This is a genomic window from Pseudomonas sp. 9_2_1, from assembly GCF_059295275.1.
Genome location: NZ_CM181239.1, coordinates 5,457,056 through 5,568,070, shown reverse-complemented (window position 1 = coordinate 5,568,070; position 111,015 = coordinate 5,457,056). Strand labels below are relative to the sequence as shown.

General features: G+C 62.9%; 106 protein-coding genes (1 of these 106 running past the window's edge). 49 read left to right on the top strand and 57 right to left on the bottom strand.

The genetic code is table 11. The features are described from left to right. Together rplI and dnaB are read left to right on the top strand one after the other, a co-directional pair. A protein-coding gene (gene rplI, locus AC5O5I_RS25310) for a 50S ribosomal protein L9 (RefSeq protein WP_075804740.1) crosses the window boundary here: on the top strand, positions 1–408 show its 3' portion. It extends 39 nt beyond the left edge of the window; the window shows 408 of its 447 coding nt (coding positions 40–447); the start codon falls outside the window, past its left edge; its stop codon occupies positions 406–408. 113 nt (positions 409–521) lie between these two features. Continuing rightward, positions 522–1,919 carry a replicative DNA helicase gene (dnaB, locus tag AC5O5I_RS25305; RefSeq protein ID WP_494511748.1) on the top strand — a complete coding sequence of 466 codons (1,398 nt, stop codon included), beginning with the start codon at positions 522–524 and terminating at the stop codon, positions 1,917–1,919. A 116-nt stretch (positions 1,920–2,035) separates the two neighbouring features. Here the strand turns inward: dnaB and AC5O5I_RS25300 are convergent, their stop codons facing one another. Together AC5O5I_RS25300 and AC5O5I_RS25295 are read right to left on the bottom strand one after the other, a co-directional pair. Continuing rightward, a complete protein-coding gene (locus AC5O5I_RS25300; protein WP_172286403.1) occupies positions 2,036–3,703 on the bottom strand; it encodes an ATP-binding cassette domain-containing protein in 1,668 nt (555 codons plus the stop codon). Between the two features lie 343 nt (positions 3,704–4,046). After that, on the bottom strand, positions 4,047–4,859 hold the full coding sequence (locus AC5O5I_RS25295) for a YcaO-like family protein (protein WP_494511747.1): 813 nt from the start codon (positions 4,857–4,859) through the stop codon (positions 4,047–4,049). Between the two features lie 1,168 nt (positions 4,860–6,027). Between AC5O5I_RS25295 and AC5O5I_RS25290 the strand changes: the two genes are divergently transcribed. Beyond that, positions 6,028–6,291 carry a DUF3077 domain-containing protein gene (locus AC5O5I_RS25290; RefSeq protein ID WP_172286401.1) on the top strand — a complete coding sequence of 88 codons (264 nt, stop codon included), beginning with the start codon at positions 6,028–6,030 and terminating at the stop codon, positions 6,289–6,291. Between the two features lie 229 nt (positions 6,292–6,520). Then, positions 6,521–8,824 carry a YgiQ family radical SAM protein gene (locus tag AC5O5I_RS25285; protein WP_172286400.1) on the top strand — a complete coding sequence of 768 codons (2,304 nt, stop codon included), beginning with the start codon at positions 6,521–6,523 and terminating at the stop codon, positions 8,822–8,824. A gap of 239 nt (positions 8,825–9,063) precedes the next feature. Here the strand turns inward: AC5O5I_RS25285 and AC5O5I_RS25280 are convergent, their stop codons facing one another. Further along, positions 9,064–9,651: a cytokinin riboside 5'-monophosphate phosphoribohydrolase gene (locus tag AC5O5I_RS25280; protein WP_172226741.1), complete on the bottom strand. Its 588-nt coding sequence runs from the start codon at positions 9,649–9,651 to the stop codon at positions 9,064–9,066. Positions 9,652–10,000: 349 nt separating this feature from the next. Between AC5O5I_RS25280 and azu the strand changes: the two genes are divergently transcribed. After that, entirely contained in the window at positions 10,001–10,450 is a 450-nt protein-coding gene (gene azu, locus AC5O5I_RS25275; protein ID WP_084966628.1) for an azurin, read from the top strand. Positions 10,451–10,570: 120 nt separating this feature from the next. Here azu and nadE read toward each other — a convergent pair whose 3' ends face one another. Together nadE and pncB are read right to left on the bottom strand one after the other, a co-directional pair. Beyond that, entirely contained in the window at positions 10,571–11,398 is an 828-nt protein-coding gene (gene nadE / locus AC5O5I_RS25270) for an NAD(+) synthase (RefSeq protein ID WP_172226762.1), read from the bottom strand. A gap of 3 nt (positions 11,399–11,401) precedes the next feature. After that, positions 11,402–12,607: a nicotinate phosphoribosyltransferase gene (pncB, locus tag AC5O5I_RS25265; RefSeq protein WP_172226765.1), complete on the bottom strand. Its 1,206-nt coding sequence runs from the start codon at positions 12,605–12,607 to the stop codon at positions 11,402–11,404. Positions 12,608–13,077: 470 nt separating this feature from the next. Between pncB and AC5O5I_RS25260 the strand changes: the two genes are divergently transcribed. The 6 genes from AC5O5I_RS25260 (at position 13,078) to AC5O5I_RS25235 (ending at position 19,525) form a co-directional block, all read left to right on the top strand. Further along, positions 13,078–14,214: a branched-chain amino acid ABC transporter substrate-binding protein gene (locus AC5O5I_RS25260; RefSeq protein WP_172226768.1), complete on the top strand. Its 1,137-nt coding sequence runs from the start codon at positions 13,078–13,080 to the stop codon at positions 14,212–14,214. 146 nt (positions 14,215–14,360) lie between these two features. Next, positions 14,361–15,275 (top strand): ABC transporter permease subunit, encoded by a 915-nt coding sequence (locus AC5O5I_RS25255; protein WP_172226771.1) that lies wholly within the window; start codon positions 14,361–14,363, stop codon positions 15,273–15,275. A gap of 2 nt (positions 15,276–15,277) precedes the next feature. After that, positions 15,278–16,579 carry a high-affinity branched-chain amino acid ABC transporter permease LivM gene (gene livM, locus AC5O5I_RS25250; protein WP_172286397.1) on the top strand — a complete coding sequence of 434 codons (1,302 nt, stop codon included), beginning with the start codon at positions 15,278–15,280 and terminating at the stop codon, positions 16,577–16,579. Further along, positions 16,576–17,451: an ABC transporter ATP-binding protein gene (locus AC5O5I_RS25245; protein WP_172226777.1), complete on the top strand. Its 876-nt coding sequence runs from the start codon at positions 16,576–16,578 to the stop codon at positions 17,449–17,451. Before livM ends, AC5O5I_RS25245 begins: the two co-directional genes overlap by 4 nt. After that, entirely contained in the window at positions 17,448–18,164 is a 717-nt protein-coding gene (locus AC5O5I_RS25240) for an ABC transporter ATP-binding protein (protein ID WP_172226780.1), read from the top strand. Before AC5O5I_RS25245 ends, AC5O5I_RS25240 begins: the two co-directional genes overlap by 4 nt. Positions 18,165–18,757: 593 nt before the next feature. Continuing rightward, entirely contained in the window at positions 18,758–19,525 is a 768-nt protein-coding gene (locus AC5O5I_RS25235; protein ID WP_172226783.1) for an SDR family oxidoreductase, read from the top strand. A gap of 99 nt (positions 19,526–19,624) precedes the next feature. On the opposite strand, the gene AC5O5I_RS25230 is transcribed toward AC5O5I_RS25235, so the two are convergent. The 3 genes from AC5O5I_RS25230 to AC5O5I_RS25220 form a co-directional block, all read right to left on the bottom strand. Beyond that, a complete protein-coding gene (locus AC5O5I_RS25230; RefSeq protein ID WP_494511746.1) occupies positions 19,625–20,722 on the bottom strand; it encodes an AGE family epimerase/isomerase in 1,098 nt (365 codons plus the stop codon). A gap of 95 nt (positions 20,723–20,817) precedes the next feature. Continuing rightward, positions 20,818–21,450: a TetR family transcriptional regulator gene (locus tag AC5O5I_RS25225; RefSeq protein WP_172226789.1), complete on the bottom strand. Its 633-nt coding sequence runs from the start codon at positions 21,448–21,450 to the stop codon at positions 20,818–20,820. Between the two features lie 122 nt (positions 21,451–21,572). Continuing rightward, positions 21,573–22,160, bottom strand: coding sequence for a phage infection protein (locus tag AC5O5I_RS25220; protein ID WP_494511745.1), 588 nt, complete (start codon positions 22,158–22,160; stop codon positions 21,573–21,575). Positions 22,161–22,499: 339 nt separating this feature from the next. Here AC5O5I_RS25220 and AC5O5I_RS25215 point away from each other — a divergent pair, with 339 nt between their 5' ends. Further along, positions 22,500–24,566, top strand: coding sequence for an AsmA family protein (locus tag AC5O5I_RS25215; RefSeq protein ID WP_494511744.1), 2,067 nt, complete (start codon positions 22,500–22,502; stop codon positions 24,564–24,566). 128 nt (positions 24,567–24,694) lie between these two features. Here the strand turns inward: AC5O5I_RS25215 and AC5O5I_RS25210 are convergent, their stop codons facing one another. Both AC5O5I_RS25210 and osmE read right to left on the bottom strand, forming a co-directional pair. After that, positions 24,695–25,225, bottom strand: a complete 531-nt coding sequence (locus AC5O5I_RS25210; protein ID WP_172233136.1) for a ferritin-like domain-containing protein — start codon at positions 25,223–25,225, stop codon at positions 24,695–24,697. A gap of 48 nt (positions 25,226–25,273) precedes the next feature. After that, positions 25,274–25,615 (bottom strand): osmotically-inducible lipoprotein OsmE, encoded by a 342-nt coding sequence (gene osmE / locus AC5O5I_RS25205; protein ID WP_172233139.1) that lies wholly within the window; start codon positions 25,613–25,615, stop codon positions 25,274–25,276. Positions 25,616–25,737: 122 nt separating this feature from the next. On the opposite strand from osmE, the gene AC5O5I_RS25200 reads away from it, so the two are divergent. Then, complete coding sequence (locus AC5O5I_RS25200; RefSeq protein WP_172288689.1) at positions 25,738–26,628, top strand: esterase/lipase family protein; 891 nt, start codon at positions 25,738–25,740, stop codon at positions 26,626–26,628. Here AC5O5I_RS25200 and AC5O5I_RS25195 read toward each other — a convergent pair. After that, positions 26,625–27,497, bottom strand: coding sequence for a DMT family transporter (locus tag AC5O5I_RS25195; protein ID WP_494511743.1), 873 nt, complete (start codon positions 27,495–27,497; stop codon positions 26,625–26,627). The genes AC5O5I_RS25200 and AC5O5I_RS25195 overlap by 4 nt on opposite strands. Positions 27,498–27,620: 123 nt before the next feature. On the opposite strand from AC5O5I_RS25195, the gene AC5O5I_RS25190 reads away from it, so the two are divergent. The 3 genes from AC5O5I_RS25190 (at position 27,621) to AC5O5I_RS25180 (ending at position 29,839) form a co-directional block, all read left to right on the top strand. Continuing rightward, a complete protein-coding gene (locus AC5O5I_RS25190) occupies positions 27,621–28,409 on the top strand; it encodes an AraC family transcriptional regulator (RefSeq protein WP_172228612.1) in 789 nt (262 codons plus the stop codon). 63 nt (positions 28,410–28,472) lie between these two features. Continuing rightward, on the top strand, positions 28,473–28,760 hold the full coding sequence (locus AC5O5I_RS25185; protein WP_172288306.1) for a PsiF family protein: 288 nt from the start codon (positions 28,473–28,475) through the stop codon (positions 28,758–28,760). 71 nt (positions 28,761–28,831) lie between these two features. Then, complete coding sequence (locus tag AC5O5I_RS25180; RefSeq protein WP_172228608.1) at positions 28,832–29,839, top strand: AI-2E family transporter; 1,008 nt, start codon at positions 28,832–28,834, stop codon at positions 29,837–29,839. Between the two features lie 121 nt (positions 29,840–29,960). On the opposite strand, the gene AC5O5I_RS25175 is transcribed toward AC5O5I_RS25180, so the two are convergent. Further along, on the bottom strand, positions 29,961–31,229 hold the full coding sequence (locus AC5O5I_RS25175; protein WP_494511742.1) for an Hsp70 family protein: 1,269 nt from the start codon (positions 31,227–31,229) through the stop codon (positions 29,961–29,963). A gap of 176 nt (positions 31,230–31,405) precedes the next feature. Here AC5O5I_RS25175 and cbpA point away from each other — a divergent pair, with 176 nt between their 5' ends. Together cbpA and AC5O5I_RS25165 are read left to right on the top strand one after the other, a co-directional pair. After that, a complete protein-coding gene (gene cbpA / locus AC5O5I_RS25170) occupies positions 31,406–32,374 on the top strand; it encodes a curved DNA-binding protein (protein ID WP_172228604.1) in 969 nt (322 codons plus the stop codon). Between the two features lie 2 nt (positions 32,375–32,376). Next, entirely contained in the window at positions 32,377–32,682 is a 306-nt protein-coding gene (locus AC5O5I_RS25165; protein ID WP_172228602.1) for a chaperone modulator CbpM, read from the top strand. A 126-nt stretch (positions 32,683–32,808) separates the two neighbouring features. Here the strand turns inward: AC5O5I_RS25165 and AC5O5I_RS25160 are convergent, their stop codons facing one another. The 6 genes from AC5O5I_RS25160 to urtA form a co-directional block, all read right to left on the bottom strand. After that, entirely contained in the window at positions 32,809–33,324 is a 516-nt protein-coding gene (locus AC5O5I_RS25160) for a GNAT family N-acetyltransferase (protein ID WP_494511741.1), read from the bottom strand. A gap of 31 nt (positions 33,325–33,355) precedes the next feature. Next, on the bottom strand, positions 33,356–34,054 hold the full coding sequence (gene urtE, locus AC5O5I_RS25155; protein WP_172228598.1) for an urea ABC transporter ATP-binding subunit UrtE: 699 nt from the start codon (positions 34,052–34,054) through the stop codon (positions 33,356–33,358). Between the two features lie 146 nt (positions 34,055–34,200). Continuing rightward, complete coding sequence (urtD, locus tag AC5O5I_RS25150) at positions 34,201–35,058, bottom strand: urea ABC transporter ATP-binding protein UrtD (protein ID WP_172228596.1); 858 nt, start codon at positions 35,056–35,058, stop codon at positions 34,201–34,203. After that, on the bottom strand, positions 35,055–36,134 hold the full coding sequence (gene urtC / locus AC5O5I_RS25145) for an urea ABC transporter permease subunit UrtC (protein ID WP_494511740.1): 1,080 nt from the start codon (positions 36,132–36,134) through the stop codon (positions 35,055–35,057). Before urtC ends, urtD begins: the two co-directional genes overlap by 4 nt. Then, entirely contained in the window at positions 36,134–37,654 is a 1,521-nt protein-coding gene (gene urtB, locus AC5O5I_RS25140) for an urea ABC transporter permease subunit UrtB (RefSeq protein WP_372242988.1), read from the bottom strand. Before urtB ends, urtC begins: the two co-directional genes overlap by 1 nt. A 106-nt stretch (positions 37,655–37,760) precedes the next feature. Further along, positions 37,761–39,026 (bottom strand): urea ABC transporter substrate-binding protein, encoded by a 1,266-nt coding sequence (gene urtA / locus AC5O5I_RS25135; protein ID WP_172227310.1) that lies wholly within the window; start codon positions 39,024–39,026, stop codon positions 37,761–37,763. 276 nt (positions 39,027–39,302) lie between these two features. On the opposite strand from urtA, the gene AC5O5I_RS25130 reads away from it, so the two are divergent. After that, complete coding sequence (locus tag AC5O5I_RS25130; RefSeq protein WP_494511739.1) at positions 39,303–40,760, top strand: hypothetical protein; 1,458 nt, start codon at positions 39,303–39,305, stop codon at positions 40,758–40,760. Positions 40,761–40,804: 44 nt separating this feature from the next. Here AC5O5I_RS25130 and cycA read toward each other — a convergent pair whose 3' ends face one another. The 13 genes from cycA to cbiE form a co-directional block, all read right to left on the bottom strand. Further along, positions 40,805–42,232, bottom strand: coding sequence for a D-serine/D-alanine/glycine transporter (cycA, locus tag AC5O5I_RS25125; protein WP_494511738.1), 1,428 nt, complete (start codon positions 42,230–42,232; stop codon positions 40,805–40,807). A gap of 238 nt (positions 42,233–42,470) precedes the next feature. Further along, positions 42,471–43,838, bottom strand: a complete 1,368-nt coding sequence (locus tag AC5O5I_RS25120; RefSeq protein WP_494511737.1) for a PepSY-associated TM helix domain-containing protein — start codon at positions 43,836–43,838, stop codon at positions 42,471–42,473. Positions 43,839–43,895: 57 nt separating this feature from the next. Further along, positions 43,896–45,962 carry a TonB-dependent copper receptor gene (locus tag AC5O5I_RS25115; protein WP_494511736.1) on the bottom strand — a complete coding sequence of 689 codons (2,067 nt, stop codon included), beginning with the start codon at positions 45,960–45,962 and terminating at the stop codon, positions 43,896–43,898. A gap of 67 nt (positions 45,963–46,029) precedes the next feature. Further along, positions 46,030–46,461, bottom strand: coding sequence for a DUF2946 domain-containing protein (locus AC5O5I_RS25110; RefSeq protein ID WP_172227302.1), 432 nt, complete (start codon positions 46,459–46,461; stop codon positions 46,030–46,032). A gap of 22 nt (positions 46,462–46,483) precedes the next feature. Beyond that, positions 46,484–46,969 (bottom strand): copper chaperone PCu(A)C, encoded by a 486-nt coding sequence (locus AC5O5I_RS25105; protein WP_172227300.1) that lies wholly within the window; start codon positions 46,967–46,969, stop codon positions 46,484–46,486. A 46-nt stretch (positions 46,970–47,015) separates the two neighbouring features. Then, on the bottom strand, positions 47,016–47,405 hold the full coding sequence (locus tag AC5O5I_RS25100) for a DUF2946 domain-containing protein (protein WP_172227298.1): 390 nt from the start codon (positions 47,403–47,405) through the stop codon (positions 47,016–47,018). 215 nt (positions 47,406–47,620) lie between these two features. Further along, complete coding sequence (locus AC5O5I_RS25095) at positions 47,621–48,475, bottom strand: SPFH domain-containing protein (RefSeq protein WP_172227296.1); 855 nt, start codon at positions 48,473–48,475, stop codon at positions 47,621–47,623. A gap of 26 nt (positions 48,476–48,501) precedes the next feature. Then, positions 48,502–48,939 carry an NfeD family protein gene (locus AC5O5I_RS25090; RefSeq protein WP_172287385.1) on the bottom strand — a complete coding sequence of 146 codons (438 nt, stop codon included), beginning with the start codon at positions 48,937–48,939 and terminating at the stop codon, positions 48,502–48,504. 130 nt (positions 48,940–49,069) lie between these two features. Beyond that, on the bottom strand, positions 49,070–49,480 hold the full coding sequence (gene vapC / locus AC5O5I_RS25085; protein ID WP_172227292.1) for a type II toxin-antitoxin system tRNA(fMet)-specific endonuclease VapC: 411 nt from the start codon (positions 49,478–49,480) through the stop codon (positions 49,070–49,072). Then, positions 49,480–49,710 carry a type II toxin-antitoxin system VapB family antitoxin gene (vapB, locus tag AC5O5I_RS25080; protein WP_494511735.1) on the bottom strand — a complete coding sequence of 77 codons (231 nt, stop codon included), beginning with the start codon at positions 49,708–49,710 and terminating at the stop codon, positions 49,480–49,482. The genes vapC and vapB overlap by 1 nt, the downstream gene beginning before the upstream one ends. A 93-nt stretch (positions 49,711–49,803) precedes the next feature. Then, entirely contained in the window at positions 49,804–50,523 is a 720-nt protein-coding gene (locus AC5O5I_RS25075) for a cobalt-precorrin-6A reductase (RefSeq protein ID WP_172227288.1), read from the bottom strand. Continuing rightward, positions 50,520–51,614 carry a cobalt-precorrin-5B (C(1))-methyltransferase gene (locus AC5O5I_RS25070; RefSeq protein WP_172227286.1) on the bottom strand — a complete coding sequence of 365 codons (1,095 nt, stop codon included), beginning with the start codon at positions 51,612–51,614 and terminating at the stop codon, positions 50,520–50,522. The genes AC5O5I_RS25075 and AC5O5I_RS25070 overlap by 4 nt, the downstream gene beginning before the upstream one ends. Continuing rightward, positions 51,607–52,818 (bottom strand): precorrin-6y C5,15-methyltransferase (decarboxylating) subunit CbiE, encoded by a 1,212-nt coding sequence (gene cbiE, locus AC5O5I_RS25065; RefSeq protein WP_172228462.1) that lies wholly within the window; start codon positions 52,816–52,818, stop codon positions 51,607–51,609. The genes AC5O5I_RS25070 and cbiE overlap by 8 nt, the downstream gene beginning before the upstream one ends. Positions 52,819–53,049: 231 nt before the next feature. Between cbiE and cobG the strand changes: the two genes are divergently transcribed. The 7 genes from cobG (at position 53,050) to AC5O5I_RS25030 (ending at position 59,619) form a co-directional block, all read left to right on the top strand. Then, positions 53,050–54,381 (top strand): precorrin-3B synthase, encoded by a 1,332-nt coding sequence (cobG, locus tag AC5O5I_RS25060; protein ID WP_172228460.1) that lies wholly within the window; start codon positions 53,050–53,052, stop codon positions 54,379–54,381. Beyond that, the gene (locus AC5O5I_RS25055) at positions 54,374–55,000 is read left to right on the top strand and encodes a precorrin-8X methylmutase (RefSeq protein ID WP_172288143.1); all 627 of its coding nucleotides are present in this window, start codon (positions 54,374–54,376) and stop codon (positions 54,998–55,000) included. The genes cobG and AC5O5I_RS25055 overlap by 8 nt, the downstream gene beginning before the upstream one ends. Continuing rightward, positions 54,997–55,731 (top strand): precorrin-2 C(20)-methyltransferase, encoded by a 735-nt coding sequence (locus tag AC5O5I_RS25050; protein ID WP_172228456.1) that lies wholly within the window; start codon positions 54,997–54,999, stop codon positions 55,729–55,731. Before AC5O5I_RS25055 ends, AC5O5I_RS25050 begins: the two co-directional genes overlap by 4 nt. Beyond that, the gene (cobJ, locus tag AC5O5I_RS25045; RefSeq protein ID WP_494511734.1) at positions 55,719–57,416 is read left to right on the top strand and encodes a precorrin-3B C(17)-methyltransferase; all 1,698 of its coding nucleotides are present in this window, start codon (positions 55,719–55,721) and stop codon (positions 57,414–57,416) included. The genes AC5O5I_RS25050 and cobJ overlap by 13 nt, the downstream gene beginning before the upstream one ends. Positions 57,417–57,536: 120 nt before the next feature. Further along, on the top strand, positions 57,537–58,220 hold the full coding sequence (locus tag AC5O5I_RS25040; RefSeq protein ID WP_494511733.1) for a hypothetical protein: 684 nt from the start codon (positions 57,537–57,539) through the stop codon (positions 58,218–58,220). A gap of 54 nt (positions 58,221–58,274) precedes the next feature. Further along, on the top strand, positions 58,275–58,970 hold the full coding sequence (locus AC5O5I_RS25035; protein WP_172228450.1) for a hypothetical protein: 696 nt from the start codon (positions 58,275–58,277) through the stop codon (positions 58,968–58,970). Further along, on the top strand, positions 58,963–59,619 hold the full coding sequence (locus AC5O5I_RS25030) for a hypothetical protein (RefSeq protein ID WP_172228448.1): 657 nt from the start codon (positions 58,963–58,965) through the stop codon (positions 59,617–59,619). The genes AC5O5I_RS25035 and AC5O5I_RS25030 overlap by 8 nt, the downstream gene beginning before the upstream one ends. Here the strand turns inward: AC5O5I_RS25030 and AC5O5I_RS25025 are convergent. The 9 genes from AC5O5I_RS25025 to AC5O5I_RS24985 form a co-directional block, all read right to left on the bottom strand. After that, positions 59,616–60,212 carry a MarC family protein gene (locus AC5O5I_RS25025; RefSeq protein ID WP_172228446.1) on the bottom strand — a complete coding sequence of 199 codons (597 nt, stop codon included), beginning with the start codon at positions 60,210–60,212 and terminating at the stop codon, positions 59,616–59,618. The two genes, AC5O5I_RS25030 and AC5O5I_RS25025, sit on opposite strands and share 4 nt — an antisense overlap. A 44-nt stretch (positions 60,213–60,256) precedes the next feature. Continuing rightward, entirely contained in the window at positions 60,257–63,028 is a 2,772-nt protein-coding gene (locus AC5O5I_RS25020) for a hybrid sensor histidine kinase/response regulator (protein ID WP_494511732.1), read from the bottom strand. Between the two features lie 135 nt (positions 63,029–63,163). Next, positions 63,164–64,459, bottom strand: coding sequence for a phosphoribosylamine--glycine ligase (purD, locus tag AC5O5I_RS25015; protein WP_172286801.1), 1,296 nt, complete (start codon positions 64,457–64,459; stop codon positions 63,164–63,166). A 135-nt stretch (positions 64,460–64,594) separates the two neighbouring features. Beyond that, the gene (gene purH / locus AC5O5I_RS25010; RefSeq protein WP_172227633.1) at positions 64,595–66,202 is read right to left on the bottom strand and encodes a bifunctional phosphoribosylaminoimidazolecarboxamide formyltransferase/IMP cyclohydrolase; all 1,608 of its coding nucleotides are present in this window, start codon (positions 66,200–66,202) and stop codon (positions 64,595–64,597) included. Between the two features lie 81 nt (positions 66,203–66,283). Further along, entirely contained in the window at positions 66,284–66,604 is a 321-nt protein-coding gene (gene fis / locus AC5O5I_RS25005) for a DNA-binding transcriptional regulator Fis (protein WP_003249693.1), read from the bottom strand. Then, positions 66,601–67,614, bottom strand: a complete 1,014-nt coding sequence (gene dusB, locus AC5O5I_RS25000; RefSeq protein ID WP_172227631.1) for a tRNA dihydrouridine synthase DusB — start codon at positions 67,612–67,614, stop codon at positions 66,601–66,603. Before dusB ends, fis begins: the two co-directional genes overlap by 4 nt. A gap of 173 nt (positions 67,615–67,787) precedes the next feature. Beyond that, entirely contained in the window at positions 67,788–69,161 is a 1,374-nt protein-coding gene (locus AC5O5I_RS24995; RefSeq protein WP_494511731.1) for a DUF3426 domain-containing protein, read from the bottom strand. A gap of 42 nt (positions 69,162–69,203) precedes the next feature. After that, positions 69,204–70,082, bottom strand: a complete 879-nt coding sequence (gene prmA, locus AC5O5I_RS24990) for a 50S ribosomal protein L11 methyltransferase (protein WP_172227627.1) — start codon at positions 70,080–70,082, stop codon at positions 69,204–69,206. Positions 70,083–70,361: 279 nt separating this feature from the next. Then, on the bottom strand, positions 70,362–70,817 hold the full coding sequence (locus AC5O5I_RS24985; protein WP_172227625.1) for a MaoC family dehydratase: 456 nt from the start codon (positions 70,815–70,817) through the stop codon (positions 70,362–70,364). A gap of 143 nt (positions 70,818–70,960) precedes the next feature. On the opposite strand from AC5O5I_RS24985, the gene AC5O5I_RS24980 reads away from it, so the two are divergent. From AC5O5I_RS24980 to AC5O5I_RS24970, 3 genes are read left to right on the top strand one after another with little or no spacing between them, the layout of a single operon-like run. After that, positions 70,961–71,323, top strand: a complete 363-nt coding sequence (locus AC5O5I_RS24980) for a CidA/LrgA family protein (protein WP_172227623.1) — start codon at positions 70,961–70,963, stop codon at positions 71,321–71,323. Further along, positions 71,320–72,036 carry an LrgB family protein gene (locus AC5O5I_RS24975; protein WP_172227621.1) on the top strand — a complete coding sequence of 239 codons (717 nt, stop codon included), beginning with the start codon at positions 71,320–71,322 and terminating at the stop codon, positions 72,034–72,036. The genes AC5O5I_RS24980 and AC5O5I_RS24975 overlap by 4 nt, the downstream gene beginning before the upstream one ends. Positions 72,037–72,045: 9 nt before the next feature. Next, positions 72,046–72,636 (top strand): LON peptidase substrate-binding domain-containing protein, encoded by a 591-nt coding sequence (locus AC5O5I_RS24970; protein ID WP_172286803.1) that lies wholly within the window; start codon positions 72,046–72,048, stop codon positions 72,634–72,636. Positions 72,637–72,661: 25 nt separating this feature from the next. On the opposite strand, the gene AC5O5I_RS24965 is transcribed toward AC5O5I_RS24970, so the two are convergent. After that, entirely contained in the window at positions 72,662–73,978 is a 1,317-nt protein-coding gene (locus AC5O5I_RS24965) for a bifunctional DedA family/phosphatase PAP2 family protein (protein ID WP_172227617.1), read from the bottom strand. 3 nt (positions 73,979–73,981) lie between these two features. Then, positions 73,982–74,650, bottom strand: a complete 669-nt coding sequence (locus AC5O5I_RS24960; protein WP_172286804.1) for a DNA-3-methyladenine glycosylase — start codon at positions 74,648–74,650, stop codon at positions 73,982–73,984. A gap of 230 nt (positions 74,651–74,880) precedes the next feature. On the opposite strand from AC5O5I_RS24960, the gene AC5O5I_RS24955 reads away from it, so the two are divergent. From AC5O5I_RS24955 to AC5O5I_RS24895, 13 genes are all read left to right on the top strand, one after another. Beyond that, positions 74,881–76,152: a glutamate-5-semialdehyde dehydrogenase gene (locus AC5O5I_RS24955; RefSeq protein ID WP_494511730.1), complete on the top strand. Its 1,272-nt coding sequence runs from the start codon at positions 74,881–74,883 to the stop codon at positions 76,150–76,152. Position 76,153: 1 nt separating this feature from the next. Next, a complete protein-coding gene (nadD, locus tag AC5O5I_RS24950) occupies positions 76,154–76,813 on the top strand; it encodes a nicotinate-nucleotide adenylyltransferase (protein WP_494511729.1) in 660 nt (219 codons plus the stop codon). A 43-nt stretch (positions 76,814–76,856) separates the two neighbouring features. Further along, positions 76,857–77,276, top strand: coding sequence for a ribosome silencing factor (rsfS, locus tag AC5O5I_RS24945; protein WP_172223824.1), 420 nt, complete (start codon positions 76,857–76,859; stop codon positions 77,274–77,276). A gap of 10 nt (positions 77,277–77,286) precedes the next feature. Then, complete coding sequence (gene rlmH / locus AC5O5I_RS24940) at positions 77,287–77,754, top strand: 23S rRNA (pseudouridine(1915)-N(3))-methyltransferase RlmH (protein ID WP_003249722.1); 468 nt, start codon at positions 77,287–77,289, stop codon at positions 77,752–77,754. A gap of 16 nt (positions 77,755–77,770) precedes the next feature. Next, complete coding sequence (mrdA, locus tag AC5O5I_RS24935) at positions 77,771–79,660, top strand: penicillin-binding protein 2 (protein WP_172223828.1); 1,890 nt, start codon at positions 77,771–77,773, stop codon at positions 79,658–79,660. Between the two features lie 38 nt (positions 79,661–79,698). After that, positions 79,699–80,802, top strand: coding sequence for a rod shape-determining protein RodA (rodA, locus tag AC5O5I_RS24930; protein ID WP_056796665.1), 1,104 nt, complete (start codon positions 79,699–79,701; stop codon positions 80,800–80,802). Positions 80,803–80,819: 17 nt separating this feature from the next. Next, positions 80,820–81,830, top strand: a complete 1,011-nt coding sequence (gene mltB / locus AC5O5I_RS24925) for a lytic murein transglycosylase B (protein ID WP_172223832.1) — start codon at positions 80,820–80,822, stop codon at positions 81,828–81,830. After that, positions 81,830–82,831 carry a septal ring lytic transglycosylase RlpA family protein gene (locus tag AC5O5I_RS24920; protein WP_172286688.1) on the top strand — a complete coding sequence of 334 codons (1,002 nt, stop codon included), beginning with the start codon at positions 81,830–81,832 and terminating at the stop codon, positions 82,829–82,831. The genes mltB and AC5O5I_RS24920 overlap by 1 nt, the downstream gene beginning before the upstream one ends. 332 nt (positions 82,832–83,163) lie before the next feature. Beyond that, positions 83,164–84,324 (top strand): D-alanyl-D-alanine carboxypeptidase family protein, encoded by a 1,161-nt coding sequence (locus AC5O5I_RS24915; RefSeq protein WP_172223839.1) that lies wholly within the window; start codon positions 83,164–83,166, stop codon positions 84,322–84,324. A 73-nt stretch (positions 84,325–84,397) separates the two neighbouring features. Beyond that, on the top strand, positions 84,398–84,673 hold the full coding sequence (locus AC5O5I_RS24910; protein WP_172286689.1) for a DUF493 domain-containing protein: 276 nt from the start codon (positions 84,398–84,400) through the stop codon (positions 84,671–84,673). Continuing rightward, positions 84,673–85,320 carry a lipoyl(octanoyl) transferase LipB gene (gene lipB / locus AC5O5I_RS24905; protein WP_494511728.1) on the top strand — a complete coding sequence of 216 codons (648 nt, stop codon included), beginning with the start codon at positions 84,673–84,675 and terminating at the stop codon, positions 85,318–85,320. Before AC5O5I_RS24910 ends, lipB begins: the two co-directional genes overlap by 1 nt. Positions 85,321–85,322: 2 nt before the next feature. Continuing rightward, positions 85,323–86,339, top strand: coding sequence for a lipoyl synthase (gene lipA, locus AC5O5I_RS24900; RefSeq protein ID WP_256676344.1), 1,017 nt, complete (start codon positions 85,323–85,325; stop codon positions 86,337–86,339). 110 nt (positions 86,340–86,449) lie between these two features. Continuing rightward, the gene (locus AC5O5I_RS24895; protein ID WP_172223851.1) at positions 86,450–87,388 is read left to right on the top strand and encodes a S66 peptidase family protein; all 939 of its coding nucleotides are present in this window, start codon (positions 86,450–86,452) and stop codon (positions 87,386–87,388) included. 132 nt (positions 87,389–87,520) lie between these two features. Here the strand turns inward: AC5O5I_RS24895 and AC5O5I_RS24890 are convergent, their stop codons facing one another. From AC5O5I_RS24890 to leuS, 5 genes are all read right to left on the bottom strand, one after another. Then, on the bottom strand, positions 87,521–88,837 hold the full coding sequence (locus AC5O5I_RS24890; RefSeq protein WP_172223854.1) for a lytic murein transglycosylase: 1,317 nt from the start codon (positions 88,835–88,837) through the stop codon (positions 87,521–87,523). A 60-nt stretch (positions 88,838–88,897) separates the two neighbouring features. Continuing rightward, positions 88,898–89,062 (bottom strand): alternative ribosome rescue factor ArfA, encoded by a 165-nt coding sequence (gene arfA, locus AC5O5I_RS24885; RefSeq protein WP_012274368.1) that lies wholly within the window; start codon positions 89,060–89,062, stop codon positions 88,898–88,900. Between the two features lie 204 nt (positions 89,063–89,266). Beyond that, positions 89,267–90,304: a DNA polymerase III subunit delta gene (gene holA, locus AC5O5I_RS24880; RefSeq protein WP_172286690.1), complete on the bottom strand. Its 1,038-nt coding sequence runs from the start codon at positions 90,302–90,304 to the stop codon at positions 89,267–89,269. A gap of 39 nt (positions 90,305–90,343) precedes the next feature. Further along, positions 90,344–90,949 carry an LPS-assembly lipoprotein LptE gene (locus AC5O5I_RS24875; RefSeq protein WP_172286691.1) on the bottom strand — a complete coding sequence of 202 codons (606 nt, stop codon included), beginning with the start codon at positions 90,947–90,949 and terminating at the stop codon, positions 90,344–90,346. A gap of 61 nt (positions 90,950–91,010) precedes the next feature. Beyond that, a complete protein-coding gene (leuS, locus tag AC5O5I_RS24870) occupies positions 91,011–93,617 on the bottom strand; it encodes a leucine--tRNA ligase (protein ID WP_494511727.1) in 2,607 nt (868 codons plus the stop codon). Positions 93,618–93,843: 226 nt separating this feature from the next. Here leuS and AC5O5I_RS24865 point away from each other — a divergent pair, with 226 nt between their 5' ends. Together AC5O5I_RS24865 and AC5O5I_RS24860 are read left to right on the top strand one after the other, a co-directional pair. Continuing rightward, positions 93,844–94,158 (top strand): hypothetical protein, encoded by a 315-nt coding sequence (locus tag AC5O5I_RS24865; RefSeq protein ID WP_172223871.1) that lies wholly within the window; start codon positions 93,844–93,846, stop codon positions 94,156–94,158. A gap of 133 nt (positions 94,159–94,291) precedes the next feature. Continuing rightward, entirely contained in the window at positions 94,292–95,053 is a 762-nt protein-coding gene (locus AC5O5I_RS24860) for a YdcF family protein (RefSeq protein ID WP_172223876.1), read from the top strand. 125 nt (positions 95,054–95,178) lie between these two features. Here the strand turns inward: AC5O5I_RS24860 and lnt are convergent, their stop codons facing one another. Genes lnt through AC5O5I_RS24840 form a run of 4 tightly spaced genes read right to left on the bottom strand, consistent with a single transcriptional unit; the run spans position 95,179 to position 99,034 of the window. Continuing rightward, positions 95,179–96,696 carry an apolipoprotein N-acyltransferase gene (lnt, locus tag AC5O5I_RS24855; protein ID WP_172287929.1) on the bottom strand — a complete coding sequence of 506 codons (1,518 nt, stop codon included), beginning with the start codon at positions 96,694–96,696 and terminating at the stop codon, positions 95,179–95,181. An 8-nt stretch (positions 96,697–96,704) separates the two neighbouring features. Then, positions 96,705–97,544 (bottom strand): CorC family transporter, encoded by an 840-nt coding sequence (locus AC5O5I_RS24850; RefSeq protein ID WP_172228182.1) that lies wholly within the window; start codon positions 97,542–97,544, stop codon positions 96,705–96,707. Positions 97,545–97,569: 25 nt separating this feature from the next. Continuing rightward, positions 97,570–98,043 carry an rRNA maturation RNase YbeY gene (gene ybeY, locus AC5O5I_RS24845; RefSeq protein WP_172228180.1) on the bottom strand — a complete coding sequence of 158 codons (474 nt, stop codon included), beginning with the start codon at positions 98,041–98,043 and terminating at the stop codon, positions 97,570–97,572. Then, on the bottom strand, positions 98,036–99,034 hold the full coding sequence (locus tag AC5O5I_RS24840; protein ID WP_172228178.1) for a PhoH family protein: 999 nt from the start codon (positions 99,032–99,034) through the stop codon (positions 98,036–98,038). The genes ybeY and AC5O5I_RS24840 overlap by 8 nt, the downstream gene beginning before the upstream one ends. Before the next feature lie 250 nt (positions 99,035–99,284). Between AC5O5I_RS24840 and AC5O5I_RS24835 the strand changes: the two genes are divergently transcribed. Next, complete coding sequence (locus AC5O5I_RS24835) at positions 99,285–99,611, top strand: DUF1820 family protein (protein WP_041167902.1); 327 nt, start codon at positions 99,285–99,287, stop codon at positions 99,609–99,611. 3 nt (positions 99,612–99,614) lie between these two features. Here AC5O5I_RS24835 and AC5O5I_RS24830 read toward each other — a convergent pair whose 3' ends face one another. From AC5O5I_RS24830 to AC5O5I_RS24815, 4 genes are all read right to left on the bottom strand, one after another. Beyond that, a complete protein-coding gene (locus AC5O5I_RS24830) occupies positions 99,615–100,160 on the bottom strand; it encodes a tetratricopeptide repeat protein (RefSeq protein ID WP_172228176.1) in 546 nt (181 codons plus the stop codon). A gap of 240 nt (positions 100,161–100,400) precedes the next feature. Continuing rightward, positions 100,401–101,684 (bottom strand): glutamate-1-semialdehyde 2,1-aminomutase, encoded by a 1,284-nt coding sequence (gene hemL / locus AC5O5I_RS24825; RefSeq protein WP_172228174.1) that lies wholly within the window; start codon positions 101,682–101,684, stop codon positions 100,401–100,403. 16 nt (positions 101,685–101,700) lie between these two features. Then, complete coding sequence (thiE, locus tag AC5O5I_RS24820) at positions 101,701–102,324, bottom strand: thiamine phosphate synthase (protein WP_172228172.1); 624 nt, start codon at positions 102,322–102,324, stop codon at positions 101,701–101,703. 13 nt (positions 102,325–102,337) lie between these two features. Further along, the gene (locus AC5O5I_RS24815; protein WP_494511726.1) at positions 102,338–103,135 is read right to left on the bottom strand and encodes a hydroxymethylpyrimidine/phosphomethylpyrimidine kinase; all 798 of its coding nucleotides are present in this window, start codon (positions 103,133–103,135) and stop codon (positions 102,338–102,340) included. Positions 103,136–103,400: 265 nt separating this feature from the next. On the opposite strand from AC5O5I_RS24815, the gene AC5O5I_RS24810 reads away from it, so the two are divergent. The 4 genes from AC5O5I_RS24810 to AC5O5I_RS24795 all read left to right on the top strand — a co-directional run bounded on the left by AC5O5I_RS24810 (position 103,401) and on the right by AC5O5I_RS24795 (position 109,808). Next, a complete protein-coding gene (locus AC5O5I_RS24810) occupies positions 103,401–105,389 on the top strand; it encodes a sensor histidine kinase (RefSeq protein WP_172228168.1) in 1,989 nt (662 codons plus the stop codon). A 472-nt stretch (positions 105,390–105,861) separates the two neighbouring features. Beyond that, complete coding sequence (locus AC5O5I_RS24805; protein ID WP_494511725.1) at positions 105,862–107,514, top strand: acyl-CoA dehydrogenase family protein; 1,653 nt, start codon at positions 105,862–105,864, stop codon at positions 107,512–107,514. Positions 107,515–107,699: 185 nt separating this feature from the next. After that, positions 107,700–109,163 (top strand): AMP nucleosidase, encoded by a 1,464-nt coding sequence (amn, locus tag AC5O5I_RS24800; protein WP_172219922.1) that lies wholly within the window; start codon positions 107,700–107,702, stop codon positions 109,161–109,163. A 6-nt stretch (positions 109,164–109,169) separates the two neighbouring features. Then, positions 109,170–109,808 (top strand): pseudouridine synthase, encoded by a 639-nt coding sequence (locus AC5O5I_RS24795; RefSeq protein ID WP_494511724.1) that lies wholly within the window; start codon positions 109,170–109,172, stop codon positions 109,806–109,808. A gap of 88 nt (positions 109,809–109,896) precedes the next feature. On the opposite strand, the gene AC5O5I_RS24790 is transcribed toward AC5O5I_RS24795, so the two are convergent. Then, positions 109,897–110,100 (bottom strand): DUF2788 domain-containing protein, encoded by a 204-nt coding sequence (locus AC5O5I_RS24790; RefSeq protein ID WP_003249787.1) that lies wholly within the window; start codon positions 110,098–110,100, stop codon positions 109,897–109,899. A gap of 54 nt (positions 110,101–110,154) precedes the next feature. Continuing rightward, complete coding sequence (locus AC5O5I_RS24785) at positions 110,155–110,631, bottom strand: Lrp/AsnC family transcriptional regulator (protein ID WP_003249795.1); 477 nt, start codon at positions 110,629–110,631, stop codon at positions 110,155–110,157. Positions 110,632–111,015: the final 384 nt, after the last annotated feature.

The window sequence follows — 111,015 nt, the reverse complement described above, 5'->3', positions numbered from 1 at the left end:
AACCTGGGCGACAAAGTAAAAGTTAAGGCTGGTTACGGCCGTAACTTCCTGCTGCCATTCGGCAAGGCCACCGTTGCCAACGCCGCCAACCTGGCTGCGTTCGAAGAACGTCGTGCCGAGCTGGAAAAAGCAGCTGCCGACAAGAAAACTTCGGCTGAAAGCCGTGCTGCCCAACTGGCCGAGCTGGAAGTGACCATCACTGCCACCGCTGGCGACGAAGGCAAGCTGTTCGGTTCGATCGGCACTCACGACATCGCTGACGCCCTGACCGCCTCCGGCGTTGAAGTGGCCAAAGCTGAAGTTCGTCTGCCGAACGGCACCATCCGTCAGGTTGGCGAATACGACGTAGCCGTGCACCTGCACAGCGACGTTGAAGCCACCGTACGTGTGGTCGTCGTAGCTGCCTAAGCTGCGCTGACTGGCTGGCTCCTGGTGAGCCAGGCGGTTAACATCGGGCACGGTCCTGTTTTATACAGGCCGTGCCCTTTGTCTTTTTCGTCCTCCAGAATTCTTTCGTGGCCATGAACGAGATCACCACCTCCGAACAGCTTGACCTGCAAACCGCCGCCCTGAAGGTGCCGCCGCATTCCATCGAGGCCGAACAGGCCGTGCTCGGTGGCCTGATGCTGGACAACAACGCCTGGGAGCGGGTGCTGGACCAGGTGTCCGATGGCGATTTCTATCGGCATGACCACCGCCTGATCTACCGGGCCATCCACAAGCTGGTGGACCTTAACCACCCGTTCGACGTGGTCACGCTGCATGAGCAGTTGGACAAGGAAGGCGTGTCCTCGCAGATCGGCGGCCTGGCGTACCTGGCCGAGCTGGCCAAGAACACCCCGTCGGTAGCCAACATCAAGGCGTACGCCGCGATCATTCGCGAGCGTGCCACGCTGCGCCAGCTGATCAGCATCAGCACCGACATCGCCGATAACGCGTTCAACCCCCAAGGTCGAAACGCCGAGGAAATCCTCGACGACGCCGAGCGGCAGATTTTCCAGATCGCCGAAGCGCGGCCGAAAACTGGCGGGCCGGTAGGCGTCAACGAACTGTTGACCAAGGCCATCGACCGGATCGACACGCTTTTCAACTCCGACAGCGAGATCACCGGCGTTTCCACCGGTTATACCGACCTGGACGAGAAGACCAGCGGTTTGCAGGCAGCTGACCTGATCATCGTTGCGGGTCGTCCTTCGATGGGCAAGACTACCTTCGCCATGAACCTGGTGGAGAACGCGGTGCTGCGCAGCGATAAGGCGGTGCTGGTCTTCTCGCTTGAAATGCCAGGTGAGTCGCTGATCATGCGTATGCTCTCGTCCCTGGGCCGCATCGATCAGACCAAGGTGCGTTCCGGCCAGCTGGATGATGACGACTGGCCGCGCCTGACTTCGGCCGTCAACCTGCTCAATGACCGCAAGCTGTTCATCGACGATACGGCCGGCATCAGCCCCTCTGAGATGCGTTCACGTACTCGCCGCCTGGCGCGGGAGCATGGCGAAATCGGCCTGATCATGGTCGACTACCTGCAGCTCATGCAGATTCCAGGTTCCGGCGGTGATAACCGTACCAACGAAATTTCCGAAATCTCCCGCTCCTTGAAAGCGTTGGCCAAAGAGTTCAACTGCCCGGTGGTTGCACTGTCGCAGCTGAACCGCTCCCTTGAACAGCGGCCGAACAAGCGCCCAATCAACTCCGACTTGCGTGAGTCGGGTGCAATCGAGCAGGACGCCGACGTCATCATGTTCGTGTACCGGGACGAGGTGTATCACCCCGAGACCGAGCATAAGGGCATCGCTGAAATCATCATCGGCAAGCAGCGTAACGGCCCCATCGGCTTTGTGCGGCTGGCGTTTATCGGCAAGTACACCCGCTTCGAGAACCTTGCGCCGGGCATGTACAACTTCGATGATGATGAATAAAGCGCGGTTTAATTAGGCTGCGAATATCTACCGGCTTAACAGGAACTCTGTGGGAGCGGCTTCAGCCGCGAAGAATCCATCGCGGAGGATGGCACCGGCTATGCCGGTGTTCGCGGCTAATGCCGCTCCCACAGGGTGTGCGGTGCGCCTGCTGGCTCAGTGTGCTGAGCGATCTTCGTTCTTGCTTTACTGATGATGCGCCCCTCGCTCAGGGTGATAACCCGGTCAAACCGCGACAATGCGCTCTGATCATGCGTGACGCAGATCAACCCTTTCCCTTGGAATGTTTCGAATAACAGGTCCCAGGTGCGCTCTGCCGATCCGGCATCAAGCCCAGCTGTGGGCTCGTCAAAGAAATTGAATTCGCCGGGCCGGTTAAGCAAGCGTAGCAACGTCAGCCTGCGTGCTTCTCCACCCGAAATGGATTCTGCGCGTGCATCCAGATCAAGTTCGTACCAGTCTTTACTCAGGCTCAGTCGTTCAAGCCATCGTTCGATTTGACCGCGATCATGAGCTTGCTCTAACAGCACTGAGCGGGGCAGTGGGCCGGGTATGAAGTGCGCATCCTGAGGGCAGAGTCGTAAACGACTGAACTGCTCACAAGCATCAAGTGCAGCCAGACATCTGCCGTACAGGTGAACATGCTTGCGCAACTGGAATACTGTTCCTGCCAGCGCATGCAGAAGTGTGGACTTGCCGCACCCGCTGGGCCCAATCAGCGCAACCCGTTCTCCTGCACGAATTATCAAGGGCTCATCGATCAGCAGTTGCAGCGCGTTTCGAGCGCTGAGTTGACAGGGGGTAATGCAAAGCCCTGCGTTTTCATCTGAGGGCTCTGCCTTTATGGATTCTGTCGGGCCGAACACCGGAAGTTGCAGCCAGTGTTCGAGCTTGCGTTTGTCGAGCCGGAACTGATCGAGCAATCGCCAGGCTTCCGCCAGTTGTGCAACGCCGGCGAGCAACCCACTCACCAGAGTAAAGAGGGCAACAAGCTCGCCCAGGCTCAGATGCGGTGTTGCCTGGGATTGATCATGGATACCCCACAACAGTAAACCACCACTGCCCAGCCCAATGAACAGGGTGCGCAGGCCCTGTAGCCATCCGCCACTGTAGGCAACCCCTATCGCCGAGTCGGCATAGCCCGACAGTGTCTGGTTGACCGGAATCATTGCAGCATCCTCGGCCTTCTCCAGCTTGACCGTTGACGCGCTGGCGAAGGTGTCAACCCATTGTTCCGCCAGTTCGTCTTCTCGCGAGTTGACTGCTTCGATACGGGGGCGACGCCAGCGCACCAGTCGATCGTTTGTCCACAGATACGCCAAGCTCAAGGGGATGAGGCCGATCAATACCGAGGTAGCCCCGAGGTACGCAAACAGCGCGACCAGCACCACTGCTTCGGCCAAGACCGGCCACGCCGAGCCAATCAGAAAGCCTAGCCACCGCTCCTGGGCCGTTATTCCTCTATCCAGTACCTTTACCAAGGTTCCGCCATGGAGTTGTCCATAAGCCTCGAAACGTTTGTCCAGCAACCCTCGGCACCAGCGCATAGAAAGCTGCTTCACGCGCTCTTGGCAGAGCCGCGCAAGGCACCAGGCTTGTAAAGGGGTCAACGAGGCTTGTAGTGCGACAAGGCATATGAAGGCACCGAGCAGAACGAGAGAAGACGTGGCCGAGGTAGACAGGTTGTCGATAATGTCGGCCAGGATCAGGGCAGGTACGACGGTCGCAACTTTGAGAACTAAGGTCGCGCTCAGGGCGGCGAAGAGGCCTCGGTAAATATGCATATCATTGCCTTATGCCTTTGAATGCGCTCTGCGGCGCGACTGGAATTCCGGACCTTATTAAATGAAAGCGCTCCAGTCCGGGTATGAAAACTTGTACGACTGAGGCGAGGCTGGGGTGCTCATATAGTGTGCGGTAGAATACAGTTTTATTATCCTTGCCCAGGTTGATCAGCGTGCGCTTGATCTGTCCGCGTACGCTTAGCTCTAGGCGAGGTGGATGATATTCAGGCACGTTGTACTTAGGGCGTGGGTGCAGAAGTGAGGATAGCTTTGCCGAGTATATGAGCACTTTTTCCGTGGTGAGATCTTCTTGTTTTTCTTTCGACCCATAAAGCTGTTCGCACTAAATCTGTTCAGTTACAGCGCGGTACATTGCAATGGATGGATTTATGGAGCTTCCCGAGCCGACGCCGCTGAGAGAACCTTCTTTTTTGCTGCGAGAAATAGCAATGCAAAATGGAAGGTCATAGAAGTCGTGGGTTAAGTATATATCTAGCTTTTTCGCATGGCAGAGAAGCTTGGTGTCATGTGCAAAGGTCTCTTCCAGAAAAGAATCGGAGGGTCGATAGATTTCTGGGGGCGAGCTCAGATTGCAAAGCGATAGATAGTACATTGACAGGGCGTGACGTTCGATCGTTTCATTCATGGCATGTAAGAGGGCTTCACTCTCGGTGCAGCCAATCGCTGTTCCAGAGTTGCTCGCATATTTGGCAAGAAATCCTGCTGCAGTTTTCTCAATTGCTTCAAGGTTGCTGGAGGAGGGAGCTATCAATATCGCTGGTATTTTTATTTCATCGTAGCTGTCCAATGCTTGAAGTGCAAAATAAGGTATTTTGCAGCTAGGCGGGATGGACTTTAGTAGCCAGTCGTCGAAAGGGGCTATGGATTGTAAGATTTTGTCACTTTCGATGATGTTTGGAGTGGCCTTGTCGACGAAGTAATGCTCTAGGCTTTCGGCAAGGGCTCCTAGTTCACAATGCTCCCCCTTTCCTGCTCCGCAAGAGACTTCCTTGTAAGTCCTGTCGTATAAGTGGCATGTGGCGACCAAGTTATTATTTTTTGATAGCTTTGTTTTCGAGTGAAAGCCCAGATGCTGATGTAGCCTTGTGAGGCGATTGTAGGCTTCTTCTGTGGTCAACTCGCGTTCGGTGATCATCTTTAGCTCCTAGGTCAGGCCAGAAGGGGCAAAGCCCCTTCTGGCTTAGTGCTTACAGCATGTTGAGGAAGTCAACCTCGGACTCGGTAAATGTGTAGTTCATCACGCGAGAGATCTGAGGCATGTTGATTTCAGAACGACGACGTCCCATGGCTATTGCTCCTATAAAGTTGATTTGAGTGCGCCTTTCAGCGCGTCACTGTTGTATCACTTGTTTTTTTCTTGGTTCAAGAGCTGCTCGTGATTTCTTGAGGAAAGTTGACGTAGGATTTTTTACTAAGTTTTGAGGGGCGATTCCTGCAGTTATTAAGAGATAAAGAAAAAGCACTAATAATTAGCCGGTTAGCATTTTCTGAGGGCTGGATAGGCTAAACATTCAGTAAAAACCTGAAGGGATTGCGATCGCTCAGCAGGGGGCAGCGCGGTCATCGTGAGCCCAAGCAAGTTCAGGTTTTCCTGTGGGTAATCTTCCTTGCTTTTGAGGCCTGCCTGGATCTCATAGGGGGAAACTAAACTGTCGTCATATACCCGTCGGCCATTGGTTGGTACTAAGGCGAAACCGTCACAGGGCACGCTACGATCTTGACTTGATTGCCAAAAAATAATCAGATTTTTCCCGTTGCGTGTAGGCCGTTTCTGAAATAGCTTTCAACCGCCTTTGCGCCATTGCGGTGGTTTTCTGGGCGGCCTAGTCTGGCTTTGTCGTTGCCAAAGCAGCGACCGGGCCTGCAAGCCTGATCAGGAAACGAATGTTGTTCACCGTAAGCCAATGGCACGCCATTGGCCCGCTTGATGGTGGCTGCGTGCGGGAGGTTTTCGAACCTGCCGGTTTTCGTTCTCTGTCCGGTCTTGCAGACCCGTACGTGGCCGCCACCCATCACACTGCAAGTCATGAGTGCGGCTCTTGTGAACCTACAGAGAGCTAAAGCATGCTGAAAATTGTCCCCGATCCACCCCACGATCCCCCTTTTGTTGAAGACCCCCCGATGCAGCGGCAGAGGCCTGCTGTAAGGCTTCGTTGATATGTCGCCTGGTCCGGCCCTTTCGCGGGTGAACCCGCTCCCACAGGGTCTCCCAGGATTTCAAGGCTTGTGCCGTACCTATGGGAGCGGGTTTACCCGCGAAGAGGCCGGCCGAGGCAGTCGAGAATTTTCAGGGGGATTGAACAATGACAACAGACGACACCCAGTTCACTGTCGGCAAGACAACTTTCTACCAAGGCGAAAACGGCGCCCATCCGCTGTTTCGCATCGAGGCGGGCATACCGTGCAGGGACGCACGCGAGCAGTCTTCGGAGTTGATGGGCTACGTGCGCGAGCTGACCATCATCGGGTTGATGGATGAGAAACCGATGATGATCTGGGCGGCCCATTACCTGAGTGCGATGGCCAAGGCGCTGATGGATGATGCTGAGTTGGGCATGAAGCAGTAAGGGGTTGGCTTCAGGTTACATGAAGGCCGCCATGTGTTCGGCGCAGCAAATCCAGCGCCTGTGGCGGACGCCTGGCGAACCACCACAAAGCCCAGACCAGCCAGGTGGCGGACCCACCCCCCAACCGTCGCCCAACCCACCAATCCCCACGAAGACAGTCGGATTTGGTCAAAATTTGTGCTATATTCCGCGCCCGCGATTTCCCTGCACAACAGAACCGGTCACTGACATGCAAGCAGCCAAACCACTCTACGACTATCCCAAGTACTGGGCCGAATGCTTCGGACCAGCACCTTTCCTGCCGATGAGCAGGGAGGAGATGGATCTGCTCGGCTGGGATTCCTGCGATATCATCATCGTGACCGGTGATGCCTACGTCGACCACGCGTCGTTCGGCATGGCCATCATCGGCCGCCTGCTGGAGGCCCAGGGCTTCCGCGTGGGCATCATTGCCCAGCCGAACTGGCAGTCGAAAGACGACTTCATGAAGCTCGGCGAGCCGAACCTGTTCTTCGGCGTGGCCGCGGGCAACATGGACTCGATGATCAACCGCTATACGGCGGACAAGAAGATCCGTTCCGACGACGCCTACACCCCTGGTGGCCTGGCCGGCAAGCGCCCGGACCGTGCCAGCCTGGTGTACAGCCAGCGTTGCAAGGAAGCCTACAAGCACGTGCCGATCGTGCTGGGTGGCATCGAGGCTTCGCTGCGGCGCATCGCCCATTACGATTACTGGCAGGACAAGGTCCGTCATTCGATCCTGGTCGACGCCAGTGCCGATATCCTGCTGTACGGCAACGCCGAGCGGGCCATCGTCGAGGTTGCCCAGCGCATGTCCCAGGGCGAAAAGATCGAGCACATCACCGATGTGCGTGGCACCGCATTCATTCGCCGTGACACGCCTGCGGACTGGTTCGAGATCGACTCCACCCGCATCGACCGCCCGGGCCGCGTCGACAAGATCATCAACCCGTACGTGAACACCCAGGACACCCAGGCCTGTGCCATCGAGCAGGCCAAAGGCGACCAGGAAGACCCGAACGAAGCCAAGGTGGTGCAGATTCTCGACAGCCCGCGTATGACCCGCGACAAGTCGGTGATCCGTCTGCCTTCATTTGAAAAGGTGCGTAACGACCCGGTGCTCTACGCCCACGCCAACCGCGTGCTGCACCTGGAAACCAACCCGGGCAACGCTCGTGCGCTGGTACAGAAGCATGGCGAAGTGGACGTGTGGTTCAACCCGCCACCCATCCCCATGACCACTGAAGAAATGGACTACGTGTTCGGCATGCCCTACGCGCGTATTCCGCACCCAGCGTATGGCAAAGAGCGCATTCCGGCCTACGAGATGATCCGCTTCTCGGTGAACATCATGCGTGGCTGCTTCGGTGGCTGCACCTTCTGCTCGATCACCGAGCACGAAGGCCGCATCATCCAGAACCGCTCGCACGAGTCGATCCTGCACGAGATCGAGGAGATGCGCGACAAGGTGCCGGGCTTCACCGGCGTGGTCTCTGACCTTGGCGGCCCGACCGCCAACATGTACCGCATCGCTTGCAAAAGCCACGAAATCGAGAAGCACTGCCGCAAGCCGTCGTGCGTGTTCCCTGGCATCTGTGAAAACCTCAACACCGACCACAGCTCGCTGATCGAGCTGTACCGCAAGGCCCGTGCCCTGCCGGGTGTGAAGAAGATCCTGATTGCCTCGGGCCTGCGCTACGACCTGGCCGTGGAATCGCCGGAATACGTCAAGGAGCTGGTGACCCACCACGTGGGCGGTTACCTGAAGATTGCCCCGGAGCACACCGAGCGTGGCCCGCTGGACAAGATGATGAAGCCGGGCATCGGCACCTACGACCGCTTCAAGCGCATGTTCGAGAAGTACTCGAAAGAAGCGGGCAAGGAGCAGTACCTGATTCCGTACTTCATCGCGGCGCACCCGGGCACCACCGACGAAGACATGATGAACCTGGCCCTGTGGCTCAAGGGCAACGGCTTCCGCGCCGACCAGGTGCAGGCGTTTTACCCGTCGCCAATGGCCTCGGCCACGGCCATGTACCATTCGGGCAAGAACCCGCTGCGCAAGGTGACCTACAAGAGCGAAGGCGTGGAAATCGTCAAGAGCGACGAGCAGCGCCGCCTGCACAAGGCGTTCCTGCGTTACCACGACCCGAAAGGTTGGCCGATGCTGCGTGAAGCGCTGGAGCGCATGGGCCGGGCCGACCTGATCGGTCCGGGCAAGCACCAGCTGATCCCGCTGCACCAGCCGCAGAGTGACACCTACCAGAGCGCGCGTCGCAAGAACTCGACCCCGGCTGGCAGCCACAAGGTGGGCAAGGAACAGAAGATCCTTACCCAGCACACTGGCCTGCCGCCGCGTGGCAGCGATGGCAGCAAGCCGTGGGACAAGCGCGAGCAGGCCAAGGCCGACGCGTTTGCCCGCAACCAGCAGGCGGCCAAGGAGCGCAAGGAAGCAGCCAAGGGTGGTAAGGGCAGCGGCAAGAAACCGCGCCAGCCTGTCATCCCGCGTTGATTTCTGGGGCCGCCTTGCGGCCCAATCGCCGGCAAGCCAGCTCCCACAGGTACAGCGCAAGCCTTGGCTTTTGTGCATTGGCTGAGGGAGTTGGCTCCCCGGCACAGCGCCAGCCTTGGCTTTTGTGCATTGGCTGAGGGAGTTGGCTCCCCGGCACAGCGCCAGCCTTGGCCTTCGTGCAATCCCTGTGGGAGCTGGCTTGCTGGCGATTGGGCTGCAAAGCAGCCCCTGTATCAGCTTTAGTCGGGCCTTTTGTCGACCCACTTCGGCGCCACCGGCGCGACAAAGCTGTCCATGCCGTCCAGCAGCTCATCCGGCAGCTGCCCCAGCAGCAACATCGCCCGGTGCTGCGGGCGCACGAAGCCTTCTTCGACAACGTGATCGAGGAACCCGCCCAGCTTCTCGTAGAAGCCGTTCACATCCAGCAGGCCCAGCGGCTTGGCGTGATAGCCCAGTTGCCCCCAGGTCCAGACTTCAAACAATTCTTCCAGCGTACCCAGCCCACCCGGCAGGGCGATGAAGGCATCGCTCAGCTCGGCCATGCGTGCCTTGCGTGCATGCATGCCGTCGACTACTTCCAGGCGGGTCAGGCCTTTATGGCCGACTTCGGCATCCAGCAGGCTTTGCGGGATGATCCCGACCACGTCACCACCCGCAGCCATCGCTGCGTCGGCAACCACCCCCATCAGGCCGACTGCCCCACCGCCGTAGACCAAGGTCAGACCCCGACGCGCAATGGCCTGGCCAAGCGCGACGGCTGCTTCACGGTAGGCAGGGTTGGCGCCGATGCTGGCGCCGCAGAATACACAAACGGAACGTACGGGCATTGCTCATCTCCTGTCACTCAGGTAGACAGGGTACGGCGCACGCACGCTGCTTCCAAGGTAGCATTCATTCCGGGCGGGAGAATTCGCAGATGGCGCCCGTAGCCCCGTGGGCATAGGCGGCGAGCAGGCTGTTGATAAATGCGGAGATGGGCATTTGGTATTGCTCCTAAATGAGAGGTTGTCCCATCGTCTATTAAAAGGGCATGATGTGCCCTTAGATTGGTTGTATACAATCCATTGAACAATTCTACTGACTGACCACTTGACACCCCCTTGACCCATATCAGCGAGGGGAGGAACGGTTTCAGGCAGTCTCGCAATTGATAAAACCCTGCCAAGGAGATTCATGATGTTTGCGAAAGCTGTAGCGGTATCCCTGCTGACCCTCGCCAGCGCCTCTGTCTTCGCCGCCGAGTGCTCGGTAACGGTCGAGTCGACCGACCAGATGTCGTACACCACCAAAGAATTCACCGTCGACAAGAGCTGCAAGGAATTCACCGTCAAACTGACCCACTCCGGCAACCTGCCGAAGAACGTCATGGGCCATAACCTGGTGATCAGCAAGACTGCCGACATGCAGGGCATTGCCACCGAAGGCATGACCCAGGGCATCGAGAAGGGTTATCTGAAAGAAGATAACGCCAACATCATTGCCCACACCGCGATGATCGGTGCGCCGGAAAAAGAAACCGAAGTCAAATTCGACACTTCCAAGCTGGAAGCCGGTGGTGACTACAGCTTCTTCTGCACCTTCCCGGGCCACATCTCGATGATGAAGGGCAAGGTTGTAGTCAAGTAATCAAGGCCTGATGCCCGACTTTGTGGGAGCGGGTTTACCCGCGAATGCGTCGGTGCAGCTACCACCGCATTCGCGGGTGAACCCGCTCCCACAGTTCACCCACAGGCCTTTCTACATTGATCAAGGGGCGAAAGGCAGTTCGCGCTTGTGCTGGGTCTTGCGGTAGGTGGCGACGATGATGTCGAATGCTGCCTGGTCAACCGGTTGCCCATGCAGGAACGCGTCGATCTGCTGGTAGGTCACGCCATGCGACGCTTCGTCCGGCTTGCCCGGCTCCAGGTCTTCCAGGTCCGCAGTCGGCACCTTCTCCACCAGTGATTCCGGCGCACCGAAGCTGCGCGCAATGGCCCGTACCTGATTTTTCACCAGCCCGCTCAGCGGCGCCAGGTCGCAGGCACCGTCACCAAACTTGGTAAAGAAGCCCATCACCGCCTCGGCGGCGTGGTCGGTGCCGATCACCAGGCCTGCGCGGGCGCCGGCGATGGTGTACTGGGCGACCATGCGCGTGCGCGCCTTGACGTTGCCGACCACGAAGTCGACCAAGGTTGGCGAGCCGTTCTTCAGTGCTTCAACTTCATTCGCCAGCGCCCGCACTGCCGGGGCGATGTCCACGGTGTGCAGTTCATCGGCATTGATCACTTCCAGGCACGCCTGGGCGTCATGCTCGTCGTGCTGCACTTGATACGGCAGGCGTACCGCAATGAAGGTGTAGGCCTTGTCCCCGGTTTCGGCGCGCAGTTCGTTGATGGCGCGCTGGGCGAGCAGGGCGGCGGTCAGCGAGTCGACGCCGCCGCTGATGCCCAGCACCAGGGTCTTGAGCCGGGCATTGGCCAGGCAGTCCTTGATGAACGCCACGCGGCGGGCGACTTCGGCCTCGAGCGCGGCGGCGTCGGCGAATGGCGGCTGGACCTTCAGCGCCTGGGCAATCTCTAGCTGAACCGCTTGCATGGGTTACTCCTTGCTGGGGACTTTGAATACATGGCGCAGGTAGGCGACGAAGTTCTCGTCGCGGCACTGGGTCTTGGCGGCCTCATCGGAAATCTTGGCCACCGGTGCACCGTTGCAGTCGGTCATTTTAAGCACGATGCTCATCGGTGCCACACCTGGAATGTCGCAGGTCAGGTTGGTGCCGATGCCAAAGCTGACATTGATGCGACCGCGCAGGGCACGGAATATCTCGAGGGCCCGGGTAAGGTTGAGCCCGTCGGAGAACACCAGGGTCTTGGTCATCGGGTCGATACCCAGCTTCTGATAGTGCGCTATGGCCTTTTCGGCCCATGCCACTGGCTCGCCCGAGTCGTGGCGCAGGCCGTCGAACAGCTTGGCGAAGTACAGGTCGAAGTCGCTGAGGAATGCATCCATGGTGATGCAGTCGGTCAGGGCGATACCGAGCAGGCCGCGGTACTCGCGGACCCAGCAGTCCAGGGCGGCGATCTGGCTGTCGATCAGCCGTGGGCCGAGCTGCTGATGGGCCATGATCCACTCGTGGGCCATGGTGCCCAGCGGCTTGATGTCCAGTTTCCATGCCAGATCGACATTGCTGGTACCGACAAAGCGGCCCGGGAAATCGTCGCGCAGCACGCGTACCACTTCTTCCTGCACACGGCTGGAAAAGCGCCGGCGGGTACCGAAGTCGGCCACCTGCAGTTCGGCCAGCTCGTCGTCGCTGGCGTGCGCGCGCAGCCAGTCGAACTTGCGGTAGAGCTGGTCGCGGGCCTCGGCCAGGCGCAGGCGCGGGTGCAGATGGCGGTTGCGTACTTCGCTGATGATTGCCAGCAGCGGCACTTCGAACAGGATCACATGCAGCCACGGGCCTTTCAGGCGCAGGAACAGCTGGTCGTTTTCAATGCCGATGCGCACGTAACGAAGGTTGAAGCGGAACAGGCGCAGAAAACGCAGGAAGTCCGGCTTGAGGAAGCTGATGCGTTCGAGAAACCCCAGCTGGCCATCATCGAGGGTGAGGTCGCTGAGCAGTTCGAGCTGGTTGCGGATCTCGCCGAGGTAGGGGCGCAGGTCCTCGCCGTTGCGGCAGCGGAACTCCCATTCGACGTCAGCGTCAGGGTAGTTGTGCAGCACGCCCTGCATCATGGTGAGTTTGTAGAAGTCGGTGTCGAGCAGGTTGTGCACGATGCGCTCGGCAAATGCGCTTTCGCTCATCAAGGGGGCTCCGGAAGCGGCGAATGGCGGACATTGTGCCAGCCTTTTTGGGCTGGTAGTGCCTGGGATGGCCTCTTCGCGGGTGAACCCGCTCCCACAGAGGCCGTGGACCGGCCAAAACAGAGGTGTTTTTCCGTGCACCGGCTAGCCTTCAAACGGTGCCGCCTGTAGCAGTCGCGCACCAGTGGTGTGCACTTCGGTGACGTCTGCTGTTACAGGGCGGTTGCACGTAAACACTTGTCAGGGTTGCAATGATGGCACTCGACGGTTGCTCCTTGTCTGTACGGGTGGTAGCGCCTGTCGCGTGGAAGACGGTTGCACGCTCAGTAAAGAAAAGGCCGTCGGTCGCCTGCAGGCGACCCGCGCAGTGTGTTTTCCCGGAAGACAAAACCTATGGCACGGCCCTTGCTCTGAGGACAGGGCTGAGAAGTTGTAGTGCCAACCAAAAAAAACTCTAGGAGCACCACCTCATGTCGCAGACGTTTTACAAGAAAGGTTTCCTGGCACTGGCCGTGGCTACGGCACTGGGTGTTTCTTCGTATGTTCAGGCCGACGTCAAGATCGGCGTAGCGGGCCCCATGACCGGGGCAAACGCAGCGTTTGGCGAGCAGTACATGAAAGGTGCGCAGGCAGCGGCCGACAAGATCAACGCCGCCGGTGGCGTCAACGGCGAGAAAATCGTCCTGGTCAAAGGCGATGACGCCTGCGAACCGAAGCAGGCCGTGGCTGTGGCCAACCGCCTGGTCGACCAGGACAAGGTCATCGGCGTGGTAGGGCATTTCTGCTCCTCCAATACCATCCCGGCCTCCGAGGTGTATGACGAAGCTGGCGTAATCGCCATTACCCCGGGCTCTACCAACCCGCAGGTCACCGAGCGTGGGCTTAGCGCCATGTTCCGGATGTGCGGCCGTGACGATCAGCAGGGCATCGTCGCCGGTGACTACATTGTCGATGTGCTCAAGGGCAAGAAAGTCGCGGTGCTGCACGACAAGGACACTTATGGCCAAGGCCTGGCCGATGCGACCAAGGCGCAGTTGACCAAACGCGGAGTCACGCCGGTGCTGTATGAAGGCCTGACCCGCGGCGAGAAAGACTTCAGCGCCGTGGTCACCAAGATCCGCTCCACCGGTGCCGACGTGGTGTACTTCGGCGGCCTGCACCCGGAAGCCGGCCCGCTGGTCCGCCAGCTGCGCGAGCAGGGCCTGAAGGACGTCAAGTTCATGTCCGACGACGGCATCGTCACCGACGAACTGGTGTCCACCGCCGGTGGTGCGCAGTACGTTGATGGCGTCTACATGACCTTCGGTGCCGACCCGCGCATGCTGCCCGACAGCAAGGCCGTGGTCGAGGAGTTCCGCAAGGCCGGTACCGAGCCTGAAGGCTACACCCTGTACGCCTATGCCTCGCTGCAGGCCTTGGCTGCTGCCTTCAATGGCTCGAAGTCGAACAAGGGCGAGGACGCGGCCAAGTGGCTCAAGGCCAACCCGGTGAAGACTGTGATGGGTGAGAAAAAGTGGGACAGCAAGGGCGACCTGACCGTGTCCGACTACGTGGTCTACCAGTGGGACAAGGACGGCAAGTACCACCAGCTGGAAAAACAAAAATAACAACGGCCAACGGCCCGGGCGCCTCGCGCCGGGCCGCAGCCCCGCGGTACCTGTCCTTATTCGGAGATCTGCACGGTTCTGCGCCGTATGAGGCCGCGTCATCCGTGGCCGGCGCCCGTGCAGTCTCAATCAGGTGAGATTGCGTTATGGATGGTATTTTCCTGCAGCAACTGGTCAACGGCCTGACCCTCGGGTCGGTCTATGGCCTGATCGCCATCGGCTACACAATGGTCTATGGCATTATCGGCATGATCAACTTCGCGCACGGCGAGGTGTATATGATTTCCGCGTACCTCGCGGCAATCAGCCTGGCATTGCTGGCTTACTTCGGTGTCGAATCGTTCCCCCTGCTGATGCTCGGCACCCTGTTGTTCACCATCGTCGTCACCGGTGTATACGGCTTCACCATCGAGCGCATCGCCTACAAACCCCTGCGCAACTCCACCCGCCTGGCCCCGCTGATCAGCGCCATCGGCATTTCACTGATCCTGCAGAACTACGCGCAGATCAGCCAGGGCGCCCGCCAGCAAGGCGTGCCAACCCTGCTTGAAGGCGCAATGCGTGTCGAAGTCGGCACCGGCTTCGTGCAACTGACCTACACCAAGATCTTCATCCTGGTGGCAGCGTTCCTGGGCATGGGCCTGCTTACCTATGTGATCAAGTACACCAAGCTCGGCCGCATGTGCCGCGCCACCCAGCAAGACCGCAAGATGGCCTCGATCCTGGGCATCAACACCGACCGGGTGATTTCCTATGTGTTCGTCATCGGTGCAGTGATGGCCGCCCTGGCTGGCGTGCTGATCACCATGAACTACGGCACCTTCGACTTCTACGCCGGCTTCATCATCGGCATCAAGGCGTTCACCGCTGCGGTGCTCGGCGGCATCGGCTCGCTGCCTGGCGCCATGCTTGGCGGGATCATCCTGGGGATTTCCGAGTCGCTGTTCTCCGGCCTGATCAACTCCGACTACAAGGACGTGTTCAGCTTCTCGCTGCTGGTGATGATCCTTATCTTCCGCCCACAAGGCCTGCTGGGTCGCCCGCTCGTGGCTAAGGTGTGAACATGTCCACTGCCAAAACTGCCCCTGTTTCCGAAACCAGCGGTTTCGATCTCAAACGCAGCCTGCTGGAGACCATCGTCGCCGGCCTGCTGGCGCTCATTGTCTTTGGCCCGGTCGTCGGCGTGGTGCTCGACGGCTACACCTTCAATGCCGAACCCCGCCGCGTGGCATGGCTGGTGGGTGGGGTGATGCTCGGCCGCTTCCTGCTCAGCCTGTATTTGCAGACGGGCGCCGGCCGCCGCATGCTCCAGGGCTTCGATAGTGGCGGCTCGGGCGTGCATGTGAACGCGCCGGACTACAAGTCGCGGCTGCGCTACATCATCCCGGCACTGATCGTGATCGCCATCGTCTTCCCGATCTTTGCCAACAAGTACCTGCTGACCGTGGTCATCCTCGGCCTGATCTACGTGTTGCTGGGCCTTGGCCTGAACATCGTGGTAGGCCTGGCCGGCCTGCTGGACCTGGGTTACGTGGCGTTCTACGCCATTGGTGCCTACGGCCTGGCGCTGGGCTACCAGTACCTTGGCCTGGGCTTCTGGAGCGTGCTGCCGCTGGCGGCCATCGCTGCTGCGCTGGCGGGGTGCATACTGGGCTTCCCGGTGTTACGCATGCACGGTGACTACCTGGCCATCGTGACCCTGGGCTTTGGCGAGATCATCCGCCTGGTGCTGAACAACTGGCTGTCGTTCACCGGTGGCCCCAACGGCATGCCAGCGCCGTCGCCGACTTTCTTCGGCCTGGAATTCGGCCGCCGGGCCAAGGATGGCGGGGTGCCGATCCATGAGTTCTTCGGCTTCGATTACAACGCCAACCTGAAGTTCGTGTTCATCTACGCGGTGCTGTTCATGGTGGTGCTGGCCGTTCTGTACATCAAGCACCGTCTGACCCGCATGCCGGTCGGCCGGGCCTGGGAAGCACTGCGTGAAGACGAGATCGCCTGCCGTTCGATGGGCCTCAACCACGTACTGGTCAAGCTTTCGGCCTTTACCCTGGGTGCCTCCACAGCCGGCCTTGCCGGGGTGTTTTTCGCCACCTACCAAGGCTTCGTCAACCCGTCGTCGTTCACCTTCTTCGAATCCGCGCTGATCCTTGCCATCGTGGTGCTGGGTGGCATGGGCTCGACCGTGGGCGTGGTCATCGCGGCGTTCGTGCTGACCGTGGCGCCCGAGCTGCTGCGCAGCTTCTCCGAGTACCGGGTGCTGCTGTTCGGCGTGCTGATGGTGCTGATGATGATCTGGCGACCGCGTGGGCTGATCCGCATCAGCCGTACCGGTGTGACCCCGCGTAAAGGAGTGGCGCCATGAGCGACGATATCATTCTATCGGTCGACAACCTGATGATGCAGTTCGGCGGCATCAAGGCGCTCAGCGACGTCAGCCTGAAGGTCCGGCGCAACCAGATCTTCGCCCTGATCGGCCCCAACGGCGCCGGCAAGACCACGGTGTTCAACTGCCTGACCGGCTTTTACAAGGCCAGCGGCGGGCGTATCGAGTTGAACGTGCGCGGCAGCCGGACCAACGTCATCCAGCTGCTTGGCGAGCGTTTCCAGGCCGCCGACTTCGTTTCGCCGGCGCGCTTTGTCAACCGCATGTACTACAAGATGTTTGGCGGTACCCACCTGGTCAACCGCGCCGGCCTGGCGCGCACCTTCCAGAACATTCGCCTGTTCAAGGAAATGTCGGTGGTGGAAAACCTGCTGGTCGCCCAGCACATGTGGGTCAACCGCAACCTGCTGGCCGGGGTGTTCAACACCAAGGCCTACCGCAAGGCTGAAAGCGACGCACTGGACCACGCGTTCTACTGGCTGGAAGTGGTCGACCTGGTCGACTGCGCCAACCGCCTGGCCGGCGAACTGTCGTACGGGCAGCAGCGCCGCCTGGAAATTGCCCGGGCCATGTGCACGCGGCCGAAGATCATTTGCCTGGACGAACCGGCAGCCGGGCTGAACCCACAGGAAACCGAGGCCCTCAGCCGCATGATCCGGGTGCTGCGTGACGAGCACGACATCACCGTGGTGCTGATCGAACACGATATGGGCATGGTCATGAGCATTTCGGACCACATCGTGGTGCTGGACCATGGCAACGTGATTGCCGAAGGCGCGCCGCTGGACATCCGCCACAACCCGACGGTGATCGCCGCCTACCTGGGTGCCGACGAAGAGGAACTGGTATGAGTGCACCCATTCTCGAGCTGAAGGACCTGGACGTGTTCTACGGGCCGATCCAGGCGCTGAAAAAAGTCTCCATGCACATCAACGAAGGCGAGACGGTAAGCCTGATTGGCGCTAACGGGGCGGGCAAGTCGACCCTGCTGATGTCGATTTTTGGCCAGCCGCGCGCGGCTTCCGGGCATATCGTGTACCGCGGCACCGACATCACCCGCAAGTCGTCGCACTACATCGCCTCCAACGGCATTGCCCAGTCGCCGGAAGGGCGCCGGGTGTTCCCCGACATGAGCGTCGAGGAAAACCTGATGATGGGTACCATCCCCATCGGCGACAAGCATGCCGCTGAAGACATGCAGCGCATGTACGAGCTGTTTCCGCGCTTGAAGGAGCGGCGTAATCAGCGGGCCATGACCATGTCGGGCGGCGAGCAGCAGATGCTGGCGATTGCCCGGGCGCTGATGAGCCGGCCGAAGTTGCTGCTGCTGGATGAGCCATCGCTGGGGCTGGCGCCGATCGTGGTCAAGCAGATCTTCTCGACCTTGCGCGAGCTGGCCAAGACCGGCATGACCATCTTCCTGGTGGAGCAGAACGCCAACCATGCGCTGAAGTTGTCGGACCGGGCTTATGTGATGGTCAACGGGCAGATCCGCATGACCGGGACGGGGCAGGAGCTGCTGGTCAATGAGGAAGTGCGCAACGCTTACCTTGGGGGGCATTGAGTTGTATCGGGGCTGCAACGCAGCCCCATTCTCAATGTGGACAACTTGTCGAAGGCCTCTCATCCTCCCCGCATTCATCCTACCGCAAGCCGTTGTTTCCACAGGCCAGATGTTGTCCACGGTAAATGTGGAACCGCCTGTGGAAAACATGGTAGCACCTCGCTGAATCCCTTTGATGGCAAGGCTTGTAGGGCTGTGATCATTTTTTGATCAGATGCCCCCCTGTGGATGAATTCCCAGGATTATCAATGCCCTGCAAGCGCCGTGAGTGACGGCCAAATCCTGTGGATAACTCTGTGCAAAAACCTTGGACAGACGGCTGCAGGCGGCATGCTTGAAAGCCTTGCGCCATCATCTAGAAGATATCCACCGACCATCATTAGCTGAAAGGGTTCCGCGCGGTGGACAAGTTGCCCCCAATCCGTGGGGAAAGGCTTGTGGATAACATGCGCATAGCTGGCTGCGAGCCTTCTACTGCAAGGCTTTGCCGGATATGAACAAAAAATGACCAGCGGCCTGGATAACTTGCTGTCGGCGTCCGGCGCGGGCATGCTGCAAAACTGCCGACCACAACCCACCGTGAGGAACAGAGCATGACGTCCACCGTATTCATCACTGGCGCCACTTCAGGTTTTGGCGAGGCCACCGCGCGGCGCTTTGCCGAAGCGGGCTGGAAGCTGGTACTAACCGGCCGTCGCAAGGAACGCCTGGATGCCCTGTGTGCCGAACTGTCAGCCAAGACCGAAGTGCATGGCCTGGTGCTCGACGTACGTGACCGCAAAGCCATGGAGCAAGCCATCGGCAACCTGCCGGCCGGTTTCGAGAAAATTCGTGGCCTGGTCAACAATGCCGGCCTCGCGCTGGGTGTGGATGCCGCGCAGAACTGCAGCCTGGACGACTGGGAAACCATGGTCGACACCAACATCAAGGGCCTGATGTACACCACACGCCTGCTGCTCCCACGGCTGATCGCCCATGGCCGCGGGGCGTCGATTCTCAACGTCGGTTCGGTGGCGGGCAACTACCCGTACCCAGGCAGCAACGTGTATGGCGGTACCAAGGCCTTTGTCGGCCAGTTCTCGTTGAGCCTGCGCTGCGACCTGCGAGGCACGGGTGTGCGCGTGAGCAATATCGAACCGGGCCTGTGTGAAAGCGAGTTCTCGCTGGTGCGCTTCGGCGGGGATCAGGCCAAGTACGACGCTACTTATGCTGGCGCCGAACCGATCCAGCCGCAGGACATTGCCGAGACCATTTTCTGGATTCTCAACCAGCCGGCGCATATCAACATCAACAGCCTGGAGCTGATGCCGGTGAGCCAGGATTGGGCAGGGCTGTCGATCGACCGGTCGGTCAAGGGCTGATCCGAGGGCCAATCGTCGGCAAGCCAGGCCCCCACAGGTACACCACAGATTTTCAGAGCTGTGCAGTACCTGTGGGAGCCTGGCTTGCCGGCGATTCCGTCAGCCCAAGCGCTGCAACCCTTCCAGGCAGGTCGCCAAATGGTAGGGGGTTGTGGAAGGCATATCATGCCGGCTTACCGCCCCGTCACCATTGCGGCACTCGTACCAGCCCGCGTCCCGCAGGAACCTGGCCTCCAGCACCTGCAACTGCCCCGGCAACCTTGCCTCGCCCCCAGCCCGCAACACCAGCGCCCGCAGGTATTCCGCCTGTGCCCAGACGCGCTGGGTGGCATCAAGCACCTTGCCATCCACATCCAGCATCGCCAGCACCGCGCCCTGCTTGACCCCCTGCTGTTCGGCAAACCCGAAAGCCCGGTCGATGGACGCATGCAGCGGCGTGTCACGCAGCAGCGCCGAGGTGTGCAGCAAATAGAACCACTCGAACTGGTGCCCGGGTTCGAACCAGTTATCCACAGCGCCGAGTGGCTTTTCCAGCATCACGCCGTGGACCGGTTCGATGAAGTTTGCCTCAAGCGCTTCGCAGAGCTGTAGCAGCGACTGTCTGGCATGTTCGTCGTCACGTACGGCCAGCACCTGCAAGAAGGCCTCGGCCAGGTGCATCTGCGGATTTTGCAGCGCACCGCTGCCCAGGTTGCCCCAGTCTTCACCCAGGCTGGCCTCAAAAAGACCATCGTCGCGGGCGAACTGCTGGTTGATGATGTCCAGCGCGGCATCCAGGGTGGACTCGACCAGGTGCTCACGCACCTTGCCCCAGTAATGCGCGCAGGCGAAGACGATAAAGGCGTGGGTGTACAGGTCCTTGCGCCGGTCCAGCGGTTTGCCCTGGGCATCGATGCTATAGAACCAGCCACCGTGTTCGGCGTCGTGGAAGTGTTTTTGCAGCGAACGGAACAAGGCTGCCGCACGTTCTGCCGCGCCGGGTTGCCCGATGCGGCTGCTGAACAGGTACAGCTGGCGCGCGCAGGCCATGGCCCGGTAGCGCTGCACCGGCAAGGGCAGATGCTGGGCGTCCAGGGCTTCATAGGGCAGGGCCATGTCGGCATTCCAGCCCGGGCCTTGCCACATTGGCACGATGCATTCGGCGAAGTGCTGGGTGAAGCGGGCCAGTTCGGGGAGAGTAGGGCGGGGGTCGGACATTTCGGCGCTCGTCGCTGTCGGGCAGGGCGCCATGGTAGCAGAACTGCGGTTTTCGGTAGCCTGTGGCCGGCAAGCCAGCTGCCACAGGTTAGCGATCAGCTCCGGTTGCCAAGCCCCTGCCAATGCCGCGCCCCGACAAAGATGAAGCGCAGCTGCTGGGTGATCTTTTCCTGCGGCGTCAGCGCCTGTGGATAACCCGCATCGGGGCTGTCGATAAGCTCCGGCAGGGTAGCAAACACTGTCTTCACCACCAGGTCGGCCATCACCGCCAGCGCTGCGTTGTCCAGATGCTGCCAGCGCTTCATGCGTGCCAGGTCAGTGGCCAGGTCGTCGCTGATGTCCTGGCGCAGGCGCGCGATAGCCTGGCGCACGGCATGTGATCCGCCGTACTGCTCACGGGCCAGAAACAGGAACTGTGCACGGTGGGCGGCCACGACATCGAGAAAGATGCGCACCGATGCATCGGTAATGCCGCCCAGTTCGAATTCGTTTTGCCGTACCAGGCGGATGGTCTGGCGGAAGGTAGTGTCGATCTCGGCCACCAGGGCCAGGCCCAGGGCGTCCATGTCGGTAAAGTGTCGGTAGAAACCGGTGGGCACGATGCCGGCTGTCTTCGCCACTTCACGCAGGCTGATACTGCCGAAACCACGGCCACTCTCCATCAGCAGGCAGGCGGCATCGAGCAGGGCCTGGCGGGTCTGTAGTTTCTGTTCGGCGCGCGGCAGCATGTTGCGGGCTTCTATGACGGTAAGGCTGGGCACTCTAGATAAAAAAACAAAGCCCGGTCAATGGACCGGGCCTGGAGGGGAGCAAGCGTTGTGACAGAGGTTGTTCTTTTCGGCCATGGCGATCAGCTCACACGGCTGATTTCAACCAGGCGATCCGAGCCACCTTCGGCAACGCGGCCAGTGCGTTCGATCAGGCGATCCGAGCCACCTTCGGCAACGCGGCCAGTGCGCTCGATCAGGCGATCCGAGCCACCTTCGGCAACGCGACCAGTACGTTCGATCAGGCGATCCGAGCCACCTTCGGCAACGCGGCCAGTGCGTTCGATCAGGCGATCCGAGCCACCTTCGGCAACGCGGCCAGTGCGCTCGATCAGGCGATCCGAGCCACCTTCGGCAACGCGACCAGTACGTTCGATCAGGCGATCCGAGCCACCTTCGGCAACGCGGCCAGTGCGTTCGATCAGGCGATCCGAGCCACCTTCGGCAACGCGGCCAGTGCGTTCGATCAGGCGATCCGAGCCACCTTCGGCAACGCGGCCAGTGCGCTCGATCAGGCGATCTGAACCACCTTCGGCAACGGTTTTCAGCGGCTGGGCGATTTCGACAGCGCTGGAGTGTGATTCGGCGGTCAGGTGTTGCTCGCTGGCTGGCAGGGCAAAGGCATTGGCAGCCAGAAGGGACAGGGTCAGGCTCAGAAGATGGCGTTTCATGATTCGGTGCTCCTCTCGGGGGCTGGAAAGTGGGTACGAAGCCAATGCTACGCCGGGTAACGCCAGAGAGAAGTTCATACGGGTAATGGTAACAATCGACCGTATTGATAGAGGTTCGCAACGCGTCTAGGTAGCGCTTTTCAGCTGAAGGGGCGGCAGCCCGCTGTGCGGTACTCGGGTAACACGCGCGGCCTGGCGCGATCCATTGCCGAGCAAAAGGCCCGGAAAAACTTCGCTATCATGGCGCCACCGATAAAACCCCACGGGTTTTCATCAGTCCGAACTAGTGAATGCCATCGCAGCGCCTGTTTTGTGTCATATCGCAAGGAGAATCACGCAATGACGCGTCCCGCCAGAATCCTCGTCTGGACCCTCGCCACCCTCCTGACCCTCTTGGCGATCCTGGTGGTGGTCATCGCCACCTTTGACTGGAACCGCGTCAAACCGCTGCTGAACGAGAAGGTCTCCGAAGCCTTGTACCGGCCCTTCGCCATCAATGGCAACCTCGCCGTGCATTGGCGTACCGAGCCTGAAGAAGGTGGTTGGCGGGCCTGGGTGCCGTGGCCGCACTTCATTGCCGAAGACCTGACCCTGGGCAACCCCGAATGGCTCAAGGAGCCGAAGATGGTCGGTCTGGAGCGTGTCGAGTTCCGCCTGGCACCGTTGCCGTTGCTGTTCCAGCAGATCAGCATCCCGCGCATCGACCTGACCAGGCCCACCGCCAGCCTTACCCGCCTGGCCGATGGCCGGGCCAACTGGACCTTCGACTTTGGCCCCAAGGATGAAAACGCAGAACCCTCCAAGTGGCAGCTGGATATCGGTGCCATCGGGTTCGACCAAGGCAATGTCAGCTTCGACGACCAGACCCTGAAAACCAGCATGAAGGTGCAGATCGACCCGCTGGGCAAGCCGATCCCGTTCAGCGACATTGTCGGCAAGGCCAGCGCCGACAAAGCCGGCGGTGCGCAGGATTACGCCTTCGGCCTCAAGGCCCAGGGCCGTTACAAAGGCCAGCCGGTTGCCGGTACCGGCAAGATCGGCGGCCTGCTGGCCCTGCAGGACGCCAGCCAGCCGTTCCCGCTGCAGGCCGACGTGCGCATTGCCGACACCCATGTGGTGCTCGCCGGTACCCTGACCGACCCACGCAACCTCGGGGCTCTCGACCTGCGCCTGCGCCTGTCCGGTGCCAGCCTGGGCAACCTCTACCCGTTGACCGGGGTGACGTTGCCCGACACCCCGGCTTATTCCACCGACGGCCACCTGAACGCAAACCTGCATGCGCCGCAAGGGGCGACGTTCAATTACCAGGGCTTCAACGGCAAGATCGGCGACAGCGACATTCACGGTGATCTGGCCTTCGTCGCCAGCCAGCCACGGCCAAAGCTGTCGGGCAACCTGGTGTCCAACCAGTTGCTGTTCAAGGACCTGGCGCCGCTGATCGGCGCCGACTCCAACGCCGAGCAGAAGGCCCGCGGCGGTGCCAGCAAGCAGCCGAGCGGCAAGGTGCTGCCGGTGGAAGAGTTCCGCACCGAGCGCTGGCGCGCCATGGACGCCGACGTCACTTTTGCCGGTAAACGCATCGTACACAGCGCACAACTGCCGTTCACCGATCTGTCGGCCCATGTGATCCTGGACGACGGCCTGCTGCGCCTGGAGCCGCTGCGCTTCGGGGTGGCTGGCGGCAATCTGGCGGCCAAGGTGCGCCTGGATGGCCGCAACGTGCCGCTGCAAGGCCGCGCCCGGCTGACGGCACGTGGCTTCAAGCTCAAGCAACTGTTCCCTACCTTCGCGCCGATGCAAACCAGCTTTGGCGAGCTCAACGGTGATGCCGACATCAGCGGCCGGGGCAATTCGGTGGCGGCCCTGCTGGGCACCGCGAACGGGGATCTGCGCATGCTGATCAACGATGGCGCCATCAGCCGCAGCCTGATGGAGATCGCCGGGTTGAACGTGGGTAACTATGTGGTCGGCAAGCTGTTTGGCGACGAGGACGTGAAAATCAACTGCGCGGCCGCCGATGTGGGTATCAAGGACGGTCTTGCGAGTACGCGGCTGTTTATCTTCGATACCGAGAACGCGATCATCTACATCAACGGCACGGCCAATTTCGCCAGTGAGCAGCTGGACCTGAAAGTCACGCCGGAATCGAAAGGGTTGAGGCTGTTCTCGCTGCGTTCGCCGCTGTATGTACGCGGGCCGTTCGCCAAGCCGAGTGCCGGGGTGCAGGCAGTGCCGCTGGCGTTGCGTGGGGCGGGGATGGTGGCCTTGGGTGTGGTGGCCGGGCCGGCGGCAGGGTTGCTGGCGCTGATTGCACCTAGCAGCGGCGATGATCCCAACCAGTGCACACCGTTGTTGCAGCAGATGAAAGCCGGGAAAGCACCGGCGGCGGTGAAGGGGCGGAAATAGCAGAGGGCCGCTTTGCGGCCCATTCGCAGGCAAGCCAGCGCCCACAGGTATTGCGAAAGCCTGGGCTTTGCGCGGTACTTGTGGGCGCTGGCTTGCCTGCGAATGGGCTGCAAAGCAGCCCCTTGCGATTACAGCCCTTGCAGCAGGTCGGACATGTCGTCCGCGTGCTCTTCTTCCTGCGCCAGGATGTCCTCGAAGATACGCCGCGTAGTCGGGTCCTTATCCCCAATGTACTGAATGATCTCGCGGTAGCTGTCGATGGCAATCCGCTCCGCTACCAGATCCTCCAGCACCATCTCCTTCAACGAATTGCCCGCCACATACTGGGCGTGGGAATTCTTGGTCAGGTTGTCCGGGTTGAAATCCGGCTCGCCCCCCAATTGCACGATCCGCTCGGCAAGTTTGTCAGCGTGCTCGGCTTCCTGATTGGCATGCTCCAGGAACTCGCTGGCAGCCACGCTGGCCTTGATACCGCTGGCCATGAAGTAGTGCCGCTTGTAGCGTAAGACGCACACCAGCTCGGTGGCCAGCGACTCGTTGAGCAGGCGCAGGATCTCCTGGCGGTCAGCGTGGTAACCCTCGGTCACCGCGCCTTGCTCGACATGCTGGCGGGCACGTTCACGCAGGGTTTTAACATCGGTCAGTTCAGTCGCATTCATGTTCATCTCCGAAAGCATCAGGGTGGTCATGGGCATGTTCTGAAAGACTTACGCGCCGGGGACGGCTTCGCTGTCTTCTTCGCGTTGTTTGCAGGTCTTGAAGCCCTTGGCATCGACATGACCGGTGGCGTCAAAGCGCACGTAGTAGGGCTGCTGCTTGCCGTCGCGGTTGAGGATGTAGTCGTTGCAGGTACCCCCGTGCGGCAGGTCGATCACGTTCGACGGGCTGCCGCCGATGGCGATCACCTTCTGCATGGTCATGCCATGCTCCACCTGCTTGACCAGCGGTTCATCACGGTAGGTGACGTAGTCCACCGGGTTTTCCGGGCGGCTGCCGCAGGCGGCCAGGGTGGCGCTTGCCAGAAGGATTGCCAGGGTCTGCTTGTACATGGTCCCGCTCCTTGCAAAGGGTCTGTGTGGTTTGGAACCGCAACGCGCGCCGGGAGTTCGATTGCGATGGTCATGATCGGCGCTGTAGTGTTGGCCGGTCGTCCACGGAAAGGGGCAGGGCAATGCAGCAGGAATTGGCCACGCGATACCCGCTGGTGCTGGTGCCGGGCATGCTCGGGTTTGTCCGGGCGGTGCTTTACCCCTACTGGTTCGGCATCGTGCCAGCGCTGCGCAAAGGTGGGGCGCAGGTGTTTGCGGTGCAGGTTTCACCGCTGCATTGCAGTGAAGTGCGCGGTGAGCAGTTGTTGATGATCATCGAAGACATCTGCCAGCGCACAGGTGCCGACAAGGTCAACCTCATCGGCCACAGCCAGGGTGCCCTGGACGCGCGTTATGCGGCGGCCAAGCGGCCTGCTCGGGTGGCCTCGGTCACCTCGGTGGCGGGGCCCAACCATGGCTCCGAGCTGGCGGATCACCTTGAACGCACGGCACCGGGCGATTCACCCCAAGGGCGGATCCTCAAGGCCGTGTTGCATGGTCTTGCCGTACTGCTGGTGTGGCTGGAGACCGGTTGGCGCCGGGACCCGCTGCCGGTGGATGTGCATGCCTCGCACCAGTCGCTGACCAGCGCCGGGGTAGCACTGTTCAACCAGGCTTATCCACAGGGGCTGCCGCAGGCCTGGGGCGGGGAGGGGGCCTACGAGGTGAATGGCGTGCGCTATTACTCCTGGTCGGGCACCTTGCAGCCTGGCCTGACCGACCAGGGCCGCAACCGTTTTGACGGCAGCAACCGCTTCTGTCGCCTGTTCGCCCGCAGTTTCGTCAAGGAAAAAGGCCAGTGCGACGGCATGGTCGGGCGCTTCAGCTCGCACCTGGGGCAGGTGATCGGCGACGATTACCCGCTCGACCACCTGGACATCGTCAACCAGTCACTGGGCGCAGTGGGCAAAGGCGCCGAGCCAGTGCGGCTGTTTACCGAACATGCGGCTCGGCTCAAGGCTGCGGGGCTCTAGCGGCGAATCGGCGTGGTCCAGCGCTCGGCCAGCACCACCCCTGCCAGTGTCATCAGGCCGCCGGCCAGGTGGTAGCTGGCCAGTTGCTCGTCGAGTACCACTGCAGCGATCAGTGCAGTGACCAGCGGCAGCAGGTTGAAGAACAGCGTGGTGCGGCTTGGCCCCAGGCGGTGCACGGCCTGCATCCACAGCAGTGGCGCGATCATCGACGCCAGCACACAGGCGTACAGCACCAGACTGACGTTGCGGCTGTTCAGCCCGGTTTTGTCCGACAGCAGAAACAGCGGCAACAGCACGATGATCGCCACCAGCACTTGCAGGTACAGCAGCTGCAGCGGCGGTAGGCGCAGCTGCCATTTCTTCAGCAGGAAGCTGTATAACGCGTAGGCCAGGGTGGCCACCAGCATCAGCAGGTCGCCGCTGTTCAGGCCTTGATCAAGCAGGCTGGCCGGGTGGCCGGCGCTGACCACTTCGAGCACGCCGACAAACGACACCACTGCGCCCAGCAATGCACCGTAGCTCAGGCGTTGACCCAGCCAGGCGATGGACAGAGCCAGCGACATCAGCGGCATCAGCGAGAGGATGATGCCCATGTTGGTGGCGCTGGTGATGCTGGCGGCGAAGTAGGCCAGGCTCTGGTACATCGCCATGCCCAGTACGCCGAGGAGGCCTACCTTGGCCAGGTGCGGGCGGATGGCCGCGCGGTTGCGCCACACAGCGGGCAGCAGGAATGGGGTGAACAGCAGGCCGGCCAACATCCAGCGATAGAAGCCGATCTCGGCAGGGTGGATGGCCCCGGCGGACATCTTGGTGACCACGGTGTTGCCGGCCCAGATAAGGATGGCGGTGAGGGGGAAGAGGTATTTCATTGAGCGGGTTACTCGTCTCGGCCTGATTGGGGCTGCAGAGCAGGCCCTCGATAGGCCTGTATTATCGATTGTCTGTCTAAAAGCCTATACTCTTAACCGGACAACCCACCCTGCTAAACTGACATGCAGCGCAAATACCTCGATATCCCCCAGTTCGCCCAGCTCCCGGCCCCGGTGTACTTCCGCCACGACGAGTTCGGCGCCGACACCCACAGCGCCCTGCACCAGCACGCCTGGGGCCAGCTCAACTACACCGCCCATGGCGTGATGCACCTGGAGGTCGCCGGCCAGCGCTTTCTATCACCGCCGCACTACGCCGTGTGGGTCCCCCCCGATACTGTGCATGGCTGCTACAACCCCCAGGCCATCGTCTACCGCTCGGTCTACCTGGACCGCCGCCTGTGTGCAGCTCTGCCGCAGCAGCCATGCAGCCTGATGATCAGTGACATCCTCAAGGCCATCCTGGCCGACTTCGCTCGCCGCGACCTGCAGGTAGCCGCAGACGAGCGCGACCAACGCCTGGCTCAAGTACTGCTGGACCAGCTGTTGCTGGCGCCCACCCAGGCTTGCTACCTGCCATTTGCCCAGAGCGATGGCCTGCGCCAGGTGCTCGACGCGCTCAGCGCCGAGCCGGGTGACAACCGTCCGCTGGCCGACTGGGCGGCCCGCGTGCATGTCAGCGAGCGCACCCTGGCCCGGCAGTTCCTGCGCGAGTTGGGCATCAGCTTTGGCGAGTGGCGCTTGCGCCTGCGTTTTCTGCGCGCCATCGAAGCGCTGGAGGCAGGCCTGCCGATTCAGGCGATTGCCTTCGACCTTGGCTACAGCAGCGCTTCGGCGTTCATCGCCATGTTCCAGCGCCAGGCCCGGTGCACCCCCGAGCAGTACCGCCGGCAGGCGCGGGCAGGGCGCTGACAATTCTTGGCTACACTCAGCTCGACCCCCGTGCATCGGGCGCGGAGCCAAGGAGACCACTCCATGAGATTGCTGCACATTCCATTGCTGGCGCTGGCGGTGTTGTTCAGCGCCCAAGGCTTCGCCGCCAATACTGCACAGCAGGAAAAGATGAAAACCTGTAATGCCGACGCCACCGCCAAGGAACTCAAAGGTGACGAGCGCAAAGCCTTCATGAGCACCTGCCTGAAGAAGAGCGTGCCGCAGACCCAGCAAGACAAAATGAAAACCTGCAACGCCGACGCCACCACCAAGGCGCTCAAGGGCGACGAGCGCAAGGCATACATGAGTGACTGCCTGAAGAAGAAATGACCTGCGCCTATGCCTGCAGCCTCAAGGCTGGCAGACTGCGGGTCTTTCCCGTTGTCTGCCGTTGAGGCTGTATGACCTTCACCCCCCGCCAGGTCACCCTGGCCAGCTGGATCATCGTGTTTGCCGGCCTGCTGCTGGCGTTGCCCCTGAAATTGCTGCCGAGCCTGCTGGCTGGCCTGTTGGTGTTCGAGCTGGTCAACATGCTCACCCCGCGGCTGCAGCCGCTGATCGCCGGGCAACGCGCGCGTTGGCTGGCGGTGGCATTGCTGGGCACGCTGGTGGTGTTGACCCTGTCGCTGCTGATTGCCGGTGCTTTCAGCTTTTTGCTGCACGAAGCGGAAAACCCAGGGGCTTCGCTGGACAAGTTCATGGCCCTGGTGGAGCGTGCCCGCGGGCAGTTGCCGCCGTTCATCGAGGGTTACCTGCCGGCCAGCGCGGCGGAGTTCAAGGTGGCCATCGGCGACTGGCTCAAGAGCCACCTGAGCGACCTGCAGCTGGTGGGCAAGGGCATGGCGCACATGTTCGTCACCCTGCTGATCGGCATGATCCTCGGGGCCATAGTCGCCCTGCAGCGCATACCCGATATCTCCCGGCGCAAGCCCCTGGCGGCAGCGCTGTTCGAGCGCCTCGCCCTGCTGGTGCGGGCGTTTCGCAACATCGTCTTCGCGCAGATCAAGATCTCGCTGCTCAATACCGCGTTCACCGGTATTTTCCTGGCCGTGGTATTGCCGCTGTTCGGCGTGCACCTGCCGCTGACCAAGACGCTGATCGTGCTGACCTTCCTGCTGGGGCTGCTGCCGGTGATCGGCAACCTGATGTCCAATACCCTGATCACCATCGTCGGTCTGTCGCTGTCGATCTGGGTCGCGGCGGCGGCACTGGGTTACCTGATCGTCATCCACAAGGTCGAGTACTTCCTCAACGCGCGGATCGTCGGCGGGCAGATCAGTGCCAAGGCCTGGGAGCTGTTGCTGGCGATGCTGGTGTTCGAGGCGGCGTTCGGGCTGCCGGGGGTGGTGGCAGGGCCGGTCTACTATGCCTACCTGAAAAGCGAGTTGCGGCGGGCCGAGCTGGTCTGATTAGTTGTTGAGCTGTGCTGGCCTCTTCGCGGGTAAACCCGCTCCCACAGGTAATGCACAAATCTTGAAATCTGTGCGATCCCTGTGGGAGCGGGTTTACCCGCGAAGAGGCCAGAACAGGCTAATCGCCGTAACGCTTGCGCGCCTCGATGGCCAGCCCGCTACCGATGCTGCCAAAGATATTGCCTTCCACATGTCGCGCATTCGGCAACATCGCTGCCACGCTGTTGCGCAGTGCCGGAATGCCGCTGGAGCCACCGGTGAAGAACACCGTGTCGACCTGGGCTTCGCTGACGCCGGCCTTGGCCAGCAGTTCGCTCACGCTACCGCGCACGCGTTCCAGCAGGCTTTCGATGGCCTCTTCGAACAGCACACGGGTCAGTTCCGCCTTCAACTCAGGCTCGACACGGCGCAGGTCGATGATGCGGCTGTCATGCTCGGTCAGCTCGATCTTGCTGGCTTCCACTTCCATCGCCAGCCAGTGCCCCGCACGCTGCTCGATCAGCTTGAACAGTCGGTCGATGCCGAAGCTGTCCTCGATGTCGTAGCGCATGCTGCCCAGCGCCAGCTGCGACTTCTGCGAGTACAGGGCGTTGATGGTGTGCCAGGTGGCCAGGTTGAGGTGGTAGCTGGTAGGCATCAGCGCGCCGCTCTTCATGCGGCTGCCGTAGCCGAACAACGGCATGACGCCCTGCAGGCTCAGTTGCTTGTCGAAGTCGGTACCGCCAATGTGCACGCCGCCGGTGGCGAGGATATCGTCCTGACGTTCGGCTACCAGATGGCGCTCGGGCGACAGGCGGATCAGGGTGAAGTCGGAGGTACCACCGCCGATGTCGACGATCAGCACCAGCTCTTCGCGGCTGATGCTCGACTCATAGTCGAAGGCCGCGGCAATCGGCTCGTACTGGAACGACACGTCCTTGAAGCCGATCTTGCGGGCTACGTCGGCCAGGGTGTCTTCGGCCTCCTGGTCGGCGGCGGTGTCTTCGTCGACGAAGAACACCGGGCGCCCCAGCACCACCTGGTCGAATTCGCGACCTGCGGCGGCTTCGGCGCGCTTTTTCAGCTCGCCGATAAACATGCCCAGCAGGTCCTTGAACGGCAACGCGCTGCCCAGCACGCTGGTGTCGTGCTTGATCAGCTTGGAGCCCAGCAGGCTTTTCAGCGAGCGCATCAGGCGGCCTTCGTAGCCCTCCAGGTACTCGTGCAGCGCCAGGCGGCCATACACCGGGCGACGCTCTTCGATGTTGAAGAACACCACCGAGGGCAAGGTGATCTTGCCGTCTTCCAGAGCAATCAGCGACTCCACGCCAGGGCGGTGCCAGCCGACCGTGGAGTTTGAGGTGCCAAAGTCGATGCCCAGGGCGCGGGCCGGGGATACGTCAGACATGGGAAATAAGCTTCCGGAGGCAAAACGGCCGCGCAGTTTATGCCACTTGGCTACAGAATCAAGACCAGTCGTCTGCCATGGCGCAACCCCAAGGCGGTCTTGAAAGGCTATGCTTGACCCCAATCTACAGTTGCATCTTCTGTTGCAACACGCACATTCACATTGGTGATCCACAGATGGACTTCAAAGACTATTACAAGATACTCGGCGTAGAGCCCACGGCGGACGACAAGGCGATCAAGGCCGCGTACCGCAAGCTGGCGCGCAAGTATCACCCCGATGTCAGCAAGGAGCGCGACGCCGAGGACAAGTTCAAGGAGGCCAACGAGGCCTACGAAGTGCTCGGTGACGCGCAGAAACGTGCCGAGTTCGACGAAATTCGCAAATATGGCGGCCAGCATGGCCGGCCGTTCCAGGCACCACCTGGCTGGGAAAACCGCGGCGGTGCCGGCGCAGGTGGCTTCGAGGGCGGTGATTTTTCCGACTTCTTCAGCTCGATTTTTGGCGCACGCGGCGGCAGCCCGTTCGGCGGTGGCGGCGGTGGCCGGCAACAACAACGCAGTGCCGGCAGACGAGGGCAGGATGTGGAGCTTGAACTGGCGGTGTTCCTCGAGGAAACCCTGAGCAAGGAATCCAAGCAGATCAGCTTCCAGGTGCCGCAAACCAATGCCATGGGCCAGCGCACCGGTTTTACCACCAAGACCCTGAACGTGAAGATTCCGGCTGGGGTAACCGACGGCGAACGCATCCGCCTGAAAGGCCAGGGCGCGCCGGGCAGTGGTGGCGGCGCCAATGGCGATCTGTTCCTGACCATCCGCATGGCACCGCACCCGCTGTTCGATGTCGAAGGTCATGACCTGATCATCACCGTGCCACTGGCACCGTGGGAGGCTGCCCTGGGGACCAAGGTCGCGGTGCCGACCCTGACCGGCAGGATCAACCTGACCATTCGCCCCGACAGCCAGAGCGGCCAGCGCCTGCGCGTGCCGGGCATGGGCCTGGCGAACAAGAACGGCGAGCGCGGCAACCTTTATGCGCAGCTGAAAGTGGTCATGCCGCCTGCCTCCGACGAGGCTGCCCGCGAACTGTGGAGCAAGCTTTCCGAGAAGGCTGCGTTCGACCCGAGGACACAATGGAGTAAGTGATCATGAGCAGCACCCTGATCGTTCAACTGGACATGCGTACCCTGTGTCAGGAAGCCGATGTCACGGCTGACTACGTGATCGAAATCGTCGAGCACGGCATTGTCGAGCCTTCCGGGCGAACGCCGGATGACTGGCTGTTTGACGATCAGGCGCCGCTGGTGGCAAAGCGCGCAGTGAAGCTGCATCAGGAGCTGGAGCTGGAGTGGGAAGGGGTGGCGCTGGCGCTGGAGCTGCTGCAGGAAGTGCAGCAGTTGCGCAGTGAGAACAGCATGCTGAAGCAACGGTTGGGCAGGTTTACCCAGCTGTAACGGTTGCAGGCCTGGCCTCTTCGCGGGTAAACCCGCTCCCACAGGTGCAGCACAGGTTTCGGGAAATGTGCGGTCCCTGTGGGAGCGGGTTTACCCGCGAAGAGGCCAGGCCTGCAAGCATCAAACTCAGCTCGGTTCAGCCCCCGGGTTCAACACCAACTGCATGAAGATCAAATCCAGCCACCGGCCAAACTTCACCCCCACCTGTGGCATCTGCCCGGTCACCACAAATCCCAGCCGCTCATGCAGGCGCATCGAGCCCGCATTGCCGCTTTCGATGGCCGCCACCATCACATGCTTGCCGCAGCTGCGCGCCCGTTCTATCAGCGCCGCCATCAACAGCGGGCCCAGCCCTTTGCCACGCTGGTCATCACGGACATACACCGAGTGCTCCACGGTCTGGCGAAAACCTTCGAATGGCCGCCAGTCGCCAAACGACGCATAACCCAGCACGCCGCTGTCATCTACCGCCACCAGGATCGGATAGCCCTGCTGCGCCCGCGCCTCGAACCAGGCCTGACGGTTGGCCAGGTCCACCGGGGTCTCGTTCCAGATCGCCGTGGTATGGCGTACGGCATCGTTGTAGATCTCGAGGATGCCCGGCAGGTCGGCGGGCAGGGCATCGCGGATTCGGTCACTCATCACAGCATCTCGCAGGGTCGTTGTGTGCAGATTAAATGGTTACCAGCCCACGCACACCTTCGGCCTGCATGTTTTCACCGCGGCCGCGCTGCACGATCTCGCCCCGGGCCATGACCAGGTACTGGTCGGCCAGCGCTTCGGCAAAGTCGTAGAACTGCTCCACCAGCAGGATAGCCATGTCGCCGCGTTCGGCCAGGCGGCGGATGACCGCACCGATTTCCTTGATCACCGAGGGCTGGATGCCTTCGGTGGGCTCGTCGAGGATCAGCAGGCGCGGGCGACTGGCCAGGGCGCGGCCGATGGCCAGTTGTTGCTGCTGGCCGCCAGACAGGTCGCCGCCACGGCGCTGCTTCATCTGCTCCAGCACCGGGAACAGTTCGTAGATGAAGGCTGGCACCTCCCGCGCTTCACGTGCAGAAAAACGCGACAGGCCCATCAGCAGGTTTTCTTCCACCGTCAGCCGCGGGAATATCTCGCGGCCCTGTGGCACATAAGCGATACCGGCATGAACTCGTTGCTGAGGTTTGAGCGTGGTGATCGGCTGGCCTTCCCATTCGATGCTGCCGTCGCGGGTGGGCACCAGGCCCATCAGGCAGCGCAGCAGGGTGGTCTTGCCGACGCCGTTGCGGCCGAGCAGGCAGGTGACTTCACCGACCTTGGCTTCGAAGGACAGGCCGCGCAGGATGTGGCTGCCGCCGTAGTACTGGTGCAGGGTGTCGATCTTGAGCATGTCGGTGTTCCTGAAAGGTTTGCTGTGCCTGTGCCGGCCCTATCGCTGGCAAGCCAGCTCCTACAGGTAAAGCACAAGCTCCGAGGCCTGTGGGGGTTCTGTGGGAGCTGGCTTGCCGGCGATAGAGCCGGCACAGCTTTGAAGATCTAGCGGCCCAGATACACCTCGACCACCCGCTCATCCGCCTGCACCTGCTCCAGCGAGCCCTCGGCCAGCACACTGCCCTGGTGCAACACGGTCACATGGTCGGCAATGCTGCCGACAAAGCCCATGTCATGTTCCACTACCATCAGCGAATGCTTGCCAGCCAGGCCCTTGAACAGCTCGGCGGTAAATTCGGTTTCGGCGTCGGTCATGCCGGCCACCGGTTCGTCCAGCAACAGCAATTGCGGCTCCTGCACCAGCAGCATGCCGATCTCCAGAAACTGCTTTTGCCCATGCGACAACAGGCCTGCCTGGCGCTGGGCCAAGGGCAGCAGGCGCAGGGTGGTCAGCACTTCGTCGATGCGCTGGCGCTGTTCAGCGCTCAAACGGGCCGCCAGGCTCGCCCACACCGATTTATTGGCCTTCAGCGCCAGCTCCAGGTTCTCGAACAGCGTCAGTGCTTCGAATACCGTCGGCTTCTGGAACTTGCGGCCAATGCCGGCCTGCGCGATCTGATACTCGCTCATGCCGGTCAGGTCGAGTGTGTCGCCGAAGTAGGCCGTGCCACTGTCGGGGCGGGTCTTGCCGGTGATCACGTCCATCATCGTGGTCTTGCCGGCGCCATTGGGGCCGATGATGCAGCGCAGTTCACCCACGCCGATGTACAGGTTGAGCGCGTTGAGCGCCTTGAACCCATCGAAGCTGACGCTGATGTCTTCCAGGCTCAGCACCGTGCCGTGACGGGTGTCGAGGCCGGCCTTGCGGCGCTGGCCCAGGCCTATCGCCTCACGGCCGCTGCCGAGGTTGTCGAACACCGGCTCGAGCATGAATTCGGGGTGTACCGGGGGCACGCCTCTCATGGCTGGTTCCTTTTCTTCAACAGGCCGACTACGCCCTTGGGCAGGTACAGGGTAACGAGGATGAACAGCGCGCCGAGGAAGAACAGCCAGAACTCCGGGAAGGCCACGGTGAACCAGCTCTTCATGCCATTGACCAGCCCCGCACCCAGCAGGGGGCCGATCAACGTGCCGCGCCCGCCAAGGGCGACCCACACGGCGGCTTCGATGGAGTTGGTCGGTGACATCTCGCTGGGGTTGATGATGCCCACCTGCGGCACGTACAACGCGCCGGCCAGGCCGCACAGCACGGCGCTGAGTACCCACACCAGCAGCTTGAAGCCACGCGGGTCGTAGCCGCAGAACATCAGGCGGTTTTCGCCATCGCGCACGGCGGTAAGCAGGCGGCCGAACTTGCTGCGGGTCAGGCACCAGCACAGGTACAGGCTGGCCAGCAGCAGGCCGACGGTGAGCAGGAACAGCGCCGCGCGGGTGCCTTGCGCAGCAATCTCGAAGCCAAGGATGGTACGAAAGCTGGTGAAGCCGTTGTTGCCGCCAAAGCCAGTCTCGTTGCGGAAGAACAGCAGCATGCCGGCGAAGGTCAGGGCCTGGGTCATGATCGAGAAGTACACGCCCTTGATGCGTGAGCGGAAGGCGAACCAGCCGAACACCAGCGCCAGCAGCCCGGGTGCAAGGACCACCAGGCACAGCGCCCAGGCGAAGTGCTGGGTGCCGGCCCAGTACCACGGCAGCTCGGTCCACGACAGAAAGGTCATGAACCCCGGCAGGCTGTCGCCGGCGGCCTGGCGCATCAGGTACATGCCCATGGCGTAGCCACCCAGGGCGAAGAACAGCCCGTGCCCCAGCGACAACAGCCCGGCGTAACCCCAGACCAGGTCCAGGGCCAGGGCGACGATGGCATAGCAGAGGATCTTGCCGACCAGGGTCAGGGTGTAGGCCGATACCTGCAGGGCATGCTCGGCCGGCAGCAGCGACAGCAGCGGCAGGGCCAGCAACAGCAGGACGACGACAGTGCCGATGGCCAGCGACAGCCGTGGCCCGGCCTTTTGCGTAGCGGTGACAAGCAGTGGCTGGTTCATCAGTCGATTACCCGTCCCTTGAGGGCGAACAAGCCTTGCGGGCGTTTCTGGATGAACAGAATGATCAGCGCAAGGATGAGGATCTTGCCGAGCACGGCACCGATCTGCGGCTCCAGCAGTTTATTGGCGATGCCAAGGCCGAAGGCCGCCCACAGGCTGCCGGCCAGTTGCCCGACACCGCCAAGCACCACCACCAGGAACGAATCGATGATGTAGCTCTGGCCCAGGTCCGGGCCGACGTTGCCGACCTGGCTCAAGGCCACGCCGCCGAGCCCGGCGATGCCCGAGCCCAGGCCAAAGGCGAGCATGTCGACGCGCCCGGTGGACACGCCGCAGCAGGCGGCCATGTTGCGGTTCTGGGTGACCGCCCGCACGTTCAGGCCCAGCCGCGTGCGGTTGAGCAACAGCCAGGTGAGCAGTACCACGGCCAGGGCGAAGCCGATGATGACCAGTCGGTTGTACGGCAGCACCAGGTTGGGTAGCAGCTGGATGCCCCCCGACAGCCACGCCGGGTTGCTGACTTCGACGTTCTGCGCGCCGAACAGCAGGCGGATGGCCTGAATCAGGATCAGGCTGATGCCCCAGGTTGCCAGCAGGGTTTCCAGCGGCCGGCCGTACAGGTGGCGAATGACCGTGCGCTCCAGCAGCATGCCTACCCCGGCACTGACGGCGAAGGCCACCGGCAGGGCAATCAGCGGATAGAACTCGATGGCCCCTGGGGCATGGCGCTGCAGTAGCACCTGGACCATGTAGGTGCTGTAGGCGCCAAGCATCAGCATTTCGCCGTGGGCCATGTTGATCACCCCGAGCAGGCCGAAGGTGATCGCCAGGCCCAGTGCAGCCAGCAGCAGGATCGAGCCCAGTGACAGGCCGCTGAACGCCTGGCCGAGCAGCTCGCCGACCAGCAGCTTGCGCTTGACCTGGGCCAGGCTGGTTTCGGCGGCGGTGCGCACGCCCGGGTCGCGTTCGGCATCGGCTTGCAGCAAGGCTTCGAGGCGGGTGCGGGCCAGCGGGTCGCCGGTTTCACCCAGCAGGCGCACGGCGGCCAGGCGTACCGCAGGTTCGCTGGCGCCCAGTTGCAGGTTGGCCAGGGCCAGGCCCAGGGCCGCGTGCACGGCAGTGTCCGGCTCGGCAGCGAAGCGCCGGTCGAGAAAGGCCATTTGTGCCGGCTGTGCGCTCTTTTGCAGTTGCTGCGCGGCGGCCAGGCGCGTGTCGCTGTTGTCGCTGAGCAGTTGATGGCTGGCCAGGGCGTTGTCGATAAGGCCGCGCAGGCGGTTGTTCAGGCGCAGCTTGCGGGTGTCGTCAGTGGCAATTCGGCCTTGGCGCAGGTTTTCCAGCAGTGGCAGGCGCGCGGCATCGGGTTGTGCCGCCCAGCCTTCGAGCAGGCGGGCTTGCTCGGCGGGCTTGGCGGCGAGAAAGAATTCACCCTCGCTGGCGTGGGTGGCCAGGGGGATCAGCAAGAGCAGGGTGAGCAGCAGTCTGAGCATGCGGGTAATCCTGGAAATCGATGTTGGCCTCATCGCCGGCAAGCCAGCTCCCACAGGTCCTTCACAGGCCTTGAGCGAGGTGCTGTCCTTGTGGGAGCTGGCTTGCCGGCGAATGGGCTGCAAAGCAGCCCCAGTGCACTCAATTACCTTTCACTGCATAGTCCGGCCGCTTGTCATTACCCGGGATGAACGGGCTCCACGGCTGCGCCCGCAGCGGCTGCTCGGTTTCCCAGACCACGCTGAACTGCCCGTCATCCTGGATCTCGCCGATCATTACCGGCTTGTGCAGGTGGTGGTTGCTCTTGTCCATGGTCAGGGTGAAGCCCGAGGGTGCCTTGAAGCTCTGCCCGGCCAGCGCTTCGCGCACCTTGTCGACGTCGGTGGACTTGGCTTTCTCGACCGCCTGGGCCCACATGTGGATGCCCACGTAGGTGGCTTCCATCGGGTCGTTGGTCACCGCCTTGTCGGCGCCGGGCAGGCCTTTGGCCTTGGCGTAGGCTTTCCAGTCGGCGACGAACTGCTGGTTGACCGGGTTATCCACCGACTCGAAGTAGTTCCACGCCGCGAGGTGGCCCACCAGTGGCTTGGTGTCGATGCCGCGCAGCTCTTCTTCACCTACCGAGAACGCCACCACCGGCACCTCGGTGGCCTTCAGGCCCTGGTTGGCCAGTTCCTTGTAGAACGGCACGTTGGAGTCGCCGTTGACTGTGGAGATGACGGCGGTCTTGCCGCCAGCGGAGAACTTCTTGATGTTGGCGACGATGGTCTGGTAATCGCTGTGGCCGAACGGGGTGTAGACCTCTTCGATGTCCTTGTCGGCCACACCCTTGCTGTGCAGGAAGGCGCGCAGGATCTTGTTGGTGGTGCGCGGGTAGACGTAGTCGGTGCCCAGCAGGTAGAAGCGCCTGGCGCTGCCGCCGTCTTCGCTCATCAGGTAGTCCACGGCGGGGATGGCTTGCTGGTTGGGCGCGGCGCCGGTGTAGAACACGTTCGGCGACATCTCTTCACCCTCGTACTGCACCGGGTAGAACAGCAGGCCGTTGAGCTCTTCGAACACCGGCAGTACCGATTTGCGCGATACCGAGGTCCAGCAGCCGAACACCACTGCGACCTTGTCCTGGGTCAGCAGCTGGCGGCTTTTTTCGGCAAACAGCGGCCAGTTGGACGCGGGGTCGACCACCACCGGCTCAAGCAGCTTGCCGTTCACACCGCCCTTGGCGTTGATCTGCTCGATGGTCATCAGCGCCATGTCCTTGAGCGAGGTCTCGGAAATCGCCATGGTCCCCGACAGCGAATGCAGGATGCCGACCTTGATGGTCTCGGCGGCCTGAATACTCCAGCTCAGGCCCATGGCGGCAATGGATGCGCTGAGGGTAAAGGCCTTGATCAGACTGCGACGCTTCATGTGCTCTCTCCGCTGGTTTTTATAGGTTGGCCAAGCGGGGAGGGGCTTTGCAAGGGGTGTGCCTAACGGCGGAAGGTGCGTAATAGAGGGGGCGTGCGGGGCGTTGGGGCGTTATGCCGGGCCATATTGGTGCCTGGTGAGTTTGTGTGCACAGCGTTGGAGCTTTGCTGCTCGCAACACTAGCAGCAGGCTGTACCTAGCATGTTTGCCAGTAGGCGCAAGGGCATGGCATCCCTATCGTGTGCTGACCCGAATCCACTTCTGGAGATGCAGGCAATGAAGAATGCAGGATGCAGGAAGGCAAAGACCGCTGTGTGGGTGACATCACTGCTATTGCTCTTGGCCGGGTGCGCGCAGGATGCAGAATCGATAATGGGAAAAAGCCCGCTCGGGGCAACGGTCGCACAGGAATTGGGCGGCTACCGCTTCCACAACACCAATTCGCAACGCAATGTCCAAGGCTATGCGATCGAGAGCGGCAACCTTGCAGAGCCTCTCAAGGGCAGGATCGACGGTTCGTTGGTGGTGGTCACGGACAAGGATGGGGCGATAACGGCGATCATTGACCGGCCTGGGCGGCGTGGCGCGCTTTTTGTCGACAAAACTGGATCGCGGCGTTTTGTTGAAGAACCTGCTTACGATTATCTGAAAGCGGATACGTTGAAGGAGCGCGCAGGGCCTGCGCAGGTGCCGGGCGCTGACAAACCTGACAACGATGGCCAGATCGATGCCCTGATGCTGTTTTCGACGAAGGCCTTGGCGGTGCTGAATGCCGATCCTGTGGCATTCGCACTGGCACAACTGGAGACGTCCAACCTCGGGCTACGAAACTCACAGGTGGGAGGGGTTTCTTTGCGCCTTGCAGGTGTCCGCGTGACCGAAACTGACCTTCCTGTCGACGGGACTGGCCTGGTGAAAGTCAGGGACATGCTGACACCGCTGCGTCCGGTCTATAAGCACGATATCAATGTGGGATACTTCGACAATTCACCCTATGGCGGCATGGCTTATGTACCCGGCTCAGACAGCGTCAATAGCATTCATCATCCGTTAGCCTTTCGGCATGAGGTCGGCCATAACGTGGGCGGTAACCACTGCAATGAAACCGGTGCGGACAATTATCGCTTTGGCTACCAGACCTCCGGTGGCGCTCACACCATGCTGTGCGGCAACAACATACCGTACTACTCAAATCCTCAAGTTACTTATGGAGGCAGGCCTCTGGGAAATGCAAGGACCGCCGACATGGCCAGGCTCTGGCGTGAGGAGGCGGGACGGATGAGCGGATACAGCCCCGCGTTCGAAGGCACCCGACTTATCTATGTTTCTACCCAGCCAGAGTCAAGTGCAATCGTGGCTTTCATACCTGGGCGGTCCAGAATCGGAGTGGTGGCACTTTCCAGTGAAGTCGGCCCGACTTCATTGACCTATGGCGGCCCAGGCGTGACGACCTTGACCGCCAAATTGACGGGGAAAGATGGGGTAGCTCGATCTGTCAATCTGAGGGCTATGCGGCAGAATTCGGGCTGCCCGCGGACGACTATGAACAGCACACTTGTATGCCACCCCGATTTTGATGGTGGTCCGGTGCAGCTGATCATCGGTTACAGTGCACTGGATAATCCCGAGCTACCACCGGGTTGGTACAACGGTACGGTGACCCTTGAGGCACGCAATGACAGCGATCCGAACTGGAGAGCACCCATCCTCGTGAGCCTGGCAGTGCTTCGCTGACTGAGGTAGAACAAGGGCCTTGCTTGATCAAGGCCCCGGCCAGGTCATCGGTGCCCGGAGGTGCTCGATGAATGGCGTACGGCCGTGCGCGGCTGGCGCTTGCTGCGCACGAACTGATAGGTCACCGCCAGCAGCACGAACCAGATCGGTGTCACCAGCAAGGCCGAGCGGGTATCTGCCTCCAGGCTCAGCAGCACCAGGATGAAGGCAAAGAACACCAGGCACACGTAGCACATGAAACGCCCGCCCGGCATTTTGTACTTCGATGCCTGATGCAGTGCCGCACGGTTTTGACGGTACTTCAGGTACGACAGCAGGATCAGCGTCCAGACGAACATGAACAGTACCGCCGAAACGGTGGTGACCAGGGTGAAAGCCTCGACCACGTTCGGCACCAGGTAGATCAGCACCGCACCCAGCAGCAGGCAGGTGCAGGAGAAATACAGGCCGTTGGCGGGTACCGAGCGGCTCGACAGTTTCTCGAACGCCTTGGGCGCATCACCCTCCTGACTCAGGCCGTAGAGCATGCGGCTGGTAGAGAACACGCCGCTGTTGGCCGACGAGGCCGCCGAGGTCAGCACCACGAAGTTGATGATGCTGGCCGCTGCAGGCAGGCCGGCGAGCACGAACAACTCGACGAACGGGCTCTTGCCCGGCACCACATCGCGCCATGGCGTAACCGCCATGATCGCGATCAGCGCCAGCACGTAGAACACGATGATCCGGATCGGGATCGAGTTGATCGCCCGCGGCAGGGTGCGCTCCGGGTTCTTTGCTTCGGCGGCGGTGGTACCCACCAGCTCGATGCCGACGAAGGCGAACACGGCGATCTGGAAACCGGCGAAGAAGCCCATCAGGCCATTGGGGAACATGCCGCCGTCATTCCACAGGTTGGCCAGCTGCGCGGTGCTGCCGCTGGGCGAGGTGAAGCCGGTGATGACCATGTACAGGCCGGTAGCGACCAGGCCGAGGATGGCGACGATCTTGACCAGGGCGAACCAGAACTCCATTTCACCGAACATCTTCACGGTGACAAGGTTCAGCGACAGCAGCAGCCCCACGCAGGTCAGCGCCGGTATCCACTGCGGCAGGTCGGGGAACCAGAACTGCGTGTAGGCGGCGATGGCGACCACGTCGGCGATACCGGTGACCACCCAGCAGAACCAGTAGGTCCAGCCGGTAAAGTAGCCGGCCCAAGGGCCGAGCAGGTCGGCGGAGAAGTCGATGAACGACTTGTAGTTGAGGTTGGACAGCAGCAGTTCACCCATGGCGCGCATGACGAAGAACAGCATGAAGCCGATGATCATGTAGACGAAGATGATCGACGGCCCGGCCAGACTGATGGTCTTGCCCGAGCCCATGAACAGCCCGGTACCAATTGCACCGCCGATGGCGATCAGCTGGATGTGGCGGTTGGTCAGGTTGCGCTGCAGATGCTGTTCATCTGGCGCGGTCGGTGAGGTTTGCGTCATACGCTGCATTCCCTTGTAGAGGTCAGTCTTCTTGTCAGAGGTAGCCGGGTAGGCTAACACGCGCGTTCCAGTTCGGGGCGCGACAGATCGACTCTACATTTGGGTACCAGTGTTCTGTCTGTGCCGGCCTCTTCGCGGGTGAACCCGCTCCCACAGGATCATCACAGGTTTTCAGGCCTGTGATGTCCCTGTGGGAGCGGGTTCACCCGCGAAAGGGCCGGTACAGGCAGTACAATAATCAGACGCTGGCCAGCAACCGGCGGCGCCTCACCACCAGGCTATCTACCACCCACATCACCACCATCGACACGCCCACCAGCGGGAACATCACGCCGAGCAGCAGCATCACCCCCACCGCCCCCTTCCAGCGCGGCAAGTCATGACGCAAAGGCGGTACGCCCAGGCCGCCTTCCGGCCTGCGCTTCCACCACATCACCAGCCCGCTCACCGAACCCAGCAGGATCATCAGGCACACCAGCAGGATGATGATCTGGTTGAATGCCCCGAACATCTTGCCTTCATGCAGCATCACCCCCAGCTCGGTGGCGCGGGCGACCGGGCTGTAGTCCTGCCAGCGCACGTCGGCCAGCACCTCGCCGGTGTACTGGTCCACATGCAGGGTGGCGTCGTTGCGTGGGTCGTCGGCGAACACGGCGATGGTGAACACCCCGTCTGCCGTGGTCGGCAGGGTGATGCTGTAGCCCGGCTCGACCTGGCGCGAGGTGGCAATGTCCTCGACCTGCTGCACGCTGACCTGGGGCGCTGCGGGCATGTCCGACATCATGTGGTGGCCAGCGTGCTCGGCGTGCGCACCGGACTGTGGCATCGGTGTGTTTTCCATTGCCCAGGGTACGGTCTGGCGGTGCGCGCTGTTCAGTTCGCGCGCCTGCTGGTCCGACTTGGGTACGTCGTTCCACATGGCCGCCGGAAAGCGGTTCCACAAGTCGGCGTACTGCTTGCCCCACATGCCGGTCCAGGTCATGCCGCTGACCAGCATCAGCAACAACAGAGCCGACCCCCAGAAACCGGTTACCGCGTGCAGGTCACGCCACAGCAAGCGCCCGCGGGCGGAAAACCGCGGCCACAACACACCGGCGCTGCTGCGTCCGCGCGGCCACCAGAGGTAAAGGCCCGATACCACCAGCACGATGCCCCAGCCCGCTGCCAGCTCTACCAGGCGGTCACCGACCGTCCCGACCATCAATTCGCCATGCAGGGCGCGGGCGATGGCCTGCAGGTTCTGCTTGCCGTCCTGCTCGCCGAGGATCTTGCCGTTGTAAGGATCGACAAATACGTTCAGTTCGCGCCCGCCGTCGTGCACCACGAATTGCGCACTGCGCTCGGCGTTCAGCGGCGGCAGGTACTGGCCGACGTGGCCCTTGGGATAGGCCTGGCGTACTTCGGCCAGCATCAGGTCGGCGCCCTGTCGGTGGTGGCCGGCTTCGACCACCATCAGGTCGCGGTACAGCAGCGGGTCGAGCTGCGGCTTGAACAGGTAGATGATCCCGGTAATTGCCAGCAGGATCATGAACGGGGCCACGAACAGCCCCGCATAAAAGTGCCAACGCCAGGCCAGGTTGTAGAAAGAGATACGTGTTCCTCTCATGGGAACCTCCTGTTTGACCAGCTGATGGGCGCAACCGAAGTGGCGCCCGTTGTGTTGTCAGAAGCTGAAATCGACCTTGGTCCACAAGGTCCTGCCTGGCTCGTTGACCGGCTGTGGATCGCTGGCCGGGTAGCCGAACCCGGCGTTCCCTGCCAGGTTCAAGTGCTCGGCGTAGGTTTTGCCGAACAGGTTGTCGACCCCTGCGCTGAGCTTGAGGTTGTTGTTCACCTTGTAGGCACCGTTGAACGAGAACACACCAAAGCCGGCGCTTTTCTCGTAGTCCTTGCCGACCACGTTGCCCTGGTTTTCGGCAATGCGGTTCTGCGCCGCCACCAGCCGCCACAGGGCGCCGACGCTCCACACATCGCGGCTGTAGGTCAGTCCAAGGCGGCTTTCCAGGGGCGGCATCTGCGGTAGCGCTTTGCCATCACTGCTGTTCTTGCCCCAAGCGTAGGCGAGCGTGGCGTCGGCTTTCCAGTTCTCAGCGAGCTGGTAGGCGGCGCCCAGTTCGCCGCCCATGATGCGGGCGTCGATGTTCTGCGCCTGGGAGGTGCTCATGCCCATCATGCCGGTGCGGTAGTCGAACAGGATGTAGTCGCGGATTTGCCCGACATAGCCCGAGGCCCAGGCTTCAAGGCGCTCTGTGCGGTACTGGATGCCGAAGTCGAGCTGGGTGGTTTTCTCCGGCTTGATGCCATCGAAGGCATTGGCCGCGCCAGCTGGCGCCAGCTTGGGCGAAAACAGCTCCCAGTAGTCGGGGAAGCGCTGGGCGTGGCCGAGGCCGATGTAGGTGGTAGCCGGGATGGCAGCCAGGTCGTGCTCGTAGCGGATGAAAGCACTGGGCAGGGTGTCGGCGCGGGTGTCGCCTTCGGTGGCGCTGCCCTGGCGGAAATCGCGGGCCGAGGCGCGGTCCAGGCGGGCGCCGGTGATCAGTCGGTCTTCGGCGCTGGCGTACCAGGTCAGCTCGCCGAAGGCACCGTAGTTATGAAAGTCGGCGTCCTTGGTCCAGGCCTGGCCCTTGTGCGCGTCGACCCCCATGCCGCCTCGCTGGCGGTGCTCATTGGTCTGCGCGTCGATGCCGCTGATCAGTTGCACGTCTGCCCAGCGCCAGGTGGCCTTGATGCGCGCGCCCAGGGTGCGGCGGTCGACGTTGCTGACCATCGGCATGCCCATCATGCCGCTGCCCGACGGCGTGCGCAGGCTGTAGTTGTCCATCACGTGGTCGGCGTAGTTGTAGTAGACCTGCGCTTCGACCTTGTCGAGGACCTCGCCGAGGTTGGATTTTTCAAAGCGCAGGCCCAGGCTCTCGCGCTTGAACTGCGAACCGTCCATGCCGCGCCCGGCGTAGCGGGCCTCGCCATCACCCTTGCCGGCAGTCAGCTCCAGCAAGGTGTCCTGGTCAGGTGTCCAGCCGAGGGCGACATCGCCGTTCCACTTGTCCCAGCGGGAGGGCACGGTGTCGTTGTTGCCGTCGTGGTAGTCGTCCGAGCGTGACTGGTTGCCGACGAAGCGCGCGTAGGCCTGGCTGTTGCCGGCAGCCGCATCCAGCACCTTGTCGAAGCGGCCGTTGGAGCCGGCCAGCAGGCTGGCGTTGACCCGGCTGCCGAGGGTGCCGAACTTCTCTGGTTCGCGCTCGAAAAGGATCGTGCCTGCCGAGCCGCCCGGGCCCCAGATCACGCTTTGCGGGCCTTTGATCACGGTGAGGCGGTCGTAGGTTTCCGGCGAAATGTAGGACGTGGGCGCGTCCATGCGATTGGGGCAAGCGCCCAGCATCAGGCCGCCATTGGTGAGGATGTTCAAACGCGAGCCGAACATGCCGCGCAGTACCGGGTCGCCGTTGGTGCCACCGGCGCGGATCGCCGAGAAGCCGGGGATGGTCTTCAGGTAGTCGGCGCCGTCACTGGCCGGCACGGGCTGGCGCGGGTCTTTAGGGTTGGTGATCACGGTCAGCGGCGAGCTGGGGGCCACGGCGGTAATCACCGTCGGGCTCAGCTCGGGTGTATCGTGCGCATGGCCTTCATGGCCAGGGTCGGCGGCCAGGGCCACGGGCGCGAGCAGCGAGCCGCACACGGCGGCAATGGTCCCTCGCAGGGACAGGGCAAAAACAGGGGTGCAGCCAGACATAGTGATTCCAGTCGATCAGTCATGAGTCAGCGCGAAGCCTCCTGGCTCCGTGCGCAAAAAAAAGGATTCAGACGTTGATCGAGGCAGGCGGGGCGCGGCTGCGCGCACCGGGGAATACCGCCTGCCGGGCATGGCCCTGGTGCGTTGGCGCAAGCAGGTGAGTGGTGGGGGCGATGCTGTCGGCACTAAGCGGGCTGAGGGCCTGGGGCAGGGCGGGGCAGTTGAACAACAGGCTGCAGTAACCGCACTTTTCCCACATGACATGCAGCTGGCCATCGCCGCTGTGGCCGTGATGAGCGCCCTCGCCATGCTGATGCGCAGCCGGCATCGGCATGTCCATTGGCATGCTCATGCCGGCGTGGTGGTCCATCGGCATTGACTGGGAAATCAGCGGGCCGATGAAGATCATCCACATGGCGAACAGGCTCAGCCATCCGCCACCGGCGCGCCTGCGGTCAGGGCGGGTGGTACGGCGGCAGCTGTTGCGCGGCAAGCTCATGGCGAGCGCCTTTGAGCAGTGGTCAGTGCGCGTGTTCGTGGCCTTGCGGCTGGTCCGTCGGCGCCTGCTTCTGTACGGCTACCTGGACAGTGATGTCGCCTGCCTTTTCGAAGTGCAGGGTCAACGGGAAGCGCTTGCCGTCGCTGAGAAGGCTGCGGTCCTTGGGCTGCATCAGCATCACATGGTAGGCGCTGGGGGCGAAGGTCAGGTCCTTGCCGGCGGGCACCACCACGTTGGGTACCTGCTGCATCTTCATGGCACCGGCGGCGCTCATGACATGCTCGTGCAGTTGCGCATCATCGCTGATGGGGCTGTCGACGCTGAGCAGGCGGTCGTCGGCGCTGCCGTTGTTGTGCACCACGAAATAGGCGGCGACATTGGGTGCGTTGGGTGGCAACTGCAGCGACCAGGGATGGGCGATGTGCAGATCGCCCACGGTGTATTCGTGGGCATTGGCAAAGGCGCCGGGCAGCAGCAGGGCGGCCATGACGAGGGCGTGCTTGAGCATGGTGAATCTCCGTTCTGTTCAGGTTCAGGCAGTCAGCGTGATGAACTCAGGCCAGCGGAGAGGCACGGGGGTTGAGCGCAGGCCAGAGCTGGCGCGGCGTGGGTTGGTACTTGGCGGGTGGCTGCAGCAGCCCTGCCAGCAGTGTCGGCGGGTTGTGCAACTGCGGCGGGTAACCAGGCAGGGCCAGCAGCGGTGCGGCGCCGGAACAGCACCAGCAGTTCATCATGCTGGCGCTGTCGTCGCTTTGCGGGCCAAGGTCGATCTTGGCCAGGGCCTGCACATCGACTTTGGCCTTGCTGCCCATGCTGGAACAGAAAGCCCCCCACAGCAGCTGCTCGGCCGGGCCCTTGGGCACGGCTGAGGCCAGCGGCATGGCCAGCAAGTTGAACAGCACTGCAAGGCAGGCTATCCAGGCAATGTGCCGACGTGGGGGCATGGAGAGATCCGGTCAGGAATCGTGGTGGGTATTGTAAGGCGGAGTATAGGTAAAAATGGCGGGGTGCGGTGAAGTGACGCAGGTTGGCTGGCTGTCGGCGCCTGCTTTGCAACCCGATCGCCAGCAAGCCATCTCCCACAGGGACCGCGCAGGTCGCAGGGCCTGTGCTGCAACCAGTGGGAGCGAGCAGGCCCGCGAAGAGGGTTGAATCAATCTCAGGACTTGTTACGGCCCATCAGCCCACGCACGGTTTCTTGCAGGTCCGCTGGCAGCACCACGACCTTGGCGTTGTCGCTGCCGGCCAGGTTCTCCATGGCACCGATATAGCGCTCACCCAGCAGGTACATCGCCGGCACGGTTTCGTTGCCCACCGCTTCCTTCACCAGCGAAATCGCCCGGGCCGAGGCCTCGGCCAGGCTGATCTGCGCCTCGGCATCGAGCCGGGCCGCCTGCAGGCGCGCTTCGGCCTCGAGGATCGCTGCCTGCTTGGCACCTTCGGCGCGGGTCACGTCGGCCTTGCGCTCACGTTCGGCCGCCGCCTGGCGCTCCATGGCCAGTTGCATGTTCTCGGAAGGCTTGATGTCCTGGATTTCCACCGAACGTACGGTCACGCCCCAGTCTTCGGTCTGTTCGGACATCGCCTCGCGCAAGCGTGCCTTGATCTGCTCGCGGCTGGACAGCGCCTCGTCGAGGTCCATGGCGCCGACGATGGCGCGCAGCGAGGTCATGGTCAGGCTGGTGACGGCGAACGAGAAGTTCTGTACGCCATAGGAAGCCTTCTGCGGGTCGACAACCTTGGCGAAGCACAGGGCGTTGGCAACGATTACCGCGTTGTCACGGGTGATGATTTCCTGCTGCTGCACATCGAGGATGATGTCCTTGGTCGGCAGGCGGTAGGCGACCACGTCCATGTACGGGATAAGAATGTTCAGGCCAGGCTTGAGCGTGCTGTGGTAGCGGCCCAGGCGCTCGACGATCCACTCCTCGCCCTGGGGCACGATGCGTACCCCTTTGAACACGGTGATCAGGACAAACAGGGCGATGGCGGCAACGACGATGAGGCTGGTCATGATGCTAACTTCCTTTTAATGCGGATTCAGGCCCGGATGACGCGGGCGGTGTTGCCCTCGATGGCACTCAGGCGTACCCGTTCGCCAGCCGCGATCTCGCTGTCGGCGATGCAGGTCCATTCTTCGTTGCCGAGGATCGGCTTCTGGAAGCGCACCCGGCCTTTCTGGAACTCCGACACGCCAATGGTCAGCAGGCCCACTTCGCCGATCACGCTGTCGGCAGTCCAGCGCACATCCGGCTGCTTGCGCCGGAGCAGCTTGAACCACAACGCCGTGGTGACCGATGACAGCAGCACCCACAGCAGCACTTGCATGTCCAGCTGCAGGGCGGGGGCGGCGAGCGAGATGAGCGAGACCAGCACGGCACCGATGCCGAACCAGAGGATGAAGAACGTTGGCAGGACCAGTTCCAGCAGGATCAGCGCGATGCCGAAGACCAGCCAGATCCACCATTGCATTTCCATATGGGTGAAACCTTCCGGGGGAGGGGGTTGAAGCTTAATGCAGCTTTAGTCTTGAAGGCATTTGGATGCACGCGTTGGGCCGTGAGAAAGGGCGCTTGAGAATGTAGGAAAGATGACAGGTGAGCAGATTTCAACAGCCTGAGCCCAGCCAGTCTTCTACCCGTAGCCCAGGTACCCGCTGAAATTCACGGAGGTTGTTGGTGACCAAAATCAGGCCAAGCGCCCGGGCATGGCCAGCAATCAATTGGTCGTAAGGCCCGATTGGCGTGCCAGCCTTTGCCAGCTCCGCGCGGAGTTGGCCGCTGTGCTCCGCTGCATGATCATCGTAGTCAAGTACCTCCAGGCGCGCAGCGAACCCTTCGACGACGGCAAGATTTCGTTGTGGGTTGGCTGACTTCTCTGCGCCGTAGATCAACTCCATCAAGGTCACGGTACTGATCCCCAGCTGGCCATGGTGGCGATTGAACGCCTCGCGAACAACTTGGGGTTTGTTTTTGATCGTGAAAATGCAGATGTTGGTGTCCAGCAGATACCTGAGCATTAAAACCCTTCGCGTTCCTGGTCAGCGGGTTGATCACGGCTAGCCATGTAGTCCGGCGTTGCATCCTCAGCGTCGAACCAGCTGTCCCATGCTTCCCCGGCAGGTGTGATGATGCGCGTGCGGCCTACCGCAACGATGTCCACACGGATTACGTCTTCAGGAAGGGCTACGGACTTTGGCAAACGGATGGCCTGGCTGCGGTTGCTTCTGAAGACTGCACCTTGCTCCATGATTGGCCTCCTTGAAAAGCGGCAATGTGTGACTGAAGTTTAAGTGGGGCGATGTATATGTCAATGGGATATACGTATGGGCGAGGCGAGCACTTACAGTGCGAGTCTGACGAGCAGTTCATCTGCACCTGCCAGCTCCAGGTCCACCGTTGGTAACTTCGGCCGCTTGAGGATGAGTACGGGCACGCCCAGGTCCCTGGCCACCTCCAGCTTCGGCTCAGTGGCTACGCTGCCACTGTTTTTGCTGATCAGCACATCGATGTTGCGACGCTGGAACAAAGTCCGCTCTTCCTGGATATGGAATGGCCCGCGCGCGCCAATCACCTCACAGCGCGCGTTACCAGTGCAGGCCTCCAGCGCCCGCAAGGTCCAGAACTGCTCCGGCGGAATCTCGTCCAGATGTTGCAACGGCTCACGCCCCAGCGTGAACAACGGCCTGCGGAACGGCTTGAGCGCCTCGATCAGTCCTGCCCAGTCCTCTACCTCGCGCCAATCGTCCCCCGCCTGAGCTTGCCAGGCCGGGCGGCGCAAGGCCCAGCACGGGATGCCAGCACTGCGCGCGGCGCTGGCGGCGTTGCGGCTTATCTGCGCAGCATAGGGGTGGGTAGCATCGATCAACAACGTGATGCCTGCTTCGCGCAGGTAACTGGCCAGGCCCTCGGCGCCACCGAAGCCGCCGACGCGTACCTGGCACTGCAGGTCCTGCGGCACGCGGCCGATACCGGCCAGGCTGTAGACGTGCTGAGGGCCGAGGCGGCGGGCGATGGCCAGGGCTTCGGTGATGCCGCCTAGCAGCAAGATGCGAGTCGTCATTGCACACCTGCCTTGCCGACGATGCCGCCCTGGCGGTCGATGGCGAACACCTCCACCTGTACTTGTGCCGGCACCACGCTGCGGGCAAAGGCCAGGGCGTGGGCACACACCGCGTCGCCCAGGGCGATGCCGGCTGCATGCGCCAGCGCCAGGGCCTGCTGGCTGGTGTTGGCGCCGATGATGGCGGCCTGCAGCGCTTCGTCCGCGCCGATAGCTGCGGCCCAGCCGGCGAGTTGCGGCAGGTCGATGCTGGAATGACGGCTGTGCAGGTCCATGTGCCCGGCTGCCAGCTTGCTGATCTTGCCAAAGCCGCCACACAGGGTCAGGCGTGGCACGGGCACCTTGCGCAGGTGCTTGAGCACCGCGCCGACGAAATCGCCCATTTCGATCAGGGCGATTTCCGGCAGGGCGTAGACCCGGCGCATGGTGTCCTCGCTGGCGTTGCCGGTGCATGCGGCGATGTGCGTGTAGCCGTTGGTGTGGGCCACGTCGATGCCCTGGTGGATCGAGGCAATGTAGGCCGCGCAGGAAAACGGCCGCACGATGCCGCTGGTGCCGAGGATCGACAGCCCGCCCAGGATGCCCAGCCGCGGGTTCATGGTCTTCAGGGCCAGTTGCTCGCCGCCCTGCACGTTGACCGTGACTTCGAAGCCGCCCGGGTAGCCGCACTGGTCGGCCAGGTTTTGCAGATGTTCGCTGATCATGCGCCGCGGGACCGGGTTGATGGCGGGCTCGCCCACCGCCAGCACCAGCCCCGGGCGGGTCACGGTGCCTACGCCAGCGCCAGCGACAAATCGGAAACCCGGCTCGCCCAGCAGGCGCACCTGGCTGTAGAGCAGGGCACCGTGGGTCACATCCGGGTCGTCGCCAGCGTCCTTGAGTGTGCCGGCTTCGGCGCGCTCGCCAACGAGACGGCAGAATTCCAGCCGCATTTGCACCACCTTGCCCTTGGGCAGGGTGATGCTCAGCGCATCGTCACACTGCCCGGTGAGCAGCAGCCTGGCCGCCGCCAGGCTGGTGACGGTGGCGCAGCTGCCGGTGGTGAGGCCGCTGCGCAGAGCGGCAGGCTGTTCGCGGGTTTCTTCACGCATCGACGGGTTTCACCACTTCCAGCAGGGTGATCGGCAGCGCCTGGCGCCAGGTGTCGAACGAGCCCAAGGGTTGCGCGTGGGCGACGTGGATGCGGGTCAGTTCGCCACCGTGGCGTTCGCGGAAATGCGCCAGGGCCAGTTCGCTTTGCAGGGTTACCGCATTGGCCACCAGCCGGCCGCCGGGGCGCAGGCTTGCCCAGCACAGGTCGAGCACACCTTCACGGGTGACGCCGCCACCGATGAAGATTGCATCCGGTTGCTCCAGACCTTCCAATGCCATAGGGGCCTTGCCGCGTACCAGTTGCAGGCCGGGGACGCCCAGCGCATCGCGGTTATGTTCGATGAAACCCTGGCGGCCTTCATCGGCCTCGATGGCCAGGGCGCGACAGGCCGGGTGGGCGCGCATCCATTCGATGCCGATCGAACCGCAGCCTGCGCCAACGTCCCAGAGCAATTCACCGGGCTGGGGTGCCAGGCGCGCCAGGGTGATGGCGCGGACATCGCGCTTGGTCAGCTGGCCGTCGTGCTCGAAGGCACTGTCTGGCAACCCGGCCAGCCTGTGCAGGCGCGGCGCATCGGGTGCCGCCAGGCATTCGATGGCTACCAGGTTGAGGGCAGCGATATCGGCATGCGGCCAGTCCTGCGCAGTGCCGGCAAGCGTTTTTTCCGCGTCGCCGCCCAAGTGTTCGAGCACCTGCAGGCGGCTTGGACCGAAGCCACGCGCACGCAGCAACGCGGCGATCGCTGCGGGGCTGTCGCCATCGTTGCTCAGCACCAGCAGGCGCACGCCGCTGTGCAGGCAGGCATTCAGCGCCGTCAGGGGCCGTGCGACCAGCGACAGCACTTGCACGTCCTGCAGCGGCCAGCCCAGGCGGGCGGCCGCCAGGGCACAGGAAGAGGGCATCGACAGCACGCGCATTTCTGCTGCAGGTACCTGGCGGGCCAGGCTGGCACCGACGCCATAGAACATCGGGTCGCCGCTGGCCAGAACGCACACCGGCTCGCCGCGCAGGGCCAGCACCGGGGCCAGGGAGAACGGGCTTGGCCAGCCCAGCCGTGTGCCGGACACGCAGCGAGGGAGCAAGGCCAGCTGGCGGGGGCTGCCGAAGATCTTTGCAGCGGCCAGCAGCGCGCGCCGGGGCTGTTTGCCCAGGCCAGTGAAGCCGTCTTCGCCGATGCCTATTACTGTCAGCCAGGGGGTCATGTGTTTCAATCCGCCATTTTTGGGGGCGCTTTGCGCCCCTTCGCGGGTGAACCCGCTCCTACAGGATGTGGGGCAACGATGATCCTGTGGGAGCGGGTTTACCCGTGAAGAGGGCGACGCGGTCGTGAATTTCTACTCAAACGCCGAGGATGCTCGACCACCGGCTTTTCATGCCGCCGGACAAAGCAGGCATAATACCGCGCCTTCTCCACTCAAGCGCATTTTCACAGATTGCCGGACACCCCTTTGAAGCAGGCCAATGCCCCCCACGTATCGCCCCGCCCCTCGGCCTGCCCGGGGTTGTGGCGCATTGTCAGTGCCCGCGACGGCGGGATCTGCCGGATCAAGCTGCCCGGTGGCCTGCTGTTTGCCGACCAGGCCGATGCGGTGGCTGCAGCGGCCGAGCGTTTCGCAGGCGGCGTGATCGAGGCCACCAACCGTGGCAATTTGCAGATACGCGGTATCGGCAGCCACCACCGCGAGTTGGTCGAGACACTGCTCGCTGCCGGCCTGGGCCCGCGTGACGCGGCGGGTGACGATGTGCGCAACCTGATGCTCAGCCCGCTGGCCGGGCAGGATCCGACGATGCTGCTGGATGCCCGGCCGTTGGCTGGACGAATTCTCGAGCTGCTGGAAGGCACACCGCGTTTTCATCAGTTGTCGGCCAAGTTCGCCGTGCAACTGGATGCCGGCGAAAGCCTGGCGATGCTCGAACACCCCCATGACCTGTGGCTCTCGGCCCTGCGCCTGGAGCAGCAGACCTGGCTTGCGTTTGGCCTGGCGGGATGCCCGGCTGAAGGCCAGGTGCTGGGCGCCGTGCCGCTGGAGCAAGGCCTGCAATTGGTGCGCGCTGTGCTGGAGCGCTTCCTCGACCTGGCAACCCCGGTGCAGTCGCGCATGCGCCAGTTGCTCGAAGCCTGTTCGGTAACCGATTTCATCGACGGGCTTGGTCTGGCCATTCGCCGCGACCCAGCCGTGCTCGCATGGCGACGTGAACCCCACAACGCTTCTTGGCTGGGCGTGCTACCCCAGGCCCAAGGCCTGGCGCTTGGCGTTGCCCCGCCGCAGGGCCGGCTGACCCCCACCATGCTGCGTGGTGCCGCGCGCATTGCCCGTCAACTGGGCGATGGCAGCTTGCGCTTGAGCCCCTGGCAAAGCCTGGTGCTGCCCAACCTGCAAGCGCAACACATCAACCAGGCCCAGGCCGATTTATCCGCACTGGGCCTGCTCTGCAACGACCATGAACCTCTGGCGCGCATCAGCGCCTGCACCGGCGCCAGCGGCTGCGCGAAGGCCCTGGGCGAAACCAAGGCCGACGCGCTGACCCTGGCCACGCTGCTGGGCCCGGGTGCGCCAGCCAGCGTGCACTTGTCCGGTTGCCCCCGATCCTGCGCCATGGCCCATGTTGCCCCGGCCACCCTGCTGGCCCGTTCGCCGGGCCGTTACGACCTGTACCTGCGTGATGCGCGCCAGCCTGGCTTCGGTGCCCTGCGCGCCACCGACCTTACCTTGAATGAAGCAGGCGCCATGCTCGACCTGCCGACGGAGCACCTTGATGATTGACTACATCCGCGATGGTCAGGAGATCTATCGCAATTCCTTCCGGATCATCCGCGAGGAGGCCCAGCTCGAGCGGATCCCCGCAGACCTGGAAAAGCTTGCCGTGCGGGTGATCCACGCGTGTGGCATGGTCGACGCCATCGATGGCCTGCAATTCTCCGCAGGCGCCGGCCGTGCCGGGCGCGAGGCACTGTTGAACGGCGCGCCGATTCTGTGCGATGCGCACATGGTCGCCGAAGGCATCACCCGGGCCCGCCTGCCAGCGGACAACAAGGTCATCTGTACCTTGCGTGACCCGAGCGTGCCTGGCCTGGCCAAGGACGCTGGCAACACCCGTTCTGCCGTGGCCCTGGAGCTGTGGCGCCCCCATCTGGAAGGCAGCGTGGTGGTGATCGGCAACGCACCCACTGCGCTGTTCTACTTGCTGGAAATGCTCGATGCTGGTGCCCCGAAGCCCGCGTTGATCCTCGGCTTCCCGGTCGGCTTCGTCGGTGCAGCCGAATCCAAGGCGATGCTCGCTGCCGACAGCCGTGGCGTGCCGTTCGTGATCATGCAAGGCCGCCTGGGCGGCAGCGCGATGGCTGCTGCGGCAGTCAACGCCCTGGCCACGGAGGTGGAATGATGGCGCCGCGTGGACGTCTGCTGGGCCTGGGCGTGGGCCCTGGCGACCCTGAACTGATTACCCTCAAGGCCCTGCGCCTGCTGCGCGAGGCCCCTGTAGTCGGCTATTTCGTGGCCAAGGGCAAGCGCGGCAATGCCTTCGGCATCATCGAGGCACACCTGCAGCCCGAGCAGGCCCTGCTGCCGCTGGTCTACCCGGTCACCACCGAAGCCTTGCCAGCGCCGCTGTCCTACGAGCAGGTGATCAGCGACTTCTACGACGAGGCCAGCGTGCAGGTGGCCGAGCACTTGGATGCCGGTCGCGATGTGGCGGTGATCTGCGAGGGTGACCCATTTTTCTATGGTTCCTACATGTACCTGCATGATCGCCTGGCGCAGCGCTACGAGGCCGAGGTAATCCCCGGCGTCTGCTCGATGCTCGGTGGTGCTTCGGTACTGGGCGCGCCGCTGGTGTACCGCAACCAGAGCCTGTCGGTGCTGTCTGGCGTACTGCCGGCCGAAGACCTCAAGCGCCGCCTGGCCGACGCCGATGCGGCGGTGATCATGAAGCTTGGGCGCAACTTCCCGAAAGTGCGCGAAGTGCTGGCCGAACTTGGCCTGGACGGGCGCGCGCTGTATGTGGAACGGGCGACCATGGCCAACCAGAAGATCGTGCCGCTGGACCAGGTCGACCCGCAGTCGTCGCCCTACTTTTCGCTGATCATCGTGCCGGGTGAAAAATGGCAGGGCTGAACATGCACAAGGCACCGGCGATCGTCATCCTCGGCCCAGGCAGCCTGGCCACGGCGCTGCGTATCCAGCAGTGTTATCCACAGGCGTCGATCCATGGCCTGGAAGGCCGGGTCGAAGGTGTCGACAGCTACTACAGTGCGTTCGGCGACACCCTGCGCGAGCTGTATCAGCGGGATACGCCGATCATTGCCCTGTGCGCTGCGGGCATCGTCATCCGCAGCCTGGCCAGCCTGCTCGACGAGAAAGGCACAGAGCCGCCGGTGCTGGCCGTGGCCGAGGATGGTAGCGCCGTCGTGCCGTTGCTCGGTGGGTTGGGCGGCGTGAACGTCATGGCGCGCGAAATTGCTGAGGCGCTGGGCGTAGCCGCCGCCATTACCACCAGTGGCGAGTTGCGCTTCGGCACCTGCCTGCTCAACCCGCCGCAGGGCTATGCCCTGGCGGATATCGAGCAAGGCAAGCGCTTTGTCTCCGACCTGCTGGCTGGCGAGTCGGTACGCATTGAAGGTGACGCACCGTGGTTGCTGCAGGCGCAGTTGCCTGCCAGTGAAGCGGCCCGGCGCACCATCCATGTGGGGCATCAGGCGCGCCCGGCCAGCCGCGACGAACTGCTGATCCATCCGCGTTCGGTAGTCGTCGGTGTCGCCGGCGGCAATCTGCACGCTATTCGTGCTGCATTGCAGCAGGCTGGCATCGCCGAGCCCGCACTGGCGTGCGTGCTGGCCGACGAGCAAGCCATGGCCGATAGCGCCCTGCGCGAAGCCGCAGCGGCCTTGGGTGTTGCCTTGCGCTTCGCCGCCAAGCCACACGATGTCGCCAGCATGGTTGCCACGGCGTTGCCCGAAGCTCGGTTGATCGAGCAGGCAGAGGTGGTGATTGCAGTGTCGCCTGCACCAGTCGAGGTGGCGCAGATCGGCCGCCGTCGCGGTCGCCTGGCGGTAATCGGCCTGGGCCCGGGAGCTGCCGAGCTGATGGTGCCAGCGGTCAAGGCAGAGCTGGCGCGTGCGCAGGATGTACTCGGCTACGAAACCTATGTGCGCATGGCGGGCCCGTTCCGCGACGATCAGGTGCAGCACTGCACCGACAACCGTGAAGAGATGCAGCGCGCTCGGCACGCCTTCGAGCTGGCGGCCCAAGGCCGTTCGGTGGTGGTGGTGTCGTCGGGCGACCCGGGCGTGTTTGCCATGGCGGCCGCAGTGCTCGAAGCCTTGCATGAGTCCAGCGACCCTGCCTGGCATTGCGTTGACCTCGAGATCCTGCCGGGGGTGTCGGCCTCGCTCGCAACGGCGGCCCAGGCGGGCGCACCGCTGGGGCATGATTTCTGCGTGATGTCGCTTTCGGACAACCTCAAGCCTTGGTCGATCATCGAAAAGCGCCTGGACCTGGCGGCACAGGCCGACCTGGTGCTGGCGTTCTACAACCCGATCTCGAAATCCAGGCCGCACCAGCTTGGCGTGGCGCTTGAAGTCGTGCGCCGACATCGGGAGGGGACCACGCCTGTAGTCCTTGGCCGTGATATCGGTAGGCCGGGGCAGACGCTGAAAGTAGTCACCTTGGCCGAATTGCTGCCGGAAATGGTCGATATGCGCACCATGGTGCTGGTCGGTTCGTCGACGACATGCACCTTCGACCGCGCCGATGGCGGGCTGTGGGTATATACCCCGCGCTGGTACCACAGCCACCCCTGAACAAGGGCATGCCGACGGCTAAGGAAGTGCTGCAGGGCGGGTTGAGTTTTGCGTTGCCGTTAGGTTTGTGGCTGGAGCCAGAGGGCTCCAACCGTAAATATCCAATGGAGACCCAAAGCGATGGCCGTGAAAAGCGAGAAACTGGAACTTCAGGTACTACCGGACAAGAACCTGTTCGTGTTCCCGGACGCTATGTCCGACATGAACCGTGACGCTGCCAAGGCATGCCATGCCTTGGCAACTCAAGGTGCCAACAAGCAGCACGACCCTATCAAGGAGACTCGGGAGTGGTTCAAGCAGTACGTTTTCCTGATGTCCAAGATGGGTTGGGCCCCGACCAATGTCGACGTGCAGGAAGTAACCCAGAGCGACAGGCAACTGGAAATCAGCAACCTGGTGGGTAAAGGCTTGCAGGCCGCCTACGGGATCTTCACCGGAGAGGTGGCAACTGCGCTCGAAGGCCTGGGCAAGACCGTCATTGCCGCACTTGCCGCCAGCACTAAAAACGTCGAGATGTTGAACCGCAAGACGTTCGAAGATGACCGCACCGGGTTGAGCCTTGCCAAATGCGAGCAGACCTCAGCCGGCCAGGTAGCCATGCTGGTCAGCGCGATCCAGACCGATGCCAAGCCTGATAAATCAGCCAACTACCTGCTGCTCAAGTGGGAAAGCAGCGGCACCCGGAACTTTGCCTGTGGTGCGGTGTTGAACTTCGACCCGCGTCAGTACGACAAGGTCCGCTCGCTGGTTGAAACCAAGCTTGATGACAATGCCTTGCAGGTATTGCTGGCCCTTGAAATCTGATCACTGAGTCGGCCCGCCGGCATCACGGTGTCGGCGAGGCTGGAGGGCGAAATCATGCAAGCCAATTATGCTTTGTGGCTAAACGGTAACAGCCTGGTATGGGTTCATGCTGCCGTCAGCCAATCAAGGGTAGACGATCTGCTCAATATTCAGCTGGCCGCCTATCTGGCTGCCAGCAAGCGTCACCCACGTAACTTGCGCCATGACGGCTGGCACCGGGAATACCTGCGGGTGCAAGGCAGCTTCGGTTGTACTCCGGTCACTGTGCAGGCCCGCCCGGTTTCCGCGCCGCAGGCCGCATGTTTCGAGCCGTGGGCCATCCTTCGGGCCAACCTGCTGGCTGCTCTGGCCGCTGAATCGCATGCAGAGGCAGGGCGTTGCCTGGACATGTTCAAGGCAAGCCCTGACCCAGCCCTGCAGCAGGCGTTGTGGGCAGAATGCATACGGCCGCCGGATGCCGGGGGTGACAGCCATGCTCATGTGGAACTGCGATTGGTATTGCCAGACGGTTCCATCGTCAGCACCGAACTCAGATTCAGCACTGCTTCGCCGCCTGATGCGCTATGGCTCTGGCAAGTTCTGGAGCCCGCGTGCGACGAGCCCCCCCAGCAACTCGACTGCCGTTATCAGACCAGCGCCAAGCTTGTCGACCGGGTGAGCTGCGGCCTGCAAGCCGCCATTGGCACCAAGAAAGCGCAGTATCGCGGCCAGGTACAACCGCCAGTGGCACAGGAGCCTGTCCATGAGTAAGTTCAATCAACCGGCTGCCAGTGCCAGTGTTGTCCACAGCAGCCTGATGTCATTCTTGCCAGGGGTCAGCCCTCAAGCGCGTGATGACCTCCTGCTGGCCAACGCGTTTGCCCAGCAGGTCGCCTGGGGCGATCTGGACGAGGGGCTAGAGCCTGACTGGTTCAGAAACTACTGGCGAAACCTGGCTGCGCTAGGGTTTGATGGCAAGCTGGCACCCGCAAGCCGAAAGTTCGGCCCTGACCGGCAAACCCTCGCCGAGCGCGCCGTGGCGCAGGTCGAGCAGCTAGGCTCACCCGCGCACGGTGCGGTGGCCGAACAGTCCTTGCAGGCACTGCGCAATGACAGGCAGTCACTGTCTGCCTTCGAGTCCCGCGCACTTGCGAAGGACAAGGCGCGTTTCCAGTTGCTGCCCTGCGCCCAGCAGCCGAACGGGTTCATCGACCTGGTGATACTGCACATGGAAATGTCACTCAGGCATTCGACCAGCGGGTTTCTGTACCTGGAGTCGAAACAGGAAGTGCAGGTCGTTGATATGCGCGTGGAAGTGATCCACTTCAATCTGCAAGGGTTCCGCGAAGACTATCGCAAGCGGGCTGAAGCGAGCGTGGCGCGCAGTAGCCAGCGAGCGATACGCGACCTTCTGCTCTAGGGGGCTAGGTAGCCTTTGATGCCGGTGAAAATGATCTGCGCCGCCAGGGCGCAGACAAACAGCCCCATCAGCCGGCTGACGATCTGCAAGCCCTGGTCGCCCAGGATTCGCTCGATGCGGTGCGAAAGGTACAGCACCAGGCCGACGGTGAAGCTGGCCAGCACGATACCCACAATAGCCAGCAGCTTGTCATCCCAATGCGGCTGGCTTACGCCCATCACCAGCAAGGCACCGATGGTACCCGGCCCGACAGTGAGCGGTATGGTCAGCGGCACGATGGTGACATCCTGCTGCACGTTATCGGCCTGAACCGCCGATTTGCCCTGGGCCATGCCCAGCGCCGAGATGAACAGCACGCTGCCGGCACCGATGCGGAAGGCGTCGGCAGTGATGCCGAAGATGCCGAAGATCGCCCGCCCGAACAGGTACAGCAGGATGCTGGCGATGACCACCGCAAAGGCCACCTTCCAGGCCAGTTGCTTGCGTTCCTTGCTGGAGTGGCCGCGGGTCAGGCTGATGAAGCACGACAGCACGAAGAACGGGCTGTAGAGCACGAGCATTTTCAGGTAGACGCTGAATAACTCATGGAGCATGAGCGCTGGTCCTTGGCATGATGGATTGGTGTAGGCGCTGACAGTCAGGAACTGTGCGCCGGGTCCACCTCGGTTTCGCGGTGGTTGGCCCAGTACTGGATAAGTTCACGCAACTGCGACAGCTCCACAGGTTTGGCCATGTGCCCGTCCATGCCCGCCAGCCGCGCGCGTTCCTTGTGTTCGGCAAGAATGTGCGCGGTCAGTGCCACCACCGGGGTGCGGTGGCGCTGGTTGTCGGCCTCCCACACACGCAGCTGTTGGGTGGCCGAGAAACCGTCCAGGATCGGCATCTCGCAGTCCATCAACACCAGGTCATAGCGTTGCGCCTTCATCGCCTGCAAGGCCTCTTCGCCATTGCAGGCGGTGTCGGGCTCAAGATTGAGCTTGCCGAGCATGCCGCGGATCACCTTGGTCGAAATACTGTTGTCTTCGGCCACCAGTACGCGGAAATCACCGGGCAAGTCCAGCGCCTGCGGGATACCTGGCAGGCTGGCCGGCACGGCCTGCTCGCGCCCGCGTTGGGCCAGCTCCTCGGCCAGGGTGGTCTTGAGTGTGTAGCCGGCGACCGGTTTGGCAAGTATCCGCTTGACCCCCGCGTTGCGCGCGATGACCTTGCTCGGCGCGTTGCTGATGCCGGTAAGCATCACCACCAGGATATCGTGGTTCAGGCTGGGGTCTTCCTTGATTTTCGCCGCCAGCTGCATGCCGGTCATGCCAGGCATGTTCTGGTCCAGCAGCACGGCGTCGAAGTAGTCGCGCAGGTGGGCCTTGGTACGCAGCAATGCCAGCGCTTCTTTGCCCGACGGCACCGCGCTGACGTTCATGCCCCAGGCGCTGCACTGTTGTACCAGCACCTTGCGGCACGTGTCGTTGTCGTCCACCACCAGCACCCGGGCATCGCGCAGCGGGCTGTCGAGGTCGGCGGGAGGTTGCTCCAGGCGCGAGGGGTCCAGCGGCAAGGTCAGCCACAAGGTATTGCCCATGCCGGTACTGCTCTTGATGCCGAATTCGCCCTGCATCAGGCCGATCAGCTGTTTGGCAATGATCAAACCGAGGTGCCCGCCCAGCTTGTTGCTGGACAGGAAATGGTGGCTGTGCAATTCGGCTTGCAGCAAGGCCTCGCGATCAGCGGCCGGCAGCGGTTCGCCGCTGTCTTGCACGGCGATGCGCAGGCGCGGTATCTCGCCCCGTTGGTCCAGGGCCACCACCAGCAGGATCTCGCCCTGGGTGGTGTTTTTCAGGGCGTTTTCCAGCAGGCTCGACAAGGCCTGGCGCAGCCGCGTCGGGTCGCCGCTGATCACTCGCGGCACTTGTGGCTGGGTGAAGCTGATCAGCTCGATGTTCTGCTGTTCGGCCTTGGCACGGAAGATGTTCAGGCAGTCCTCGATCAGTGCGTTAAGATCGAACTGCACGTCATCCAGTTCGATCTGCCGGGACTCCAGCTTGGAAATGTCGAGAATTTCGTTGATCAGGGTTAGCAGCTCGTTGCCGGCGCTGTGAATCGTCTGCACGTAGTCGCGCTGCTTCACCGACAGCGGTGTGCCCAGCAGCAGCTCGGTCATGCCCAGCACCCCGTTCATGGGGGTGCGGATTTCGTGGCTGATCTTGGCCAGGAACTCGGCTTTGGCGTTGATTTCGGCGTCGCTGGCGGCCAGCGCACGGCTGGCGCTGAACCGTTCCTCGCTGATCCTGCGCAGGCGCTCGCTCACCGCCAGGTTCAGCAGCAGGCCGCTGACCACGGTCAGTCCCAGCAGGACGCACAGCAGCCAGGGCGTCGAGGTGCGCGTCAGGCCCAGCAGCGCCGGCAGCAGCACCAGGCCACCGAGGTTGAACACCACCATCGCCAGGCTGAACAGGCGGCCGGGTGGGTAACCTTTGTACCAGTGGTAGCTGCTCACCAGCAGCATACTGACGCTGCCCAGGGCCATCAGGGCGTAGGTCATCAGGTTGAGCGGCAGGGTATCGACGAACAGCAGTACCAGGCCGCTGACCCCGACAACCAGCATTTCGCCCTGCAGCAGCCGGTTCAGCCGTGGCGATTTGCACGGCGAAAAGAAATGCTGGGTGAAATACAGCCCCGCCAGACCGGCCAGTACCAGCGTCAGGTAAGCGGCAGGTGTTTGCGCGCTGTGCCACACGTGCCACCACGGCCCGCTGAGGTTCAGCAGGATCAGACCACTGAGCAGCATCAGGCCGTGGTACAGCGCCAGGATCAGGGTGGTGCTGGAGCGGCTGTAAAGGAAGCGGATCAGGTTGTGCATGATCAGCATGATCAACCCGCCGAACAGCATGCCGAACAACAGTGGCTGGTGCTGGTCCGACGCAGCTTCGGCTGCGGGTTCCAGGCTGATGGCCGGGCGCAGCTGGTGCTCGGAGACCAGGCGCAGGTAGATGTCCAGCGGTTGTTTGCTGTTGGGCAGGGGCAATACATGGTCGCTGCCGCGCAGGGTCGGGCTGGCATTGCCGGGCTGGCGCCCGTGGTGCAGCTGACGCAGAAGCTGGTCGCCCTCTAGGGCGTAGAGGTCCAGGCCGGAAAGGTCGGGGGCAAATACCCGCAGCAGTTGTTCCTGGTCGCCGGGCGCCAGGCGATAGTGCAGCCACAGTGCCTGTTCCGCAGGCGCGGCATCCAGGTCGGCAAGCAGCAGCGGGCTGAACTGGTTGCGGTAGCGCTCGGAACGCACGTCGCTAAGTTGCAGGTTGGCCTGTTCGTCGAGCAGAACGGTCCAGCCTCCGTCATGATCGGCCGCAGCCGGGAACATGCAGAGCAGGGTCAGCAAGCTGACGATCAGAGCTGAGGCAATCCGAAGCCGACGCACTACGAAATCCCTTCTTAGCCGATGTGCCGGGTACTCACTATGCGCGGCGCGCCGAGCCGAAGGCAAGGCCCATGCCGGGCCCTGTCGACGAGCCGGATGCCGTAGGCTGAAAGCGCTACGGCGTTCCGCCATTGTTTACTGCTGGTGTTCACCGCGCTCGCGGGCGATGGCCCGATAGCCGATGTCGGTGCGGTAGAAGCTGCCGTTCCAGCTTACTTCCCTGGCCAGGCGGTACGCCTGCTGCTGGGCATCGGCAACAGTGCTGCCCATGGCGGTGGCACACAGCACGCGCCCGCCGTTGCTGGTCACTTGGCCATCCTTGAGCGAAGTACCGGCATGGAACACCTTGCCTTCGATCTTCGCCGCAGCGTCCAGGCCGTGGATCACGTCGCCCTTGGCGTAGTCGCCCGGGTAACCGCCAGCTGCCAGTACCACGCCCAGGCTCGGGCGCGGGTCCCATTGTGCTTCGACCTTGTCCAGCGCCTTGGCGAAGGCTGCTTCGATCAGCAGCACCAGGCTCGACTCCAGGCGCAGCATGACTGGCTGGGTTTCCGGGTCGCCGAAACGGCAGTTGAACTCGATGACCTTGGGGTTGCCTGCCTTGTCGATCATCAGGCCGGCGTAGAGGAAGCCGGTGTAGACGTTGCCTTCCTCGGCCATGCCGCGCACGGTCGGCCAGATGACCTGGTCCATCACCCGCTGGTGCACATCGGCGGTGACCACCGGGGCAGGGGAGTAGGCACCCATGCCGCCGGTGTTCGGGCCGGTGTCCTGGTCGCCGACGCGCTTGTGGTCCTGGCTGGTGGCCATGGGCAGCACGTTATGGCCGTCGACCATGACGATGAAGCTGGCTTCTTCGCCGTCGAGGAACTCTTCGATCACCACGCGCGAGCCTGCCTCACCGAAGGCGTTGCCGGCCAGCATGTCACGCACGGCGGCTTCGGCTTCTTCGAGGGTCATGGCAACGATAACGCCCTTGCCCGCGGCCAGGCCGTCGGCCTTGATCACGATCGGTGCGCCTTTTTCTTGCAGGTAGGCCAGCGCCGGCTCGATTTCGGTGAAATTCTGGTAGTCGGCGGTCGGGATCTTGTGACGCGCCAGGAAGTCCTTGGTGAAGGCCTTGGAGCCTTCCAGCTGGGCCGCGCCCTTGGTTGGGCCGAAGCAGTCCAGGCCGCGGCTGCGGAACAGGTCGACCACGCCGATGACCAGCGGCGCTTCCGGGCCGACGATGGTCAGGTCAACGTTTTTCTCGGCGAAATCGGCCAGTTGCTCCAGAGCGCACACGTCGATGGCAACGTTCTCGCACTTGGCTTCAATGGCGGTGCCAGCGTTGCCAGGGGCAACGAAGACTTTCTCGACGCGTGGGTCCTGGGCGACTTTCCAGGCCAGGGCGTGCTCACGGCCGCCGCTACCAATGATCAAAACTTTCATGTCAAAACCTCATGTTTGGCGGCAGTACCGGCCCCTGTGGGAGCGGGTTCACCCGCGAATGCGGCGGTGAATCCAGCATCGCATTCGCGGGTGAACCCGCTCCCACAGGGACCTGGGACCGGCCGGCCATCTTGATTAGTGGCGGAAATGGCGCATGCCGGTGAAGACCATAGCGATGCCGGCTTCGTCAGCGGCGGCAATCACCTCGGCATCACGCATCGAGCCACCCGGCTGGATCACGGCGCTGATACCCACTTTCGCCGCATTGTCGATGCCGTCACGGAACGGGAAGAACGCATCCGACGCCATGACCGCGCCCTGCACCTGCAGGCCAGCATGCTCGGCCTTGATTGCAGCAATGCGTGCGGAGTTGACGCGGCTCATCTGGCCGGCGCCGACGCCGATGGTCTGGCGCTGCTTGGCGTAGACGATGGCGTTGGACTTGACGAACTTGGCCACCTTCCAGGCGAATACCAGGTCGTGGATCTCTTGCTCGGTCGGTGCACGCTTGGTAACGATTTTGAGGTCATCGGCGGTGATCATGCCGATATCGCGGCTCTGCACCAGCAGGCCACCGTTGACGCGCTTGAAGTCCCAACCGGCAGCGCGCTCGGCAGGCCACTCGCCGCATTCCAGCAGGCGAACGTTCTGCTTGGCAGCCACTACGTCGCGGGCAGCCTGGGAAATTTTCGGGGCGATGATCACTTCGACGAACTGGCGCTCGACAATGGCCTTGGCCGTTTCGCCGTCCAGCTCGCGGTTGAAGGCGATGATGCCGCCGAACGCCGACTCGGTGTCGGTGGCGTAGGCCAGGTCATAGGCCTTGCGGATGCCGCCTTCGTCTTCCGGTACCACGGCCACGCCGCACGGGTTGGCGTGCTTGACGATGACGCAGGCTGGCTTGACGAAGCTCTTCACGCACTCCAGCGCGGCGTCGGTGTCGGCCACGTTGTTGAACGACAGTTCCTTGCCTTGCAGCTGGATGGCGCTGGAAATGCTGGCTTCGCCTTTCTTGGCCTCCACGTAGAACGCCGCGCTCTGGTGCGGGTTCTCGCCGTAGCGCATTTCCTGGGCCTTGACGAACTGGCTGTTGAAGGTGCGCGGGAACTGGCTGCGCGCTTCAGTGCTCAGGGTGTCCTTGGCCTGGTCGATGGTGCCCATGTAGTTGGCGATCATGCCGTCGTAGGCGGCAGTGTGCTCGAACGCCTTGAGCATCAGGTCGAAGCGCTGGGCGTAGGTCAGGCCGCCGGCCTTGAGGCCTTCGACGATGCCGGCGTAGTCGCTGGCGTTGACCACGATGGCCACGTCCTTGTGGTTCTTGGCAGCCGAACGGACCATGGTCGGGCCGCCGATGTCGATGTTCTCGATGGCGGTCGGCAGGTCACAGCCAGGCTTGGAAATGGTGGCTTCGAACGGGTACAGGTTGACCGCAACCAGGTCGATCGGCTTGATACCGTGCTCGGTCATGATGGCGTCGTCGGTGCCGCGACGGCCAAGGATGCCGCCGTGGATCTTCGGGTGCAGGGTCTTGACCCGGCCATCCATCATTTCGGCAAAGCCGGTGTAGTCGGCCACTTCCACCGCGTTGACGCCGTTGTCCTTGAGCAGCTTGTAGGTGCCGCCGGTGGACAGGATCTCGACACCGAGCTGCTGCAGCTCACGGGCGAATTCGAGGATACCGGTCTTGTCGGAGACGCTGATCAGGGCGCGGCGGACTGGCAGGCGGGTAGTCTGGTCGGTCATTTCGGGTTCCAATAACGCGGTGGATTCAGCAAAAAAGGCGCCTCTGTTCAGGGAGCCGCCTTTTCTGGTTGGGATTCTGGCTTACAACAAGTCGTACTGCTTGAGCTTCTTGCGCAGGGTGCCTCGGTTCAGCCCGAGCATCTCGCTGGCCTTGGTCTGGTTGCCCTTCACGTAGTTCATCACACTTTCGAGCAGGGGCGCCTCGACTTCGGAGAGCACCAGGTTGTACACGTCCGTCACGGTCGCGCCTTCCAGGTGGGCGAAGTAGTTGTGCAGCGCCTTCTCGACGCTGTCGCGAAGGGTCTGGCCCTCTTCGCTCGGCGTGTTGAGGTGCTGTTTCAGGTTGGCGTTGTCGCTCACGGGCGTTGTTCCACTCACAAAATTCTCGGTCATCATCGTCATGCGGCCACCCCTTGTCCGTCCTCTGTCTCAAGGCTCTGTCGACGTTCGGCGAAAAACGCGCGAACGTTGGCGCACTGCGCTTGTGTGTCTTCCAAAGCGTTGAACCGGGAGCGAAACTCCTTGCCGCCGGGTCGTGTCGCCAGGTACCAACCAACGTGCTTGCGGGCGATACGAACGCCCATCACATCGCCATAGAAGGCATGCAGCGCGGCCAGGTGCTCCAGCAGGATGCGTTCCACTTCGTCCAGTTGCGGCGCCGGCAGGTGTTCGCCAGTGCGCAGGTAATGCTCGATCTCGCGAAAGATCCATGGCCGCCCTTGGGCGGCCCGGCCAATCAGCAGGCCATCGACCCCGGTGGCGTCCAGCACCGCCCGGGCCTTTTCTGGCGAGGTGATATCGCCGTTGGCAAAAACCGGGATCGACACCGCCTGCTTGATGGCAGCGATGGTGTCGTATTCGGCTTCGCCCGTGTACAGGTCGGCGCGTGTGCGGCCATGCACCGCCAGCGCCTGGATGCCAGCCTGCTCGGCGATTTGCGCCACGTTCAGGCCGTTCTTGTTCGCCCGGTCCCAACCGGTGCGGATCTTCAGGGTCACCGGCACATCCACGGCGCCGACTACGGCGTGGAGGATTTCGCTGACCAAGGCTTCATCTCTCAATAAAGCAGAGCCTGCGGCTTTGTTGCAGACTTTTTTTGCCGGGCAGCCCATGTTGATATCGATGATCTGGGCACCTGCTTCGACGTTGGCCCTTGCCGCCGCTGCCATCATCTGCGCATCACCGCCGGCGATCTGGACCGAGCGTGGCTCGGGATCACCTTCATGGATGCGGCGCAGGCTCGACTTGCGGCTGTTCCACAGGCTCATGTCGCTGGAGACCATCTCCGACACCACCATGCCCGCGCCCAGGCGCTTGCAAAGTGTACGGAAAGGCTGGTCCGTGACCCCGGCCATTGGCGCGAGGATCAGGTTGTTACGTAGTGTGTATGGGCCGATGCGTACCGCCGACATAGGTGATCCCTGTTGTGGGGCCGAATCTTGGAGTTCGAAAAAGGGTTGGCATGATACCCGCTCTCGGTGACCGGATAAAGATGGATTTGGATAAAATCTGAACAGTTGTCGGCTTATGACATTTGGTACGAACGAGCGCCCGGGGCTGAAAAGCAGCCCCTGCAGGCCTGCCTTTATTCCGGGGAGCGGAAGCTCAGGCTGTAGTTGACGGCCTTGGGGCCCGGGTCGAGGATGTCCAGGGCGATATGGATCGGGGTCTGGCTGGGCATTTCGCCGCGCCCGGCCAGTTCACCGGACAAATACTCGCTGGGCTTGAAGCGCCGGCTGGCGATCAACTGCCCATTCAGGTCGGCAAAGCGCAGTTCCAGCAGCGGAAACGGCTGGGCAAACGGCGCGCGGTTGTAGATGATCGCGTCGACGATCAGCGCACCCTTGAAGTCCGGGTGGCTGCGCACGACCAGGTTGCTGCTCTTGATCCGGGCAATGTCGACGCGCGTTGGCACCTGGCAGCCGACCATCGGGCAGATCTGCTGGAAGAGTGGTCGGTACTGGTCCTGGCGGGCCATTTCGTCGAAGTGGAACCACACGTACTGGAACGCGAGCAGGCCCGCCGCCAGCAAGGTCAGCAGGCCCCACAGCAGGCGCTTGCCCCAGTTGGCGGCAGGCTTTTCCCAGCCCAGTTGCAGCGGATCGTCGACCACATCGACCAGCGGCTCCTTGCGCGATGGCCGCTCAGGTTTGCTGGTCAGGCCTGGTTCCAGGCGCTCGCCCGGCAGCGCTTCGACGGGGTCGTCGTCACGCCCGGACAGGTGAAATGCCATCGGCTCATCGTCGCGGGCACTCAGGCCTTTTTCCGGAATCGTTTCATCAATGTCCCGCAGCGGCTCGCCGGGTTCCTCAGGTTCGTCGATTTCGACGCCGCGGCGAACGGGCGGCTCGTCGTCGATGTCCAGGTCCAGGCTGGCACCCAGGGTCGGTTCGGTGCGCTCACCGGCGGCGGGACCCAGGTCCGGCTCCTGCTCAACGTTCGCCGTCTCCAGCAACACGGGCGTGGGTTCTGCGCTGTGCGCCGGCTCGAAGCGGTCATCGGTGGCTGTCCCGAACAAATCGTCGGCATGTTCGTCCGGCTGCAGCTCGTCACGCCGCGCCTGCAAGCCATCGTCCAGGTTGGACGAGCGCGCCGGCGCAGGTTGGCCGCGACGCTCAAGGCGTTCCAGCTCCTTGTCCAGGTCGAGCGCGTCCAGCGCCTGGGCAGTAAGCGCCCAGTCCTGGTCAGGGGGGCTACTGCGCTCGCTGATGGCAGGCTTGGCGGGGATCACCGGCTCGACCACCGGCTCGGCAGGCGCCGCAGCAACAGGTGCCGGTGCAGGCACCAGTGGTGCGCTGGCGCTAGCGGTGCGGGTCTGCTCCAGCAACTGCTTGGCGGCATTGAACACCTGCAGGCAGTGGCCGCAGCGCACCACCCCGCGGGCCACGCTCAACTGGTGGTGGGTGACGCGAAAGCTGGTCTGGCAATGCGGGCACTGGGTGACGAAACTGTCGGTCATGCGGCGATCCGGGAGATGTGCAGAAAGGTATTCTAGGCCTGCTTAACGGCGGCGACCACTGATGCGCACCCAGCCGTCGCGCACGACGATCGGGTCCAGCTCGAAGTCGGCAGCGTAGGCCGCGGCAACTTCCTCACCTTGTTCGGCAAGAATGCCCGACAGCGCCAGCAGGCCACCTGGGCGCACCAGCCCGGACAACTGCGGTGCCAGCGATACCAGCGGGCCGGCGAGGATGTTGGCGACCAGCACATCGGCCTGCATTGCAGGCATGTGCTCGGGCAGGTACAGCGCCAGCTTTTCATCGGCAATGCCGTTGCGCTGGGCATTGTCCCGCGAAGCCTCGATGGCCTGCACGTCGATGTCGGTACCGACTGCTTCCCGCGCGCCCAGCAGCAGCGCTGCGATGGCGAGGATGCCCGAGCCGCAGCCGAAGTCCAGCACCTGGGTGCCTTCGATCTGCTGGCCGTCGAGCCATTCCAGGCACAGCGCAGTAGTAGGGTGGGTGCCGGTGCCGAAAGCCAGGCCCGGGTCGAGCAGCAGGTTTACCGCGTCCTTGTCCGGGGCTTCGTGCCAGCTGGGCACGATCCACAGGCGGCGGCCGAAGCGCATCGGCTGGAAGTTGTCCATCCAGCTGCGTTCCCAGTCCTGGTCCTCGATCACCTCGGCCTGATGCTCGGGCAACTCGGCGCCGGTCAGCAGGCGCAGGTGGGAGAATACCTGCTCGGGCTCGGCATCGGCCTCGAACAGGGCCAGCAGGTGGGTGTGCGACCACAGCGGGGTGGTGTTGAGGTCGGGTTCGAAGATCGGTTGATCTTCGGCATCCATGAACGTGACCGAAACGGCGCCCACTTCAAGCAGGGCGTCTTCGTAGGTTTCGGCTTGTTCCGGGCTGATGGCCAGGCGTACTTGCAGCCAAGGCATGGCGGGCACCTTTGGTAAATCGACAGGGGCAGCCCTAGGCTTTGTACGAAAAGTGCCTGCGCGACGATCATGCTGCGTAGAAAACAGGCTCGGAATGCTCATTTGCAACCAGCAAAGTCGGGCGCGACCCCGGCCGTTCCTCGCCTGTTTTCGCCTTGCTTGATCGCCGCTCGGCGACTTTTCGTACAAACCCTAGGCTGCGCGAAGGCTGGCAGTTTACGCGAGTGCGCAGGGTTTGTGGATTGAATCGGGCTGCCGTGCAGTCCGATCATGCAGGGCTCAGACGAAACACAACGACAGCGATTCGGCTATATAAGCAGGCTTCTCATCACCTTCGATCTCCAGCGTGGCAATTGCCTTGAGCAACCATTGCCCTGGCTTCTTCTCCGCCACCTCGGCCAGTTCCACCTTCAGCCGTACCTGGCTGTCGACCTTGACCGGCTGTATGAAGCGCACGCTGTCGAGCCCATAGTTCACCACCATTTTCAGCCCTTGCGGCAGGACCAGGATGTCTTCGATCAGCTTGGGAATCAGCGACAAGGTCAGGAAACCATGGGCGATCGTGCAGCCAAACGGGGTTTTTGCCGCCTTTTCCGGGTCGACATGGATGAACTGGAAATCGCCCGTCGCTTCGGCGAACAGGTTGATGCGCTGCTGGTCGATCTTCAGCCAGGCCGAGCGGCCCAGTTCCTTACCAACGTATTGCGAAAGCTCTGTAACCGGTACATAGGGCATCGCGGACTCTCCGGGTTGTCAGTTGGTACGAAAGTGCAAGATCAGCACGGCCAAACGTTTCAGTCAAGTTGCCTGCTTTTCAGCGAATATCGATCTATCGCGGCGCGTGCTTATAATGACCGCAATGCCTGAGGGAGATGCTTATGCTGTTGCGTGGTTTGACCTGGCTGGTGCTGTTCCAGTTGTTGGGAACGGCGATCAATCACCTGCTGGTGCCTTTTTTGCCTGGGCCGATCATCGGCCTGGTGCTGCTGTTGTTCTTCCTCATGGCGCGCGGTGAGGTCGGCAAACCGCTGAACGAGGCCGCCAGCAGCCTGTTGCGCTACCTGCCGCTGTTGCTGGTGCCGCCGGCAGTGGGGGTGATGGTATACGCCAAGGACATCGCTGCCGATTTCTGGGCCATTGCCGGGGCGTTGCTGATTTCCTGCCTGGCCACCCTGGTGTTCGTCGGCGTGTTGATGCAAAAGCTCATCCACCGCCAGGGCAAGCGCGAGGAGCAGCCATGATGCTGGACTGGCAAGGCACGCTCGACGCGGTCGTTCATCATCCTTTATTCGGTATCGGGATCACGCTGGGGGCCTATCAGGTCGTGCTGGCGGCCTATGAGAAAACCCGCTGGATATTCCTCCAGCCGGTACTGGTGTCGATGTTGCTGGTGATTGGCGTGCTGCTGTTGTGCGGCATCGACTATCGCGAATACCGCAAAAGCACCGAAATCATGAATATCCTGCTGGGGCCCGCCACCGTCGCCCTGGCCGTGCCGCTGTATCTCAACCTGCGGCGTATCCGGCAGCTGTTCTGGCCCACATTTACTACGCTGGTAATCGGAGGCCTGTTCGCCACGCTGTGCTGCCTGTTGCTGGGCTGGTGGTTCGGGGCGGAACACATGATCCTGATGACCATGGCGCCGAAGTCGGTGACCTCGCCGATTGCCATGCTGGTAGCCGAGCAGATTGGTGGCGTGGCAGCCCTGGCAGCGGTGTTCGTACTGATTACCGGGGTGATTGGGGCCATTTTCGGCCCAGCGCTGCTGACACGCTTCGGTGTGCACAGCCCCGAGGCGCGCGGTATGTCGCTGGGCGTGACCGCGCATGCGGTGGGCACTTCGGTGGCCCTGCAGGAAAGTGACGAGTGCGGCGCCTTTGCCGCGTTGGCGATGAGCCTGATGGGGGTGGCCACGGCGGTGTTCCTGCCGCTTGCGGTCAGCCTGGTGGCTTGAGGACTTGAAATGACGCTACCGCTATTTCCGCTCAATACCGTGCTTTTTCCTGGCTGCTTTCTGGATTTGCAGATTTTCGAGGCGCGCTATCTGGACATGATCGGGCGCTGCATGAAGCAGGGCGAAGGTTTTGGAGTGGTGTGCATCCTCGAAGGCGACCAGGTCGGCAAGGCGCCGCCGGTGGTCGCTTCGGTTGGCTGTGAGGCGGTGATCCGCGATTTCGTGCAGCAGGACAACGGCTTGCTGGGCATTCGGGTCGAAGGCGTGCGGCGCTTCAGCCTGCAGAGCACCGAGGTGCAGAAGGACCAGTTGCTGGTGGGGCAGGTGCAGTGGCTGCCAGAGGATCCGGACAGCCCGCTGCAAGAAGCGGACGACGACCTGCTGGCCTTGCTGGTGGCCCTGGGCGAACACCCGATGGTCGAAGCGCTGGACATGCCGCGCCCGGTGGACGGGCGCCAGGCGCTGGCCAACCAGCTGGCGTATCTGCTGCCGTTCATGGAAGAGGACAAGCTGGACTTGTTGACCCTCGACTCGCCGCAGCAGCGGCTGGGGGAGATCCAGAAGCTGCTGGAGCGGATTCAGGGTGAGCTGTTCGCCTGATGATTCTGGGTTACCTGCACCGGCCTCAATACTGATAGCGCAGCAAAGCCTGCGGCAACGCATGCATGGCAAAGAATGCGAGCAACGCAACGCAGGCCGGCAGCACCAGCCACCACACCCGTTGCGGCAACGCCGGCAGGGGCTGGCGATGCTGCACCAGGGTCAGGCTGAGTGCACATACGCAGCACGCCAGCAGGGCGCCGGCCATGATGTCGGTGGGCCAGTGCGCACCCAGGTACACCCGCGACAGGGCAATCGCCAGTGCCGGAATACAGCCCAGCATTACCCAGGTCAGGCGTAGCCGTGGCGGCTGGCCGCGCCCGGCGAGCACCGCCATTACCAGAAAGAACGCAAACGACGCCGAGCTGTGCCCGCTGGGCATGCTGTAGCTGGTCAGCGGATCGCTCAGCACCTCTGGCCGGGCGCGGGCGAACAGCCATTTCAGCGAGCCGTTGGCAATCGCGGTGCCCATCAATGCACCGCCGGCGAAGAACGCATGCCGCCATTGCCGCGCAAGCAGCAGCAGGCCGGTGAGCAGGCCGCCCAGGAAGAACTGGGTGCGGAAGTCACCCAGCCGGGTCACCAGCACCACGGTGCCGTCAATGGCCTGGCTGCGATGCTCCTGCACCAGCGTCATCACACCTTGGTCGAATTCGTGCAGGTACGGCCAGCCGAGGAAAATCCCGGCCAGGGCGAGGAAACTCAGGCCGGCCACCAGTCGCGTGCCGTGACGTTGATCGCGAATGCTGCTGTTCAGGCTCAGGCCGATGATGACCGCCAGGGTGCCGGCGATGATCCCGGCATCCAGCCAGAAGCCTTCAGGCAGAGGCAGGCGCATGGCCGCGCCAGTGGCCCAGCCCGGTAGCAGGTAGGCTACCGACCAGCCAGCGCCGGCCACCAGGCTGACGGCGATGAAGCGTGGCAGGGGCATGTCGAACATGCCCGCGACCATCGGCAGCATCGGCCGCAGCGGCCCGATGAAGCGTCCCACCAGCAGGCTGGCGATACCATAGCGCTGGAAGTAGGTTTCGGCGCTACCGATCCATTCGGGGTGGTGGCGCAGCAGCGGCAGGCGGCGAATGTTCTGGTGGAAGTACTTGCCCACCGTGTACGACAGGGCATCGCCCAGCAAGCCGCCGAGAAACCCCAGCAGCAGCGTTTCACCGAGGGTGAAGGCACCGCTCCCGGCCAGCACGGCTACCGCAAACAGCAGGACAGTGCCGGGCACGACGATGCCGGCGATGGCCAGGCATTCGATGCAGGCCACCAGGAAAATTGCCACGCCAAGCCACTGTGGGTTGGCGCTTAGCCAGCCGGTAAGGCTGTCGAGCCATTGGCCCATGGTTCAGCTTCCTTGTTCGAGAGTGATGAAGTCTTGCCCTTCGACTTGACCCCGGCGCAGTGGGTTCCGGGTGCAGAAGCGGGCGTATTCGGCGTCGACGAAGCGGTACGGCAGGTGCTCGTCGCGGCCATGCGGGATGCCCAGGCGCGCGGCCTGGATTACCCGCGGTACGGCAAGGCCGCAGTCGTCCACGTACAGGCGTTCGGGGTCGAAGCGCTGAGCATCCCAGGCCGGTACTTTAAGGCCCAGGGCTCGGCACAGCAGGGTCTGGCCGGCGCACAGGCGCTCCGCCGGGCGTATTTTGCCGCCTGCGTCGGGGTTGTTCAGTTGCATTTGCGCCAGGCTGTTCGGCCCGGACAGGGCGTCCTGCCAAGGATAGGCGGACTTGATCAGCACTGCGTTGCCCGGCCCGTGGGCGCTGAAGTTCAGTGAGTCGCCGCCGCGGGCGTAGTACATGTAGATGTGGCCACCGTCGAGGAACAGTGCCTTGCGCTTTTCGGTATAGCCGAGCGAGGCATGGCTGCCTTTGTCGGTAAGGTAGTAGGCCTCGGTCTCGATGATTCGCGCGGCCAGCCACAGGTTGCCATGGCGATGACGGATGACCTTGCCCAGCAGGGCCTTGGCCAGCGTTTGGGCGTCACGGTCGAAAAAGCTGTCGGGCAGGGCTGGCATGCTGGCATTTCGCGGCTGGGAAGGCGGGGATGATAGCAATGAATGGCTTAATCCAGGCTGAACCGGTGAGGGAGGTGATTGGTATCTGCATGTTTCGTTGTCGCAGTGGCCCAGGCGCAGGAAGGCTATGGCCGAACAGCCATTTTCTACCATCCGCCACCCACCGCTGGGCGTACACCTGCGCGGCAGTTATAATCAGCCGATTTCCCCTTCGCCAAGACACCGAACCCATGACTGAGTCCGTTCTTGACTATATGACCCGCCTGGGTCGCGCTGCCCGTGAAGCTTCCCGGGTGATCGGCCGTGCCAGCACCGCGCAGAAGAACCGCGCCCTGCAGGCCGCCGGCGATGCGCTTGATGCCGCGCGTGCCGAGCTTGCTGTCGCCAACGAGCTGGACCTGGCTGCCGGCCGCGCCAATGGCCTCGAGCCGGCGTTGCTCGACCGCCTGGCGCTGACCCCTGCGCGCATCGACGGCATGATCACCGGCCTGCGCCAGGTGGCCAGCCTGCCGGACCCGGTCGGCGCCATCCGCGACATGAGCTACCGCCCATCGGGTATTCAGGTCGGCAAGATGCGCGCGCCGCTGGGGGTGATCGGGATCATCTACGAGTCGCGCCCGAACGTGACCATCGATGCCGCCAGCTTGTGCCTGAAGTCGGGCAACGCGACCATCCTGCGTGGTGGCTCCGAAGCCATCCACTCCAACCGCGCCATCGCCACCTGCATCCAGCGTGGCCTGGCGGCTGCCGGCTTGCCGGCGGCGGTGGTGCAGGTAGTGGAGACCACCGACCGCGAAGCCGTGGGCGCGCTGATCAGCATGCCCGAGTTCGTCGATGTCATCGTGCCGCGTGGCGGCCGTGGCCTGATCGAGCGCATCAGTCGTGATGCCCGCGTGCCGGTGATCAAGCACCTCGATGGCATCTGCCACATCTATGTCAGCCCGCATGCCGACCTGGAAAAGGCCTGGAACGTGGCGTTCAACGCCAAGACCTACCGGTACGGCATCTGTGGCGCGATGGAAACCCTGCTGGTAGACCAGCAGGTGGCCGAACGCTTCCTGCCCGAAATGGCCCGTCGCTTCCTGGAGAAGGGCGTGGAGTTGCGCGGCTGCGAGCGCACCCGGGCGATCATCGACGCCAAGCCGGCGACCGAGGACGACTGGCACACGGAGTACCTGGACGCGATCCTGTCGGTGCGTGTGGTCGACGGCCTGGATCAGGCCATCGAGCACATCAACCATTACGGTTCGCACCACACAGATTCGATCATCAGCGAGCACCAGGGTGAGGCGCGCCAGTTCATGGCCGAGGTCGATTCTGCCTCGGTCATGCTCAACACCCCGACCTGCTTCGCCGATGGCTTCGAGTATGGCCTGGGCGCAGAAATCGGTATTTCCACCGACAAGCTGCACGCCCGCGGCCCGGTCGGCCTCGAAGGCCTGACCTGCGAAAAGTACGTGGTGATCGGCGACGGCCAGCTGCGCGGCCAGGGGTCCTGCTGAGTTGAGCAAGGCCCAGGCAGTCCGGCGCATCGGCATTCTAGGCGGCACCTTCGACCCTGTGCACATCGGCCACCTGCGCAGCGCGCTGGAAGTGGCCGAGTTCATGGGGCTCGACGAGTTGCGCCTGCTGCCCAACGCCCGGCCGCCACATCGCGACACCCCGCAGGTGGCTGCCGAGGATCGCCTGGCCATGGTTAGCGAAGCGGTGCAGGGCGTTGCTTGCCTGAGCGTCGACGCCCGTGAGCTGCAGCGCGACAAGCCTTCGTACACCATCGATACGCTGGAATCGATCCGCGCCGAACTGGGCGCCAGCGACCAGCTGTTCCTGGTGCTGGGCTGGGATGCCTTTTGTGGCTTGCCAGGCTGGCATCGCTGGGAAGAATTACTGCAACACTGTCACATCCTGGTGCTGCAACGCCCGGATGCCGACGTAGAACCCCCTGACGAGCTGCGCAACCTGCTGGCTGCGCGTTCGGAGAGCGATCCCGCCGCCATGTCCGGCCCGGCGGGAAATATTTCGTTCGTCTGGCAGACGCCGCTTGCGGTGTCGGCTACACAGATCCGACAGCTGCTGGCCAGCGGCAAGTCGGTGAGGTTCCTGGTGCCGGACGCCGTACTGGCCTACATCGAGGCGCACGAACTGTATCGTGCACCTAACTGACGGCGCCTCTGGCGCCTCATCCAACGAGTTGAACGAGTTTTATATGACCAAGCAGAAAATTTACGGCGAAGAACTGGTCGCAGTGACCAAGGCCGCGCTGGAAGACGTCAAGGCCCAGGACATCCAGGTCATCGACGTGCGCGAGAAGCACAGCCTGACCGATTACATGATCATTGCTACCGGTACCTCCAACCGCCAGATCAACGCGATGGCCGAGAAGGTTCGCGAAGCTGTCAAGGCCAAAGGCGCCCAGCCACTGGGTGAAGAAGGCAAGGGCGACAGCGATTGGGTACTGCTGGACCTGAACGATGTGATCGTGCACATGATGACTGCCGCTGCTCGCCAGTTCTACGACCTGGAGCGTCTGTGGCAGGGTGCCGAGCAAAGCCGTGCCGCCGATGGCAAGCACCACAACCCGGAGCATGCCCACGAGTACTCCGACAAGCTCAAAGACCGCGAATAAGGAAAGCGCTGTGCGTCTGCGCCTGATCGCGGTCGGCTCGCGCATGCCGAAGTGGGTCGAGGAAGGCTGGCATGAATATGCCAAGCGCCTGCCTGCCGAGCTGTCGCTGGAGCTGGTGGAAATCCCGCTGAACACCCGAGGCAAGAATGCCGACGTCGCCCGCCTGATCCGTCAGGAGGGCGAAGCCATGCTGAGCAAGGTTCAGCCTGGGGAACGCATTGTCACCCTCGAGGTCCATGGCAAGCCCTGGAGCACCGAGCAGCTGGCGACCGAGCTGGATCGCTGGCGCCTGGATGCGCGCACGGTGAATTTGATGGTGGGCGGCCCGGAAGGCCTGGCGCCTGAGGTTTGCGCGCGCGCCGAGCAACGCTGGTCGCTGTCGCCGCTGACCTTGCCGCACCCGTTGGTAAGGATACTCATCGGCGAGCAGATCTACCGCGCCTGGACCGTGTTGTCCGGGCACCCTTACCACAAATGAGCCTGTAAGCAGTCCGATGTCGCAGCCGATCCGTCTCAAGGACCACGAGAAAGACGCCCGCCTGGTGCGCAACCGCGTCGTGGTCGGCGCAGTGGCGGTCATGCTGCTTATATGCGTGCTGATTGCCCGGCTGTACTACCTGCAGATCATCCAGTACGACTACCACTCGACGCTGTCGGAGAACAACCGGGTGCATGTGCAGCCGATTCCGCCGACCCGTGGGCTGATCTTTGACCGCAACGGCGTCATTGTGGCCGACAACCGGCCCAGCTTCAGCCTGTCCATGACCCGCGAACGCGCAGGTAACTGGCAGGAAGTGCTGGACAACATCGTCGAAGTGCTGGAGCTGACGGCCGACGACCGTGCCTTGTTCGAGAAGCGCATGCGCCAGGGTCGCCGGCCGTTCGAGCCTGTGCCGATACTGTTCGAGCTCAGCGAAGAACAGATCGCCCGCGTGGCGGTCAACCAGTTCCGCCTGCCGGGCGTGGAAGTGGTGGCCCAGCTGGTGCGGCACTATCCGCAGGGCGCGCATTTCGCGCACTCGGTGGGTTATGTGGGGCGGATCAACGAGAAAGAGCTGAAAACCCTCGACCCGGTGAACTACAGCGGCACCCACCATATCGGCAAGACCGGCATCGAGCGCTTCTACGAACCCGATCTGCACGGCCAGGTAGGCTACGAAGAAGTCGAGACCAACGCCCGTGGCCGCGTGCTTCGGGTGCTCAAGCGTACTGACCCGAAGCCGGGCAAAGACATTGTGCTGAGCCTGGACATCAAGTTGCAGGAGGCCGCCGAAGCTGCCCTCGGTGGCCGCCGTGGCGCAATCGTAGCGCTGGATCCGCGTACCGGCGAGGTGCTGGCGATGGTCAGCCAGCCGAGCTTCGACCCCAACCTGTTCGTCACCGGTATCAGCTTCAAGGCCTATGCCGAGCTGCGCGACTCGATCGACCGGCCGCTGTTCAACCGCGTACTGCGTGGCTTGTATCCGCCGGGCTCGACCATCAAGCCGGCGGTGGCCATTGCCGGCCTGGACAGTGGTGTGGTCAATGCTGGCAGCCGAGTGTTCGACCCGGGTTACTACCAGTTGCCCAACTACGACCACAAGTACCGTAACTGGAACCGTTCCGGTGATGGCTGGGTCGACCTGGACACCGCAATCATGCGTTCCAACGACACCTATTTCTACGATCTTGCGCACAAGATGGGCATCGATCGGCTGTCCACCTACATGAACAAGTTCGGCATCGGCCAGCGGGTTTCCCTCGACATGTTCGAAGAATCCGCCGGGTTGATGCCATCGCGCGAATGGAAGCGGGCCACCCGCCGCCAGGCCTGGTTCCCCGGCGAAACCCTGATTCTCGGCATCGGCCAGGGCTACATGCAGGCAACGCCGCTGCAGCTGGCCCAGGCCACTGCGCTGATTGCCAACAAGGGCGTATGGAACCGCCCGCACCTGGCCAAGACCATCGAAGGCCAGCCGCCGGTGGACGACAACCCCATGGACAACATCGTGCTGCGTGACAAGTCCGACTGGGCCAAGGTCACCCATGGCATGGAGCAGGTGATGCACAATGCCCGTGGTACCGCGCGCAAGGCTGCGGCCGGCGCGCAGTACCGCATTGCCGGCAAGAGCGGCACCGCCCAGGTGGTGGCGATCAAGCAGGGCGAGAAGTACGACCGCAACAAGCTCCAGGAGCGCCATCGTGACCACGCCCTGTTCGTTGCTTTCGCCCCGGCCGAAGCCCCGAAGATCGTGGTCTCGGTGATGGTCGAGAACGGTGAGTCCGGCTCTGGTGTGGCCGCGCCCGTGGTACGCCAGATCATGGACGCCTGGTTGCTCGACGAAAATGGCCGGCTCAAGCCCGAGTTCGCGCCTGCCACCGTTACCCAGGAATCGGCCTTGTGATGAACAATTTCGATCGCATGCTCTCCAGTGAGGATGTGATGCGTCGGCGCGCCAGCTTTCTGCAGCGCATCCATATCGACGGCCCCTTGCTGGTCATTCTGCTGACCCTCGCGGCCGGCAGCCTGTTCGTGCTGTATTCGGCCAGTGGCAAGAACTGGGACTTGCTGCTCAAGCAGGCCACCTCGTTCGGCATCGGCCTGGTGTCGATGTTCGTGATCGCCCAGCTGGAGCCGCGTTTCATGGCCCGCTGGGTGCCACTGGCCTACCTGGCCGGGGTGCTGTTGCTGGTGGTGGTGGACGTGATGGGCCACAACGCCATGGGTGCCACGCGCTGGATCAACATACCCGGGGTGATCCGCTTCCAGCCCTCGGAATTCATGAAGATCATCATGCCGGCGACCATCGCCTGGTATCTGTCCAAGCGCACCTTGCCGCCGCATCTGAAGCACGTGGCGATCAGCCTGGTGCTGATCGGCGTGCCCTTCATCCTCATCGTACGCCAGCCCGACCTGGGAACGGCGCTGCTGATTCTCGCCTCCGGCGCCTTCGTGCTGTTCATGGGTGGCCTACGCTGGCGCTGGATCCTCAGCGTGCTGGCAGCTGCGGTACCGGTGGCGGTGGCGATGTGGTTCTTCGTCATGCACGACTACCAGAAACAGCGGGTGCTGACCTTCCTCGACCCGGAAAGCGATCCCTTGGGGACTGGCTGGAACATCATCCAGTCCAAGGCCGCGATTGGCTCCGGCGGAGTGTTTGGCAAGGGCTGGCTGCTCGGCACCCAGTCGCACCTGGACTTCCTGCCGGAAAGCCACACCGACTTCATCATCGCCGTGCTCGGCGAGGAATTCGGCCTGGTCGGGATCTGCCTGCTGCTGATCGTCTACCTGCTGCTGATCGGTCGCGGCCTGGTGATCACCGCGCAGGCGCAGACCCTGTTCGGCAAGCTGCTGGCGGGCAGCTTGACCATGACCTTTTTTGTATACGTGTTCGTCAATATCGGAATGGTCAGCGGCCTTCTGCCCGTGGTGGGCGTGCCGCTTCCCTTCATCAGCTATGGCGGAACTTCGTTGGTGACGCTGCTGTCAGCGTTTGGCGTTTTGATGTCGATCCATACGCACCGCAAATGGATCGCGCAGGTTTGAATAAGGTGAAGAATTTCATGCAAGCAGTGCGTAACTGGGCTGCCCGTTGTGCGCCATGGTTTGGCGCGGTGGGCCTGTTCGGCGCTGTACAGCTGGCCCATGCCGGTGATTACGAACGCTCGCCCCAGGTGGCCGAGTTCGTTGGCGAAATGAGCCGCGACCATGGTTTTGCCCCAGAGCAGCTGATGGGCGTGTTCCGTGAAGTGCAGCGCAAGCAGTCGATCCTCGACGCCATTTCGCGCCCGGCCGAACGGGTCAAGCCGTGGAAGGACTACCGGCCGATGTTCCTCACCGATGCGCGCATTGCCCGCGGGGTGGACTTCTGGCGCCAGCATGAAGCCGTGCTGGCGCGTGCCGAGCAGGAATACGGCGTGCCGGCGCAGTACATCGTCGCGATCATTGGCGTGGAAACCTTCTTTGGTCGCAATACCGGTAACTACCGGGTGATCGATGCCTTGTCGACCTTGGGCTTCGACTACCCGCCACGGGCCGAATTCTTCCGCAAGGAGCTGCGCGAGTTCCTGCTGCTGGCCCGTGAGGAGCAGCTCGACCCATTGACGCTCAAAGGCTCCTACGCCGGCGCCATGGGCCTGCCGCAGTTCATGCCCAGCAGCTTTCGCAATTACGCGGTGGACTTCGACGGCGACGGCCACATCAATATCTGGAACAACCCGGACGACGCCATCGGCAGCGTGGCCAGTTACTTCAAGCGCCACGGCTGGGTAGCCGGCGAAGGTGTGGTCAGCCGCGCCTGGGTGGACGGCGAGCGCGCCGACCAAGGCCTGACCACCGGCATCGAGCCGGTCAAGACGGTAGGGGAGTTGCGCGGCCTTGGCTGGTCGGTTCATGATTCGCTGCGCGATGATCTGCCGGTTACCGCCTTCCGTCTCGAGGGCGACAATGGGCCCGAGTACTGGATGGGCCTGAAAAACTTCTACGCGATCACTCGCTACAACCGCAGCGTGATGTATGCCATGGCGGTGCATCAGCTTGCCGAACAGCTGGTCCAAGCACGGGGCGTCAAGTAATGCGCGCAATCATCTCTGCCAATTCCTTCAAGCTGCTCACCTGCCTCGCCGTTGGCGTGGTGCTGGCCAGCTGCTCTTCCAATCGTCCGGCCCAGCAAAGCAGTGGCAACGTCGTGCGCACCCAGCCAGGCCTGGATATCAACCGCGCGCACAAGGACGGCGCGCCGTGGTGGGACGTGGACGTCAACAAGATTCCCGACGCCACGCCAACTGTGCACACTGGCAACTACAAGGCCAACCCGTACACGGTGCTGGGCAAGACCTACTACCCGATGCAGGAGTCGCGCAACTACCGCGCCGAAGGCACCGCGTCGTGGTACGGCACCAAGTTCCACGGCCAGAACACCGCCAATGGTGAGCTGTATGACCTGTATGGCATGAGTGCGGCGCACAAGACCCTGCCGCTGCCGGCCTATGTGCGGGTGACCAACCTGGCCAACGGCCGCAGCGTGGTGCTGCGGGTGAATGACCGTGGCCCGTTCTATTCCGACCGCATCATCGACTTGTCTTACGCTGCGGCGAAAAAGCTCGGTTACGCCGAAATCGGCACCGCACACGTGCGCGTCGAGGGCATCGACCCGCAGCAATGGTGGGCCCAGCGTGGCCAGACGCCACCGATGGTGCTCAAGGAGCCGCAAGTGGCGCAGACCCAGGCGCTGCCTGCCAGCACCGGGCGCGTCGAGCAATGGACCCCGCCACCGCAGCAGCACGCGGCGCCAGTGGTGCCGGTGCAGGTCGGCGGCAACAATGTGCCGGGCGGCAATGCCGGAAGCTTCCTGCAGGTCGGCGCCTTCGCCAACCCGGATGCTGCCGAGCTGCTGCGCTCCAAGCTCAGTACCATGGTCAGCGCCCCGGTGTTCATCAGTTCCATTGTGCGTAACCAGCAGACCCTGCACCGCGTGCGCCTGGGGCCGATCGGCAGCCAGGGCGAGATCCAGCAGGCGCAGGACAGCATTCGCCTGGCGAACCTTGGGCAGGCCAAGCTGGTCACAGCTGACTGACAGTGGGAGCGGGCGAGCCCGCGAAGCAGGCGATGCGGTGGATGGCACCGGCTGCGCCGGTGTTCGCGGGTGAACCCGCTCCCACAGGGTTTCACATGCCCCTGTGGAAGCCGGTTTACCCGCGAAGAAGACAACACCAAACTGTCGGTTTTGTCATGAATTGCCGGGCGCGGCCATGTACAATGACCGCTTTTGCCCGCAGCGACATAAAGCCGCACCTTGATGTACCACGGCGGCGGGCCAGGCCTACGGCCATAAAACTAGACTGACTGGCGCTGGGCACATGATCTTGCCTAGGGAACATCAGACCATTAGCGATTTTCGAGAGACGGATGAACATCACCAACCTTGCCAAACGACTTTGCCTGCCTGTACTGCTGATGATCACGCCTGCCGCCTTCGCGGCGGAGCAGATGACGCCGGCGCCACCGCAACTGGCAGCCAAGTCCTACGTACTCATGGACGCGTCCAGCGGCAACGTGCTGGTCGAGAACAACGGTGACGAGCGTCTGCCGCCAGCCAGCCTGACCAAGCTGATGACCGCCTACATCGCCACCCTGGACATCCGCCGCGGCCAAATCGGTGAAAACGACCCGGTAACCGTCAGCGAAAACGCCTGGCGTACCGGCGGTTCGCGCATGTTCATCAAGGTCGGTAGCCAGGTCACTGTCAGCGACCTGCTGCACGGCATCATCATCCAGTCCGGCAACGACGCCTCGGTGGCCCTGTCCGAGCACATCGCCGGCAGCGAAGATGCCTTCGCCGACATGATGAACAAAACGGCTGCCGACCTGGGCATGAGCAACAGCCACTTCATGAACCCGACCGGCCTGCCGAACCCGGAGCACTACTCGTCGGCCCATGATATGGCGACCCTGGCCCGTGCGATCATCAACGTCGACCCGGCCCACTACGCCATCTACTCGCAGAAAGAGTTCTTCTGGAACAACATCAAGCAGCCTAACCGCAACCTGCTGCTGTGGCGCGACAAGACCGTGGATGGCCTGAAAACCGGCCACACCGACGAAGCCGGCTACTGCATGGTGGCTTCGGCCGTTCGTGACGGCCAGCGCCTGATCGCCGTGGTGTTCGGTACCAACAGCGAGCAGTCGCGTGCTGCCGAGACCCAGAAGCTGCTGACCTACGGCTTCCGCTTCTTCGAAACCCAGACCTTCTACCAGAAGGGTACCGAGCTGACCCAGGCACCGGTCTGGAAGGGCGCGACCGGCATTGTCAAGGCCGGCCTGGCCGAAGACCTGACCATGACCATGCCTAAAGGCCAATTGAAGCGCCTGCAGGCTTCGATGACCATGAACCCGCAGCTCACCGCGCCTATCGCCAAAGGTGACGTGATCGGCAAAGTGGAAGTCAAACTGGACGAGCAAGTGGTTCACAGCGCCGACCTGATCGCCCTCGATGGCGTCGAGGAAGGTGGTTTCTTCCGCCGTATGTGGGATAGCATCCGTCTATTCTTCTACGGGTTGTTCAACTGATACGTGACCTGCATGCCCCCGCGCGTTTCGCGGGGGCGTTGTTGTTGCCACGGCTTACGAGGCCGTTTCCGCCATGAGCGAACCAGACGTAAAGTCGCACAAGATCGAATTCCCCTGCGCCGATTACCCGATCAAGGTCATCGGCGATACCGTGGTCAATTTCAAGGACACGGTGATCGAGATTCTCAGGAAGTACGCCGAAGTCGACATGACCACGTTGGCCGAGCGTCAGAGCAAGGAAGGCAAGTACACCACGGTGCAGCTGCACATCGTTGCCACCAGCGAGGACCAGCTGCACGATATCAATAGCGCTTTGCGCGCTACCGGCATCGTGAAAATGGTGCTCTGATGTCCGCCTGCCTCGGTTTTCGCGAGCTTGGCCTGCAGCCCTACGAACCGGTGCTGGAAGCCATGCGTCGCTTCACCGAGCAGCGCACTCCGGACAGCCAGGATGAAGTCTGGCTGGTCGAGCACCCCGCAGTCTTCACCCAGGGCCAGGCTGGCAAGGCCGAGCACCTGCTGGTGCCGGGCGATATCCCGGTGGTGCAGACCGACCGCGGCGGCCAGGTGACCTACCATGGCCCCGGGCAGTTGGTAGCCTACCTGCTGCTGGATGTGCGCCGGCTGGGCTATGGGGTGCGCGAGCTGGTCAGCCGTATCGAGCTCACGCTCATCGACCTGCTCGGCAGTTACGCGGTCCAGGCCGCGGCCAAGCCCGATGCTCCGGGCGTCTATGTCGATGGAGCGAAAATCGCCTCCCTCGGCCTGCGAATTCGCAACGGCCGTTCGTTTCACGGCCTTGCCCTGAACGTGGACATGGACCTCGCGCCATTCCGCCGAATCAACCCCTGCGGCTATGTGGGGCTGGCCATGACCCAGCTGCGCGACCTGGCAGGTCCGATCGAACTCGACGAGGTCAGGACAAGGCTGCGCGGACAGCTGGTCAAGCACCTCGACTACGCTGAGCAGACGACCCTCACGGGCGGAATCGACTGAATATGACAACTGTGCAAGAAGCCGTGCCGAACCTGATACCCACCCAGGATGCTACCCCGCGCCCTGCGCCGAAGAAGGTGGAAGCTGGGGTAAAACTGCGTGGCGCCGACAAGGTCGCGCGCATCCCGGTAAAAATCATCCCAACCGACGAGCTGCCGAAAAAGCCCGACTGGATTCGCGTGCGCATCCCGGTTTCGCCCGAGGTAGACCGCATCAAGCAGCTGCTGCGCAAGCACAAGCTGCACAGCGTCTGCGAAGAAGCCTCCTGCCCGAACCTGGGCGAGTGCTTCTCGGGTGGTACCGCCACCTTCATGATCATGGGTGACATCTGCACGCGTCGTTGCCCGTTCTGTGACGTTGGCCACGGCCGACCGAAACCACTGGACGTCGACGAGCCGATGAACCTGGCGGTAGCGATTGCCGACCTGCGCCTGAAGTACGTGGTGATCACCTCGGTGGACCGCGACGATCTGCGTGACGGCGGTGCCCAGCACTTTGCCGACTGCATTCGTGAAATCCGCAAGCTGTCGCCTGGCGTGCAGCTGGAAACCCTGGTGCCGGACTACCGCGGCCGCATGGACGTTGCCCTGGAAATCACTGCGCAAGAGCCGCCGGATGTGTTCAACCACAACCTCGAGACCGTACCGCGTCTGTACAAGGCCGCGCGTCCGGGTTCGGACTACGACTGGTCGCTGGACCTGCTGCAGAAGTTCAAGCAGATGGTGCCGCACGTACCGACCAAATCGGGCCTGATGCTCGGCCTGGGCGAAACCGACGAAGAAGTGATCGAAGTGATGCACCGCATGCGCGAGCATGACATCGACATGCTCACCCTCGGCCAGTACCTGCAGCCGTCGCGCAGCCACTTGCCGGTGCAGCGTTTTGTGCACCCGGACACCTTCGCCTGGTTCGCCGAAGAAGGTTACAAGATGGGCTTCAAGAACGTCGCTTCCGGCCCGTTGGTGCGTTCTTCGTACCACGCCGACCAGCAGGCGCACGAGGCCAAGATCAAGCTCTGAGCCGGGCTTGATGCCAAAATGCCGATGTTTGCCGAAAGGGCAACATCGGCATTTTTGTTTGTGGGCTGCAAGCCATAAGCTACACGCGACAAGATGTCTGGAGCTGCATGATGAATTGTGTCGATAGCGTTCACGCACCATTGCCCAGGGCCATCCACAAGGATGCCTGCTTTGCGGTCATCGCGCCGGCGGGGCCGGCGCGCCTGGATACTCAGAAGGCCGGCGAGTGGTTTGCCGACCGTGGTTACCGCTGCCGTATCTACCCGGGGGCGAGCCAGGCCCAGGGCTACCTGGCGGGCAGCGACCAGCAGCGGCTGCAAGACTTGCACGACGCCTTCGCCGACCCTGCCATCGACGCCATCCTGTGCATGCGCGGCGGCTACGGCAGCATGCGGCTGCTGGACAAAATCGATTATGAGTTGATCCGTCGTCACCCCAAGCCGCTGATCGGTTACAGCGACATCACTGCGCTGCAGATGGCTATCTACCGGCGCACCGGGCTTGTCAGCTTTCATGGCGGGATGCTCAACGCCGATCTGCTGGGGGGTAAGTTGCAGCCGACCGAGGCTTCGTTGCTGGCGCAACTGGGTGGGCATCTAAGGGCAGGTGATCAGGTGGTGCATCCGCCCGCCTTCCCCTTGAGCAGCGTGTTGCCGGGCGCGGCCAGTGGGCCGCTGCTGGGGGGAAACCTGTCGATGCTGGGGGCGACCATGGGGACGGTTGCCGAGCTGGACACGCAGGGCTGCATACTGTTTATCGAGGACGTCAACGAGCCGCTGTACCGGGTGGACCGCCTGCTGACCCAGATGCGTCTGGCGGGCAAGCTGGACGGGTTGAGAGGGGTGCTGGTGGGGGATTTTGCCGGGATCACCACGGCGGCGCTGACGCCTTTGCTGGAGGATACTTTCGGGACACTGGGTGTACCGGTGCTGGCGGGGTGGCGCAGTGGGCATTGTGACCCGAATGTGTGCTTGCCGATGGGGGCCCGGGTGAGGCTGGACAGTGGTCAGCAAAGCTTGGTGTTGGAGCAGGACCTGTTCAGGGCCTGAGATTGTCGGGGCTGCGTTGCAGCCCATCGCCGGCAAGCCAGCTCCCACAGGTCCTGTGCTGCCTGTCAGGCCTATGATATCCCTGTGGGGGCTGGCTTGCCGGCGATGGGGCGCAGAGCGCCCCCGGCAATCTCACTGGCTACGCAGGCTCTCAAGCAGCTTATGGGTCGGATACCCGTCCGCCGGCCACCCCAACCCTTGCTGGGCGTTACGAATGGCCTTGCGGGTATTCGCCCCGATAATGCCATCTGCATTCCCCGCCTCATGCCCGCTGCTGTTCAGCAAGTTCTGCAGTTCCATGCGTTCGCTGCGGCTGAGCGGCAGGTCTTCTTTTGGCCAGCTGCCGGCAATGAACCCCCAGCCGCTGAAGCGATCCCCCAACAGGCTTACCGCCAGCGCATAAGATGACGAGTTGTTGTACTTGAGGATGGCGCGGAAGTTGTCCAGCACCAGGAATGCCGGGCCACGTGCGCCCGCAGGCAGCAGCAGGGCGGCAGACAGCTGGTTGCTGTTTGCCGGCAGTTGGGTGCCTGCAGGCAGTTTCACACCCATCGCCAGCCACTCGCTTACCGGCTTGCGCAACGCGCCATCGGCCTGCCAGAAGTCGAAACCAGCCGGCACCTGTACCTCGAAGCCCCACGGCTGGCCTTGTTTCCAGCCCGAGCTCTGCAGGTAGTGCGCGGTAGAGGCCAGGGCATCTGGTGTGCTGTTCCAGATGTCGCGGCGGCCATCGCCGTCGAAGTCGACGGCATGGGTGTTGTAGGTGGTCGGAATGAACTGGGTCTGGCCCATGGCACCGGCCCACGAGCCACGCATGGCCTCTGGCTGAATGTCGCCGTGCTGGATGATCTGCAGGGCGGCAATCAGCTGGTCCTGGGCGAACTGCGGCCGACGGCCCTCATAGGCCAGGGTGGCCAGCGAGCGGATCACCGACTTGCTGCCCTGGAACTGGCCGAAATTGCTCTCCATGCCCCACACCGACACCAGCACCTGGCGGTCGACGCCATAGCGCTGCTCGAGGCGCGTCAGCAACTCGGCGTTCTGCTCCAGCAGCTTCTTGCCGTTGCGCACGCGCAGGGGCGACAGGGCGCCTTCCAGGTATTCCCATACCGGGCGGCTGAACTCAGGCTGGCTGCGGTCGGCCTTGATCACGTCCATGTCGGGCGTGACGCCGAGGAAGGCGCGGTCGAATGTGCTGGGTGAAATGCCGGCCTGCAGGGCCTGCTGGCGGAAGCCTGCCTGCCATTGGGCGAAGGTTTGCAGCGGCTGGATTTCAGTACTGGCGTCTGGCGTTGCGCCGGGCACGGTTACCACTGGCGCGGGTTGCGCAGGAGCCAGCGGCAGTGCGTCTGCTGCGGTGGGTTTTTCCGCGCAGGCAACGAGCAGAATGAAGCTGGAGGCCGCGATCAGCTGGCGGGTTTCCCAACGGGGGAGAAGACGGAAGAGCATGCACAGATCCAGAATTGCAGGTCAGGTGTCGACCATACCATGCCTGCGCTTGCGATGCTTTCATGCCGCCAAAAAGTAGGAAGCCTCCCAATCTCTCGATTGGAAGGCTTCGCGGCGGTAGCTGCCTTTGCCCTTGTCCGGTTGTTCCTGGCGGCAGCGGAACAGTGGCTGGGCGATGATCGACTTGGCCTTGTTAGGGCCGTGTTTTTTCGGCTTTTTGCTCATGGCGGGTTCCCGTGGTGGGTGGGTTTCGGGGCGCACTTTAGGCTTCGGGGCGGGGTGGGGCCAATTGATTGTGTATATGGGTGGGGTGGTGGCACTGCCACGTAATACTGTGGGAGCGGGCGAGCCCGCGAACACCGGCGAAGCCGGTGCCATCCACCGCGCCGCCTGATTCGCGGGCATGCCCGCTCCCACAGAGGAGGGGTGTTATTCAGGAGGAAGCGCCAGGCGCTGACCAGCCATCAGCAATGACAGCCGCGAAAGCCCGGTCCAGGGCGAGCCTTCGGCCTGCCCCTTGATCTGCGCATCGATACGCTGGGCGTCCTGCAGCAGCTGTGCCCAGCGCTGTGCGGACAGGCGTTGCAGGGCTTTGCTGACCAGCGGTCGACGTTTGTCCCAGACGGGCGGGCGGGCCTGGCTGAAGGCCTTATCCAGCGGCACGCCTTGGCTGAATTGCTGGGCCAGGCCGGCCAGCTGGCGCAGTTCCCGGGCCAGGGCCCAGAGAATCACCGGCGGCTCCACGCCCTCACCGCGCAAGCCTTCGAGCATGCGCAGGGCATGCGCGGCTTCGCCATTGAGAATGGCGTCGACCAGGCCGAAGACATCGAAGCGGGCGCTGTCGGCGACGGCGGCCTGCACGGTTTCGACGGTGATCTGGTTGCCGTCTGCAAGCAGTTTGAGCTTTTCGATTTCCTGCGCCGCAGCCAGCAGGTTGCCTTCGACGCGTGCGGCGATCAGGTCGACGGCGTCACGCTGTGCCGTCAGGCCGGCCTGCTGCAGGCGCTGGTTGATCCACTGCGGCAGCTGCTGGGCATCCACCGGCCAGATCTGGATGAACTGGCAATGGGCGCCTTCAATCAGGGCCTTGCCCCATTTGGTCTTCTGCGCGCTGCCGTCGAGTTTGGGCAGGCTGACGAGCAGCAGCGTGTCCTCGGCGGGCTTGGCGCAGTATTCCATCAGGGCCGCCGCGCCCTTGTCACCGGGCTTGCCCGAGGGCAGGCGCAGTTCCAGCAGGCGGCGCTGGGCGAACAGGGACAGGCTGGCCCCGGCCTGGAGCAGCGTGCCCCAGTCGAAGTTGGCGTCGGCACTGAACACCTGGCGTTCGTCGAAGCCTTGCCGACGCGCGGCGTTGCGGATGGCGTCGGCGGCTTCCTGGCACAGCAGCGGGTCATCGCCGCTGACCACGTAGACCGGTGCCAGGGCGCCTTGCAGGTGCTTGTTGAGTTGGGCGGGGGCGAGCTTCATGGGAAAAAGGCAGGGCACCCTGGGGTGCCCCGCGCGGGCTTAGTTGCCCGGCAGTTCCAGTGGTGACTGCTGAGGCGTTTCGGCCTGCTGGCGGCGAGCAGCCTCCAGCGCGGCGGCCTCGGCCTGCGCACGTTCATCGGCCTTGCGCTGCAGTTCGTCCAGCTGCGAAGGGGTCAGCTGCTGCAGGCGGACAACCATGGCGTTGACCAGGTCGCGGCGCATTTCCTCGCGGGCGCGCTTGGCTTCCTGTTCGGAGCCGGTGATGTTCGAGCCGTCACGTACGTAGACCTTGCGCACTTCCAGCTTGTCGCTCATCAGTTCCAGGTTGTTCAGGCCCTGGATGCTGTAGTTGAGGGCTGTGGTCAGTTCGTATTCGGCGGTGCGGTTACCGCTGTTGTAGCTTGCCGAACGCTCGCGCTCCTGCTCGTCGGTCAGCACCAGGCGGTAGGGCGCGCCGGTGTGCACATTGACGCCACTACGTTGCAGCACCTGGCGCAGCTGGGTCACGGTATCCCCGTAGGCATTGCGCGCGCTGACGTCCATTTCCTTGATGCTCAGCTCGTTGGTACCGGTACCGCGCAGCTGGAAACCGCAGGCGCTGAGCATGATGGCCAGGCCCATCACCAGCAGATTGCGTTTGATCATGTTGTTGCTCCCTTGTGGGCCGATACCGCCCACCCGCATCGACTGCAGGTGGGCGTTGCCATCAGTTGGCGACGATGTTGACCAGTTTGCCCGGCACGACGATGACCTTGCGGATGGTCAGGCCATCGATGAAGCGCAGGACATTCTCGTTGCTGCGGGCGGCGGCTTCGATTTCTTCGCGGCTGGCGGCAGCAGGCATTTCGACCTGGCCACGCAGCTTGCCGTTGACCTGTACCACGAGGGTGACGGTGTCCTGTACCAGGGCGCCTTCGTCGACCGCAGGCCAGGTGGCATCGATGACAGCTTGCTGATGGCCCAACGCATTCCACAGCTCGTGGGAAATGTGCGGGGTGATCGGCGCCAGCAGCAGGGTCACGGCCTCCAGGCCTTCGTGCAGCAGGGCACGGTCCTGCTCGGTGGCTTGCGGGGCCTTTTCCAGCACGTTCATCACGGTCATCACCTGGGCGATGGCGGTGTTGAACTTGTGGTACTGACCCACATCGGTGCTGGCCTGCTTGATCGCCGCGTGGATGGCACGGCGGATGACCTTCTGCTCGTCGCTCAGGCTGGCGAGGTCCAGTTTGCCCGGCAGGCCCTGGTTGACGTGGGCCTGGGCCAGGCGCCAGACGCGACGCAGGAAGCGGCTTGCGCCTTCGACGCCGGAGTCGGACCATTCCAGGCTCATGTCGGGCGGCGAAGCGAACATCATGAACAGGCGGCAGGTGTCGGCACCGTAAGCCTCGATCATCGACTGCGGGTCGACGCCGTTGTTCTTCGACTTGGACATCTTCTCGGTGCCGCCGATTTCCACCGGCAGGCCGTCGGTCTTCAGCCGTGCGCCGATGATCTTGGCCTTGGCATCGCGTTCGAGTTCGACGTCGGCCGGGTTGAACCAGTCCTTGCCGCCGTTGCTGGCGACGCGGTAGTAGGTTTCGGCGACGACCATGCCCTGGGTCAGCAGGTTCTTGAACGGCTCGTTGGACGTGACCAGGCCTTCGTCGCGCATCAGCTTGTGGAAGAAGCGCGCGTACAGCAGGTGCAGGATCGCGTGTTCGATGCCGCCGATGTACTGGTCGACAGGCAGCCAGTGGTTGGCGGCTTTCGGGTCTACCAGGCCTTTGTCGTAGTTTGGCGAAGCGTAGCGGGCGAAGTACCAGGACGACTCGACGAAGGTGTCCATGGTGTCGGTTTCGCGCTTGGCCGCGGTGCCACATTTCGGGCAGCTGCATTCGTAGAATTCAGGCATGCGCGCCAGTGGCGAACCGGCGCCGTCCGGCACCACGTTTTCTGGCAGGGTAACCGGCAGCTGGTCTTCCGGCACCGGTACGTCGCCGCAGGACGGGCAGTGGATGATCGGGATCGGGCAGCCCCAGTAGCGCTGGCGGCTGATGCCCCAGTCGCGCAGGCGGAACTGGGTGCGCGACTTGCCCAGTTGCTTGCGGATGAGCGCGGCTTCGATGGCGTCGAAGGCGCCAGCGAAGTCCAGGCCGTCGAATTCGGCGGAGTTGATAAGCTGGCCGTGCTCGCCATAGGCGACCTGCCATTCGCTGCCCACTTCATCGCCAACACTGGTGCGTACCACTGCCTTGACCGGCAGGTTGTACTTGTGGGCGAACTCGAAGTCGCGCTCGTCGTGGGCGGGTACCGCCATGACGGCGCCGTCACCGTAGTGCATCAGCACGTAGTTGGCGACCCACACCGGCAGCTTCTCGCCGGTCAACGGGTGCTCGACCAGCAGGGAAGTGGCCATGCCCTTCTTCTCCTGGGTGGCCATGTCGGCTTCGGCGACGCTGCCGCTCTTGCACTCGTCGATGAACGCCTGCAACGCCGGGTTGCCCTGCGCGGCCTGGGTGGCCAGCGGGTGTTCGGCGGCGACGGCGACGTAGGTGGCGCCCATCAGCGTGTCGGGACGGGTAGTGAAGACCTTGAGGGTGCCTTCGTGGCCGATGCTGGCCTGGTCGAACGGGAACTGCACTTCCATGCCGCGCGACTTGCCGATCCAGTTGCGCTGCATGGTCTTGACCTGCTCAGGCCAGCCCGGCAGCTCGTCGAGGCTTTCCAGCAGCTCGTCGGCGTAGTCGGTGATGCGGAAGTAGTACATCGGGATTTCGCGCTTCTCGATCAGCGCGCCCGAACGCCAGCCACGGCCGTCGATGACCTGTTCGTTGGCCAGTACGGTCTGGTCCGCCGGGTCCCAGTTCACGGTACCGTTCTTGCGGTAGATGATGCCTTTCTCGAACAGGCGGGTGAACAGCCACTGCTCCCAACGGTAGTAGTCGGGCTTGCAGGTGGTCACTTCACGTGCCCAGTCGATGGCCAGGCCCAGGCTCTGCAGCTGGGTCTTCATGTAGTCGATGTTTTCGTAGGTCCACTTGGCCGGGGCGACGTTGTTTTTCATCGCCGCGTTTTCCGCGGGCATGCCGAAAGCGTCCCAGCCCATCGGCTGCAGGACGTTCTTGCCCAGCATGCGCTGGTAGCGGGCAATCACGTCACCGATGGTGTAGTTGCGCACGTGGCCCATGTGTAGCTTGCCGCTCGGGTACGGGAACATCGATAGGCAATAGTAGGTGTCTTTGCCTGGCTGTTCGGTAACAGCGAACGATTGTTGCTCGTCCCAGAAGTTCTGGGCGGCGGCTTCGATATCACGGGGCGTGTATTGTTCGTGCATGGCTACTTTTGGCTGAGAGAGAAGAGACCTTGTTCCAGGCAGCGGAACCTCGCTGCGTCCGGCACTCCGGTGTCGTTTAGAGTGAACGCCGTAGCATACAGCAGCGCTGCGCATCGTGGGAAACCTTCGTTGCGAATGCCCGCTGGTCGCGGCACATCGCCGGTTTTTGCAGCGACGCTAAGCTCAGGTGTGGGGGAGATATTCTTATCTTCAATGAGGTGAACGGATGGGAGAGACGCAGCTGACCGCAAGCAGACCGGAGCTTTACGAACGCCTGATCGACCGGCTTGGCCTGGCACTGGAAGTGGCCAGGACCTCGGTGCGATTGCGCGACGAGAAGCCAGCCGAACTGGAGCTGAGTGGCCTGAGCCACGCGGAGTTCGAAGTGATCAAGGCGTATCTGGATTCCCTTCCTGAGCGCCACGATGGCCCTGTCGGCAGTTACCCACAAGCGGAGCCGGCATCGGCAAAGATCATCTGGCTAAAGGACAAGAAACGCACCGCCAGCACGGCGAAATCCAGGACGCTGCCACATCGTTAGCCGTTCAGGTCGCCAGGCGCAGGCCATCGCGCCGGTTGTTCATCACTACACATCTTATGATCGGCACCGGCCACACCCTTGTTGACCGGTGTCGATCCTTCTAGGCTGCACGCCTGCCAAGGAGGTGTAGCCGATGCCAATCCGATTCTTCATCAAACAATGGTTGATGCCGCCGGGCATCCTGTTCCTGCTGCTGCTTGCGGCCTGGTGGCTGCGCGCGCGGCGGCCCCGGCTGGCGGCGCTGTGCTTTACCGTGGGGCTGGGCGGGCTGTGGCTGATGAGCCTGCCACTGGTGGTGCAGGAAACCGCTCGCAGGCTGGAAGCCGAGCCGCCGCTGCCGGTGGCTGACTGGGCGGGCCTGGCGAGCCGGGCGGATGCAATTGTGGTGCTGGGCGCGGGCCGTGAGCGCGGCGACCCGGCCTGGGGCGGCAGCGACCAGCCCACGGCCACCGCCCTGGAGCGCATGCGCTTTGCCGCGCAGCTGGCCAAGGCCTCGGGCTTGCCTGTGCTGACCAGTGGCGGGTTGCACTATGGCACCCCGCCGAGCGAGGCACGGCTGATGGCTGACCGGTTGCAGGCTGACTTCGGCGTGGCGGTGAAGTGGCAGGAAGAGGGTAGCCGCACTACTTGGGAAAACGCCCGGCTGACGGCGCAGGTACTGCAGCCGTTGGGCATTCGCCGGGTGGTGGTGGTGACCCAGGCCTGGCACATGCAGCGCTCGCGCTGGAGCTTCGAGCAGGCGGGGTTCGAGGTGGTACCGGCGCCGGTGGGTTTCCTTGGACGCGATCATGCCCGGCCGTTCGCCGGCTTGCTGCCCGAGAGCCGGGCGATGTGGCAGAGCGGGCAGTTGTTCAATGAAGTGGTGGGGCTGGTGGGGTACCGGTTGTTCTATTGAGCCTTGTGTTGCCTGTACCGGCCTCTTCGCGGGTGAACCCGCTCCCACAGAGACCGCACAAACCCATGGCCTGCGGTGTACCTGTGGGAGCGGGTTCACCCGCGAAGAGGCCGGTACAGGAAAACTCACACAGTCTTGGCAATACGCCCGGCCAGCAGCGCCCACCCCAGCAGCAGCACACAAACGATGGCCAGCGGCCACGAGCGCCATTGCAGGTACGGCGTCAGTTGCTGCATCGGCACCACCTCGCCATACAGCACCGCCTGCTGAAACTGCGGCACCTGCGTGGTAATGCGGCCAAACGGGTCGATCAGCGCGGTGACGCCGTTGTTGGTGGCGCGGATCATCCAGCGGCCGGCTTCAAGGGCGCGCATCTGCGCCATCTGCAGGTGCTGCAACGGGCCGATCGAGGTGCCGAACCAGGTGTCGTTGCTGATGGTCAGCAGCAGGTCGCTGCGCGCTGCCAGGCCGGCTGCGAATTCGGGGTAGACCACTTCGTAGCAGATATACGGCGCGATCTGATAGCCCTTGGCCTGCAGCAACGGCTGGTCTTCCGGCCCGCGGGCGAAGTCCGACATGGGCAGGTTGAAGAACTCGATGGCACCCCGCAGCATGTCTTGCAGCGGCACGTATTCGCCAAACGGCACCAGTTTCTGCTTGAGGTAAGTACCATCGCCCTCGCCGGTAACGGTAATGCCGTTGTAGTAGCGGCGCTGGTGGTGCACCACTTCACGCACCGGCACGCCGGTGATCAGCGCCGAATGCCGCTCGGCGGCGAACCGGCCCATCACGTCGATGTAGCCCTGGGCCTGGTCCTTCAGCACCGGCACTGCGGTTTCCGGCCAGATCAGCAGGTCGACCGGCCTGGAGCTGAAGCTCAGGTCACGGTACAGCGCCAGCTGCGCGTCAATGTGCGCCGGGTCCCATTTGACTTCCTGCTCGACGTTACCCTGGATAGCCGCAACCTTGAGAGGGTCGCCAGCCGGCTTGGTCCAGGCATGGCCCTTGAGCGCCAGGCCCAGTACCCAAGGCGCCAGCAGCAACAGGCAGCCGACAGCCAGAAACGACGGGCGGGCGCGCAGGCGATGCAGGTTGCACAGCAGGGCGGCGGTGAGGGCCAGGGTGAAGGACACCAGCCATACGCCACCCAGCGGCGCCAGGCCGGCCAGCGGGCCATCCAGCTGGCTGTAGCCGGCATAAAGCCAGGGGAAACCGGTCAGGAACCAGCCGCGGAACGCCTCTTGCAGCAGCCACAGGGCGGCGAAGCACAGGGCATCGGCCAATGGCGCTTCGTTGCGCCGCAGCCAGCGTGCCCACAACCAGGTCGGCAGGGCGAAAAACCACGCCAGGGCTGCGAAGAACGCCAGCAACAGCAGGATTGCCAGCAGCGGCGAGGCACCGCCGTAGGTGTTCATGCTGACGTAGATCCACCAGGTGCCGGCGCCATACAGGCCGAAGCCGAACCACCAGCCACGCCACATGGCCTGGCGCGGGCTGAGCTCGCGCAGGCCAAGGTAGAGCATGGCAATCGACAAGATGGCCAGCGGCCAGATATCGAATGGCGCCAGGGCCAGGAGGGTGGAAGCGCCGGCCGCCAAGGCCAGCAGGTTACCGGGCCAGCCGGGGCGGGTGAGCCAACGCATGTTTGTCCTTAACGGGTAATCGGGGTCAGGCGCAGCAAGTGTATCCGCCGGCTGTCGGCGTTGAGAATACGGAACTTGTACGAACCGATCTCGGTGGTTTCGTTGCGCTTGGGCAGGTGGCCGAAGGCGCTCATCACCAGGCCGCCGACCGTGTCGAACTCATCATCGGAGAACTCGCTGTCGAAGAACTCGTTGAAGTTGTCGATCGGGGTCAGTGCCTTGACCAGGAAGTCACCGCTTGGCAGCGGCTTGATGTAGCTGTCTTCCTCGACGTCGTGCTCGTCCTCGATATCACCGACGATCTGCTCGAGCACGTCCTCGATGGTGACCAGGCCGGCCACACCGCCATATTCGTCGATGACGATGGCCATGTGGTTATGGTTGGCACGGAACTCGCGCAGCAGCACGTTCAGGCGCTTGGACTCGGGCACGAAGGTGGCCGGGCGCAGCAGGTCCTTGATGTTGAAGCTGTCGCCGTTTTCCTTGAGGATCAGCGGCAGCAGGTCCTTGGCGAGCAGGATGCCGAGCACATCGTCGTGGCTTTCGCCGATGACCGGGTAGCGCGAGTGCGCGGCCTCGATCACTGCCGGCAGGAATTCGCGCGGCGACTGGCTGGCCTTGATGCTGATCATCTGCGAGCGCGGCACCATGATGTCGCGCACCTGCAGGTCGGCCACCTGTATGGCGCCTTCGACAATGGTCAGCGCTTCGCTGTCCAGCAGTTTGTTCTGATGGGCTTCGCGCAGCAGCTCAAGGAGCTCCTGGCGGTTTTTCGGCTCATGGGCAAAAGCCTGGGTCAGTTTACCCAGCCAGGACTTTTGCCCGTTGCTCGATCGATCTTCGCTCATGGCGGTTCTCGTGATCCTTCGTGTATCAGTGTGTGAGTGAGTCGGTTTCATCGTCGGCGTACGGGTCGGGGTGACCCAGTTCTGCCAGCAATTCCCGTTCCAGGCTTTCCATTTCCTCGGCTTCGTCATCGTCGATGTGGTCGTAGCCAAGCAGGTGCAGGCAACCGTGGATGACCAGGTGCGCCCAGTGCGCCTCCAGTGACTTGCCTTGTTCAGCGGCTTCGCGCTCGACCACCGGCACGCAGATCACCAGGTCGCCCAGCAGCGGGATATCGAGCAGCTCGTCGGGCACGTCGGCCGGGAACGACAGCACATTGGTCGCGTAGTCCTTGTGCCGCCAGGTATGGTTCAGCTCGCGGCCCTCGGCTTCGTCGACCAGGCGAATGGTCATTTCCGAGTCGGCGCTGCGCTGGCGCAGGGCCAGTTCGCACCAGCGGCGGAAGGCGGTGTCATCCGGGGCGGCAGCATCCGTGGCCCGTTGCAGGTCAAGTTCAAGCATCTTTGCCGGGCGCCTCGGGGTTGGCCTGGCGACTTTCGAAGCGGTCATAGGCCTCGACAATGCGCTGCACCAGTGGGTGACGAACCACATCTTTGGGTTGGAAGTGGGTAAAGCTGATCCCCGGAACGTCCTTCAGCACTTCGATGACGTGCGCCAGGCCCGACTTGGTACCACGTGGCAGGTCGACCTGGGTGATGTCGCCGGTAATGACGGCGGTAGAGCCGAAGCCGATCCGGGTGAGGAACATCTTCATCTGTTCCAGCGTGGTGTTCTGGCTTTCGTCGAGGATGATGAAGCTGTTGTTCAGGGTGCGGCCACGCATGTAGGCCAGCGGGGCAATCTCGATCACCTGGCGTTCGATCAGTTTGGCCACGTGCTCGAAGCCGAGCATTTCGTACAGGGCGTCGTACAGCGGGCGCAGGTACGGGTCGATCTTCTGGGCCAGGTCGCCGGGCAGGAAGCCGAGCTTTTCACCCGCCTCGACCGCCGGGCGCACCAGCAGGATACGGCGCACTTGCTCGCGCTCCAGCGCATCCACGGCGCAGGCAACGGCCAGGTAGGTCTTGCCGGTACCGGCCGGGCCGACGCCGAAGTTGATGTCGTTTCCGAGGATTTCCTTCACGTAGCGCTGCTGGTTGAGCCCGCGCGGGCGGATATTGCCCTTGCGCGTACGCAGCGACACGCTGACCTCGTTGACGGCCGGGTTGTCGATGTTCTCGACGGCCGACTCCTGAAGGTACAGATGGACCGTTTCCGGCGACAGGTCGGTGGCCTTGGTCTCGCGGTAGAGACGGCGCAGCAGCTGTTCGGCTGCGGAGGTGGTCTTGGGTTCGCCGATCAGTTCGAACTGATTGCCGCGGTTGCGGATCTCGATGGCCAGGCGTTGCTCGATCAGGCGCAGGTGCTCGTCGAACTGGCCGCACAAGTTGGCGAAACGGTGGGCCTCGAAAGGTTCGAGGATGAAACGATGGGGTTGTATGGGTGCGTTCAAGGTCGTTTTTAGCCGCTCGACGGCGATGGAGTTGATCTCAAGAATAACCCTTGAATGGCAGTGGCGAAAGCACTGAAACGTTCAACGGTATGTACTGCCTGTTCCGACCTCTTCGCGGGTGAACCCGCTCCCACAGGTACTGCGCCGTTTTCAAGGCCGGTGGAGAACCTGTGGGAGCGGGTTCACCCGCGAAGAGGCCGGCACTGCTATGATGCGCTCCTTTTCTTACGCATGTGTTATCCCGCCAGACATGAGCAAACGCGAACCTGCCATCTATAAAGTGATCTTCCTCAACCAGGGGCAGGTCTTCGAGATGTATGCCAAGCAGATCTACCAGAGCGACCTGTGGGGCTTTCTGGAAATCGAGGAGTTCGTCTTCGGCGAGCGCTCGCAACTGGTGGTAGACCCGAGCGAGGAAAAGCTCAAGAACCAGTTCGAGGGGGTGATCCGCAGCTTCGTGCCGATGCACTCGATCGTGCGCATCGATGAAGTGGAGCGCTTGGGCACGGCAAAGATCAGCGAGGCCAAGGGCGGCGGCAATGTGATGCCGTTCCCGATGCCGATGCCGGAAAAATAACCCTCAGGGGAGTGGCGAGAACGGCGTGCGGCCTTCGGCGTTCTGCAGTTCCAGCAGGTACTTGCGGAAGATCTGGCCGAGCACCTGGGTAGCATGCTCCAGCTCGTCGCGGGGCATTTGCTCGGTCACTTCGTCGGCCATGTCCAGAGCATCTTCGGCGCCGTTCACCGCCGCCATCTTCAGCAGGATGTAGGCCTGCACGTTGTTGGCCTTGACCCCTTCGCCGTGGAAGAACATCGCCCCCAGGCGGTATTGCGCCTGGGCGTGCCCCTGCAGCGAGGCCTTCTGGAACCAGTCCAGCGCCTTGTTCAGGTTTTTTGGCGTTTGCGTGTAGTAGAACTCGCCCAGTTCGAACTGCGCCTGGGCATCCCCCGTCGTCGCCGTCTGCTCGCAGGCCTTGAGGGCGTTTGCCAGGTCTTCAGGCTGAACATTCAAGGTGCAGCGGCCCGTTGCCGGAATCAGCAAAGAGTTACCGCCCTCCGCCAGGGCCAGCAGGGGCTGAAGAAGCAACAGGCAGCCCAGTGTCAGGGCGCGGCCGGTGCGGTTCATGGGGATCGACTTACCTCTGCAAAGCTGCGGCCAATGTCTCTGGTGGCACATTATGGGATAAGCAGCGCCAACCTTACAAAGTTTTACTCGAATTTCTGCTTGGTTGGGGAAGTCAGCTGATTGTGCATGAATAATTATTGCCTGTACCGGCCTCTTCGCGGGTAAACCCGCTCCCACAAGTTACACCACATAAGCTGTGGGAGCGGGTTCACCCGCGAAGAGGCTGGTGCAGGCTAACCATCACTTCAGGGCAGCAAAAGCCTTTTCCGCCGCATCCAGGGTGATCTGCAGCTCTTTGTCACCATGGGCAATGGAAGTGAAGCCCGCCTCGAACGCGCTCGGCGCCAGGTACACGCCACCGTCAAGCATCAGGTGGAAGAAGCGCTTGAAGCGGTCGGCATCGCTGGCCATCACGTCTTCGAAGGTGACGATATCGTCGGCACCGCTGAAATACAGGCCGAACATGGCGCCCGCCTGGGTGGTGACGAACGGCACACCAGCGGCATCGGCGCGCTGTTGCAGGCCGTCGAGCATGCGGCTGGTGTAGTCGGTCAGCTCGGCGTGGAAGCCCGGGCGGCTGATCAGCCTGAGTGTAGTGAGGCCTGCGGCCATGGCCAGCGGGTTGCCCGACAAAGTGCCCGCCTGGTAGACCGGGCCTAGCGGGGCGATGCAGCCCATGATTTCGCGCTTGCCACCGAAGCAGCCGACCGGCATGCCGCCGCCGACGATCTTGCCGAAGGTCGACAGGTCGGGCTTGATGCCGTAGTGGCCCTGGGCGCCGCCGAGCGAGACACGGAAACCGGTCATCACTTCGTCGAAGATCAGCACCACGCCATGCTTGTCGCACTGTTCGCGCAGCCCCTCAAGGAAGCCTGGCGCCGGTGGTACGCAGTTCATGTTGCCGGCCACTGGCTCGACAATGATGCAGGCCACGCTCTGGCCGACGTCGGCCAGGGTCTTCTCGACTGCAGCGATGTCGTTGAACGGCAGGGTCAGGGTGTGCTTGGCGAAGTCCGCCGGCACGCCCGCAGAGCTCGGCACACCCTGGGTCAGCAGGCCGGAACCGGCTTTTACCAGCAGGCTGTCGGAGTGACCGTGGTAGCAACCTTCGAACTTGATGATGGCGTCGCGGCCCGTGTAGCCACGGGCCAGACGGATGGCGCTCATGGTGGCTTCGGTGCCCGAGCTGACCATGCGGACCATTTCCATTGAAGGCACGATCGAGCAGACCAGGTCGGCCATTTCGGTTTCCATGGCGGTCGGCGCGCCGTAGGACAGGCCGTGCTCCAGCTGCCTGCGTACCGAATCGAGCACCTCGGGGTGGCCGTGGCCGAGGATCATCGGGCCCCAGGAGCCCACGTAGTCGACGTAGCGCTTGTCGTCCTCGTCAACGACGTAGGCGCCTTCGGCATGCTTGAAGAACAGCGGCGTGCCGCCGACGCTCTTGAAAGCGCGGACCGGCGAGTTGACGCCACCGGGGATGTGCTTCTGGGCTTGGGCGAACAGGGCTTCGGAACGGGACATGGAAGGTTCTCTCGAATCAGGATGCGAACAAGGCATTGAAGGCGCGGGCGCGGCGGGTGACTTCCTGCGCGCTGTCGGCACCGAACAGGCCGTGGATCACCGCCAGCAGGTCGGCGCCGTGGGCGACCAGCGGGGCGGCGTTGTCGAGGGTGATGCCGCCGATCACCGCGATCGGCAGTTTCACCTGGGCGCGCGCCTGCTCCAGCAGTTCGACGTTGGCAGCAGGGGCGCCCGGCTTGGTGACGGAATTGAAGAAGCGGCCGAAGGCCACATAGCTGGCGCCTTCGCTGGCGGCCTGAGCGGCCAGGTCGAGGCTTGCGTGGCAGGTGGAGCCGATGATCGCCTGGCGGCCGAGCAGGGCGCGGGCCGGGGTCAGCGGGCCGTCGGTTTGCCCCAGGTGCACGCCGACGCCCAGGCGCGCGGCCAGTTCGGCGTCATCGTTGATGAGCAGCTGGGTGCCATAGCGCTCGCAGAGCTTCATCAGCCCTTCGGCTTCGCGCAGGCGGCGCGCCGCGTCGTCACTTTTGTCGCGGTACTGCAGCAGGCACACGCCGCCTTCCAGGGCCGCCTCGACATGGGACAGGAAACGGCCGGCGAGCAGCTGGCTGTCGGTGATGGCATACAGACCGCGTAGCGTCATTGAAGGCCTCGAATCAGGAACAGTAATCCAGGGGCAGGCGGCGCGGCACGAACTGGCCCTTGCCCAGCTGCTCGGCGTCACGCAGGGTGCGCCAGGTGTAGTCCAGGGCAGTGCGCACAGCGCTTTGCAATTGCTCGCCGAGTGCCAGGCGGCCGGCCAGGGCGCTGGCCAGGGTGCAGCCCGAACCATGGTAGCTGCCAGGCAGGCGCTGGCAGTTCCAGGTGTACTGCTGGCCGTCCTGGGTGTACAGGCGGTTGTGAATTTCGTGCTCTTCGCCGTGACCACCGGTAATCAGCAGGTGTCTACAGAACCGCAGGAGTTTTTCAGCACACTCGTCAGCCGTGCCGTCTGGCAGTTCGGCGAGGATGCGCGCTTCTGGCAGGTTGGGCGTGGCGATGGTCGCCAGCGGCAGCAGGCGTTCGCGCAGGGCGTAGCCCACTTCGTCCTTGCCCAGCCGGCCACCACCACCGGCACGCAACACCGGGTCGCAGACCAGCGGCAGGTGCGGGTGGGCGGCCAGCAGTTCGGCGACGGTGTCGACCATGTCGATCGAGCCGAGCATGCCCAGCTTGACGGCGGCCACCGTGGAGTCGGCCAGTACGGCGTTGGCCTGGGCCAGCACCCACTCGCGGTCGAGCACACGGAAGTCGGAAACGTTGACGGTATCCTGCACGGTCAGGGCGGTCACTGCAGGCGCAGCATGACAGCCTTGGGCGATCAGGGCTTCGATATCTGCCTGCAGGCCGGCGCCGCCACTTGGGTCGTGGCCGGAGAGACAGAGGACAACGGGGCGGGAGCTGTAGGTATTCATGGTCGGCGAGCTTACCACCAAACCTGTTTGGACGGATCGTCCTACAAATGAGTTTTGCTGATCAATCGGTCAGATTTATTTTTGATTTTCTTCTGAAAGTATTGTTCTAGAGCCTTTTCATTGTTTTTTGATATGGTCGATTGCCAGGTTGCGAAGCTATGCTAGAGTGCTCGGATAACTCGACAAACGGGTTCTGCCGGATCACGTCGTCTCAAACGGATGGGAGGCAACCGCGACGCGACCGGACAGGCCATGCTGGGGCTGTATGCGCTATTTGCTGATTGTGCTTCTGGGCTTGCTGCCCGTGCTGGCCGGAGCGGTCGATTTCGACAACGCTACCCGGCACCTTCCGTTGGGCAAGGCGCTGCAGGTCTATGAAGACCTCGACGGCAGTGCCAGCATCGCCCAGGTCAGCGCCCCGGGGTTCGGCAAGAACTTTCGCGCCCATCACCAGGAGGTACTGAACGCCGGTTATTCCACTTCGGTGTTCTGGCTCAAGGTCGATCTGCGTCCCCTCGCCGAGGCCGGCGCCGCCCCGCGCCAGTGGTTGCTGGAACTGGCCTACCCACCCCTCGATCACCTCGAGTTATACCTGCCTGATCGCCAGGGTGGCTACCGCCTGGCCCAGCGCACCGGTGATGCCTTGCCTTACGCCAGCCGGCAGATACGGCAGAACAACTACCTGTTCCAGTTGCAGCTGCCGCCTGGCCAGGTCACCACCGCCTACCTGCGCCTGCACAGCCAGGGCTCCGTGCAGGCACCGCTGGCGCTGTGGTCGCCTGAGGCCTATCTGGAAGATCAACCCACACGCCTGTATGTGCTGGGCATGATCTATGGCGTGCTGCTGGTGATGCTGGTGTACAACCTGTTCATCTACCTCAGCGTGCGGGATATCAGCTACCTCTATTACATCCTCTATATCGCTTCGTTCGGGTTCTATCAGGTCTCGGTGAACGGTGCGGGCGTTGCCTATTTCTGGCCCGACAGCCCATGGTGGGCGAATGCCTCGACACCCTTGTTCATCGGTGCCGCAGGCCTGTTCGGCTGCCAGTTCGCGCGGCACTTTCTGCAACTGGGCAACATCAGCCGGGGTTTCGACCGCTTGCTGCAGTTGCTGATGCTGGGCGGGGCGCTGGTCATGGTGCTGGCGGTGAGCATGCCCTACGGCACTGCCCTGCGGATGGCTACATTGCTGGCGTTGCTGTTCACCGTGAGCATCTTCAGCGCCGGGCTGTTCGCCTGGTGGCGCGGCTTGCGCGTGGCGCGCTGGTTCATCATCGCCTGGACGGCGTTCCTGCTGGGTGGCCTGGTCAACACCCTGATGGTGCTGGGCTATCTGCCGAACGTGTTCATCACCATGTATGCCAGCCAGCTGGGTTCGGCGCTGGAAGTAGCACTGCTGTCGCTGGCCTTGGCCGACCGTATCAACAGCCTGCGTGAGCAGCAGGCGCAGACCTTGCGTGAGACCGGGCGCACGCTGGAACAGTTGAACCTGCAACTGGCACGCAGCAACCGGCTTAAGGACGAATTCCTGGCCAGCGTGACCCATGAATTGCGCACCCCGATGAATGGCGTGATCGGCTCGCTGGAGCTGATGCACACCCTGCCGATGGAGGCCGAGATGGCTCAGTACCATCGTACGGCAGTGGGGTCGGCGCAGGGCATGATGGACATGGTCGATGCCATTCTTACGCTCTCCGAGCTGCAAGCCGGCCGCCTGCGCGCGCAGCCGGCGCCGTTCAGCTTGCGAACAATGCTGCAGAGCCTGCGCGCAGGTTATGCCGGACAGGCCTTGGGCAAAGGCTTGTATATCAGCCTGGACATTCCGGCCGATCTGCCGGATGGGCTGATGGGCGATGGGCAGAAGCTGGCGCGCTGCCTGGGGTGCCTTGTAGATAACGGTCTGAAGTTCACCCATCAGGGTGGGGTGATGATCCAGGTGCGCGGTCGCCGGATGGGGCCGGGCGATCTGGCGTTGACCTTTACCGTCAGTGACAGTGGCATCGGCTTTGATGACCTGGAGCAGTCGACCTTGTATCAGCGGTTCTTCCAGGTGGATGGCTCGATGACCCGGCGCTATGGCGGGTTGGGGATCGGGTTGTCGATTTGCCGGCAGATGGGAGAGCTGCTCGGGGCGCGGTTGGCGCATGAATCGACGCGCGGGCTGGGGAGCCGGTTCGAGTTGAGTTTGAACATGGCGGTTTCGCAGGTGCAGGTCAGCTCGACGATTCTGCAGGCGCGGCGTTCGCTTTGACGAGCGCCGCCCGCGCGGCGCATCGCCGGCAAGCCGGCTCCCACATCTGTTTCGGGCCAGTCCCTCCTGTGATTCATCGCTGCCCGCCTTGTTTGTTCCCTTTGATATTGAAAGTGTCGCCTGTGCTTTTCTGCAATCCCCAGCCATGCACCAAGGGCGCGAGTGCGGAGGAGGCAGGAATAACTGGCCCGAAACAGCTGTGGGAGCTGGCTTGCCGGCGATGCGCCGCGCGGGCGGCGCTCGATCTCACAGGCGCTGAATGTGCTGTGGCGAACGCCTGCCAGCCCTGATGCCTGTTCAAGGCGAACACCTGTCAGCCCTGACACATGCCCAAGACAGACGCCTACCATCCCCCACACCACCTCAACCCCTGCCCCCACCACCACACCTTTAGTCACGAATGCCACTTTGCCAACCCCGCAGGCAGTGCTTCACTGGTTCTCTCAAGCCTACCCGGATCCAGGAGCCCCCGATGAACCTGCACCAGTACGCTGAAACCCACGAGGTCACCAATCAGCCGCCACCCCTCGACGGTGCCAACCTGTACCGCCACGACCTGCCGCTGCAGGAATGGTCACGGCGCTTTGGCGCCGGTTGGGCCGAGTCGCGGATCGATGCCTACGGGGCGCTGGCCGGTGGCCCGCTGATGCAGGCGGGGTTCCTCGCCAACGCACACAAACCCGAGTTCAGCAGCCACGACCGCTACGGCCACCGCATCGACCTGGTCGAATTCCACCCGGCCTACCATGAGCTGATGCGCACCGCCGTCGAACACGGCCTGCCGTCCTTGCCCTGGGCCGAGCCCCGCCCAGGTGCCCATGTGGCACGGGCGTCGATGACCTACCTGCACAGCCAGGCCGAAGCCGGCACCGGCTGCCCGCTGACCATGACCTTCGCCGCCGTGCCAGCGCTGCGCCTGCAACCGGACCTGGCCGAATACTGGCTGCCGAAAATCCTCGCCTGCGAGTACGACCCGCGCAACATCGGCGACCGGCACAAGGCCGGAGTCACCCTGGGCATGGCCATGACCGAGAAGCAGGGTGGCACCGATGTGCGCGCCAACACCACGCGGGCTTACCCTGTGGGCATCGCGGGTCCCGGTCAGCCCTACGAACTGGTGGGCCACAAGTGGTTCTGCTCGGCGCCCATGTGCGATGCCTTCCTGACCCTGGCGCAGACCGAGAAAGGCCTCAGCTGCTTTCTGCTGCCGCGCCATCGCCCCGATGACGGCCGCAACCAGTTCTATATCCAGCGCCTGAAAAACAAACTGGGCAACAGCTCCAACGCCTCCAGCGAAGTGGAGTTCCGCGGTGCGCTGGCGTGGATGATCGGCGAAGAAGGACGTGGGGTGCCGACCATCATCGAAATGGTCGCCATGACCCGCTTCGATTGCATGGTGGGTTCCAGCGCGTTGATGCGTCAGGCCCTGACCCAGGCCACTCACCACTGCGCGCACCGCAAGGTCGGCGGGCGGGCACTGAGCGAGCAGCCACTGATGCAGAACGTGCTGGCCGACCTGGCCCTGGAAAGCGAGGCTGCGCTGGCCATGAGCCTGCGCATGGGACAGGCGCTTGAGCAACTGGACGACCCGCAGCAGGCGCATTTTGCCCGGCTGGTCACCGCGGTGGGCAAGTACTGGATCTGCAAACGCGCACCCGCCATGATCAACGAGGCCGCCGAGTGCCTGGGCGGCGCGGGTTATGTGGAAGACAGCATCCTGCCCCGGTTGTACCGCGAGGCGCCGGTCAACTCGACCTGGGAGGGCTCGGGCAATGTGCAGTGCCTGGATGTGCTGCGGGCGTTGTCCAAGGAGCCCGGTGTGCTCGATGCCTTGTTCACCGAATTGGGCGATGGGCACGGTGATGCTCGGTTGGCGGCGCATATCGGTAACCTGAAGGGGGCATTTGCCGATACGGGCGACATGCAGTACCGGGCGCGGCAGCTGACCGAGGATATTGCCTTGGCATTGCAGGCCAAGCTGTTGCTGGAGGCGGGCAATGCGTTGGTCAGTGATGCGTTCATTGGTAGCCGGCTGGCGGGTGGTGGGCGGGTGTACGGGGCGTTGCCGCGCGGTGTTGATGTGCAGGCCCTGGTGGCCAGGGCAACACCCACCTGGCCAGGTTGAGTGGGCTGTGAGGGCCCTGTCGCCGGCAAGCCAGCTCCCACAAGTAGTGCACCGGTGTCGAATGCTCTGCAGTTCCTGTGGGAGCTGGCGTGCCGGCGATGAGGCCGGGACTGACCACCGGGGATGTATTTGCCACGAAACGCAGGCAAGATGCTTCACATGCATGTCCAGACAGGAAGCACAGTGTGAGCCACGCTTTTGTAGTCGTTGATACTCCCGAACAGGCCGTCGACCGTTTGGCGGCCCTGCACGAACAGGCCACAGGGGCCCTGAGCCAGGCCCTGAAGCGTTACCTGAAGGACCGTACCGAGCCGGACGCCGAAGAGCGTGACCTGTTCCGCTACCCGGCGCTGCGCCTGACCTACTTCAGCCACGGCGAAGTCGCGGCTACAACGCGCGCCTACGCCAAGGTTCAGGTGGCCGGCACCTACAGCGTCACCGTCACCCAGCCAGCGGCATTTCGTGGCTACCTGCTGGAGCAACTGCGCCCGCTGATGCACGACTACACCGTCACGGTAGAGGTTGGCGTCAGTGAACAGAACATTCCTTACCCCTACGTGGTCGACCAAGGCGACGAGCTGGCTGGCAGCGGCATCACCGCCGCGCAATTGGCCAGGGTGTTCCCAAGCACCGACTTGTCTGCCGCCACCGACAATATCGCCGATGGCCTGTATGACTGGGACAGCACCGATACCTTGCCGCTGGCGCTGTTCGATGCCGCGCGCGTCGACTTCTCGCTGCGTCGCCTGGTGCACTACACCGGCAGCGACTGGCGCCATGTGCAGCCATGGATCCTGCTGACCAACTATCACCGTTATGTCGACCAGTTCATCAGCCACGGCCTTGAACAGCTGCGTGACGACCCGCGCTTCGTGCGCATGGTGCTGCCGGGCAACGTGGTGATCGAAAAAGCCATGGATCACGGCGAAACCCAGGCGCTGGTGGCCAGCGTGGTCTGGCACCGCTACCAGATGCCCGCTTACCACCTGATCGCCGCCGACGGCGATGGCGTCACCCTTGTCAACATCGGTGTCGGCCCGTCCAACGCCAAGAACATCACCGACCACCTAGCCGTGCTGCGTCCCCACTGCTGGCTGATGATCGGTCATTGTGGCGGCCTGCGGCAGTCGCAGACCATTGGCGACTACGTACTCGCGCACGCCTACATGCGCCGCGACGGTATTCTCGACCGGGTAGTACCACCGAACATTCCGATCCCGGCCCTGGCCGAAGTGCAGCTGGCCTTGCAGGAGGCCGCCGCGCAGGTGACCGGCGAACGCGGCGAGCAGCTGAAGAAGCGCCTGCGCACCGGTACCGTGCTGACCTACGACGACCGCAACTGGGAGCTGCGCTGGGCCCAGGAGCGGCCGCTGATCAACCTGTCGCGTGCCGTGGCGGTGGACATGGAAAGCGGCACCATCGCGGCCCAGGGTTACCGTTTGCGCGTGCCATACGGCACCTTGCTGTGTGTTTCCGACAAGCCGTTGCACAGCGAGATCAAGCTGCCTGGCTCGGCCAACGCGTTCTACAACAGAGCGGTAAGCCAGCACCTGAAAATCGGCATTGCTGCCCTCGACCTGCTGCGCACCGAGCTCAACTCGCTGCACTCGCGTAAACTGCGCAGCTTCGATGAGCCGCCGTTCCGCTGAGGATCCATGTCACTGCCACCCCGTAACAAGCCGCGCCGCCCCCAGGCGCGGCCTGCCGCCGGCCCGCGTCGCCAGGCCAAGGCGCCACCGGCCGAGCCGCGCCTGATACTGTTCAACAAACCGTTCGACGTGCTTACCCAGTTCAGCGACGGAGAAGGGCGCGCGACCCTCAAGGACTTCATCGACATCCCGGGCGTGTACCCGGCCGGGCGGCTGGACCGCGACAGTGAGGGCCTGCTGCTGCTGACCAACGATGGCGGCCTGCAGGCCCGTATTGCCGACCCCAAACACAAGCTGGCCAAGACATACTGGGTGCAGGTAGAGGGCGAGCCGAGTGACGAGCAGTTGCAGCGCTTGCGCGACGGTGTGGAACTGAACGATGGCCCGACCTTGCCGGCCGAGGCGCGGCGCCTGGAAGCGCCAGACCTGTGGCCGCGCAACCCGCCGGTACGCTTTCGCAAAAGTGTGCCGACCCACTGGCTGGAACTGGTGATTCGCGAGGGGCGCAATCGCCAGGTGCGGCGCATGACGGCGGCGGTAGGGCTGCCCACCTTGCGCCTGGTGCGGGTACGGATTGGCGACTGGGCGCTGGATGGGCTGGAGCAGGGCTGCTGGCGCGAAGTCCCGGCGAAACTGCAGCGTTAGATCGCAAGCCCAGGCATCGTGCGATCCCTTGCAGGAGCGGCCTGGTGTCGCGAAAGGAGCGCAAAGCGCTCGCGGCATTCCAAAGCCCCTACACCCCTTCGAGAAACCCCACCACCACGCTCTTGATGATAAAGGCCAGTACCCCAAGGCCCAACACGAAGAACAGTATCAGCGTCCCGAACTTGCCCGCCTTGGACTTTTTCGCCAGGTCCCAGACGATGAACCCCATGAAACCGATCAACACGGTGACCAGGATGATCATCATCCATTCTTCGAATACGGCGGGATCCATCGTTGTTCTCCGGGCAGGCTGAGCAGCCGATTATACGCCAGCGGGCGCAGGCAATCAGCGCAGGTGGGTCAATGGCAGCTCGGTGCTGGCCAGTACCTGGTTGAGCACGAAGCTCGACCGTACGCTGGTAACGCCTTCGATACGGGTGAGGCTGCCCAGAAGCAGCTTCTGATAGTGGTCCATGTCCGGCACCACCACTTTCAGCTGGTAGTCAGCATCCATGCCGGTCACCAGGCTGCATTCGAGCACCTGCGGCAAGTTGCGAATGGCCGCCTCGAAGGTTTCGAAGCGTTCAGGGGTATGGCGGTCCATGCCGATCAGCACGTAGGCGGTCAGGCTCAGGCCCAGCTTCTTGCGGTCGAGCAAGGCTACCTGACGCGAGATGTAGCCGTCGTCTTCCAATTGCTTGACCCGACGTGAGCACGGCGAAGGCGACAGGCCGATGCGTTCGGCCAGTTCCTGGTTGGAAATGCGCGCATCGCGCTGCAGTTCGGCGAGGATGCTCAGGTCGTAGCGGTCAAGTTTGCTCATGGCATTTGCCTTTTCTGTTCAGATTGCGGCGAATTATCAATCCAGGGTTAAAAATTGCGCAAGTGCTATTTATCTGAGCAATCTTCGCAATCCTGTGTCGCAGTGGGTCCGGTATCTTTATCAACAGAATCACTGCCCGGACATCAGTCCACGGCGACGCGCTCTAGACGGGCGGTCGCGGCCAGCCATCCAACCAGGATCTGCAGGCCCCCGGGCTACACACCTTCCAGAAGACGGTGTGAGGTGAGCCGGCGCCACAAGCGCCGAGCACGGACGACAATTCCTGAAGGGAGGCCCTGCGGCCTCCCTTTTTTCATGGCTGCGATTTCATTCGCCGGGGATGCAGGCGCGGTAGACTGGCGGCAGGCCGTTTCATATACCGCG

What these genes read in the sequence shown, in the direction of transcription:
- AC5O5I_RS24785 (WP_003249795.1), bottom strand. Translation starts at nt 110,631, where the DNA reads ATGAGCAAACTTGACCGCTACGACCTGAGCATCCTCGCCGAACTGCAG.
- AC5O5I_RS24960 (WP_172286804.1), bottom strand. Translation starts at nt 74,650, where the DNA reads ATGCCAGCCCTGCCCGACAGCTTTTTCGACCGTGACGCCCAAACGCTG.
- AC5O5I_RS25180 (WP_172228608.1), top strand. Translation starts at nt 28,832, where the DNA reads ATGACCTTCACCCCCCGCCAGGTCACCCTGGCCAGCTGGATCATCGTG.
- thiE (WP_172228172.1), bottom strand. Translation starts at nt 102,324, where the DNA reads ATGACGCTACGCGGTCTGTATGCCATCACCGACAGCCAGCTGCTCGCC.
- AC5O5I_RS25035 (WP_172228450.1), top strand. Translation starts at nt 58,275, where the DNA reads ATGCAAGCCAATTATGCTTTGTGGCTAAACGGTAACAGCCTGGTATGG.
- AC5O5I_RS25280 (WP_172226741.1), bottom strand. Translation starts at nt 9,651, where the DNA reads ATGCCCGTACGTTCCGTTTGTGTATTCTGCGGCGCCAGCATCGGCGCC.
- cobJ (WP_494511734.1), top strand. Translation starts at nt 55,719, where the DNA reads ATGGCAGGGCTGAACATGCACAAGGCACCGGCGATCGTCATCCTCGGC.
- AC5O5I_RS25105 (WP_172227300.1), bottom strand. Translation starts at nt 46,969, where the DNA reads ATGCTCAAGCACGCCCTCGTCATGGCCGCCCTGCTGCTGCCCGGCGCC.
- AC5O5I_RS25115 (WP_494511736.1), bottom strand. Translation starts at nt 45,962, where the DNA reads ATGTCTGGCTGCACCCCTGTTTTTGCCCTGTCCCTGCGAGGGACCATT.
- arfA (WP_012274368.1), bottom strand. Translation starts at nt 89,062, where the DNA reads ATGAGCAAAAAGCCGAAAAAACACGGCCCTAACAAGGCCAAGTCGATC.
- AC5O5I_RS24955 (WP_494511730.1), top strand. Translation starts at nt 74,881, where the DNA reads ATGACTGAGTCCGTTCTTGACTATATGACCCGCCTGGGTCGCGCTGCC.
- AC5O5I_RS24985 (WP_172227625.1), bottom strand. Translation starts at nt 70,817, where the DNA reads ATGCCCTATGTACCGGTTACAGAGCTTTCGCAATACGTTGGTAAGGAA.
- AC5O5I_RS25255 (WP_172226771.1), top strand. Translation starts at nt 14,361, where the DNA reads ATGGATGGTATTTTCCTGCAGCAACTGGTCAACGGCCTGACCCTCGGG.
- AC5O5I_RS25285 (WP_172286400.1), top strand. Translation starts at nt 6,521, where the DNA reads ATGCAAGCAGCCAAACCACTCTACGACTATCCCAAGTACTGGGCCGAA.
- AC5O5I_RS25295 (WP_494511747.1), bottom strand. Translation starts at nt 4,859, where the DNA reads ATGATCACCGAACGCGAGTTGACCACAGAAGAAGCCTACAATCGCCTC.
- AC5O5I_RS25055 (WP_172288143.1), top strand. Translation starts at nt 54,374, where the DNA reads ATGATTGACTACATCCGCGATGGTCAGGAGATCTATCGCAATTCCTTC.
- AC5O5I_RS24980 (WP_172227623.1), top strand. Translation starts at nt 70,961, where the DNA reads ATGCTGTTGCGTGGTTTGACCTGGCTGGTGCTGTTCCAGTTGTTGGGA.
- AC5O5I_RS25220 (WP_494511745.1), bottom strand. Translation starts at nt 22,160, where the DNA reads ATGAAACGCCATCTTCTGAGCCTGACCCTGTCCCTTCTGGCTGCCAAT.
- lnt (WP_172287929.1), bottom strand. Translation starts at nt 96,696, where the DNA reads ATGCGTTGGCTCACCCGCCCCGGCTGGCCCGGTAACCTGCTGGCCTTG.
- prmA (WP_172227627.1), bottom strand. Translation starts at nt 70,082, where the DNA reads ATGCCTTGGCTGCAAGTACGCCTGGCCATCAGCCCGGAACAAGCCGAA.
- cbiE (WP_172228462.1), bottom strand. Translation starts at nt 52,818, where the DNA reads ATGACCCCCTGGCTGACAGTAATAGGCATCGGCGAAGACGGCTTCACT.
- purH (WP_172227633.1), bottom strand. Translation starts at nt 66,202, where the DNA reads ATGACCGACCAGACTACCCGCCTGCCAGTCCGCCGCGCCCTGATCAGC.
- leuS (WP_494511727.1), bottom strand. Translation starts at nt 93,617, where the DNA reads ATGCACGAACAATACACGCCCCGTGATATCGAAGCCGCCGCCCAGAAC.
- urtA (WP_172227310.1), bottom strand. Translation starts at nt 39,026, where the DNA reads ATGAAGCGTCGCAGTCTGATCAAGGCCTTTACCCTCAGCGCATCCATT.
- AC5O5I_RS24875 (WP_172286691.1), bottom strand. Translation starts at nt 90,949, where the DNA reads ATGATCAAACGCAATCTGCTGGTGATGGGCCTGGCCATCATGCTCAGC.
- AC5O5I_RS24915 (WP_172223839.1), top strand. Translation starts at nt 83,164, where the DNA reads ATGAACATCACCAACCTTGCCAAACGACTTTGCCTGCCTGTACTGCTG.
- AC5O5I_RS25175 (WP_494511742.1), bottom strand. Translation starts at nt 31,229, where the DNA reads ATGTCTGACGTATCCCCGGCCCGCGCCCTGGGCATCGACTTTGGCACC.
- urtE (WP_172228598.1), bottom strand. Translation starts at nt 34,054, where the DNA reads ATGCTCAAGATCGACACCCTGCACCAGTACTACGGCGGCAGCCACATC.
- AC5O5I_RS25030 (WP_172228448.1), top strand. Translation starts at nt 58,963, where the DNA reads ATGAGTAAGTTCAATCAACCGGCTGCCAGTGCCAGTGTTGTCCACAGC.
- AC5O5I_RS24995 (WP_494511731.1), bottom strand. Translation starts at nt 69,161, where the DNA reads ATGACCGACAGTTTCGTCACCCAGTGCCCGCATTGCCAGACCAGCTTT.
- AC5O5I_RS25160 (WP_494511741.1), bottom strand. Translation starts at nt 33,324, where the DNA reads ATGAGTGACCGAATCCGCGATGCCCTGCCCGCCGACCTGCCGGGCATC.
- AC5O5I_RS24910 (WP_172286689.1), top strand. Translation starts at nt 84,398, where the DNA reads ATGAGCGAACCAGACGTAAAGTCGCACAAGATCGAATTCCCCTGCGCC.
- AC5O5I_RS25165 (WP_172228602.1), top strand. Translation starts at nt 32,377, where the DNA reads ATGAGCAGCACCCTGATCGTTCAACTGGACATGCGTACCCTGTGTCAG.
- AC5O5I_RS25210 (WP_172233136.1), bottom strand. Translation starts at nt 25,225, where the DNA reads ATGAATGCGACTGAACTGACCGATGTTAAAACCCTGCGTGAACGTGCC.
- osmE (WP_172233139.1), bottom strand. Translation starts at nt 25,615, where the DNA reads ATGTACAAGCAGACCCTGGCAATCCTTCTGGCAAGCGCCACCCTGGCC.
- AC5O5I_RS25260 (WP_172226768.1), top strand. Translation starts at nt 13,078, where the DNA reads ATGTCGCAGACGTTTTACAAGAAAGGTTTCCTGGCACTGGCCGTGGCT.
- AC5O5I_RS25070 (WP_172227286.1), bottom strand. Translation starts at nt 51,614, where the DNA reads ATGCGTGAAGAAACCCGCGAACAGCCTGCCGCTCTGCGCAGCGGCCTC.
- lipA (WP_256676344.1), top strand. Translation starts at nt 85,323, where the DNA reads ATGACAACTGTGCAAGAAGCCGTGCCGAACCTGATACCCACCCAGGAT.
- AC5O5I_RS24795 (WP_494511724.1), top strand. Translation starts at nt 109,170, where the DNA reads ATGTCACTGCCACCCCGTAACAAGCCGCGCCGCCCCCAGGCGCGGCCT.
- AC5O5I_RS24835 (WP_041167902.1), top strand. Translation starts at nt 99,285, where the DNA reads ATGAGCAAACGCGAACCTGCCATCTATAAAGTGATCTTCCTCAACCAG.
- AC5O5I_RS25050 (WP_172228456.1), top strand. Translation starts at nt 54,997, where the DNA reads ATGATGGCGCCGCGTGGACGTCTGCTGGGCCTGGGCGTGGGCCCTGGC.
- AC5O5I_RS24860 (WP_172223876.1), top strand. Translation starts at nt 94,292, where the DNA reads ATGCCAATCCGATTCTTCATCAAACAATGGTTGATGCCGCCGGGCATC.
- AC5O5I_RS24810 (WP_172228168.1), top strand. Translation starts at nt 103,401, where the DNA reads ATGCGCTATTTGCTGATTGTGCTTCTGGGCTTGCTGCCCGTGCTGGCC.
- AC5O5I_RS24895 (WP_172223851.1), top strand. Translation starts at nt 86,450, where the DNA reads ATGAATTGTGTCGATAGCGTTCACGCACCATTGCCCAGGGCCATCCAC.
- azu (WP_084966628.1), top strand. Translation starts at nt 10,001, where the DNA reads ATGTTTGCGAAAGCTGTAGCGGTATCCCTGCTGACCCTCGCCAGCGCC.
- AC5O5I_RS24830 (WP_172228176.1), bottom strand. Translation starts at nt 100,160, where the DNA reads ATGAACCGCACCGGCCGCGCCCTGACACTGGGCTGCCTGTTGCTTCTT.
- cycA (WP_494511738.1), bottom strand. Translation starts at nt 42,232, where the DNA reads ATGACGCAAACCTCACCGACCGCGCCAGATGAACAGCATCTGCAGCGC.
- AC5O5I_RS25130 (WP_494511739.1), top strand. Translation starts at nt 39,303, where the DNA reads ATGAAGAATGCAGGATGCAGGAAGGCAAAGACCGCTGTGTGGGTGACA.
- cbpA (WP_172228604.1), top strand. Translation starts at nt 31,406, where the DNA reads ATGGACTTCAAAGACTATTACAAGATACTCGGCGTAGAGCCCACGGCG.
- AC5O5I_RS24865 (WP_172223871.1), top strand. Translation starts at nt 93,844, where the DNA reads ATGGGAGAGACGCAGCTGACCGCAAGCAGACCGGAGCTTTACGAACGC.
- AC5O5I_RS25240 (WP_172226780.1), top strand. Translation starts at nt 17,448, where the DNA reads ATGAGTGCACCCATTCTCGAGCTGAAGGACCTGGACGTGTTCTACGGG.
- mrdA (WP_172223828.1), top strand. Translation starts at nt 77,771, where the DNA reads ATGTCGCAGCCGATCCGTCTCAAGGACCACGAGAAAGACGCCCGCCTG.
- nadE (WP_172226762.1), bottom strand. Translation starts at nt 11,398, where the DNA reads ATGCAAGCGGTTCAGCTAGAGATTGCCCAGGCGCTGAAGGTCCAGCCG.
- rsfS (WP_172223824.1), top strand. Translation starts at nt 76,857, where the DNA reads ATGACCAAGCAGAAAATTTACGGCGAAGAACTGGTCGCAGTGACCAAG.
- purD (WP_172286801.1), bottom strand. Translation starts at nt 64,459, where the DNA reads ATGAAAGTTTTGATCATTGGTAGCGGCGGCCGTGAGCACGCCCTGGCC.
- dnaB (WP_494511748.1), top strand. Translation starts at nt 522, where the DNA reads ATGAACGAGATCACCACCTCCGAACAGCTTGACCTGCAAACCGCCGCC.
- pncB (WP_172226765.1), bottom strand. Translation starts at nt 12,607, where the DNA reads ATGAGCGAAAGCGCATTTGCCGAGCGCATCGTGCACAACCTGCTCGAC.
- AC5O5I_RS24965 (WP_172227617.1), bottom strand. Translation starts at nt 73,978, where the DNA reads ATGGGCCAATGGCTCGACAGCCTTACCGGCTGGCTAAGCGCCAACCCA.
- AC5O5I_RS25040 (WP_494511733.1), top strand. Translation starts at nt 57,537, where the DNA reads ATGGCCGTGAAAAGCGAGAAACTGGAACTTCAGGTACTACCGGACAAG.
- vapC (WP_172227292.1), bottom strand. Translation starts at nt 49,480, where the DNA reads ATGCTCAGGTATCTGCTGGACACCAACATCTGCATTTTCACGATCAAA.
- AC5O5I_RS24805 (WP_494511725.1), top strand. Translation starts at nt 105,862, where the DNA reads ATGAACCTGCACCAGTACGCTGAAACCCACGAGGTCACCAATCAGCCG.
- hemL (WP_172228174.1), bottom strand. Translation starts at nt 101,684, where the DNA reads ATGTCCCGTTCCGAAGCCCTGTTCGCCCAAGCCCAGAAGCACATCCCC.
- holA (WP_172286690.1), bottom strand. Translation starts at nt 90,304, where the DNA reads ATGAAGCTCGCCCCCGCCCAACTCAACAAGCACCTGCAAGGCGCCCTG.
- AC5O5I_RS25230 (WP_494511746.1), bottom strand. Translation starts at nt 20,722, where the DNA reads ATGTCCGACCCCCGCCCTACTCTCCCCGAACTGGCCCGCTTCACCCAG.
- urtD (WP_172228596.1), bottom strand. Translation starts at nt 35,058, where the DNA reads ATGAGAGGCGTGCCCCCGGTACACCCCGAATTCATGCTCGAGCCGGTG.
- AC5O5I_RS24970 (WP_172286803.1), top strand. Translation starts at nt 72,046, where the DNA reads ATGACGCTACCGCTATTTCCGCTCAATACCGTGCTTTTTCCTGGCTGC.
- ybeY (WP_172228180.1), bottom strand. Translation starts at nt 98,043, where the DNA reads ATGCTTGAACTTGACCTGCAACGGGCCACGGATGCTGCCGCCCCGGAT.
- vapB (WP_494511735.1), bottom strand. Translation starts at nt 49,710, where the DNA reads ATGGAGCAAGGTGCAGTCTTCAGAAGCAACCGCAGCCAGGCCATCCGT.
- AC5O5I_RS25300 (WP_172286403.1), bottom strand. Translation starts at nt 3,703, where the DNA reads ATGCATATTTACCGAGGCCTCTTCGCCGCCCTGAGCGCGACCTTAGTT.
- AC5O5I_RS25095 (WP_172227296.1), bottom strand. Translation starts at nt 48,475, where the DNA reads ATGACCAGCCTCATCGTCGTTGCCGCCATCGCCCTGTTTGTCCTGATC.
- urtC (WP_494511740.1), bottom strand. Translation starts at nt 36,134, where the DNA reads ATGAACCAGCCACTGCTTGTCACCGCTACGCAAAAGGCCGGGCCACGG.
- livM (WP_172286397.1), top strand. Translation starts at nt 15,278, where the DNA reads ATGTCCACTGCCAAAACTGCCCCTGTTTCCGAAACCAGCGGTTTCGAT.
- AC5O5I_RS25235 (WP_172226783.1), top strand. Translation starts at nt 18,758, where the DNA reads ATGACGTCCACCGTATTCATCACTGGCGCCACTTCAGGTTTTGGCGAG.
- dusB (WP_172227631.1), bottom strand. Translation starts at nt 67,614, where the DNA reads ATGTCGGCGGTACGCATCGGCCCATACACACTACGTAACAACCTGATC.
- AC5O5I_RS25195 (WP_494511743.1), bottom strand. Translation starts at nt 27,497, where the DNA reads ATGAAATACCTCTTCCCCCTCACCGCCATCCTTATCTGGGCCGGCAAC.
- AC5O5I_RS25120 (WP_494511737.1), bottom strand. Translation starts at nt 43,838, where the DNA reads ATGAGAGGAACACGTATCTCTTTCTACAACCTGGCCTGGCGTTGGCAC.
- lipB (WP_494511728.1), top strand. Translation starts at nt 84,673, where the DNA reads ATGTCCGCCTGCCTCGGTTTTCGCGAGCTTGGCCTGCAGCCCTACGAA.
- AC5O5I_RS24890 (WP_172223854.1), bottom strand. Translation starts at nt 88,837, where the DNA reads ATGCTCTTCCGTCTTCTCCCCCGTTGGGAAACCCGCCAGCTGATCGCG.
- AC5O5I_RS25075 (WP_172227288.1), bottom strand. Translation starts at nt 50,523, where the DNA reads ATGACGACTCGCATCTTGCTGCTAGGCGGCATCACCGAAGCCCTGGCC.
- AC5O5I_RS25245 (WP_172226777.1), top strand. Translation starts at nt 16,576, where the DNA reads ATGAGCGACGATATCATTCTATCGGTCGACAACCTGATGATGCAGTTC.
- AC5O5I_RS24850 (WP_172228182.1), bottom strand. Translation starts at nt 97,544, where the DNA reads ATGAGCGAAGATCGATCGAGCAACGGGCAAAAGTCCTGGCTGGGTAAA.
- AC5O5I_RS25025 (WP_172228446.1), bottom strand. Translation starts at nt 60,212, where the DNA reads ATGCTCCATGAGTTATTCAGCGTCTACCTGAAAATGCTCGTGCTCTAC.
- AC5O5I_RS25190 (WP_172228612.1), top strand. Translation starts at nt 27,621, where the DNA reads ATGCAGCGCAAATACCTCGATATCCCCCAGTTCGCCCAGCTCCCGGCC.
- AC5O5I_RS25225 (WP_172226789.1), bottom strand. Translation starts at nt 21,450, where the DNA reads ATGCTGCCGCGCGCCGAACAGAAACTACAGACCCGCCAGGCCCTGCTC.
- fis (WP_003249693.1), bottom strand. Translation starts at nt 66,604, where the DNA reads ATGACGATGATGACCGAGAATTTTGTGAGTGGAACAACGCCCGTGAGC.
- AC5O5I_RS24920 (WP_172286688.1), top strand. Translation starts at nt 81,830, where the DNA reads ATGCGCGCAATCATCTCTGCCAATTCCTTCAAGCTGCTCACCTGCCTC.
- AC5O5I_RS25090 (WP_172287385.1), bottom strand. Translation starts at nt 48,939, where the DNA reads ATGGAAATGCAATGGTGGATCTGGCTGGTCTTCGGCATCGCGCTGATC.
- AC5O5I_RS25290 (WP_172286401.1), top strand. Translation starts at nt 6,028, where the DNA reads ATGACAACAGACGACACCCAGTTCACTGTCGGCAAGACAACTTTCTAC.
- AC5O5I_RS25185 (WP_172288306.1), top strand. Translation starts at nt 28,473, where the DNA reads ATGAGATTGCTGCACATTCCATTGCTGGCGCTGGCGGTGTTGTTCAGC.
- AC5O5I_RS25100 (WP_172227298.1), bottom strand. Translation starts at nt 47,405, where the DNA reads ATGCCCCCACGTCGGCACATTGCCTGGATAGCCTGCCTTGCAGTGCTG.
- AC5O5I_RS25110 (WP_172227302.1), bottom strand. Translation starts at nt 46,461, where the DNA reads ATGAGCTTGCCGCGCAACAGCTGCCGCCGTACCACCCGCCCTGACCGC.
- AC5O5I_RS25215 (WP_494511744.1), top strand. Translation starts at nt 22,500, where the DNA reads ATGACGCGTCCCGCCAGAATCCTCGTCTGGACCCTCGCCACCCTCCTG.
- AC5O5I_RS24815 (WP_494511726.1), bottom strand. Translation starts at nt 103,135, where the DNA reads ATGAATACCTACAGCTCCCGCCCCGTTGTCCTCTGTCTCTCCGGCCAC.
- AC5O5I_RS24790 (WP_003249787.1), bottom strand. Translation starts at nt 110,100, where the DNA reads ATGGATCCCGCCGTATTCGAAGAATGGATGATGATCATCCTGGTCACC.
- urtB (WP_372242988.1), bottom strand. Translation starts at nt 37,654, where the DNA reads ATGAGGCCAACATCGATTTCCAGGATTACCCGCATGCTCAGACTGCTG.
- AC5O5I_RS24975 (WP_172227621.1), top strand. Translation starts at nt 71,320, where the DNA reads ATGATGCTGGACTGGCAAGGCACGCTCGACGCGGTCGTTCATCATCCT.
- mltB (WP_172223832.1), top strand. Translation starts at nt 80,820, where the DNA reads ATGCAAGCAGTGCGTAACTGGGCTGCCCGTTGTGCGCCATGGTTTGGC.
- rodA (WP_056796665.1), top strand. Translation starts at nt 79,699, where the DNA reads ATGCGTCGGCGCGCCAGCTTTCTGCAGCGCATCCATATCGACGGCCCC.
- AC5O5I_RS25200 (WP_172288689.1), top strand. Translation starts at nt 25,738, where the DNA reads ATGCAGCAGGAATTGGCCACGCGATACCCGCTGGTGCTGGTGCCGGGC.